The organism is Longispora sp. NPDC051575 (assembly GCF_040681875.1).
GTDB lineage: Bacteria > Actinomycetota > Actinomycetes > Mycobacteriales > Micromonosporaceae > Longispora.
Window position 1 is genome coordinate 1 of sequence record NZ_JBFAZP010000012.1, and the last position, 114,039, is coordinate 114,039.

A 114,039-nucleotide genomic window follows, 5' to 3' on the forward strand; every position below is an offset into this window, starting at 1 on the left:
AACCAAAGTCCCAGTGCCGACGGGGTAAATCATAATTGGCACTAACTTTCCGACACCCTGTTGAGTTCTCAAAGAACAAACACACACCACTCAGCGACCAATTAAGTCACCCTGGGGGTTTTTGTTGCGATTTTCTTACTTCGGTAACTCTATCACGTTCGCTCCCGGCTAGTTCTTTCGAACCCCGCCCGGGGCAACCGCTCAAGCTTACCTGGCTTGGTCTTCCGTGTCAACCGGATGTTTCCGATCTTCACTTCGATCTCACCCGCCCGCCGTCAACCCCCGGCTCTCACCGGCTGATCTTCGTTGGACTTGCTCCAGACCGACCAACCGCTCTCGCGGTCTTGCCCGGCTCCCTGGCGCCTTGGAGAACTCTACCCGGTCGGTTTCAGCGGCTCGCACCGCCCCCACCCGGTTGCCCGGTCCCGTTGCTCCCCGGTGTGTTTCCTACCGGTTTGCCCCGTTCCTCGCTGGCAGAGAGAAATTTACGGCAACGTCCGAGCGAAGGTCAAATCGGGGGTCGGTGTCCCGGCTCACCCGTGCCCTGAGCTGCGAAAAGGGGCCGGCGCGATGCGCCGGCCCCTCCATGCGTACCCCTAAAGGGCTTTTTGGACCCAGCCGTGGGGGTCCTTCGCCCGGCCCTGCTGGATGTCGAGGAGCTGGGCGCGGAGCTTCAGGGTCACCTCGCCCGGGGTCCCGTCACCCACGGAGAACTCGCCCGCGGCCGAGCGCAGGGTGCCGACCGGGGTCACCACCGCCGCCGTCCCGCACGCGAAGACCTCGCGCAACCGGCCGTTGCCGGCGTCCGCCCGCCACTCGTCCACCGAGTAGGGGCGTTCGACCACCTGGTGGCCGGCGTCGCGGGCCAGCTGGATGATCGAGTCCCGGGTGATGCCGGGCAGGATCGTGCCCGTGAGCGGGGGCGTGACGAGGGTGCCGTCGTCGTACACGAAGAAGATGTTCATGCCGCCGAGCTCGTCGACGTACTTGCGTTCCGTGGTGTCGAGGAAGACGACCTGGTCGCAGCCCTCCCGGGTGGCCTCGGCCTGGGCGACCAGCGAGGTGGCGTAGTTGCCGCCGCACTTGGCCGCGCCGGTGCCGCCGGGGGCCGCCCGGGTGTACTCCTCGGAGATCCAGAGTTTGATCGGGGTGGGGCCGCCCTTGAAGTACGCGCCGACGGGGCAGGCGATCACGCCGAACAGGTACTCCGCGGAGGGGCGGACGCCCAGGAAGACCTCGGACGCGATCATGTACGGCCGCAGGTACAGGCTGGACTCGGCCTGGCCCGGGATCCACTTCTCGTCGACCGTGACCAGTTCCCGGACCGCCCCGAGGAACAGCTCCTCCGGGATCTCCGGCATGGCCATCCGGCGGGCCGAGTCCCGGAACCGGCGCGCGTTGGCGTCGGGCCGGAACAGGGTCACCCCCCCGTCGGAGGACCGGTAGGCCTTCATGCCCTCGAAGATCTCCTGCGCGTAGTGCAGGACGGCGGTCGCCGGGGACATCGGGATGGGGCCGAACGGCTCCACCCGGGCGTCGTACCACCCCTTGGAGTCGGCGTAGCGCACCGTGACCATGTGCTCGGTGAATACCTTCCCGAACCCGGGATTGACGAGCAGGGCCTCGCGCTCGGCGTCGGAGACGGGAGTCGGTGCGAGGTTCCGCTGGAAGCCAAGGATGTCACCGCCGGTCATGGCGTGTACCTCCGGTCGTTCGATGGGGGCTTAACGAGGGTTAGGCTACCCGCTCCGCTACCCGGTCCCCCACCGCGGACGTGCTCAGAGTGCCGCCCGGCGTGCGCGCCGCCAGCTCCTCGGCCACCGCGGCGGTCACCCGGGCCGCCTCGTCGGCATGTCCGAGATGCTCCAGGAGGAGCGAGACCGACATGATCGCGGCGATCGGGTCGGCGATGCCCTGACCGGCGATGTCCGGCGCGGAGCCGTGCACGGGCTCGAACATCGACGGGTACGTGCCGTCCGGGTTGACGCAGCCGCTCGCCGCCAGCCCGATGCCCCCGGTGACGGCGGCCGCGATGTCGGTGAGGATGTCGCCGAACAGGTTGTCGGTGACCACCACGTCGTAGTGCTGCGGGCGGGTCACGAGGAACATCGCGGCGGCGTCCACGTGCTGGTACTCCGTCTCGACGCCCGGGAACTCGGCCGCGACCGCGTCGAAGGTCCGGGTCCAGAGGCCGCCCGCGTTGACCAGCACGTTGCTCTTGTGCACGAGGGTCAGCTTCTTGCGGTCGCGCTTCGTGGCCCGGGCGAAGGCGTCGCGGACGACCCGCTCGACCCCGTGCCGGGTGTTGAGGCTCTCCTCGGTGGCGACCTCGGCCGGCGTCCCCTTGTGCAGGGTGCCGCCGGCGCCCGCGTACAGGCCCTCGGTGCCCTCGCGGACCACCACGAAGTCGATCTCGCCGGGCTTGACGCCCGCCAGGGGGCTCGTGGTGCCGGGCCAGAGGCGGGACGGGCGCAGGTTCACGTACTGGTCGAAGTCGAAGCGGAGCTTCAGGAGCAGGCCGCGCTCCAGGATGCCGGGGGGCAGGTTCGGGTCGCCGGGGCGGCCGCCGACCGCGCCGAGCAGGATCGCGTCGTGGGTGGCGAGTTCGGCCTGCACGCTCGGGGGGAGGACCTCGCCGGTGCGCAGGTAGCGTTCGGCGCCCAGGTCGTACTCCGTGGCCTCGGTGCCCGGGAGCACCGCGTCGAGCACCTTGCGGGCCTCGGCGATCACCTCGCCGCCGATACCGTCGCCCGGGATAACCGCGATGCGCGCCACGCCAACCTCCTTGATGGGTACCTTTGCGGCCACGCTACCCGGGTTCCCATTTTCTGGCCGGCTGCTCCCAGCATGTGGACTTGCGCCCTGTCGGGGGCGGCCGGAGGCGCGGACCCACAGGGCGGATGCACCGGGGACGGCGAAAGGCGGGGCACCCGGATGGGTACCCCGCCGATGGTGTTGCTCGTCGTTCTCAGGCCTCCGTGAGGTCCACCGTGCAGGCGCTGCTCGCGCCGACGACCGTCGCCGCCGAGTTGAGCAGGTCGCCGGTCACCGGGGAGTCGACCGCCAGGGCCATCAGCGCGTCGCCGCCGGCGCTCAGGCGGGCCACCTGCATGCCGGCGATGTTCACGCCCGCCTCGCCCAGCAGGCCACCGATCGCGCCGACGATGCCGGGACGATCGGCGTAGCGGAAGAGGATGACGTTGCCCTCGGCCGGCACGTCCAGGTCGAAGCCGTCGACCTCGGTCAGCTTGGCGACCTCGCGCGGGCCGGCCGTCAGGGTGCCCGACACGCTCACGGTGCGGCCGTCCGGCAGGGCGCCGCGCAGGGTGAGCAGGTTCTGGTACTCCGGGCTGTCCTCGAACGTCGCGAGCGTGATCTCCACGCCGCGCTCCTTGGCCAGCAGCGGGGCGTTGACATAGGTGACCTGGTCGGCCACCACGTCGGCGAACAGGCCCTTGCTCGCGGCGAGCTGGAGCACCGACACGTCGTGCGCGGCCACGTCCCCGCGGACCTCGACGACCACGTTGGCCGCGAGGCCGCCGGCCACCGCCGTGTACACCCGGCCGAGCTTCTCGGCGAGCGGCAGCAGCGGACGGATCTCCTCGTGCACCACGCCGCCGACCTGCACGTTCACCGCGTCGGGCACGAACTCGCCCTGCAACGCCAGCTTCACGCTCTTCGCGACGGCCAGGCCCGCCTTGTCCTGGGCCTCCACGGTCGAGGCGCCCAGGTGCGGCACCGCGACGACGTTCTCGAAGGCGAACAGCGGCGAGTCGGTGCACGGCTCCTTGACGAAGACGTCGAGACCGGCGCCGCCGACGTGGCCGCTGGCCAGCGCGTCCGCGAGGGCCTGCTCGTCGATCAGGCCGCCCCGGGCCGCGTTGACGATCCGGACGCCCTTCTTGGTCTTCGCCAGCTCCTTGGCGCCGATCAGGCCCACGGTCTCCGGGGTCTTCGGCAGGTGGATCGAGATGAAGTCCGCCTCGGTCAGCAGCTCGTCGAGGGTGACCAGCTTGACGCCCAGCTGCGCGGCGCGGGCCGGCTGCAGGTACGGGTCGTACGCGATCAGCTTGACGCCGAACGCGGCCATCCGCTGGGCGAACAGCACGCCGATCCGGCCCAGGCCGACCACGCCGACGGTCTTCTCGAAGATCTCGACACCGGTGTACTTCGACCGCTTCCACTGGCCCTGCTTCAGCGCGGACGCCGCCGGGACCGTGTGCCGCGACACCGCGAGCAGCAGCGCGACGGCCTGCTCGGCGGCGGACACGATGTTCGAGGTCGGCGCGTTGACGACCATGACGCCCTTGGCGGTGGCCGCCGGCACGTCGACGTTGTCCAGGCCGACGCCGGCCCGGGCCACGATGGCCAGCTTCGTGCCGGCCGCGATGGCCTCGGCGTCGATCTGGGTGGCGCTGCGGATCAGCACCGCGTCGGCGTCGGCGAGCGCGGCCAGCAGGGCCGGGCGGTCGGTGCCGTCGACGTGGCGGACCTCGAAGTCGTCGGCGAGCACGGCCAGCGCGGCCGGCGCGAGCTCTTCGGCGATGAGAACGACGGGAAGCGTGGTGGGAAGGTTCATGCGATCCTCAAGGAGTCTGTGAAGTGGCGGCGGCGGGAACGCCACGCTGCGCTCCGCGTCCAGGTCCATCGTGTGGCCTGGCCTTCCGCTCCCGATCCTACGGGGTGGGATGGGTCACCCGTCCAGGGGTGCGCTTTGCGACATTCGATACACCTCGGCCGAACGATCATTCAGTACTCATTGACCGTTCACGATCTTTTGGTTAAGAATCCTTACTGTGCTTCCCCCTCTCCCCCAGGAGCCACAGTGAAGAGAATCCTCGCCGGTGCCGTCGTCGTCGCGGCCACGTCCCTGTCCCTGCTCGGCGTCACCGGCGGGCCCGCCTCGGCCGCCGGGACCTGCACGAAGAACATCAACGGCTCCAACGTGGGTACGGCCACCTGCACCGGCCTCGCGCCGGGCACCCGGTGGCGGTACGTCGTGGAGTGCTACCCGAACAGCACGCCCGGCGGGTACGCCGCCTGGGGCACCATCGTCACCGGCGACGGCACCTCGGTCGCCACGTGTCGGACCGACCAGCGGGCCCTCGACGGCGGCATCTTCCTCGCCTAGAACGCCGGAAGGGGCGGAGGCTCGTGGCCCCCGCCCCTTCCGCGCGCTGCTGACTAGGCGGTCTCGGTGATCGGGTTGTCGACCCAGCTCATCATGCCGCGCAGCTTCTTGCCGACCACCTCGATCGGGTGGTTCGCGTTCTCCTCGCGGAGCTTGGCGTAGTTCGCCCGGCCCGCCTCGTCCTCGGCGACCCACTCGGCCGCGAACCGGCCGTCCTGGATCTCGGCGAGGATCTTCTTCATCTCGTCCTTGGACACGGAGCTGATGGCGCGCGGGCCCCGGGTGTAGCCGCCGTACTCGGCCGTGTCGGACACCGAGTAGTTCATCTTCGACAGGCCGCCCTCGTACAGCAGGTCGACGATGAGCTTCAGCTCGTGCAGGCACTCGAAGTACGCGACCTCGGGGGCGTAGCCGGCCTCGGTGAGCACCTCGAAGCCGTTCTTGACCAGGTCCGCGACGCCGCCGCAGAGCACGGCCTGCTCGCCGAACAGGTCGGTCTCGGTCTCCTCCGTGAACGTGGTCTCGATGACGCCCGCGCGGGTGCCGCCGATGCCCTTGGCGTACGCGAGGGCGAGCGCCTTGGCGGTACCCGTCGGGTCCTGCTCGACCGCGATCAGGCACGGCACGCCCTTGCCGTCCACGAACTGGCGGCGGACCAGGTGACCCGGGCCCTTCGGCGCGATCATGATGACGTCGACGTCGGCCGGCGGCTTGATCAGGTCGTACCGGATGTTGAGGCCGTGGCCGAACGCGAGCGCCTTGCCGGCGGTCAGGTTCGGGGCGATGTCGTTCGCGTAGATCGAGCGCTGCGCGGTGTCCGGCGCGAGCACCATGATCACGTCGGCCTCGCGGGCCGCCTCGAACGGGGTGACGACCCGCAGGCCCTGCTCCTCCGCCTTCGGCCGGCTCTTGGAGCCCTCCGGGAGCCCGACCCGGACGTCGACGCCGGAGTCGCGCAGGGAGAGGGCGTGCGCGTGGCCCTGGCTGCCGTAGCCGAGGACGGCCACCTTCTTGCCCTGGATGAGGGAGAGGTCGGCGTCGTTGTCGTAGTACACGTTGACCATGGATCTGTGCCTTTCAGTGGTGGGGCCCGCTGAGGACGACGATGCGTGCGTTGTCGGGAACCTCGCATACAACACCGGTATGCGAGAACCCCTCCTGGTCGGGCCGGAGGCTCGCCAGTCACACAGTGCCTCCCCGCCCTCAGCGGGCCAAGACGCTAGATCAAAACCGAGACGATGATTTAGGCGACCGAACGGAGCGTGGAGCCGCTGGTGATGGATTTCGCGCCGCGGCCGACCGCGACCAGGCCCGACTGGACCATCTCCTTGATGCCGAACGGCTCGAGCATCCGGAGCAGCGCTTCGAGCTTCTCCTTCGTGCCCGTGGCCTCGATGATCACGGCGTCGGGTGAGACGTCGACGACCTTCGCCCGGAACAGGGTCACTGTCTCCAGGACGTGCGAACGGCTGGTCAGGTCGGCCCGGACCTTGACCAGGAGGAGTTCGCGCTGGACGGAGCCGGTGGGCTCCAGTTCCACGATCTTGAGCACGTTGATCAGCTTGTTGAGCTGCTTCGTGACCTGCTCGAGGGGCTGTTCCGCGGCGTCGACGACGAGCGTGATCCGGGAGATGCCCGGCTGCTCGGTCTCGCCCACCGCGAGGGAGTCGATGTTGAAGCCGCGCCGGGAGAACAGGGCCGCGACCCGGGCCAGGACGCCGGGCTTGTTCTCCACCAGGACGGACAGGGTGTGCTTGCTCATCCGGTCACCTCGGTGTGGGTGGGTCGGCGGGTGCTGGCGGGGGACGTGGCCGCCCGGCGGGGATAGGCGATCTCGCCGAAGAACGGCGGGCCGTCCACGGGCGCCGGGGTCAGCTGCGCGGAGCTCTGGGGCGCCGGGCGGGTCGGGGCGGTCACAGGTCGTCCTCGTCGAACGTCGGCCGCACGCCGCGGGCGAACAGGATCTCGTCGTTGCTCGTGCCCGCGGGCACCATCGGCCAGACCATCGCGTCCTTGCCGACCACGAAGTCGATCACGACCGGCCGGTCGTTGATCTCCATCGCCTGCTTGATCACCGCGTCGACGTCGTCGGCCGACTCGCAGCGCAGGCCGACGCAGCCGAGCGCCTCGCCCAGCTTCACGAAGTCGGGGACCCGGGGCTTGTCCTCGGAGTGGTGGGTGCCGAGGCCGGTGTTGGAGTACCGGCCGTCGTAGAACAGGGTCTGCCACTGCCGGACCATGCCCAGGTTGCCGTTGTTGATCACGGCCACCTTGATCGGGATGTTCTCCAGCGAACAGGTGGCCAGCTCCTGGTTGGTCATCTGGAAGCAGCCGTCGCCGTCGATCGCCCACACGGCCTTGTCCGGCGCGCCGACCTTCGCGCCCATCGCGGCCGGCACCGCGTAGCCCATGGTGCCGAGGCCGCCGGAGTTGAGGAAGGTGCCCGGGTTCTCGTACGAGATGAACTGGGACGCCCACATCTGGTGCTGGCCGACGCCCGTCGCGTAGATGGCGTCGGGGCCGACGAGCGCGCCGATCCGGCTGATCACGTACTGCGGGGCCAGGGTGCCGTCCTCGTGCTCGGCGTAGCCCAGCGGGTACCGGTCGCGGATGTCGTCGAGCTGCTCCCACCAGGCCTTCAGGCTCGGGTGGTTCTCGCCGACCGCCTCGATCAGCGCCGCGATGATGATTTTCGCGTCGCCGACGATCGGGACGTCCGCGTGCCGGTTCTTGCCGATCTCCGCCGGGTCGATGTCGGCGTGGATGACCGCAGCGTCGGGGGCGAAGCTGTCCAGCTTGCCGGTGACCCGGTCGTCGAACCGCGCGCCGAGCGTGACCAGCAGGTCGGCCTTCTGGAGCGCGAACACCGCGCCGACCGTGCCGTGCATGCCGGGCATGCCCATGTGCTGCGGGTGGCTGTCGGGGAACGCGCCCCGGGCCATCAGCGTCGTGACGACCGGCGCGCCGGTCAGCTCCGCCAGGGCCCGCAGCTCCTCGGTGGCGTCGGCCTTGAGCACGCCGCCGCCGACGTAGAGCACCGGGCGGCGGGCGGTCGCGATCAGCTTCGCGGCCTCGCGGATCTGCTTGTTGTGCGGCTGGGTCGTCGGGCGGTAGCCGGGCAGGTCCATGACCGGGGGCCACTCGAAGACCGTCTGCGCCTGGAGCACGTCCTTCGGGATGTCCACGAGGACCGGGCCCGGGCGGCCGGTGGCGGCGACGTGGAAGGCCTCCGCCAGTACCCGTGGAATGTCCCTGCCGTCCTGCACGAGGTAGTTGTGCTTCGTGATCGGCATGGTGATGCCGTGGATGTCCGCCTCCTGGAAGGCGTCCGTCCCGATCGCGGCGCGGGAGACCTGGCCGGTGATCGCGACGATCGGCACGGAGTCCATGTACGCGTCGGCGATGGGGGTGACGAGGTTGGTCGCGCCCGGGCCGGAGGTGGCCATGCAGACGCCGACCCGGCCGGTGGCCTGGGCGTATCCGGTCGCGGCGTGGCCGGCACCCTGCTCGTGGCGGACGAGGATGTGGCGGACGCTGGAGTCGTACAACGGGTCGTATGCCGGCAGAATCGCCCCACCCGGAATACCGAACACCACCTCTACGCCGAGCGCCTCAAGCGACGCGACGAGCGACTGGGCGCCGGTCAGGGCGCGGGCGGCCTGGCTTTCTGGTTTGGTCATCGGGAGTCCCATGCTCTGGAATAGATGTGGTGGCTGGGCAACAAAAACCGCCCTCGTGCAGGTGCACGGGGCGGGGCGCGTCATCGGATCACGACGACGCGCTAGCTAAGTACTACGATCCGCTGGGTCTGCAGCATGCGGTAAAGCCTGCCTCATCTCACGCCCTGAGTCAACTTGTCCCACATCATGGGCGAATGTTTCTTCGAGCAGCGCCTCCAGGCGTTCGGCGGGCATCGGGCGGCCCAGCAGGAAGCCCTGGCCCAGCCGGCAACCGGCCGCCGCCATGGTCGCCAGCTGCGCCGGTTCCTCGATGCCCTCGACGATCACCTCCAGGCCCAGGCGCTGACCGAGCTGCACCACGAGGTCCGCGAGCGGTTCGAGATCCTTGTCGATCTTGACGATGTCGACGGGCAGCGTCCGGAGCTGGGCGAGGGAGGAGTAGCCGGCGCCGAAGTCGTCGAGCGCGACCCGGACGCCCATCCCGCGCAGCACCATGATCCGTTCGCTGAGGCCCTTGATGTCGCGGGCCATCCGGTGCTCGGCGATCTCCACCGTCAGCCGGTAACCGGGGAGGCGGTGGATCCGGAGCAGCTCCGCCAGGTGCACGGGGAACTCCGGCAGGTGCAGTTGCCGGGTCGACAGGTTCACCGACGCCCACAGGTCGTGCCCGGCCCGCAGCCACGCCGACAACTGGTGACAGGTGCGGTGCAGGGTCCACGTACCCAGCTCCTCGACCAGGTCGGACTCCTCCGCGACCGGGATGAACTCCGAGGGCTCGACCACCCCCAGCCTCGGGTGCCGCCAGCGCAGCAGCGCCTCCACCCCCACCAGGCGGTTGTCGGGGAGGTGCAGCACCGGCTGGAAGACCAGCGACAGCTCCCCGCGCTCCCCCGCGCCGCGCAGCTCCTGGGCCATGTCGGCGCGGCGGGCCATCGACTCCGCGTACTCCGCGTCGTACTCCTCCACCCTGTTCTTGCCGCCCCGCTTCGCCGAGCGCAGGGCCATGTCGGCGTTGCGGAGGAGCTGCGGCACGTCGGTGGCGGTCCGGCAGCCGGCCAGGCCGATGCTGGCGGAGAGGAAGACGGTCAACTCGTCCAGCCGGTACGGCGCGTTGAGCACCTTCAGCAGCCGGCCCGCCACCACCGCCGCCGCCCGGGGCCCCGACCACATCAGCACCGCGAACTCGTCGCCCCCCAACCGGGTCGGCACGTCCCCCGGGCGCAGGTTCGCCCGGAGCCGGTGGGCCACCTCCACCAGCACCGCGTCGCCCACGTCGTGGCCCCGCACGTCGTTGACGTTCTTGAAACCGTCCAGGTCGAGGGTGAGCAGGGTGCAGGTGCGCCCGCCCGCCTCGTCGTGCAGGGTGCGCAGCAGGGCCCGGCGGTTGCCGAGGCCGGTGAGCGGGTCCGCGTACGCCATCTTGGCCAGCTCGCGCTCCAGGTGCTTGCGGTCCGTCACGTCCCGGCAGTGCATGACCAGACCGGCGACCTGCGGGACGTGCCGCTGGTCACTGATCATCGACTCCAGGTCGCGCCACTCGCCGGCCGCGTCGAGGATCCGCGCGTACATCCGGGTCTGGGAGCCGCCCGGGCCGGCCAGGATCTCGCGGAGCACGTCCTCGACGGCCTCCACGTCCTCCGGGTGCGGCAGCTCCAGGAACGACCGGGCCACGATGTCGCGCTCGATCAGGCCCAGCCGCCACGCCGCCGACGGGGACAGCCAGCCCACGTCGAGCCGGCTGTCCAGGATCATGGTCACGTCCGAGGCGCCGGCGACGATCGAACGGAAGTGCGCCTCGCGGTGGGCGAGCTCCGCCGCGTACCGCCGGGCGTCGCGCATCGTCAGCGCCTGCCGGCCGACCAGCGCGGCGGCGACGGCCGTGGCCGCGTACGCCGCGCGGACCGTCAACGGGCCCACCGTCACCAGGTGGTAGAGCGTCGCGCCCAGGGCGGCGGCCACCGGGAGCATCGACAGCCCCGTGCCCAGCCGGGGCAGCGGCGCGTGCCCGGCGGGGCCCGGACCCGACTCGCCCGTGGCCCGGACCACGGCCAGCACCAGCACGCCGACCCCCGCGAGCCACAGGACCAACCCCGCAGGACGGGTACCCGGCAGCGCCGCCCACCGCCACAGCACGTGCGCGAACGTCCCGGCGGACAACAGCCCCGCCCCGGCGGCGACCGCGAACACCGGACCCTTGGGCTGGCTGGCCCGCAGGCACACCGCCACCCCCGCCCCGCACACCACGGCGACCGTCGCGCCGGCCACGGTCACGATGGCCGGGGGCCGGACGATCCGGGGCCCCAGGATCAGCAGCCACACCACATAGGCCCCGCTGCCGGCGACGAGCAACCCGTCGAGCACCGCGCGGACCCGGGCACCCCAGCCGCACGGGCCGCCCCGCATCGTCAACAGGCCCGTGAGCAACAGGGCCGCGCAGCCGAGGCCGGCGAGGGTGGTCAGCCGGATCCCGATCCGCGCGTCGGCCGACAACGCCAGACCGTGGGCAAGGACAGACACCCCAAGACCGGCGACCAGCCACGGGGCCCTACCAAACGGAACAAGCGTGCGAGGGGGCACGAGATCTACTGTGCCGAACTTTTCTCTGATTCGGGACACACAGCGTGTCCGTTATCTGTCACGGAGTTTTCCCGCCCAGTGGGCGTACGGCGGGCCGATGGCGGGCGCCGGAGGGCGGTGGGAGACTCGTGGTATGCCTGAGCTGCGGTCGAAGACCTCCACCCATGGCCGGAACATGGCCGGCGCGCGTGCCCTGTGGCGTGCCACCGGCATGACGGACGGCGATTTCGGCAAGCCGATCGTCGCCATCGCGAACAGCTTCACGCAGTTCGTACCCGGCCACGTGCACCTCCGCGACGTCGGGAAGATCGTCGCCGGCTCGATCGAGGCGTCCGGCGGGGTGTCCAAGGAGTTCAACACGATCGCCGTGGACGACGGGATCGCGATGGGCCACGGCGGGATGCTGTACTCCCTGCCGTCGCGGGAGCTGATCGCCGACGCGGTGGAGTACATGGTGAACGCGCACTGCGCCGACGCGCTCGTGTGCATCTCCAACTGCGACAAGATCACGCCCGGGATGCTGCTCGCCGCGCTCCGGCTCAACATCCCCACCGTGTTCGTCTCCGGCGGCCCGATGGAGGCCGGCAAGACGGTCGCCATGAACGGGGTCGTCACCCACAAGCTGGACCTGATCGACGCGATGGTGGCCGCCGCCGACCAGGCCGTCTCGGACAGCGACCTGGACAAGATCGAACGCTCGGCGTGCCCGACCTGCGGCTCCTGCTCGGGCATGTTCACCGCCAACTCGATGAACTGCCTCACCGAGGCCATCGGGCTGGCCCTGCCGGGCAACGGTTCCGTGCTGGCCACGCACGCCATGCGCCGGGGGCTGTTCGAGGAGGCCGGGCGCACCGTCGTGCGGATCGCCGACGCGTACTACGCCAACGACGACATGTCCGTGCTGCCCCGGGCCATCGCGTCCCGGGCCGCGTTCGAGAACGCCGTCGCGCTCGACGTGGCCATGGGCGGCTCCACGAACACCGTCCTGCACCTGCTCGCCGCCGCCCGCGAGGCAGAGGTCGACTTCAACGTCGCCGACGTGGACGAGATCTCCCGCCGGGTGCCGTGCCTGGCGAAGGTCGCGCCGAACTCGCCGAAGTACCACATGGAGGACGTGCACCGGGCCGGCGGCATCCCCGCCCTGCTCGGCGAGCTGCACCGGGGCGGCGCCCTGCGCACCGACGTGTGGTCGGTGCACTCCCCGGACCTGGACTCCTGGCTGGCGGAGTGGGACATCCGCAGCGGATCCACGTCGGCCGCCGCGCTGGAGCTGTTCCACGCCGCGCCCGGCGGGGTGCGCACCGTCGAGCCGTTCTCCACCGACAACCGGTGGTCGAGCGTCGACACCGACGCGGCCGAGGGGTGCATCCGGTCCGTCGAGCACGCCTACTCCGCCGACGGCGGGCTCGCCATCCTGTTCGGCAACCTCGCCCCGGACGGCTGCGTGGTCAAGACCGCCGGCGTCCCCGACGACTGTCTCACCTTCACCGGACCCGCCAAGGTGTACGAGTCGCAGGACGACGCCGTCACCGCCATCCTCGGCAACCAGGTGGTGGCCGGCGACGTGGTGGTCATCCGGTACGAGGGGCCCAAGGGCGGGCCGGGCATGCAGGAGATGCTGTACCCGACCTCGTTCCTCAAGGGGCGCGGGCTCGGTCGGGCGTGCGCGCTGATCACGGACGGGCGGTTCTCCGGCGGGACCTCGGGGCTGTCCATCGGGCACGCGTCGCCCGAGGCGGCGGCCGGCGGGCTGATCAGCCTCGTGCGCGAGGGCGACCCGATCGTGATCGACATCCCGAACCGGGCGATCCGGCTGGACGTCGCCGACGACGAGCTGGAGGCGCGGCGGGTGGCCGAGGAGAAGCGGGACCGGCCGTACACGCCGGTGGACCGGGTGCGGCCCGTGTCGGCGGCGCTGCGGGCCTACGCCTCGATGGCGACCAGCGCGTCCGACGGGGCGTACCGGCTGGTGCCGTAGCCGGACCGGGCCGGCACCCGTGCCGGGCGCCCGCCCGTACCCGTCGAAAGATCTAGGCCAGGAGCGCGTAGACCGTCGAGACCTCGGCGGCCACGCCCTTCGACGCCGACAGCGTGATGGTCACGAAGGCGAGGCTCCGGCCGGCCTTCGTGACCGACGCGCGCACCAGGGTGTCCTCGCCCACGACCGGCCGCTGGAACGTCGAGGACAGCTGCACCGTCGTCATCGGGAAGAATCCGCCCCGGGTCGCCGACAGGGCGATCACGGACGCGGTGTCGGCGGCGGCCATCATCGCCTGCCCCGACAGCGCCCCGCCCTCCCGGGCCAGGTCGGCCGACCACGGCAGCCGCAGCGTCGCGGCGCCCTCCCCGACCTCCTCGACGACGAGCCCGAGTGCGAGCACCCAGGGCGCGAAGTTGGCGGCCAGAATCGCGTTGCCCTCCGCGGGCGTGAGTCCCATGGCGGCGAAGCATAACGGCTTGATCTCGTGATGGGAGCCCGCCGCAGGTCGACTAGCATGACAAGTACGCGACTGGCGCGGGTTTGGGTGGGCATAAACCACCGGGAAGCGACACTCGCCGGGCACCGTGCGCCTGGGTGCCGGGATCAGCGAAAACCATGTCTGGAGACGAGCAGTGCACGAGCCATCGATCTCGCACCTGGCCACCGAGGACCCGCAGATCGCGGGTCTGATCGAGGCCGAGGCGAAGCGCCAGTTCGAGAAGATCCGCATGATCGCCTCGGAGAACTACGTGTCGACCGCCGTGCTCGAGGCGACCGGGACCGTCCTGACGAACAAGTACTCCGAGGGCTACGCCGGCAAGCGGTACTACGAGGGCCAGCAGTTCATCGACCAGATCGAGACGATCGCGATCGAGCGGGCCAAGTCCCTGTTCGGCGTCGACCACGCGAACGTCCAGACCTACTCCGGCTCCCCCGCGAACCTGGCCGTCTACCTGGCCTTCCTGAACCCGGGCGACACCGTGCTCGGCATGGGCCTGCCGGCCGGCGGCCACCTGACCCACGGCTGGTCGGTCTCGGCCACCGGCAAGTGGTTCAACGCCGTGCACTACGGCGTCGAGAAGGAGACCGGCCTCGTCGACCTGAACAAGGTCCGCGAGCTGGCCCTGGAGCACCGGCCGAAGCTGATCATCTGCGGCGGCACGGCCATCCCGCGCACCATCGACTTCCCGGCCTACGCGGCCATCGCCAAGGAGGTCGGCGCGGTCCTGCTCGCCGACATCGCGCACATCGCCGGCCTGATCGCCGGTGGCGCGCACCCCTCCCCGGTCGGGTACGCCGACGTGATCTCCACCACCACGCACAAGACCCTCCGGGGCCCGCGCGGCGCGATGCTGATGTGCAACGCCGAGCACGCCAAGGCCATCGACAAGGCCGTGTTCCCCGGCCTGCAGGGCGGCCCGCACAACCACACGACGGCCGGTATCGCGGTGGCCCTCAAGGAGGCCGCGACCCCCGAGTTCGGCGTCTACGCCCACCAGGTCGTCGCCAACGCCAAGGCCCTCGCCGCCGCCCTCGTGGAGCGCGGCTTCGACCTGGTCTCCGGCGGCACCGACAACCACCTGATCCTCGCGGACCTCACGCCGAAGGGCATCGCCGGCAAGCCCGCCGCGCAGGCCCTCGACGCCGCCGGGATCGAGCTGAACTACAACTCGGTGCCGTTCGACCCGCGCAAGCCGTTCGACCCGTCCGGCATCCGGCTCGGCACCGCCGGGCTCACCACCCGGGGCCTCACCCCGGAGCAGATGCCGCAGGTCGCCGCATGGATGGACGAGGCGATCGGTGCGGCCCTCAAGGAGGACACCACCGAGCTCGACCGGATCGCCGGCGAGGTGTCCGACCTGCTCAAGGCCTACCCGATGCCCGGGTACGCGGCGGAGTAGCCACGCACTTCCCGGACCCCGGCGCCCCGCTCTTGTGGGGCGCCGGGGTCTTTTCAAGAGCATTTGATGGTTACGGTGGGGTGTGACCGGTGTCCGGCGGTTCGTCTGGGCTGCCCGGAGCGCCCCCGCCAAGCCGGGCGTTCCCGACCGGGAGTAAGCCCCCGGCTCGGCCCGGGGTCGGCGCTCGGCCCGGGGGTCAGCCCGCGCGTCGGGTCGCCGCCCACTCCAGCAGGGGTTCCACGTGCTCCGCGGGGGCGGCCCGGCCCAGAACGGCCCCCTGCCCGTACCGGCAGCCGGCCGCCTTCGCCGTCGTCAGCGCCTCCGCCGTGCCCAGGTCCTGCGCGACCACCTCGTAGCCAAGGCGGCGGCCCAGGGTCACCACCACGGCCGTCGCCGGGCCCGAACCCTTCACCAGGTCCACCGACAGCCGGCGCAACTGCCGCATGGTGGCCGGCCCCAGGTCCGTACCCCCCAGGCAGACCCGGACGCCGAGTGCGCGCAGACCCGCGAGCTGGCTCGTGACCTGGCGCGAATCGCCCGGCCCGGTCACCTCAACGACCAGGCGGGCCGCCGGCACCCGGTGGGTGGTCAGGGCCGCGGCGACGCCCGCGACGTACGTGACGGACTCCAGTTCGGCGGGCTCGGCACGGACCGTGATCCACAGGTCGCGGCCGTCGGCGAGCCAGCGGGCGAGCTGGCGGCACGAGCGGTCGAGGACCCAGGCACCGAGCAGGGGACCGAGGCCCGCCTCTGCGGCCATCCGGAGCAGCTCGGCCGGACCCAGCCAGCCGAGCTTCGGATGGTGCCAGCGCGGCAACGCCTCCACCCCGGCGGTCCGGCCGTCGGCCAGGTCCACGACCGGCTGGAACCTCAGGTCCAGCGCGTCCTTCTCCAGGGCGGCCCGCAGGTCCGCGCGCCGGGCGGCCGGCAGGCGACGGGGGCGGCGGCGGTACAGCCACGCCCCGCCCGCGACCAGGGCCGCGAGCAGGCGCAGCCAGAACGCGTCGGCGACGACGGCCACGGCGAGCGCGAAAGTGATGAGTATCGTCATCCGCCCACCTCCTCCCGCTTCCTGTCTAACGACCCGGAAGGTTGCCAGTTACCCGCCGCCCGGGGGCCACCGCGGGGCCGGGAACACCGCTCGGCCGCCGGGCTGCCGCACCGCTGACAGCGGGCCGCACGGCCAGTCGCCGGCCGGGGGCTTCGGGACGGGGGCGCGAGGCGCTCGCGGGGTGCCGCCGCGCAGGGAGGGGAAGGGGGCGGGTGGGCGTACCCGTCGCGTGGGTTCGATCTTGGTTTGTGGTGCCTCACGGGGGCCGGAGCGGCTGTGGGACGATCGGGGCGTGGCCCGACGCGAAGACGTAGTGAGATTCCGGTACAGCGGCGCGATCATGGTCGCGGTCGTGTTCGCCGCGTTCGGCGCGCTGCCGTTCGCGCTCAGCTCGTGGTGGCTGGCGCCCGTGCTGCTCGTGCCGGCCGCGATCGGGCTGTGGGCCGGCCGGGCCGGGGTCGACGCGGCGCCCGAGGGGCTGACCGTGCGCGGCGCCGTGGGCAGCCGGCGGCTCGACTGGTCGGAGATCGACGGGTTCGAGGCTGTCGGGAAGAAGGTCGCGGTGCTGCTGCCGTCGGGGGCGACCCTGCCGCTGCCGGCCGTCCGGCCGACCGATGTGCCCCGGCTGGTGGCCGCCGGGGGACGCGTCCTGGGCGGGGAAGCGGATACCCTGGGCTCGTGAAGCCCCCTGTGATCGTCCGCCGGGCCCTGGTCGTGCTCACCACCGCGAGCCTGCTCGCCGGGTGCACCTTCGGCCCGCCCTCGGAGAAGGACACGGGCAGCCCGCCGAGGTTCCCGACCCCTTCGCCGTCGAAGTCGGCCACGGACGACGACGACCAGGCCAGCGCGACCGTGATCGCCCGCAACCTGAGCGTGCCGTGGGGGGTGGCGTTCCTGCCCGACGGCGGGGCGCTGGTCACGGAGCGGGACAGCCGCCGGCTGCTCAAGATCGGCCCGGAGTCGACGTCCAGCGGCCTGAAGGTGCAGCCGTTGGCCACGATCGAGGAGGCCTTCTCCAGCGGCGAGGGCGGGCTGATGGGCGTCGCGGTGTCGCCGACGTACGCGACGGACCAGACCATCTTCCTGTACTACACGACGAAGACCGACAACCGCGTCGCGAAGATGAAGATCGGCGAGCGGCCCGAGGCGATCGTCACGGGCATCCCGGTCTCCGGCATCCACAACGGCGGCCGGCTCGCGTTCGGCCCCGACGGCTTCCTGTACGTGAGCACCGGGGACGCGAGTACGACGGGCAACTCCCAGGACCTGGCCAGCCTCGGCGGCAAGATCCTCCGGGTCACCGCCGAGGGCAAGCCCGCCCCGGGCAACCCGTTCCCCGAGAGCCTGGTCTGGAGCCTCGGACACCGCAACGTGCAGGGCTTCGACTGGGACGCCGACAAGCGGCTGTACGCGGTGGAGTTCGGGCAGAACGAGTTCGACGAGCTCAACCTCATCGAGCCCGGGAAGAACTACGGCTGGCCGGTCGTCGAGGGCGTCGGCACCGACCCGAAGTACGTGAACCCGCTGACCACCTGGAAGCCCGTCGACGCCTCGTGCAGCGGCGCGGCGGTGGCCGGTTCGATGCTGGTCGCGGCGTGCCTGCGCGGGGCCCGGCTGTGGCTCGTCGGGCTCAACGGCAAGGGCAGCCTGCTCGGGGCCCCGGTTTCGGTGCTGCGGGACGAGTACGGGCGGCTGCGGACCGTGGTGCGCGCCCCGGACAACACGCTGTGGGTGACGACGTCCAACAAGGACGGCCGGGGCAAGCCGACCACCGAGGACGACCGGATCCTGCGGATCGTGCTCAGCGGCGCCGGGGGCGTCGGCAAGAGCTAGCCCGCCCGGGGAACGCCTCGGGTCGCGGGCACGTGGGGCGGCACCCGCTCGGGTCACGGGCAGGCGGGGCGACACCCAGCCGGCTCGCGGCTCTCGACAGGGCACCGCCACGGGCCGGGCCGGGTGCCAGTCAGCTCAGGGAACGGGCCGGGTGCCGGTCAGCTCAGGGAACGGACCGGGTGCCGGTCAGCTCGGGGTCGGGGACGGGGTCGGGCTGGGGGTCGGCGTGACCTCCGGCTTCTTCACGATCCGGCGTTGCAGGGTGACCTCGGAGCGCCCGGTACCCCCGACGGAGATGTCGTCGTAGGCCTGGAGCTTGGCGCCCGAGCTGAAGTACAGCACCGACATGGCCAGCGGGGTCGGTTCCTTCAACTGGAGCCCGCGCAGCCCCGCCCCGCCGGTCGAGCCCTGCACCATGAGCAGCGTCTCGGCGTTGTACTCGCTGACCTCCCGGTGGTGCTTGTGCCCGGCCAGGATCAGCGGCACCTCCCCCGCCAGCGGTCCGGCCATCGCCGGGTCGTGGATCAGGGCCAGGTCCGCGCCGCCGGCCCGGTCGATCGTCGTCGCCAGCTGGTTGCCGGTGTCGAACAGCCGGCGCTTCTCCAGCAGGTCGTTGGAGTCGGCCGTCTTGTCGGGCGTGAACCGGGGGTCGCCGATGCCCGCGATCCGCAGGCCGCCGACCGTCGCGATCCGGTTGTCCAGCACGATCGCGTTCTTCTGCTTGGCCACCTCCGCGACGGTCTCGGCGGAGTCGTGGTTGCCCCGGATGAACACGTACGGCACGTTCAGGGTGGCGATCGAGCCCGCGTACGCCGCCGCCTCGCGTTCCGTGCCCCAGTCCGTCAGGTCGCCGGTGTCGACCACCACGTCGATGCTGAACTGCTGCACCACGGTGCGCACCACGTCCCACGCGCCGGGGTTGAGGTGCATGTCGGACACGTGCAGGACGCGGATCGCGCCGTCGCCGGGCTCGTAGACGGGCAGGGTGGAGACGGTGGTGTAGAGCTTGCCGACATTGGTGACGAGGCGTTGCAGCTCGCCGCGGTACTGCTCGTACCTCGACGCGATCTTGCGCGCGTCACCGACGACGGCCGGCGCGTTGACCAGCAGCCCGTCGTAGCGCGGCTCGTCGATCGCGTCGCCCCGGAACGTCGCGAACGCCGTGCCCAGGCTCGCGACCACCAGCCCGAGGGCCAGCCCGCCGACCTGGGCGACCCGGCGGGTCCGCCGGTAGACGAGCGCGGACAGCAGCAGCGCGCCGAGCAGGGCCGCCCCGACCGACTGGACCACGGCCCGGGTGATGCCCTCCTGGGCGTCGGTGAACGCGCTGGCGCTGGCCGCCTCCAGGCCGTTGGGGTCGGAGACCAGCTTCTGGGTACGGGCCTGGTCGAGCGCGTCGAGGCGGATCGTGAGGCGCTCCGGCCCGGCGTGGCTGTCCAGGGTCAGCGAACCGAGCGGGGGGATGACGACCTGGGTGCCGCCGTGCAGCCCCGGGGACAGCGAGAACTCCGCCTGGAACGGGCCGAGCTGGCCGGTGGTGGTGCCGCCGATCAGCAGGCCGAGGACGACGCCGGTGACCGTGACGGCCAGGATCCCCAGCCAGCGGACGGTGCGGCGGGCGAACCGGGAGCGCAGGGCGTCGTCGAGAACGGTGAGCAGGGCGCGCAGGCGGATGGCCATGCCGCCATTGTGCACGGCGGGCGGGCCCGTGGCGCGAGGTGCCGCCGTGACCGGGCACGGCGGCACCTCGTAACCATCAAACGATCTTGATCTTAGGCGAGCCGCTCCAGCACGAGGGCCCGGACCGTCTTCGCGTCGGCCTGGCCGCCCGTCGTCTTCATGACCGCGCCGATCAGGACGCCCGCCGCGCCCTGGTTGCCGGCCCGGATCTTGTCGGCGACGTCCGGGTTGGCGGCGATCGCGGCGTCCACGGCCTCCAGCAACGCGCCGGTGTCGGAGACGACCCCGAGGCCCCGGGCGGTCATGATCTCCGTCGGGGTGCCCTCGCCGGCGACGACGCCCTCCAGGACCTGGCGGGCCAGCTTGTCGTTCAGCTTGCCCGCGTCGGTGAGCTTGACCAGCTCGGCGATGTGCGCCGGGGTGACGCCGAGCGCGTCCAGCTCGACGCCGGACTCGTTGGCGCGCCGGGCCAGCTCGCCCATCCACCACTTGCGCGCGCCGTCCGGGCCCGCGCCGGCCTCGATGGTCGCCGCGATCAGCTCGACCGCGCCCGCGTTGAGGATGGACTGCATGTCGTGCTCGTTGATGCCCCACTCGTCGCGGAGCCGCAGCCGGCGGAGCCGGGGCTGCTCGGGCAGGCCCGCGCGCAGCTCCTCGATCCAGGCGGCGTCGGGGGTGACGGGGACGAGGTCGGGCTCCGGGAAGTACCGGTAGTCCGTCGCCTCCTCCTTGCTCCGCCCCGGCGTGGTGACCCCGGTGTCCTCGTGGAAGTGCCGGGTCTCCTGCTTGATCTTGCCGCCGCTGTCGAGGATCCCGGCCTGGCGGATGATCTCGGACCGCACGGCGCGTTCGACGGACCGCAGCGAGTTGACGTTCTTCGCCTCGGTCCTGGTCCCCCACGGCTCGCCCGGCTTGTTCAGCGAGGTGTTCACGTCGCAGCGCAGCGAACCCTGCTCCATCCGGACGTCGGACACACCCAGGGCGCGCAGCACGTCGCGCAGCTCGGTGACGTAGGCCTTCGCGACCTCCGGGGCCATCGCGCCCGTGCCCGCGACCGGCTTCGTGACGATCTCGATCAGCGGGATGCCGGCCCGGTTGTAGTCGACCAGCGAGGACGTCGCGCCGTGGATGCGGCCGGTGGCCCCGCCCAGGTGCAGCGTCTTGCCGGTGTCCTCCTCCATGTGCACGCGCTCGATCTCGATCCGGACCGTCTCGCCGTTGACCTCCACGTCGAGGTAGCCGTCGAAGCACAGCGGCTCGTCGTACTGCGAGATCTGGAAGTTCTTCGGCATGTCCGGGTAGAAGTAGTTCTTCCGCGCGAACCGGCACCACTCGGCGATCGAGCAGTTCAGGGCGAGGCCGATCTTGATCGTGGACTCGATCGCGACGGCGTTGACCACCGGCAGCGCGCCCGGCAGCGCCAGGCACACCGGGCAGACCTGGGTGTTGGGCTCCGCGCCGAACTCGGTCGGGCAGGAACAGAACATCTTGGTACGGGTACCCAGCTCGACGTGGGTCTCCAGCCCGAAGACCGGCTCGTACGCCTGGGTGACCTCTTCGACAGTCGTCATCTCTACAGCTCCGGCGGGGTCAGGGTGCCGATGGTGGACTCGAGCGCGGCGGCGACCCGGTACATCCGGTCGTCGGCGAGGGTCGGGGCCATCACCTGGAGCCCGACGGGCAGGCCCTCGGACAGGCCGCACGGCACGGAGATGGCCGGGCCGCCGTACAGGTTCGAGGGGATCGTGTACAGGTCCGCCAGGTACATGCTCGACGGGTCGGCCATCCGGGCGCCCAACTGGAACGCCACGAACGGGGTCGTCGGCGAGATGAGCGCGTCGACCTTCCCGAACGCCGCCTGGAAGTCCCGCGTGATCAGCGTGCGGACCTTCTGGGCCTGGCCGTAGTAGGCGTCGTAGTAGCCGCTGGACAGGGCGTACGCGCCGATCATGATCCGGCGCTTCACCTCCGGGCCGAAGCCCGCCTCGCGGGTCAGCGACATGACCTCCTCCAGGCTGCGCACGCCGTCGTCGCCGGTGCGCAGGCCGTAGCGGACGCCGTCGAACCGGGCCAGGTTCGAGGAGCACTCGCTGGGGGCGATCAGGTAGTACGTCGGCAGCGCGTACTCGAAGTGCGGGCAGGACACCTCGACGATCTCGGCACCGAGCTTCGTGAGCGCCTCGACGGCGGAGTTGAACGCCGCGACCACGCCGGGTTCGGCGCCCTCCGCCGACATGAACTCCTTGACCAGGCCGAGCTTGACGCCGGTCAGGTCGCCGGACATGCCCTGCCTGGCGGCCTCGACGACCGGCGGCACGGGCACGGGGATCGAGGTGGAGTCGCGCGGGTCGTGACCGCCGATCACCTCGTGCAGCAGGGCCGCGTCGAGGACCGTGCGGGCACAGGGGCCGGGGGTGTCCAGGGAGCTGGAGAACGCGACCAGGCCGTAGCGGGACGTGCCGCCGTAGGTCGGCTTCGCGCCCACGGTGCCGGTGACCGCGCCGGGCTGGCGGATCGAGCCGCCGGTGTCGGTGCCGATCGCGAGCGGGGCCTCGTAGGCGGCGAGGGCGGCCGAGGAGCCGCCGCCGGAGCCGCCCGGGATCCGGGTCAGGTCCCACGGGTTGAAGGTGGGGCCGTACGCCGAGTACTCCGTGGAGGAGCCCATCGCGAACTCGTCCATGTTCGTCTTGCCCAGGATCACCGTGCCGGCGGCCTTGAGGCGCTCGACGAGCGTCGCGTCGTACGGCGGCTTCCAGCCCTCCAGCATCTTCGAGCCCACGGTGGTGGGGATGCCCTTGGTGGCGACGACGTCCTTCACCGCGATCGGCACGCCCGCCAGCGGGCCGAGCTCCTCGCCGGCCGCGCGCCGGGCGTCGACGGCCTTCGCGGCGGCCAGCGCGCCCTCGATGTCCACGTGCAGGAAGGCGTGCACCCGCTTGTCGACCTTCGAGATCTGGCCCAGGTGCTCCCGGGTCACTTCGAGGGAGGAGGTCTCGCCGGAGGCGATCAGCGCGCCGAGCTCCGCGGCCGTCTTCTTGATCAGGCTCACGTGTCTACTCCTCGTCCAGGATCCGGGGCACCCGGAAGCGGTCCTCGGCCTGGTCCGGGGCGCCCGACAGGGCCTCCTCCCGGGTCAGGCCGGGGCGCGGCTCGTCGGGGCGGAACACGTTGGTCAGCGGCACCGAGTGCGACATGGGCGGGATGTCGTCGGCCGCGACGTCACCGATCCGGGCGACGGACTGCAGGATCACGTCCAGCTGACCGGCGAACATGTCCAACTCTTCATCGGTCACAGCTAGCCGCGTGAGGCGCGCGAGATGCGCGACCTCCTCGCGGGAGATGGCGGTCATCGACTCGCTCCTCACGTAGTCCTGCTCGAACCGAACGATTCTATTCGCCGGTGTGTTACCGGCGGATGTCGGCTACTCCCCGACGGTGGCGGCACCGAGTGCCGCGTCCCGGACGTCCGGTTCCTGCCTGGTCCGCAGCTCGGCGAGCACGCCGCAGGCCTCGGCCGTCCAGGCGTCGCGGGCACCGGCGACCAGCAGGCGGACCGCGAAGAGTCCGCCGGCCAGGTCGCCCCGGGCCGCGAGCCTCCTGGCGACGTCGACCAGGGTGGCCGGCGGGGCCGTGCTCGCCGTGTCGAAGGTCAGCCCGGCCGCGAGCACCGGGCGGCCCCGGACCAGGTCGGCGAGTTCCCCCAGGTCGGCGGCCAGCGTGTCGGGGTCGGCGGCGAACCGGAGCTCGCCGTGCACCAGGTCGACGGCCGTGGGCAGCCAGTCGGGGGCTGCCGCCAGCCTCGCCGCCACGGCGAGGGTCGCGTCCCGGCCGGTGCCGGGGTTCGGGCGGTCGCCGAGCCGAGTCGCGAGGCCGGTCAGGCGGCGCCGGGCGGGAAGATCACGATCCTCGACGGGTACGCGGTGCTCCAGCGCCAGGAGCCGTTCCGTGGCGTCGAGGAGCGCGGGGCCGGCCAGTCCGGACCTGTGCAGGGCGGCGAGGGCGTCGGCGGCCTCCGGCCAGTCGGTGCGGCGGTCGAGGTCGGCGAGGTGCTCGACGAGGACCGTGGCGGCGGCACCGGGGTCGGGGAGGTACCCGGCCCAGGCGGGGAGGACCACCCAGGCGGCCCTGCGGAGTACCGGGTCGGAGGCCCCTGCGGCGCGGAGGACCAGCTGGGCGTAGCGGGGGCGGTGCCGTTCGGCGAGCGTCCACGGGGCCGGGGCGAGGACCGCCGCCGCGACCAGGGGGTCCTCGGCCAGGGCGGCGTCCAGGATCCGCCAGGCGCGCTCGTCGTCCAGGAGCCCCGCCACGGCCCCGACGACCGCGTGCCGGACGTCCCGGTGCCGCTCGGCCTCCCAGGCCGCCAGGAGGGCCGGCAGGCCGGCGGACCGGGCGTCGCGGCCCAGCAGGCGCGCCGCCTCCTTGCGGCTGGTCACCTTCGCGCCGGCCGCGAGGACCGGGCCGAGGGCGGCGGGCAGGGTCGACGGCCGGGCGGACCGGACCGCGCGGGCGGCGGCGTACACGGCCACCCGGGCCTGGTCCGTGTCCGCCCGGGACAGCAGGAGCGGCAGGTGGTCGGCCGGGCGGTCCGTCCAGACCAGCCCGCCGAGCGCGGCCTCCGCGAGCCGGGTGTCCGGGGAGTCGAGGTGGGCGGCGAGCACCGGGAGCCCGTACTCCGGGATCCGGGCCGCCGCCCCCAGCGCCCGCACCCGCTCGTCCCCGGGCCGGCCGGTGTCCGCCGCGACCCGGGCGAGCAGGTCGGCGTACGCGCGCCGCTGCCGGGGCAGCCACCGCTCCACGGCCAGCGGGTACGAGGGCACCCAGCGCGCGCCCGGGGTCAGGTACCGGCCCTCCGGCGCGCGGTCGAGCACGACGTCGAGCAGGTCCTGGCGGCGGTGGCAGAGCGCCCGCCACACGGCGGGGACGGTCACCGAGGAGGTGTCGGCGCGCAGCACCTCCTCGACGCGGGCGGAACGGGCCCGCGGGTCCGCCAGGTACAACGTGACGGCCTGTGTTCTTCCGGGCTGGTCCGGGTGCGCGGCCCGGCGGAGCAGCTCGGCGAGCGCGGGCACCGACCAGCCGCGCCGGCCCAGGGCACCGGCGACCGCGAACAACGGCTCGGGGCGGCCCCGGTCCAGGCCCCGGGCCAGCCACGGCCCGACGGCGGCGAAGAAGGCGTGCTCCTGGCCCCGGCGCAGAGCCTGGTCGAGGGGCGCCAGGTACGGCACGGACCGGGACTCGAAGAGGCGGTCGAATGTCCGCGCGGCCCAGGCGGGCTCGGTGGCCAGCAGGCGCGCGGCGACGGTCCCCAGGGCGCCCCGGGTGCCGTGGCCGGCGTCGCGGGCCGCGAGGGCGTCCGCCACGATCCGGTCGAGCACGGGGAGCGCGGGCGCGAACCGGTCCGTCGGGGCGGTGGCGATCGCGGCGAGCACCCGGGTGCGCACCGGCTCCTGCTCGTTGCGGAGCCGGGTGAGGCCCTCCAGCAGCCCGGCGAAGGCGGCCGGGTCGCGCTCGCGGACCGCGCAGGCGATCAGGGCCTCGTAGGCGGCGGCGCGCCGGTCGGGGTCGGGGTGCCGGGACTCGGGATCGAGGACGGGGCGGGCGTCGGCGAGGGACAGGTGGGCGCTGTAGCGCAGGGTGGCGTCGCGGTCCTCGCGGATCCGGGGCAGCGCGAGGATCCGGCGGGCCTCGGCGATCCGGGTGTCGCGGGGGAGGACGGCGAGGGTGGCCGGGTCGGTGGGTGGTGCGTCGTGGGGCAGCGTCGTCGGGGTGGTCGTGGTCAGGTCGCCGGGCGCGGTCGGGGCCGGGGCGGTCGGGCCGCCGGTCAGGTCGCCGGGCGGGGCTGGCGGGGCGTCTGGCGCCGTCGGAGCTGGCGCTGGCAGGCCGCCGGGCGCCGTCGGGGCGGTCGCGTCCTGGTCGTGGGCGGCCGCGAAGAGCTCGCCCCGGCGGGACGGCGGCAGGCTGGCCAGCACGGCCACCCAGAGCCGCGGGTGGTGCTCCCGGAGCATCGTCGCGAACCCGGCCAGCAGCGCGGGCTCCAGCCGGCCCAGGGCGCGCAGCACCGGACGCGGCAGCGTCAGGTACCGGTAGATCCCCTGCCGCCCGGGGGCCGCCAGCACGGCCAGGGTCCGGACCGGCTCGGCCGTCAGGAGCGCGCCGAACGCCGCGAACCGCCACGGCAGCCACTTCGGCGGCAGGTAGCGTTCCAGCAGGTCCAGGACGCGGGACGGCCGGCTGCGGTTCGCCGCCAGGACCCGGGGGCAGTGCCGCGACCACCACTCGTGCCGGTCCGCGTCGCCCAGTGCGGCCAGCACGCGCTCCGCCTCGTCCAGCATCGCGTCCGGGAACCGGTGGGTGAGCGCGACTCCCGAGCCGATCGCGTGCCCGATCCGGGGCAGCCACGCGCGGACCACCGGCTCCGAGCAGGAGGACAGCAGCTGGGCGGCCTCGCGGTCCCCGTACCGGTCGAAGGTCGGGGTGATCAGGGCTTCGGCGAGGGCGGTGCGGCGGCCGGAGCGGATCACGGCGTAGACGCGGCGGCGCAGCTCGGCCGGCGCGTCGTCGAGCACCCCGGACACCACCTCGTCGGGTACGCCGACCCGCGCGCACGCCCCCAGCGCCGCCGCCCGGACCACCGGATCCGCGTCCCGCAGCACCCCCTCGATCGTGGGCCGGTGCCCGGCGACCATGGCCACGAACACGGCGTTCCGCCGTGCCTCCCGGTCACCGGCCGCCAGTGCCGCGAGGGTGCCGTCCGCCGCGAACTGGTGCGCGCGCTCGGCGAGCAGGCGCATCCGGGCGGGGAAGGGCAGCGGGTCGAGCAGGGCGGCGAGGCGCATCGCGTGATTCTGCCACCGGCCGGTCCCGTGCGGCGCGCCTTTTCCGAGGCCGGGCGCCCTGGGAGGCGCGCCCTCGTCCGTGCCCCGGGGCGACCGGCGCTCCGCACCGCCCGCCCCCACCGTCAGCGCCGCCCAGGACGAAGCCGCCCCCGGTTCAGCCCGAACGCCACCGCGCCACACCCCCGGTACCCATCGAACGGGTTCTTCCTCAGGAAGCGGCCTCGGGCTGGCTCGGCACCGCCCGCAGCAACATCGGCGGCCGGTACTTCGCCAGCCACCTCGGCAGCTCGTCCGCCGGCATCGGCCGCGCGTAGAACCAGCCCTGCGCCACGTGGCAGCCGTGCGCCACCAGCCACCGCCAGGTCCGCTCGTCCTCGACGCCCTCGGCGACCACGCGCAGCCCCAGCGCCCCGGCCAGCTCGATGATGGACCGCACGATGGACGCGTCGTCCTCGTCGGTACTCATCCCGAGCACGAACGACCGGTCGATCTTCACCTCGGACAGCGGGAGCCGCCGCAGGTGCTGCAACGACGAGTAGCCGGTGCCGAAGTCGTCCAGGGACAGCGCGACGCCCAGCCGGTCGAGCCGTTGCAGGGTGGCGAGCACCCGGCGCGGGTCGGCCATCAGCGCGCCCTCGGTGATCTCCAGCTGGATCTGGTCGGCGGCCACGTCGTGCTCCGCCAGCCGCTGCGCCAGGTAGTCGACCAGGTCGGTGGTGTGCAGGTCGCGGACCGACACGTTGATCGCGGCGCGCAGGTGCATGCCGCCCACGGCCCACCGGGCGAGCTGGGCGAGGACCTCGTCGATCACCCGGTACGTCAGCAGGCGCATGACGCCCGAGTGCTCCGCGACCTTGATCAGCTCCTCGGGGCTGACCAGCCCGCGCACCGGGTGCCGCCAGCGCAGCAGGGCCTCGACGCCGACGACCTCGCCGCTGCTCATGTCGACCTGGGGCTGGTAGTACAGCGCGACCTCGCCGAAGCCGGGCGTCTCCAGGGAGCGCCGCAGGTCACCGAGCAGGCCGAGCCGGGCCGGGGAGTTGTGGTCGGACTCCGGCACGTACACCGCGACGGTGTCGCCCCGGGTCTTCGCGTCGTACATCGCCACGTCCGCGTGCCGCAGCAGGGTCGTGAAGTCCTCGCCGTGGTCCGGGGACAGCGCTATCCCGATGGAGCTGGCCACATCGAGCGGCATGCCGTCGAGGCGCACCGGGTCGTTGAGGGCCAGCGAGATCGTGTTCGCGAGGGCCTGGGCCGCCTCGACGTCGGTGATCCGGGGCGCGAGGACCGCGAACTCGTCGCCGCCGAGCCGGGCGACGACCGCGTCGGCGGGTACGCACGTCGCCAGCCGGCGGCCGACCTCGATCAGCAGCCTGTCCCCCACGGCGTGGCCGAGCGCGTCGTTGACCTGCTTGAACCGGTCGAGGTCCAGCACGATCAGCGCGAGCCGGCGGTCCTGCGCGTGGGACGGCACCTCGCGGAGCGCCGCGATCGCCTCCTCCACGCCGGTGAACAGGGCCTTGCGGTTGGCGAGCCCGGTCAGCGGGTCCAGCAGGGACAACCGTTCGTGTTCCTGGGAGAGCCGGGCCGTGCGGTACACCGCGTAGAGCGGGACCACGATCAGCGGGATCAGCCAGCCGCTGGTCTGCGCGGCGGCCACCAGGAACGGGCCGAGGAGCAGCAGCGCGAAAGCGGCCAGCCCCTCGGAGCCGACCGTCGTGGTGAGCGTCTGCCGCCAGGAGCCGCCGAACCGCAGCCACACGGCGGTGGCCACCAGGCCGTGGCTGACGGCGAACCACACCGAACAGGCCAGCAGGAGGAGTACGACGTCGTGCCGGTTGACCGTGCCGTCGCGCAACGGGATCGCGGGGGCGAGGCTGAGCACCCCGTACGCGGCGGCGAGGGCCAGCGTGTACTGGCCGACGTTGAACAGCCCGCGCCAGAACGAGTGGCGCATCCGCCACGCGAAGACGAGGGTGGCCGACGCCTGGATGAGCACGGCGGCCGGCAGGCCCCACATCAGCAGGGCCGCGAAGGCGAAGCACACCGACGGGAACACGGCCACCGACTGGCGCGGTCCCGTGGCGTTGAACGGGCGCGCGTCGGCGGCGCACGCCAGGGCGAACATCAGCCAGTAGGTCCCCGGCAGCGACAGCAGGGGCGTGCCCTGCTCGAGCGCCGCGGGTACGACGACGGCGATCGCGGCGAGAATGACCAGGCCCAGGTAGCCGAAGAATGCAAGACGCCGCCCTGGCGGCGCTGAGTTGCGCAATGACGTCGGCTCCATACACCCCTCCCGACGCCATCAGCCCCGTCGAGGCCACGCTGGCTCGACGATCGCCCCCCAGCGACCCACCGCGCTCGCTTCTGGTTACAGGAACGCAACCAGGACGAGCGCGGTAACGGCGTCTGTGTTGAGTATCACCCTTGGCGGCCGAGCGGGCGTATCGGCGTGCCAGAACGTGCGCGAATCGTTGCTTGAGCAAGCTGTTTCACACAGACATGCACCAATTCGTTACTTGATCACGCAATTGGATCTTCCTCGGGGGGGCTCCGGGGCCGAAAAACGGCCCTGGAACGGGGGTGCCTGTTCTGCGGCTGGCCGCCGTCCGGCAGCCGCGTGGCCGGCCCGGCGGCCGGCCCTGGCTGACATATCGGCACCAGCTCGGACAACCCGTCCCGGCGACCGGCCCGCTCAGTCCCCCGGCTCGATCACCGCGTCGACCTCGGGCTCCGCCTCGCCGCCGGGCTCCCCGATCTGCGCGACCTCCCGCGCGGCGTCCGGCCCGTCGGTGAGCAGCACCCGCAGCCCCTCGGAGTCCAGGATCGGCACCTTGGCGGCGACCGCCTTGTCGTACTTGCTGCCCGGGTTCTCCCCGACCACCACGAACCCGGTCTTCTTCGACACCGACCCGGTGACCTTGCCGCCCTGGGCCTGGATGGCCTCCGTCGCCCCGTCCCGGGAGAAGCCCTCCAGGGTGCCGGTCACGACGACGGTCACGCCCTCCAACGGCCGGGGGCCCTCGTCGCCGCCCTCCTCCGCCAGCCGGACGCCCGCCGCGCGCCACTTCTCCACGATCTCGCGGTGCCAGTCGACGGCGAACCACTCCACGACGCTCTCGGCGATCCGGGGACCGACCCCGTCGACGGCGGCCAGCTCGGCCTGCTCCGCCGTGGCGATCCGGTCGATGTCGCGGAACTCGCGGGCCAGCGCCCTGGCGGCCGTCGGACCGACGTGCCGGATGGAGAGGGCCACCAGGATCCGCCACAGGGGACGCTCCCTGACCTCCTCCAGGTTGACCAGCAGCTTCGTCGCGTTGGTGCCGAGCTGGCCGGCGCGCTTGCCGCTGGAGTTCACGAAGAAGGGGCAGCTGAGGAGCTTGTCCTCGGTGAGGTCGAACAGGTCGCCCTCGTTGGTCAGCACGCCCGAGTCCAGCAGGGCCACCACGGCCTTGAAGCCGAGGACCTCGATGTCCAGGGCGGAGCGGCCCGCCAGGTAGCTCAGGCGCTCGCGGAGCTGGCCGGGGCAGGCCCGGGTGTTCGGGCAGCGGATGTCGACGTCGCCCTCCTTGGTCGGCGCCAGCTCCGTGTGGCATTCGGGGCACTCGGTGGGCATCACGAAGGGACGCTCGGAGCCGTCGCGCAGCTCGACCACCGGCCCGAGGATCTCGGGGATCACGTCGCCGGCCTTGCGCAGCACCACCGTGTCGCCGATCAGCACGCCCTTGCGGGCCACCTCCTGCGCGTTGTGCAGGGTGGCGAACTCCACGGTCGAGCCCGCGACCAGCACCGGGGACACCATGGCCCGCGGCGTGACCCGGCCGGTGCGGCCGACCTGCGGGATGATGTCGAGGAGCTTGGTGTTGACCTCCTCCGGCGGATACTTCCAGGCGATCGCCCACCGGGGTGCCCGGCTGGTCGAGCCGAGCCGGCCCTGCACGTCGACCTCGTCCACCTTGACCACGACGCCGTCGATCTCGTGCTCGACGTCGTGGCGGTGCTCGCCGTAGAACCGGATGAACTCGCGGACCGCGTCGAGGCCCGCGACGACCTTCCACCGCTCGGACGTGGGCATCCCCCACGCCTTCAGCTGCTCGTACGCCTCGGACTGGCGGGTCGGCGTGAAGCCCTCCCGCGCGCCGATGCCGTGCACGATCATCCGGAGCTCGCGGGACGCGGTGATCCGGGGGTCCTTCTGCCGGAGCGAGCCGGCGGCGGTGTTGCGCGGGTTCGCGTACGGCACCTTGCCCTGCTCGACCAGCTGCGCGTTGAGGTCGGCGAACTGCTCGCTCGGGAAATACACCTCGCCGCGGATCTCCACCAGGGCCGGGGCGTCGCCGGTGAGCTGGTCGGGGATGCCGGCGATGGTGCGGACGTTGGGCGTGATGTCCTCGCCGACCCGGCCGTCGCCCCGGGTCGCGGCGCGGGTCAGCCGGCCGTGCTCATAGGTCAGGTTGACGGCGAGGCCGTCGATCTTCAGCTCGCACAGGTAGGTCACCGGGCCGCCGGCGTCGCGCTCGACCCGGGTCGCCCAGGCGGCCAGCTCGTCGTCGTCGAACGCGTTGTCGAGGCTGAGGAGCCGCTCGGCGTGCTCCACCGGGGTGAACTCGGTGACGTAGGACCCCGCGACCTGCTGGGTCGGCGAATCCGGGGTGCGCAGCTCGGGGAACCGCTCCTCGAGCCCCTCCAGCTCGCGGAGGAGGACGTCGAACTCGCCGTCCGTGACCACGGTCGTGTTCAGCACGTAGTAGCGATACCGATGATCATTGATCTCTTCGGCCAGAATCTTGTGCCGCTCCCGCGCCGCCTGCTCAGACGTCAACCCAACCTCCCTGGTTCTTTTCGCCAGGCTAGTCGGCCCATACGACACTTCCGGGCCAGGCCCCGCCGGCATACAGTGGGAAAACCCCAGGAGGTACGCATGTCCAACCTCTATCCCGGCGCGGCTGCGGTCATCTGTCTACTCCTCGTCGGGCTGGCCGCCATCCTGGTCGTCAACATGAACCAGCGACGCCGCCAGCCGTCCGCCCCGCCACATTGGACGGGCGAGGTCCACAACACCCCCGACCTGCACGACCGTCCGCCCGGGCCGGCGTGGCTCGAAGGCCCGCAGCCCGGCGAGATCTGGTGGGCGGACGTGCCCTTCGCCGACGGCGAGGGTTCCGAGCAGCGGCCGTGCCTCGTGCTCCGGACACACAAGGACCGCGCCGACGTCCTGAAGATCACGAGCCAGGACCAGGGCCGCGGCCCGAGGTACGTGGCGCTGCCGCCCGGCGACTGGGACAGCGGCGCCGGCCAGGACAGCTGGCTGGACCTGTCCGGGTTCTTCCGGGTGCACAACACGGCGTTCGCGCACCAGACCGGGGTGTGCGACGAGAAGACCTGGTGGCAGGTCCGCCGCTACCACGAGACCGGCTGGGTGCCCTAGACCCATTTTTCGGTTACGGGGACCGCGCGCCCACGTTGCCGTCGAGCGTGCCTCCGAGGTGACAGGAGGCGGACATCCTGACGGACCCCGGGCCGGTTCGCCCGGCCCGGGTGCCTAGCGTTCCAGGAGCCGCTTGGCGGCCTCGGCGCACGCCCGCAGCGTCGCGTCCGCCACCTCGGGCGAGCTGCCGGCCAGCCCGCACGTCGGCGTGACCACGACCTGGCGCGGCAGGTCCGCCGGCCGCAGTCCGAGCTTGTTCCACAGGTCCTCGACCCGGTCGGCGGCGGCCTTCGACGAGGCCCGGCCCACCGAGGGCGCCACCCCGGCGAGCAGCCCGAAGCCGGCGTCGAGGGCCTCGCCCAGCGGGTCGAGGTTCCCGAGCAGCGACAGGTCCAGCGCGACGCCCACCGCGCCGGTGGCCCGGATCAGCGCGACGGGCACGTCCGGCGCGCAGCAGTGCACGACGACCGGCGCGCCGACCCCGGCGACCAGCCGTGCGAGCGCCTCGGTGGCGTCGGGCGCGGGGACGGCGGGGAAGACCCCCAGGCCCGATTCGGTACCGATGTGTCCCGCCAGGACCGCCGGCAGCGAGGGCTCGTCGAGCTGGACGAGGACGGTCGCACCCGGCACCCGGGCGGACACGGCCACGACGTGCTGGCGCAGGCCCTCGGTGAGCGAGTCGACCAGGTCCCGGACCGCCCCCCGGTCCCGGAGCACCGCGCCGCCCACGGGCAGCTGGAGGCTGGCGGCGAGGGTCCACGGGCCGGCGGCCTGCACCTTGAGCGGCCCGGTGTAGCCCTCGGCCGCCACCGTGAGCGCGTCGAGGTCGCGGGCCCACCAGTCGGCGGTGCGCCGCGCGTCCTTGCCGGGCCGGCCGGTGAGCTGCCAGCGCGCCGCGTACAGCTCGACGGGCATGTCCACGAGCAGGCCCATGGTCCGGCCGAGCATGTCGGCCCCGGGGCCGCGCGCCGGCAACTCCGGCAGGTACGGCAACGGCAGTTCGAACGCGACCCCGAGCGCGTCGCCCATCGCCGACCCGGGGTGCGACCCGATCCCGCTCGCGGACCCCGGCGCCCAGGGCAGCCCCCGGCCGCCCCCGGATCCGGGGCCCCCGGTGTCGGCCCGGTCGGGTGAGCCGTGCTCCCGGTCGATCGATTCGAACGCGGCCCGCTCCGCCGACCCGAGCGGCGAACGGGGCCCGGAGGCCCACCCGCCCGTCGAGCCGGTCACCGGGCACCCACGGTCGTCGTGGCCGGGCTCAGGGCGGCCACCGGAGATCCCGCCACGGCCATCGCCCCCGCGTGCCCGAGGACCGGAGCCAACCCACGTCGGGCGGCCGTCGCGCTGACCCGGAGCATCGCGTCCGTTCGGCGGGTCGCGCCAGCCAGGAGCGTCGCGCCGTTCGCCGGACGGGCCCTCCCGCCGGCCGCCGGACGCAGCCTCCCGCCGGCCACCGGACGGGGCCGGAGTCCCGCGCCGGTCATCGGGCGCCGGTGATGGTCGCCGAGCCGAGGACGATGTCGCCGGCCGGGTCGGGCCGGTACACGACGATGGCCTGGCCGGCGGCGACGCCGGAGGCTGGGCTGGCGAGTACCGCGGTGAGGGTGGTGCCGTCTGTGGTCACGCTCGCAGGGTAGACCTCCCCGTGCGCGCGGAGCTGCACCTCGTACGGCCCCTCGACGGGGGCGTGCCACACCGCCCGGTCGGCGGTCACGGTGCTGACCTCCAGCGCCGAGCGCGGCCCGACGGTGACGGTGTTGGTGACGGGGGTGATGGACAGCACGTAGCGCGGCTTGCCGTCGGGCGCGGGCCGGCCGATGGACAGGCCCTTGCGCTGGCCGACCGTGTACGCGTACGCCCCGTCGTGGGCGCCGACGACGTCGCCGGTCTCCGCGTCGACGATGTCCCCGGGCCGGGAGCCGAGGCGTTCGGCGAGGAAGCCGCGGGTGTCCCCGTCCGCGATGAAGCAGATGTCGTGGCTGTCGGGCTTGTCGGCGACGGCCAGGTCGCGCTGGGCGGCGAGCCCCCGGACGTCGGCCTTGGTGTGCGGCCCGAGCGGGAACACCGACCGGTCGAGCTGGTGCCGGTTGAGCACGGCGAGGACGTAGGACTGGTCCTTGCCGGCGTCCACGGACCGGCGGAGCAGCCCGTCGCCGCCGAGCCGGGCGTGGTGGCCGGTGACGACGGCGTCGAAGCCGAGGGCGAGGGCCCGCTCCAGCACCGCGTGGAACTTGATCTTCTCGTTGCACCGCAGGCACGGGTTGGGCGTGCGCCCCGCCGCGTACTCCGCGACGAAGTCGTCGACGACGTCCTCCTGGAACTCCTCGACCATGTCCCACACGTAGAAGGGGATGCCGATCACGTCGGCGGCCCGGCGGGCGTCGCGGGAGTCCTCCAGGGTGCAGCAGCCGCGCGCCCCGGTCCGGTAGGTCTGCGGGTTCTTCGCGAGCGCCAGGTGCACGCCGGTCACGTCGTGGCCGGCCTCGACCGCCAGGGCGGCGGCGACCGCCGAGTCGACCCCACCGGACATCGCAGCCAGAACACGCATGCCCTTCAGGTTACCCGGCTGTGCCGACCGCCCACCGGGCAGCTCGACGGAGTCCGCCGGACCGGGAACCAGGCTCATCCTGGCAGCTCAGCGGCAGTACCGGGCTTCCGAAACAGAGCCCTGGCCCGCACCGGCCAACGGGAGCACCCGCGCCCGCCGTACCCGTCAGCGCCGGATCTTCCCCGCCCGCCGCGCCCGCTCCACCGCCGTCGGCAGCGCCGCCACCAACGCGTCGATGTCCGTTTTCGCCGATCCGTGGCCGAGCGAGAACCGCAGCGAGGACCGGGCCCGCCCACTGTCGGCCCCCATGGCCAGCAGCACGTGCGAGGGCTGGGCCACCCCGGCCGAGCAGGCCGAGCCAGTGGAGCACTCGATGCCCTGGGCGTCGAGCAGCATGAGCAGCGCGTCGCCCTCGCAGCCGGGGAACGAGAAGTGCACGTTGGCGGGCAGCCGGTCGGCCGGGTCGCCGTTGAGCAGGGCGCAGGGCACGGCGTCGCGGATCCGGTCGATCATCTCGTCGCGGAGCACGGTGAGTTCGGAGGCGAAGATCTCCCGGCGCGCGCCGGCCAGCTCGACGGCCCTGGCGAAGGCGACGATCCCGGCCACGTCGAGGGTGCCGGACCGCACGTCGCGCTCCTGGCCGCCGCCGTGCAGCAGCGGGGTGCACTCGGCGTCGCGTTCGAGGAGCAGCGCGCCGACGCCGGTCGGGCCGCCCAGCTTGTGGCCGGTGAGGGTGAGCGCGGACGCGCCGCTGGCGGCGAAGTCGACGGGGAGCTGCCCGACGGCCTGGACGGCGTCGGTGTGCAGGGGCACGCCGGCCGCGCGGGCGACGGCGGCCAGGGCGGCGACGGGCTGCACGGTGCCGACCTCGTTGTTGGCCCACATCACGGTGGCGACCGTCACGTCCGGGCCGAGGGCGGCGGCGAGCACCTCGGGGTGTACCCGGCCCAACTCGTCCACGTCGAGCCACGTCACCTCGGCGCCCTCGTGCCGCTCCAGCCACTCGACGGCGTCGATGACGGCCTTGTGCTCGACGGAGCTGGCGACGACCCGGTTGCGGCCCTCGCCCCGGCGCGCCCAGTGGATGCCCTTGAGCGCGAGGTTGTCGCTCTCGGTGCCCCCGGCGGTGAACACGACCTCGCCGGGCCGGGCGCCGAGCACGGCGGCGACCCGCTCGCGGGACTCCTCGACCAGCCTGCGGGCCTTGCGACCCGAGCAGTGCAGGGACGAGGCGTTGCCGCCGGCGGTGGCTGCGGAGACGTACGCCTCCAGAACCTCCGGCAGCATCGGAGAGGTCGCGGCGTGATCGAGGTAAACCATCGCCGCCCAGCCTAGCGGGCTGCGGCCCTCCCCCGCGCGAGTCCCATTCGCGCCTCGACCACGGAGCCGCCGTACGCGAACGTCGCGCCGTGCGCCACGAGGAGCCGGCGCATCCGGACGTTGTCGGCGAGCAGGCTCGCGCGGAGCTCGGCGAGGCCCCGGTCGCGGGCGTCGGCGACGAGCATGGCGACGAGGGAACGGCCGAGGCCGCGTTCCTGCCAACCGTCCTCCACCAGCACCGCGAGCTCGGCGACCCCGGGTTCGGGGGTGTAGGCGAGGTGCGCCAACGCCACGGCGCGCTGCCCGGCCTGTACGAGGTAGGTGACGCCCCACCCGGGGTCGCAGAACGCCTTCCACATGTGTCCGGTGAGCTGCCGGCGGGCGACGAAGTACCGGGCCCGCCGGGTCTCGGCGGTGCACCGCCGGTGCAGGGCCTGCACCTCGGTCAGGTCGTCGGGGTGCAGCGGCCGGACGGGCAGCCGGGTGCCGTCGCCGAGCGACACGGTCTCCCGGGACGCGGTGCCGTCGAGCAGCAGCAGCCGGACGAACGCCTCGGCCCGGGCCGCCTCGGTGAGCGTGAACGGCAGCCGGCGGGTGAGGCCGACGTGCCGGGCGGGCCCGATGGGGACGACCAGGTCGGCCTCCTCCCCGTCGGCGAGCCAGCGGGCGGCGTCGGCGCGGAGGAGCTCCATCAGCAGGTCGGGCAGGTTGCGCTGCTCGGCGCCGACCCGGCCGGCGAGCAGCAGGGCCCGGGTCGGCTCGTCGACGAGGTCGCGCCGGGTGGCCGGCACGGTGACGACGCCCCGGCCGCCGGCGATCCGCAGCGCGGTGCCGACGGCCTCCCCGGACACCCCGGGCGGGGTCTCGACGATGAACTCGTCGACGACCCCGGCGGCGTCGACCTGCACGGTCAGGGTGAGGATGTTGCCGCCGACGTCGGCGAGCGCCCTCGACAGGGCCGCGAGCCGTCCGGGCCGGTCGTCGACCTCGGTGCGGATCCGCCAGAGGCTCACGCGGCCACCTCCCGGTGCCGTGCACGCCCGACGGCCCGGCGCTCGTTCATCGCGCCCACCTCGCTTCGGTGGCAACGCCCGTGACTCGCTCGCTCATGTCTTCACAATGCGGGCAAAGTGTTTCCGGCGCGCTACGGACGGGTGAGATCGCCGTTGCGGATCACAACGCGGACAACCAGGCGTGTTCCGGGTGCACCTGCTCCAGCCAGCCCGCGAGCCGGGCGCGCCGGTCGGGGCCGAGCTTCGGCAGTACCCCGTCGAAGTCGTTCTGGTCCTTGGGTCGGACGTTCTTCGCCTTGAACAGGAGCACCAGCTCGGGGATCAGGTAGGGGATCCCGTCGCCGGTCAGGGCGATGATGTCCGGGTACGGGAGGGTGATCGCCGGATCGCGCCGGCACACCCACAGCCCGCCGTCGTGCGGCTCGCGGAACACGTCGAGGTGGAAGAGCCCGGTGGCCGGGTCGCTGAGCCAGGTCTGGTGGAGTTCGGGATGGTCGCCGGCCTCGTCGTACGGCCAGAGCCGCATGTCGCCGGGGACCTCCCAGGCGTGGCCGGGCAGGGCGGCGCGGATCTCGGGGAAGTCGGCGCGCGGGACGGCGATCTCCAGGTCCTCGTGCTCGCGGGTCACCTCGCCCCGGAAGAGGTCCAGCGCCCAGCCGGCGGCCACGTACCAGGGCGCGGTCACCCCGGCGAGGCGGTCGTGGATCTCCCCGGGGGTCCACCCCCGCCAGCGTGCGTCACATTCCTCGTGCGAGATCGGCGTGCCACCCTCGGGAAAGTCCATGGCACATCCCTACCCGACCGGCCCGGGGAACGAAAACCCTTTTGCGGGTACTCGCAGCCGGCCCTCCCTCCGTCACCGGAGGCCCCGGTCCCGGCCGCTACCTGGCCGGGGCGCGACCACCCTGCCCGGCTCGGGCCCCGCGCAGCGCGGTCCCCGCCGCCCCTGCCCGGATGGCGTCCCGGAACGGCAGGTGGCCGGGAAGCGCGTGCTTCCCGGCCACCTGTCACACGTGACTACGAGCGACGCTTGCGGATCTCGTCGCCGGCCTGCGGGACGACCTTGTGCAGGTCCCCCACGATGCCGAAGTCGGCGAGCTCGAAGATCGGCGCCTCGGCGTCCTTGTTCACGGCGACGATGGTCTTCGAGGTCTGCATGCCGGCCCGGTGCTGGATCGCGCCGGAGATGCCCAGCGCGACGTACAGCTGCGGGGAGACCGTCTTGCCGGTCTGGCCCACCTGGAAGGCGTGCGGGTAGAAGCCCGAGTCGGTCGCGGCGCGCGAGGCACCGACGGCGGCACCGAGCAGGTCGGCGAAGTCCTCGACGACCTTGAAGTTCTCCGCCGAGCCCACGCCCCGGCCACCGGAGACGACGATGTTGGCCTCGGTGAGCTCCGGACGGGAGCCCTTGGCCTCGATCTTGCGCTCCAGCACCTTGGCGCCGAGGGCCGCCTCGTCGACCGTCACGTCGACCGGGGTCAGCGTGCCGGCCGCCGGGGCGGCCGAGGGGGTCAGCGAGTTCGGCCGCAGGGTCACCAGGGGCAGGCCCTTGGTGACCTGCGAGTCCACGATGGTCGAGCCGGCGAACACGACCTGCTGGGCGGTGCCGTCGGCCGCGAGGCTGACGACGTCCGTGAGCAGGCCGTTGTCGAGCTTGACCGCGAGGCGGGCGGCGATCTCCTTGCCCTCCTGGGTCGAGCCGATCAGCACGGCGGCCGGGTTGACCTCGCCCACGAGGCGCGCGAGCACCGTGGCCTTCGGGGCGACCAGGTGGCCGTCGATCTCGGCGCTCTCGGCGACGTAGACCTTCTCCGCGCCGTACTCGGCGAGCTTGGCGGCCAGCGCCTCTGCGGTGCCGGGCGCGCCGAGCACGACCGCCGACGGGGTGCCCAGGGTGCGGGCGAGCGTCAGCAGTTCGAGGGTGACCTTCTTGACGCCGGTCGCGGCCGAGCCGTCGACGACGACGAGTACCTCAGTCATCTTTTTCCTTCTCCCCGGCTCAGACGAACTTCTCGGCGGTCAGGTACGTCACCAGGTCGGCGCCACCGTTGCCGGAGTCCTCGACCTTGGTGCCGCCCGTGCGCGCGGGCCGCTTGGTGCTGGACAGCACCTTGCTGGTCGCGCCGGCCAGGCCGACCTCGTCCGCCCCGATGCCCAGGTCCGCCAGGGACAGGGTGCTCACGGGCTTCTTCTTGGCGGCCATGATGCCCTTGAACGACGGGTACCGCGGCTCGTTGATGGTGTCCCAGACGCTGACGATGGCCGGGCCGGTGGCCTGCACGACCTCGTACCCCTCGTCGGTCTGGCGCTCGGCGGTCAGGGTCGCGCCCTCGACGGTGAGCTTGCGGGCCCCGGTCAGCGCCGGGATGCCGAGCCGCTCGGCGAGCATGTGCGGCATGAGCTGGGTCCGACCGTCGGTCGACTCCGCACCGCAGATGACCAGGTCGAACTCCAGGGTCTTCAGGGCGGCGGCGAGCACCTTCGACGTGCCGAGCGCGCACGAGCCGTGCAGCGCGTCGTCCACGACGTGCACCGCGCCGTCGGGACCCATGGACAGGGCCTTGCGGATGGCCTCGGTGGCGCTGTCGGGCCCCATCGTCAGGAGGGTCACCTCCGACCCGCCGTTCGCCTCGGCGATCTTCAGCGCCTCCTCGATGGCGTATTCATCCATCTCGTTGATGACGTTGCTCGCCGACGCGCGGTCGACGGTTGCGTCGTCAGCGCGCAAGTTGCGCTCGGAGCCGGAATCCGGCACCTGCTTCACAAGTACGACAATCTTCATCGCCGGACACGACCTCCTGCTGAACGAGCGTTAAGCTCCGGTATGACGTGAGCCTTTCGCGCACAGCCGCACGGGTCAACCCGCGCCGCTGTGTGCTTGACCACCGCCCATGTTACTAGCCAGTAGCTACCAGTCTAGTAGATGTCTTGTGGATCTCACTCTGCCAGGCGTTCCGGCCAGGCATGATGTGGGTGACGCAAAGTACACGATAGTGGCGTCACATCCCTCCTCCGCGCACGTCTTGAGCCCAGGAGGTGTCCAGCGATGACGAAGAACTCAGAAGTCGCGGCCGAGCCCACCCAGGAGCACCACCCGCAACCACCCCCCGACGAACACCTGTGCACCTGCGGGAAGCTCCGCGAGGAGTGCCTGCGGGACCAGTTGCACGACATGTTCCAGATCCCGCCGACGAAATAGGCCGGGCCCGGGGCCTGACGCGTTTCGGGCGGGGCCGGGGCCGGGTTCAGGCTGGGCGGCGGAGTTCCACCTCGCCGCCCACCACCCGGCCGCCCAAACCCGTGAACAGCGCGTTCGAGCCGGTGTTGGTCACGTCGACCTCGCAGGCCACCTCCGCGACCCCGCGCGCGTGCAGGGCACGGAAGACCGCACCCACCAGAGCCAGGGCCAGACCCCTTCGCCGGTACCCGGGGAGCACGCCGACCATGCCCAGCCGGGGTACCGGGCGCGGCCCGTCCCAGACCCGCACCAGCCCGACGAGGTCCCGACCGGTCGGCGCGCCACCGGCGGCCCCCGCGTCCCGGGCCCCCTCCGGACCACCGGCCCCCTCCGGCTCGCGGTCCGCCACGGCCACCAGGTAGTACTCCGGGCGGAAGAACGGCGAGTCCCAGGTCTCCTCCCGGAACCACACCGGATCGGGCCGCCAGCCGTCCGCGCCGGGCACGTCCTCCCGCAGCGCGCAGTCCAGGTCCATCAGCTCCAGCCCCAGCTCGGCGGCGCTGACCAGCGCGATCCCCGCCGGGACCGGGCCGTCGACCACGGATACCGGCACCAGGTACCGGTGCTCCCGCCGCTCGGCCACGAACCCGAGCCCCTCGAACAGCGGCGCGTCGGCGACCGGCGCGGTCACGTACACCTCGCCGGGGACGGCCCCGGCGAGCGGGGCGTGGGCGTCCGGGCGGGTCGGGCCGAAGTACAGGGTGTGCCGGCCGTCGGGGCGCCGCCACGGGTTCAGCACCCCGACGACGGCGTCGCCCTCCCAGGCGAGCCAGGTGTCGCGGTCCTCGCTGTGGTACTCCTCGATCTGGGCCCGCAGCTCCGCCACCGGGTCCCCGGTCCAGGCCGCGAGCGCTCCGTACTCACCGTCGAACCTCGTCACCCTCAGCGTCATGCGCCGCAGGCTAGCGGCCCGGCCCGGAACCGGACGACGGAATTATCCGGGGCCCGGACCCGCGATCACCCCGATCGTCCGGGCGACGCGGGCGCGGTCAGTACCTCTCCCGCTCCGGGTAGCCGAGTTCGCGGCGCAGGCCGTTCTCCGTGAGCCCGTCGGGGTGCCCCGGGTAGGTCCGCTCGGGGGTCCGGGGGTCGCCGTCGTGGTCGACGGGCAGCCCGACGGCCTCCCGCTCGTGGTCGGGCGCTCCCGGGTTGTCCGCGCCCCCGTACGTCCCCGGCGCGCGGGTGTCGTGCGAGTAGTCGTAGACGTGCGCCAACTCGTGGAACAGGATCGTGAGCGGCCGGCCACCGGCGGCGCTGCCCGTACCCGGATAGGCGGGGTTGTACGTGATCTCGTACTTCTCGCTGAGCTCCCAGACCCTGTCGTACCGCGCGTGCCCGGCCTCGTCCCGGCCTTCCACGATCGTCAGCTGGTCGCCCTGGTAGGCGATGGCGCCGAGGATCGGCCAGTCCGCCGCGACGGCCCTGGTCCGGTCGTGCGCCCGATCGACGGCCGCCAGCATCTCCTGGCCGAGCGGGGAGCCCTCCAGCATGCCCAGGTCGGCCCGCACCCGGGCCACGAACTCCGGTGAACCCCGCACGTCGATCGTGTCGCCCGGATGCCCCTTGATCTCCACGGTCACGGTCCGCTCCGCGTCGACCCGGTCCCCGGACTGGGTGGACGCCCGGTCCGTTCCGGTGCCGCCCGACCCGGTGTCGACCCCGCGCCCGCCGTAGAGCCGGTCGTCGCCCGCGCCGCCGCGCAGGGTGTCGTCGCCCTCGCCACCGGAGAGCACGTCCGGGCCGGCGCCGCCGTCGAGCCGGTCGTCGCCCCGCGCGCCCTCCAGGTAGTCGGCGCCGGACTGGCCGGACACCCGGTCGGCGCCGGACATGCCGTAGAGCACGTCGTCGCCGGTGCCGCCGGTGACCGTGTCGTCGCTGTCGCCCGCGTCCACGTAGTCGTCGCCCGCGCCGCCGGAGATCCGGTCGGCGGCCGCCCCGCCGTACAGGCGGTCATCGCCGGCCCCGCCGAGCAGCCGGGTCGCGCCGTCCCCGCCGTGGATCCGGTCGTCGCCGTCGCCGCCGAGGACGGTCAACCGCAGCCGGGTACCGGGCGGCACGTCGATCTCGTCGTTGCCGCCGCCCGCGCGGATCACCAGGTCCATGCCGTCGAAGATCTGGCGCTCGATCCCGTTGACCACGAGGAACCGCTCGCCCGTCCGCTTGTCCACCCGGACGGACACGTGGTCGTTCCCCGGTCCGGTGTTGACCATCAGCGTGCCGTCCACCACGAGGAACACCGTGCCGTCCGGCTCCGGCGGCAGGGTGAACCAGTCGATCGGGCCCTCCCAGGCGGCCTCGATGGTCCGCAACGGGGTGCGCAGCTTCTCCAGCGCGACGAACTGGCTGGTCAACGTCACGTCCAGGTCGGCCCGGATGTCGCTGGCCGCCTGGATCTCGGCGATCACCACCTGGGTCTGGTCCCGGCCGAGCATCGTCACCGTGACCTGGTCGTCCCGGAACGTCGCCCCGACCTTCGCGGACAGCCGGGCCCGGCTGTCGTCGAGCGCGCCCTGCGCCGTGCTGAGCGCGGCGGCGGCGGTCTCCAGGGCGAGCGCCGCCGCGCCGAAGTGCCCGCCGACCGCCTCGACGTCGGCGGTGACCTTGCGGCGGTGCGCGTCGTAGGTCTCGGCCGTGGTGCCCGTCCACTCGGCGGCGAACACCGTCCCGGTGGCCGTCGTGACCGTCTCGGCGGCCCGGTGCGCCCCGGCCCCGAACAGGCGCAGCGCGGACGCGGCGGCCCGCAGCGCGGCGGGGTCGGCCCCGAGCCGCCACAGGTTGGCGATCGTCTCGACCTCGCTCACCGCAGGGCCTGCCGGGTCGGGGTCCGGGCGGCGGCGTTCTCGTCCGCCCGCTGGTACGCCGCCGCGACCAGCAGCAGCCGGTCGTAGTCGGTCTCCAGCAGCTCGACGAGCCGGTCGACCGGGGCGGCGGCCTCCTCGGCCACGGTGGCCCAGGAACCGGCGAGGTCCCTACCGCCCCGGGTCACCCCGAACGCGGCGGACGGCAGTGCCATCGCGGGCCGGGCGGCGTGCAGGGCGTCGGAGAGGGCGGTGGCCGCCGCGTCGAAGGCGGCGGCCAGTCGGGCCAGCTCCCGGGCGTCGGCTCTCACCTCTTCGGGCATGTCCCGACGGTAGCGGACATGCGCAACCCTCTATGCCTGCCCGGGAGGCCGCCCGCAGGGGCCCCGCGCCCGCCCAGGGCCCGCTACGGCTGCCAGATGTACGGCGTGGTCCGGGTGACCGCCGTCATGCCCAGGCGCTCCAGGATCGGCCGGGAGTCCTCGGAGCAGTCCACCTGGAGGTAGGAGTACCCGCGCGCGTGGGCGAGCCGGGCCCGGTACGCGACGAGTGCCTTGTAGATGCCCTTGCCCCGCCACTCGGCGAGCGTGGCCCCGCCCCACAGCGAGGCGAAGCTGCGCGACCCGAACCGGATCCACGCGGCCGACACGACCAGCCCGTCGGCCTCGGCGACGACGATGGTCAGGCCGTTCGGGTCGGCGGCGAGTTCGCCCAGCAGCCCTTCGACCAGGTCGCTGCGGTCGGAGCCCCAGACCGCCTCCTCCATGCCGACGATCCGGGTCAGGTCCTCCCGGGAGGTCACCTCGCGCAGGGTCACGCCGGGCGGCGGGTCGGCCGCGACGGCCAGGGGCGCGACGGGGCCGACGACGACCGTCTCGGGGTCCTCGGCCTCGAAGCCGGCGGCCAGCAGCCGGTCGGGCAGGTCTGCGGGCAGGTCATGCGAGTAGGTCTTCCACTCGAACCGTTCGCCCCGGGCCGCGTAGAAGTCCCGCTGGCGCGCGATGAACGCGTCGAGTTCCGCGCCGTCGAGGCCGCCCAGATCCCGGTGGTATCCGATGAAGCCGCCCCACGGCAGCCCGGAGACCCGCCAGATGGGTCCGTCCTTCTCGACAATGGCCCCGAGGGGCAGGTCGTCGGGGTCGTGGCCCCGCATCTCGGCGTCGAACGCCGTCAACAAGTCAGTCATCCCCGGCAGCCAAGCACGCGCGGACGCCGGCCGCCAGCGGTTTAGCGGGACCGGTCCGGCCGCCGCCCGGTCCGCCGGGGCGGAGGTGCGACTTCGGGGAAGACGCCGTCGATCCCGTCCGAAGGACGACGCCTTCCCCGAAGAAGACAAGAACATGCCACACGCCGATCCGGGGTACGCCACGCGGGGCGGCCGTGGGGCACCGGTCAGGCCGCCAGTACCGGCACGTCCGCCAGCAGCGCGACCCGCACGCTCACCCCGGGCACCAGGCCACCGGCCAGCGGACTCGGCACGTCGGCCACGATCTCCCGCCCGCCGGGCAGCTCCAGCGCGAGCCGGGTCAGCGCGCCGTGGAAGGTCCGGGCCGCGATCACCACGTCCCCGGCCGGGTCCGCCACCACGGTCAGGGCCTCGGGGCGGACCAGGATCTCGGTGTCGCCGTCGCCCGCGAGTTCCCGGGGGGTGCCGAACACCTCGACGGCCGTGGGCGAGATCCGCCGGGCCGGCAGCCGGTTGGTGGTGCCGACGAACTCGGCCACGAACGCGGTCGACGGCCGGTGGTACAGCTCGTCGGGGCTGGCGAGCTGCTCGACCCGCCCGGCCCGGAGCACGGCGACCCGGTCGGCGATCGACAGCGCCTCGCTCTGGTCGTGCGTGACGAACAGGGTCGTGGTGCCCAGCCGCTGCTGGATCCGGCGGATCTCGTCGCGGAGCTGGGTGCGGACCTGCGCGTCGAGCGCGGACAGCGGCTCGTCGAGGAGCAGGACCCGGGGCTCGATGGCCAGGGCCCGGGCGAGCGCGACCCGCTGCTGCTGGCCGCCGGAGAGCTGGTGCGGGAACGCCTTGGCCTTGTCGCCGAGGCCGACGAGTTCGAGCAGCTCGGTCGCGCGCGCCCGGCGGGCGGCCGATCCGACCCGGCGGACCCGGAGCCCGAAGGCCACGTTCTCCAGCGCGGACAGGTTCGGGAACAGGCTGAACGCCTGGAACACCATGCCCATGTCGCGCTTGGCGGCCGGTACCCGGGTGATGTCCGCGTCGCCGACCAGTACCGAGCCGGAGTCGACGGTCTCGAACCCGGCGAGTACCCGCAGCGCGGTGGTCTTGCCGCAGCCGGACGGGCCGAGCAGGGCGATCAGCTCGCCGGGCTCGATGGCCAGGTCCAGCCCGTCGAGAGCCTTGACGCCCCCGAAGGACCGGTGCAGCCCACTCATCGTGACGGACGTCATGCCTTCTTCTCTTTTCGGTCCAGTGCGGAGACGGACAGCAGCAGCAGCCAGGTGAACACGAGGCTGGCGAGGCTGACCGCGACGGAGAGCTTGCCGTCCGAGCCGCCGACCTTCACCAGCCACACCGGGACGGTCTCGAACAGCAGGATGCTGGCCACGGTGAACTCGCCCAGCACCAGCGCCAGGGTGAGGAACGCCGCGCCGAGCAGCCCGGACCGCAGCTGCGGCAGGACGACCCGGCCGAGCACGGTGCCCCAGGAGGCCCCCAGGCCCCGGGCCGCGTCGACCAGGGTGGCCAGGTCCCCGCCCCGGATGCCCGCGTCGAGGCTGCGGTACGCGAACGGGAGGGCCAGGACGACGTACACGATGACGAGTACCCAGGGAAGTTCCGGGTCCTGGATGGACACCAGGAAGTCCCCGATCGGCGTGCCGGCCAGTTCCTCGGGGCCCATGCCCAGCAGGCTGCGGACGCCCACCACGAGCGCGATCGGCGGCACGGCCAGCGGGAGGAGGGACAGGTTCTCCACCAGCGGGCGCAGCTTCGGCAGCTTGAGGTGCACGACCAGCAGGGCCGGGAGCACGACGACGAGGACGCCGAGCACGGTCAGGACGGCCAGGGTCATGGAGCGGCGGAGCGCGTCGGCGAACCCCGGGGAGCCCACGATGTCGCCGTACACCCCGGTGCCGTCCTCGACCGTGAAGGCGAACGACGCCACCAGGGGGACGACGAAGTACAGGCCGACGAGGAGGAGCGCGAACCGGCGGATCACCGGGACCACCCCGCCGTCAGGTCGGTGTGCGGAGTCGCGGTCACCGCAGCCACCTCGACGTGCGGCGCTGCAGGAGCCAGTACCCGATCATCATGACGCCGACGATGATCAGCATGTCCAGGGCCAGCGCCGCGCCGATCCCCTCGCCGCCGACCAGCACGTTCCCGCTGAGCACGTCGGCGATCTGGAGCGTGATCAGGGGCACGGAACCGCCGACCAGGGCCGCGGCCGTCGCGTAGGCGCTGAACGCCCCGCAGAACAGCAGCAGCGCGCCCGCGCCGACGGGCGGGGCGAGCACGGGGGCGCCGACGTGCCGCCAGTAGTGCCAGCGGGAGCCGCCGAGGCTGGCCGCGGCCTCGCCCCACTGCGGCTTGACGGCGTCCAGGGCGGGAAGAACGACGAGCACCATGAGGGGTACGAGGAAGTAGAGGTACACCACGGACAGCCCGACCATGTTGTACAGCGAGAACCCGGTGTCGGCGAGCCCGAGCACCTTCGTCACGATGCCCGCGTTGCCGATGGTGGCCATGAACGCGAAGGCCAGCGGCACGCCGCCGAAGTTGGCCAGCACCCCGGACGCAGTGGTGACCACCTTGCGGAGCAGCCCGGGCTTGCTCTTCACCACGGCCTGCGCGATGAGGGTGCCGAGAATGGCGCCGAGCACCGCCGTGACCAGGGACAGCTTGAGGCTGCCGGCCAGGGCGATGCCGTAGGCCCCTCCGACGGTGTCGCCGAGGCTGGTCGCCCCGGTCGCCAACACGGCGACAGGAGCGACCAGACCGATCCCGACGATCAGTACGAAGGGGACGAGCGCGAACCACTTGCTCAAGAGGTGATCGCCTTCGCCCAGTTGTCGGCGAGCACCTTCTTCACGGCCGTGATCTGGTCCGGGGTCGGGAACTTGACCTCGCCCTCGACCTTCGGCAGCTTGGCGACCAGGTCGGCCTTCGCGGAGTTGGCGGTGACCATCTTCGGCAGCCGGACCGGGCGGGCGTAGCCCTTCAGCCACAGGTTCTGGCCCTCGTCGGAGTAGAGGAACTCCTGCCACAGGCGCGCGGCGGCCGGGTGCGGGGCGGACTTGTTGATTGCCTGGTTGTAGTAGTTCGCGTACTTGCCGTCGGCCGGCACCGCGACCTTCCAGTCGATGCCCTTGTCCTTGTACTTGTCGGAGTACCCGGCGTTCAGGTAGTCCCAGTCGATCGAGATCGGGGTCTCACCCTTCTCGATCGTCGCCGGGGTCGACTCGACCGGGAGGAAGTTGCCGGCCTGCTTGAGCTTGGCGAACCAGTCGATGCCGGGCTGGATGTTGTCGAAGCTGCCGCCGTTGGCGAGCGAGGCCGCGTACACGCCGGCGAACGCCGAGCCGGACTTGGTCGGGTTGCCGTTGAGGGCGACCTTGCCCTTGTACTCCGGCTTCAGCAGGTCCGCGAACGTCGTCGGGCAGACCGCGATCTTCTTGGCGTCGCAGCCGATGGAGACGTAGCCGCCGTAGTCGTTGAACCAGCGACCGTCGGCGTCCTTCTGGTTGGCCGGGATCTCGTCCCACTTGGCGACCTTGTACGGGGCGAACAGGCCCTCGGCGGCGCCGGAGAGCGCGAAGGCGCTGCCCAGGTCGAGGACGTCCGGGGCGCGGTCCTGGCCCTTGAGGCTCTTCACCGCGTTGATCTCGTCGGCGGAGGACCCGTCCGGGTTCGCCTCCTCCAGCTTGATCCCGTACTTCTCCGAGAAGGTCTTGAGGATCTCGCCGTAGTTCGCCCAGTCGTGGGGCAGCGTGATGACGTTGAGCTGCCCCTCCTTCTTGGCAGCCGCGATCAGCGCGTCCATGCCGCCCAGGTCGGCCGCGCTCTTCGCCTCGGCCGCGCTGGTCGTCGCGGCCGCCTTCTCCTTGGCCTTGGACGACGAACCGCAACCGGCGAGGCCGGCCACGGCGACCATGGCGGCGACGCTCACCACTAGAACACGCTTCACTGCTGCTCCTCCAACGGGAATGTCTGGCCCCGTCAGAGTGGGCAGGGAGCGTGTCGCGGAGGTGAACGCGGCGTGAGTCCCGCTCGAACCCTGCGGGCCCGAGCGGCGACAGTCGGCTGAGCGGTGATCAAAAGCACTGCTCAGAGCCCCGGAGCAGCGGGAAAAGTAGTGGTCTAGACCACTTAGGGGGTGTACGCCTCATCCGTGTGGCTCAGCTCCAGCAGCGTGTTCCCGCCGAACTGGTAGACGGCGGTCCGCCGGAGGTTCAGCCCCGCCGCGGGCACGTCCGGCGTCCGGGTCAGGTAGACCACAGTGGCCTTCTGGCCGCCGATCGCCACCGACTGGACCGGCTCCCGGTCGCCCAGCTGCACGAGCACCGAGCACACCGGGGCGCCGGCCTCCCGCTTGCAGAGCATCAGACCCCAGAACCGGCCGGTGGTACCCGACGTGCTGCTCATGATCGTGCCAAGAGTGGAGAGTCCGCCGTGCGGGTCGAGGTTCCCGGTCGCGCACGGCGCCTGGACCGCGAAGGTCAGGCCGTCCGGCCCCGACCAGTGGCCGTCGACGAGCGGCACCCCGGCCGCGGTGTAGGGCGCCTTCGAGCCCCGGACCTTGGCGCCGCGCACCTCGGCACAGGTCACCGACGCCCCCGCCGGGGCGGGCGCACCGGTCGTGGCGGGGGCGGGCTTCGACGGGGCGGCGGTGGCCACGGGGGCGGTCGCCGGGGCGATGGTCGGCACCGTCGACGCGCCCGGGGCGGGCTTGGCCGGCGCGTCGTCACAGCCGGCGAGCAGGCCCCCGGCCGCCACGGCCGCGACCAGCGCGACGGCACTCCACGAACGATGTCCCCACATGGCGGTTCCTCTCGGCACGAACGTGTGCCGGAACCTAGCAACGCCGCCCGCCGGAAATCCTGCACTGTCCGAACCACGACCGAGCCGCGGGGTACGGTCCGGACATTCATGCCCTGGTCGGACGCCCGGTCGGGCCGTCCCGTCGGACGCCCAGTCGGGCTGTCCCGTCAGATGCCCGGTCGGGCCGTCCCGGGTCAGGCCGCCCGGACCGGTTCCACCGCGCGCAGCGACCCCGGCCGCCCGGTCCGCTCGATCTCCGCCCGGACCTTGACCATCAGCTCCCCGGACGCGCGCCACCCGGTCGGCTCCCCGGCGAACACCTCGTCCCGGGAGCGCGCCGTGACCGTCCAGCCCCCGGGCCGCCAGCGCCGCCGCAGGTGCCAGTACCGCAGGCCGCCGCCCGCCGACGTGAACACCTCCACGTCAGCGCGCCCGGACCGCGCCCCGGATCTGGCGCATCGAACGCGGCCAGCCGGTCGCCTCGATCTCCATCCGGGTCTGCTCGATCAGCTCGCCGGACTCCGACCAGCCGGACACCTCGGCCGCGAACTCGTCCCCGCCCGACTTCGCCGTGACCGTCCACGGCACCCCGAACGCGGTCCGCGCGATGACCAGCACCGGCACGATCAGCAGCAGGAGCAGGAGCTCCGCCAGGAAGATGACCGCGATCAGCAGGAACGGCAGCACGATCAGCAGGAACAGGAACAGCATGATCGGGTGGTCGATGTCGAAGCTGAGCCCGTTGACGATGTCCAGGCCGTCGAGGCGGTTCTTGGGCCGCCAGGGCAGCCACCGCCGCCGGACCCGCCAGCGCCGCCCGTCGCGGCCCGTGACGGTCACGCGAGGTTCGACGAGCGCGGGTACGCGTCCGCCGGGTCGGTCAGCACGTTCACCAGGTACGGCACGCCGGACGCGAACGCCCGGTTCAGCGCGCCGGACAGGTCCCCGGCCTTCGCCACGGTCTCCCCCGCCCCGCCGAGGCCCTTGACCACCTCGTCGTAGCGCAGGCCCGGTTGCAGGTCGGCGGCCACGTCGTAGCCGTACAGCTGGCGCATCGGGTGCTTCTCCAGTCCCCAGATCCCGTTGTTGCCCACCACGATGACCACGGGCAGGTCCTGCCGGACCAGGGACTCGACGTCCATGAGGGAGAACCCGGAGGCGCCGTCGCCCATCAGGACACAGATCTGGCGGTCCGGGTACGTGTACCGCGCGCCCATCGCGTAGCCCATCCCGGTGCCCAGGCAGCCGTACGGCCCCGGGTCGAGCCAGCAGCCGGGGGTCGCCGGTTCGAGGTAGCGGCCCGCGTAGGACACGAAGTCGCCGCCGTCGCCGATGGTCACCGCGTCCCGGTCGAGCACCTTGCGCAGCTCCCCGTACACCCGGCTGGGGCGGATCAGCTCGGTGTCGGCCTCCAGGGCCGCACGGTCGTCCTCGCGGGCGGAGTCCTCGATCTCGCGGAGCTGTTCGAGCCAGTCGTCGTGGTCGGCGCGCGGACCGGCGTAGTCGGCGAGGGCGGACAGGATCGCGCGCAGGTCGCCGGCCGGGGACACCTCGGGCTCGATGTGCGTCGCGCGCTGCGCCGGGTCGTCGACGATGTGCACCAGGGTGGCCGCGCCGAAGTCGCCGAAGCTGAGCCGGAAGTCCAGCGCCGTACCGACGACGGCCACCACGTCGGCGTCGGACAGCGCCGCGCGCCGGCTCTTCGAGAACGCCAGCTCGTGCTCCGGCGGCAGCGAACCCCGGCCCATCCCGTTGGTGTAGACCGGCACCCGCAGGTTCTCCGCCGCCGCGCGCAGGGCGCCGACCGCGTCCCCGGTGTACACGTCGGAGCCCGCGATGATCGCCGGCCGTTCCGCGCCGGCCAGCAGCGCGGCGGCCCTCGACACGTCGTCGGGGTCGGCCTCCACGACCGGGGGCGCGAACACCCTCGGCAGGGTCACCGGGTCCTCGGGGTGGCCGAACAGCACCTCGAGCGGGAAGTCCAGGAACGCCGGTCCCTTGTGGCCGGAGATGGCGGCCATCGCCGCCGCGTACACGTCGGCGACGATGTCCTCGGTGTCGAGCACCGTGCCGGCGTGCTTGGTGACCGGGGCCAGCAGCGGCACGTGGTCGAGCTCCTGGAGGCTGCCGGAGCCCCAGCGCCACGAGGGTGCCCTGCCGCCGAACACCAGCACGGGCGAGCCGTTGAACTGGGCGGTGGTGACCGCCGAGATGCCGTTGGTGACGCCGGGGCCGGCGGTCAGCGCCGCCAGGGCCGGGCGGCGTTGCAGCTTCGCCACGGCCTCGGCGGCGAACACCGCGGACTGTTCGTGCCGGACGTCGAGGATGCGCAGGCCGGCGCGCTGGGCGGCGTCGTACAGCGGGAAGATGTGCCCGCCGGACAACGTGAACAGCTCGTTGACCCCGAAGCCGCGCAGCGCGGCGAGCGCGAGATCACCGCCGTGCCCCGCGATCGTCTCAGTCATCCCAGCACCTTACCCGGGGGTAGATAGGCGGGACAGCCCTCAATTTCGCGGGGCGCGACACCCGGGGCGCGGTGCCGGGCGGCGCGCCCACGTGGCGGCCGGTCACCTTAGGCGCGCCCGTCTCCGGTGCCGGGAACTCGGCGCCGCCGTCCCCGGCTACCGCCCGGTGAACTTCGGCGCGCGCTTCTCGACGAACGCCGCCATGCCCTCGGCCTTGTCCTCCGTGGCGAACAGCCCCGCGAACAGCTGGCTCTCCCAGGCCAGCCCGGTGGCCAGGTCCACGTCCAGGCCGCTGTCGATGGCCTGCTTGGCGGCCTTGAGCGCCTGGGCGGGCCCGTTCGCGTACCGCTCGACCAGTTCCGTGGCGGCCGTGAACACGTCGGCGGCGGGCACGATCTTGTCGACCAGGCCGATCCGGTACGCCTCCTCGGCGTCCACCAGGCGGCCCGAGAAGATCAGGTCCTTGGCGCGCGCCGGGCCGATGAGCCGGGCCAGCCGCTGGGTGCCGCCCGCGCCCGGGATGACGCCGAGGGTGATCTCCGGCTGGCCGAGCTTCGCGTCCTCGGCGGCCACCCGCCAGTCGCAGGCCAGGGCGAGCTCGCAGCCGCCGCCGAGCGCGTACCCGGTGATCGCGGCGACCACGGGCTTCGGGATCCGGGCCACGGCGTCGAACGCGCTGGACAGGTCGCGGGCGCGGGCGCTCATCGCCACGTACCCCATGTCGGCCATTTCCTTGATGTCGGCGCCGGCCGCGAAGACCTTCTCGCCGCCGTAGACGATGACGGCCCTGATCTCCTCGCGGGCCGTGGCCTCCTGGGCGGCCGCGCGCAGCTCCTCCTGGACCTGCGTGTTCAGCGCGTTCATCTTCGGCCGATCCAGACGGATCACCGCGATGCCGTCCTTACCAGTCTCCAGCCGCACGAACTCACCCATGACCGACCTCCACCGCCGACGCCTCTGTCGGGGCCCAGACTAAAGGAGAGGCGCGGCAGGGGGGTGTGGGGCTATCGTGCGCGCGTGACGAACTGGCAGGAAATCCTGGACAACGAGTACGCCATTCCCGCCGACCGGCCGTTCGCCGAGCTGATGGACGAGCTCGTTGAGCTGCTGAGATCCCCCGATCCGCACCTGCGGGACGCCGTGGGCTACAACATCGCCGCCGAATGGGTCGAGCACCTCGAAGAGCCCGACCGGGTCGCGCTCGGCGACACGATGGCGCTGCGGATGACCGACGATCCCGAGATCCAGGCCCGCACGTTCGCACCGCTGATCCTCGACTGCATCGTGTCGGAGGGTACGTTCCGGCCGGAGTGGCTCGACGCCTTCGTCAAGTGGTACCCGACGGAGCCCGACATCCGGGGCTACCACCCCGAACTGGGCTGGCTGCACGCCGTCGCGCACGGGGCCGACCTGCTCGGCGCGTTCGGCCAGTGCGCCGCCGTCGACGTGGACGACCTGCTGACCCTGCTCGACGTGGGCATCGACCGCCTGGTCGCCCCCACCACGCACGTGTTCGACGCGCAGGAGGACGACCGGCTCGCCTACGCGCTCGCCCGGGTCCTCACCCGCCCCGAACTCACCGAGGACGAGGCCGTCGACTGGCTCGACCCGGCCCGGGAGACCTTCGCCGTCCGGCTGCGGACCGGCCCGACCGTCCAGGCGACGAACACGATGCGCACCCTGCGGATGCTGTACATGTTCGCCGACCGGGGCGTGCTCCTCGAAGGCGGCAGCGCCCCGGTGCCGATCCCGCACGCCAGGATCCTGAAGCGGGCCCTGGGCTCCGTACTCCGCCCGACGTTCACCCGAATGGGCTGACCAACCCCGTCCGGCGGCACCCACTACCCGCTCAACCGACCGGGCACACGGTCGGCGACGCGACGCACTGCCGGCCGGCACAGGGTCGGCGTTCACGGACCGGCTGACCCCGGAGGGGCGACAAGTCCCCGGACCGGGGCCCGCGCGGAGGTCGGAGCCCGCGCGGGCCCCGGTCCGGCCCGCCCGCCCCGCACCCCCGGCCTGCCGCACACGGGTCGGTGCCCGAGCGCCCCGCCCCGTCGCCGCTGGCCACAGGCCCGGCGGCCCGCCCTGGTCACGCACGCGAAAGGCCCGCCAGGACCAGATCCGGGCGGGCCTTCCACAGGGGTACTACAGCGTCTCGGTGACCTTCTTCAGGCCGCGCGGCGCGTCCGGATCCTCGCCCCGGGCCAGCGCCAACGACAACGCCAGCTGCTGCAACGGCAGGATGTCGAGCAGCGGCGCGTACCGCTCGTCGACCTCCGGCGTGCCGATCGTCATGCCCGCCCCGATGGTGACCACGTCGGCCCGGCGCTCGCCGAGCTTCGCCAGCACCTCGCGCATGGACTGCCCGCCCGGGCCGGAGCCGGCGACCGCGAGCACCGGCACGTCCGGGTCGGTCATCGCCAGGGGGCCGTGCAGCAGGTCGGCGCCCGAGAACGCCAGGCCCGCGATGTAGGAGGTCTCCATCAGCTTCAGGGCGGTCTCGCGGGCGGTCGGGTACGCGTACCCCCGGCCGGTGGTGACGATCCGGTCGGCGAACCGGTAGCGGGGCGCGAGCTCGGTGGCGGTCGGGTCGGCGAGCAGCTTCTCGGCGAGCCCGGGGATCCGCTCCAGTTCGGCGCGCTCGTCGGCGGGCAGCGCGCCGCCGGCCTTGACGCCCTCGATGAGCATGAGCAGCGCGAACAGCTCCGCCGTGTACGTCTTCGTCGCGGCGACCGCGCGCTCGTGCCCGGCGAGCACGTCCACGTGCAGTTCGGCGGCGGCGGCCAGCGGGGAGGCGGCGTTGTTGGTGACCGCGAGGGTGTGCGCGCCCCCTTCGCGGGCGGCCCGGACGACCTCGACCAGGTCGGGGGACCCGCCGCTCTGGGACACGCCCACGACCAGGGCGTCCTCGAAGCGCGGCCGGGCCCCGAACAGGGTCACGGCGCTCGGGGAGATCAGGCCGACGGGGATGCCGAGCCGGATCTCGGTGAGGTACGCCGCGTACAGCGCCGCGTGGTCGGACGTGCCGCGCGCGGTGAACAGCACGAACTTGGGCTGCCACTCGGCGACCTTGGCGGCGACCTCCGCGATCGCACCGGCGCCCTCCTCCAGCAGCCGGGCGTAGCCCGCGGGCTGCTCGGCGATGTCGGTGGCCATGCCGATCCCGGCCTGTTGTGCGATCACTGCGCCTCCTCGTGCGAAATCTTCTGAGCACAGCATGCTCGATAATGCTCGCGAAGTCCAGTGACCAAGCTCAAACGCGCACCCATCGCGCGTGTACTGCGCACGCGTCCGTCACTAGAATGCTCCTTTATTCCCGCTGTGTCCCCGATTGCGCATGCGCGAATTGCGCGAACTGCGGCACGCGCCGGTGCGCGCCCGTTCCGGCACATGGGAAGGGCGCCCGCCATCCGGAGATGACGAGCGCCCGACAGTACGACGAGGTGGCGGTCCGGAGCCCCAGCCACGGCGACCCGGCCGAGTGGCGGACCAGGGCCCCGGCCACGGCGACCCGACCAGAATGCGGTCCGAGGGCCGACCACGGCGACCCGGCTGAAGGCCCCGCCGCTACGCCTCCACCAGCTCCTTCTCCGCCCCGTCCGACGCCCCCGACGCCCCGCCCCGCAGCGGTACGTGCTGGATGAAGATCGCCAGCAGTACCGACAGCACGGTGAACACGACACCCCAGCCGAACACCGTCGCGGTGGCGTCGGCCACGGCCTGCCCGAACATCGTCTTGGCCTCCGTGGTCAGCTGCGCGAGGTCGGCGGGGTTCATCCGCGCCCCGCTGCTGGCCAGCTTGTCGGCGACGTCCGTCGGCAGCCCGGACAGCCCCGAGCGCAGGGTGTGGGTGAAGATCGCGCCGAAGATGGAGACGCCGAACGCGCCGCCGATGGACCGGAAGAACATCGAGGTGCTGCTGGCGACGCCCATGTCCTTCGGGCCGACGCTGTTCTGGGCGATCATGCCGACGATCTGCATGATCAGGCCCATCCCGACGCCGAGCACGACCATGTACAGCGACGTGGTCAGCTTCGAGGTGTCCACGTCGATCGTGGACAGGGCCAGCATGCCGGCCGTCATGACGATCCCGCCGGCGAACGGGAACCAGCGGTACTTGCCCGTCTTCGTGATCACCTGGCCGGCGACCATGGACGCGCTCATCATGCCGAACATCAGCGGCAGCAGGAGCAGGCCGGAGTTGGTGGCCGAGGAGTGCTGCACGAGCTGCTGGAACAGCGGCAGGAACATGATCGCGCCGAACATCGCGAAGCCCTGGAAGAAGCCGATCGCGGCGGTGAGGGAGAAGTTCCGGTTGGTGAACAGGTTCAGCGGCAGGACCGGCTCGGTGGCCCGGAGCTCGACCCAGAGGAACAGCCCGAGCCCGATGCCGGCGGCCACGGCGAGCCCGATGATCTGCGGCGACCCCCAAGCGTACTCGGTGCCGGCCCAGGTGGTGAGCAGGACGAGGGCGGTGGAGACGCCGGACAGCAGCGCGATACCCAGATAGTCGATCTTGTGTTTGACCGTGTTCTTCGGGGTGTGCAGCTTGGCCATGATCATGAACAGCGCGATCGCGCCGAGCGGCACGTTCACGTAGAAGCACCAGCGCCACGAGATGTGGTCGGTGAAGAAGCCGCCGACCAGCGGGCCGCCGACCATGGCGAGCGCCATCACGGCGGCGAAGTAGCCCTGGTACTTGCCCCGGTCGCGGGGCGGCACCAGGTCGCCGATGATGGCCATCACGCCGACCATCAGGCCGCCGGCGCCGAGGCCCTGCACCGCGCGGAACGCGATCAGCTGGGTCATGTCCTGCGCCAGCCCGGACAGTGCGGAACCGGCGAGGAAGATCAGGATGGCGGTGATGAACAGCTTCTTGCGGCCGTAGAGGTCGCCGAGCTTGCCGTAGAGCGGGGTGGTGATCGTCGAGGCGAGGATGTAGCTGGTGGCCACCCACGCGAAGTGCTGCATGCCGCCGAGGTCGCCGACGATGGTGGGCATCGCGGTGCCGACGATCGTGTTGTCCAGCATGGCCAGGAGCATGACCAGGACAAGTCCCGGCAGCACCGCGAGGATGGCTCTACGCTCCGCCGTCGAGGGCTCCGTCTGTGTCACCATGTTCTCCGTTACCTATGGCCGCTTACTTGCCGGCCGGCTAGTAGACTGTGGCGAAGATACCCCGGTCCCTTGCCGGCCGGCAAGTAGATTCTCTGAGAGGTGTGACGTGGAGACCCGTGAACGGATCATGGTCGAGGCACTCGACCTGTTCGCCGAGCGAGGCTACGGGGAGACGTCACTGCGCGAGATCGCCGAGCGGATCGGGATCACCAAGGCGGCCGTCTACTACCACTTCAAGACGAAGGACGACATCCTCAACGGCCTGCTCGACTCGATGGGCCAGCAGATCGACGCGATCATCGAGTGGGGCAACGATCAGCCGCGCACCCCGGAGACCCGGCTGGAGGTCGTCCGGCGGTACGCCGCCAAGATCCGCGAGGGTGCCAAGGTCATGCGGTTCCTGCACGAGAACCAGACCGCCCTGCGGCACATCGACGCCGGGGCCCGGTTCCGCGAACGCATGGGCCGCCTGCACGTCCTGCTCATCGGCGAGACCCCCGACCTGGCCGAGCGGCTGCGCGCCCTCGCGGCGATCTTGACGATGCACGCGGGCTGGATGCTGCGCGAGGAGCACGCCAGCAGCGACAAGGAGATGTCCGACGCGATCCTGGAGCTCGCCTCGAAACTCGTCACGGACAAGATCTGATCCGACGGGTACGTGCGGGAGACGGCGGCTCCGGGGCCACCCGTGCCATCGCGCCCGGGGCAGACGGCCGTCAGGGCAGTCCCGCAACGGGCGACCGCCCCATGTTCCGGACGGTTCATCCGGGCCGACCCTGCGATGGGCGGCGCCCCGGCCCTCGGGTCAGCGGGTCAGCGGGTCAGCGGGTCAGCGGGTCAGCGGGTCGAGCCGGCCAGTTCCAGGCGCCACGCGTCCAGCGTCACCCCGGCCACCGGCTCCCAGTCCAGATCCGGCGTCCGGACGAACCCGAGCCGGGTGTACAACCGCCGCGCCGGCCCCGCGACCCCTTCGTCGCGCGTGCACAGCACCATGGCCGTGCAGTCGAGCGCGACGGCCCGGTCCAGGCACGCGCGGACCAGCGCCTCACCCACGCCGCGTCCCTGCGCCGCCCGGTCCACGGCGAGCATCCGGAACTCCGCCTCGCCCGGCTTCGTCAGCTCGGCGAGCCGCTGGCCGTGTACACAGAACGTGACCGCGCCGAGCACGGTCCCGTCCCCGTCCACGGCGACCAGCAGGTCGGCGTCCCCGGCCCGACCGGCGGCGTCGGCGAGCACCCGCTCGTAGCGGCCGCTGTCGCCGGAGAGCTGCCCGGAGTGCGCGTACGCCGCGACGGTGATCGCACCGACCGCGGCCAGATCCTCGGGCCCCGCCAACCGGACCAGCATTACTCGATGACCGCCAGCAGGTCGCCTTCCTGCACGACGTCCCCCATCGACTTGGCGTCGTCCGGGTCGCCGCCGTTGACCGCGATCCTGGTGACGGTGCCGTCCTCCTCCGCGATCACCGGGATCTCCATCTTCATGGACTCCAGGATCATCAGGGTGTCGCCGTCCTCGACCGTGTCGCCCTCCTTGACAAGGACCCTCCACACGTTCGCGACCATCTCGGCACGGACCTCGGTCATCGTCGAACCTCCTCATTGAGTGGGGCTACCGCGCGTATCCAATCATGCGGAAGGCCCCAGCCGGGACGCACCCACCCAGTTACCCGCGGGAAACAACGATAAGACCGGCCGCTGGGGGCCGGTCTTATCGGATAACGCTGTAGTCGTGCGGTGCGCCCAGTGACTAGGCGTTGGGACGACGACCGTGGTTGGCCTTGCTGTTCTTGCGACTGCGCTTCTTGCGGGCCTTCTTACCCATGATCATCTCTCCCTGCGTGTACTGCACCGAATCCCTACGAGCTTAGAGGCCCGCCGGATTGATCACCGTCTCGGGTACCTACGCGAGGTCGCGCAGCTCCGCCTCGAACGACGGCTCGGCGGCGATCTCCTCGATCCGCATCCGCAGCCGGTCGCGCAACTCGGTGGGCGCCGACTCGCCGCCGCAGCACCGGGCGACCAGCGCCTTGACCTCCTGCTCGATCCCGAACTCCCGCAGGCACGGCGAGCACTCGTCGAGGTGGGTCTGGATCAGCCCCCGGCGGCCCTCGTCGCACTCCAGGTCGAGATAGAGATAGACCTCCGCCAGTACCTCGCGGCAGTCGGCCGCCTCCTGGGACTCGCCGTTCACGACTGCACCTCCTGCCGGGCCTGCCCCTGACGCTCGGAGCCGCCGAAGCCGCGCTCGGCCGCGTAGTGCTCCAGCAGGCCGCGCAGGTTGCGCCGGCCACGGTGCAGGCGGGACATGACGGTGCCGATCGGGGTACCCATGATGTCGGCGATCTCCTTGTACGAGAAGCCCTCGACATCGGCCAGGTACACCGCGAGGCGGAACTCCTCGGGCAGCCGCTGGAGCGCGTCCTTGACGTCGGAGTCGGGCAGCCGTTCGAGGGCCTCGGTCTCGGCGGACTTCAGCCCGGAGGACGTGTGCGACTCGGCCTCGGCCAGCTGCCAGTCCGTGATCTCCTCGGTGGGCGCCTGGATGGGCTGGCGCTGCCGCTTGCGGTACGAGTTGATGTACGCGTTCGTGAGGATCCGGTACAGCCAGGCCTTGAGGTTCGTGCCCTGCTCGAACTGGTGGAAGGCGGCGAACGCCTTCATGAACGTCTCCTGGACCAGGTCCTCGGCGTCCGCCGGGTTCCGGGTCATCCGCAGGGCGGCCGCGTAGAGCTGGTCGAGGAACGGCATGGCGTCCCGTTCGAACCGGGCCCTCTGCTCCCCCACGCCCTCGGCTACTGGCACTGTGCCGTCCCCCCTGGTCCGCGGAGTGCGGCCCTGGAGTGAGGATACGGCCCTAACCTGGAAGACCTCGCCCGAGGTTGCGGGCCACTCGGGTGCCGTCAGCAGCTGCTGCAAGTGCTCGCTGCCCTGCTCCCGCAGGATGGTCGCCACGTGCCTGCTCCCCTCCAGCCCTGCCGACCAGAGCTTCAAAGGGAGGAACAGCACCGGGCCGGTCGACATTCCCTCGCCCGGGGCCGGTGAGGTGAGTCACCGACCCCGGGGAGAGTTGTGGAGGTTCCCCGCGAGGTGCCGGGTACGTCCTGTCTAACGACCGGCGTCCGCGAAGGTTGCGTCCCCGGCCGTGCGCCAGGCGACGAGCATCGCCCGCCGTTCCCGGGGCAGCGTGCCGCCCCAGACGCCGTTGATGTCCCCGGATTCCAGCGCCCAGGCCAGACATGCGCCGGACACGACGCATGAGCCGCACAGCGCCATGGCCGCGTCAGCTTGATCCCGTTCTGTCGGAGCTGGGAAGAACATCTCTGGATCGACTGATCGACATCTTCCGTCGATGCGCCAGCCGGCGTCCATCTCCCGCTGCTCGTGGGCCTGCAGAAGCCGCGGGTCGCGGCGTGCTGCGGCCACCTCGTGTGGGCGTGGCATACGCGCCCTTGTCATTGACCACCTCCCCCGTGCTGTCCGGCGGGTCAAAACGCCGGCGCTGTGTTTTACCGCACAGAAGTTGACCGAGACAAGGGGTTAGCCGCGCATTGTTCAACATGTGAAATCATAAATTTACGCAATCCATGACAATCCACTGGCAGCCCTGGCGAATGTCGGCGGGCCTTTCCCCGTGGCGCCGCCCGACCCGTCAGACTGGACCGGTGACTGAAACCCCCTGGACAGCACCCACCGCGACCGGACCGATCCACGGCACCGTCAGGCTGCCCGGTTCGAAGTCCATGACCGCCCGGGCCCTCGTCCTCGCGGCAGCGAGCGTCGACGCCTCCACGCTCCGCCAGCCGCTGAGCGCCCGCGACACCGACCTGATGGCCGCCGCCCTCCGGGGGCTCGGCGCGCAGGTCACCGTCGAGGACGAACTCTGGACCATCCGGCCCCGTCCCCCGCGCGGCCCGGCACACATCGACGTGGGCCTCGCCGGCACGATCATGCGCTTCCTCCCCCCGTTCGCGGCGCTGGCCGACGGTGACATCACCTTCGACGGCGATCCGTACGCGCGGCGCAGGCCGCTCAAGCCGCTGCTGGACGCGCTGCGCGCCGTCGGCGTGAACGTCACCGGCGACGGGCTCCCGTTGACCGTGCACGGCACCGGCCGGGTCCGGGGCGGCGAGGTCACGATCGACGCGTCCCTGTCCAGCCAGTTCGTGTCCGGGCTGCTGCTCGCGGCGACCGACTTCGACGAGGGCATCGTGGTCCGGCACGTCGGGCCGCCCGTGCCGTCCGCGCCGCACCTGAAGATGACGATCCAGATGCTGCGCGACGTCGGCGCCGGGGTCGACGACTCCGTGCCGAACGTGTGGCGGGTCGAGCCGGGCAAGCTCGCCGGCCGGGCCTGGAACATCGAGCCCGACCTGTCCAACGCGGCGCCGTTCCTGGCCGCCGCGCTGGTCACCGGCGGCGAGGTCAAGGTGCTGGACTGGCCGCGGTCGACCACCCAGCCCGGCGACCAGCTCCGGATCCTGCTCGGCCAGATGGGCGGCTCCTGGACGCTGGACACCGACGGCCTGACCTTCCGGGGTACGGGGAACCTGCGCGGCATCGACGCGGACCTCTCCCAGGTCGGCGAGCTGACCCCGGTGATCGCGGCGCTGTGCGCGCTCGCGGACTCCCCGTCGCACCTGCGCGGCATCGGGCACATCCGCAACCACGAGACGGACCGCCTCGCCGCGCTGGCCCGCGAGCTGTCCAAGGTCGGCGCGCAGGTCGACGAGACCGACGACGGGCTCATGATCACGCCGGGCAAGCAGAGCGGCGCGGTCTTCGAGACGTACGACGACCACCGGCTCGCGCACGCCGCCGCCGTCATCGGCCTGCGGGTCGAGGGCGTCGAGCTCACCGATGTCAGCTGTACGTCGAAGACGATGCCCGAGTTCCCGCAGCTGTGGGCCGGGCTACTGGAAGGCCAGAACTCCTGAAGCAGTCGAAGGATTTTGACGAGGACGACATCCGGGTCCGGCCGGGGAAGCGCTCCCGACCCCGGACCCGGATCCGGCCCAAGCACTCCGACGCGACCGCCGGGCTCGTGATCGCCGTCGACCGGGGGCGCTACACCTGCGTCACCGACGACGGCGAACTCACGCTCACGGCCATGCGCGCCCGGGAACTGGGCCGCAAGTCCGTCGTCGTCGGGGACCGGGTCGGCCTGGTCGGCGACGTGACCGGTTCCGCCGGTTCGCTGGCCAGGATCGTCCGGATCGACGAGCGGGCGTCCACGCTGATGCGGACGGCCGACGACGACGACCCCACCGAGCGGGTCGTGGTCGCCAACGCCGACCAGCTCGTCATCGTCGCGGCGCTCGCCGACCCGCAGCCCCGGACCGGGTTCATCGACCGGTGCCTGGTCGCGGCGTACCACACGGGCATCACGCCCCTGCTCTGTCTCACGAAGGGCGACCTGGCCGGCCCGGAGGAGCTGCTCGACTACTACTCCGACCTGGACCTGGCCTGGCTCGTCATGCAGCCCGGCTCCTCGATCGACCCGCTGATCGACGCCCTCGACGGCAAGCTGTCCGTGCTCGTCGGGCACTCCGGGGTCGGGAAGTCCACCCTGGTCAACCGCCTCGTGCCGGGCACCGACCGGGCCGTCGGCGTGGTCAGCGCGATCGGCAAGGGCCGGCACACGTCCACGAGCGCGGTGGCCCTGCCCCTGGTCAGCGGGAACGGCTGGATCATCGACACCCCGGGCATCCGGTCGTTCGGCCTGGCGCACGTGTCGGCGCACAGCCTGCTCTACGGGTTCGACGACCTGGTCGACGGCACCCTGGACTGCCCGCCGAACTGCGAGCACGACGAGCACTCGCCCGACTGCGCGCTGACTGGCTGGGTCGCGGCGGGCAACGCGGACCCGCGCCGGCTCGCCTCCTACCGGCGGCTCCTGGCGTCCCGGGCGGGCGAGGAACTCTCCGGCCCGGACAGGACCTAGGACCACCCCCGGACGGGTACCGGATCGCGGGCGACCTCCCGCGAAAGTGCCGCCGTCACCGGGTCGGGCGCCCAGCGTAACCAGATGATGCCGTTGACCTTCGCCTTTGATCTGACGTCTTGGCCCGCTGAGGGCGGCGAGGCGAAGGCGGAGGTGTTCCCGCATACCGGTTGTGTATGCGGGAATGCCGACAACGCGCGCATCGTCGTCCTCAGCGGGCCCCACCCACTAGTTGGTCATGGTGTTCGGTAGGTGGGGGCCCAGGTAGCCGATGTAGATGGTGCCCGTGGTGGCCGTCGCGTCGTGGAAGTGCAGCCGGGGGGAGATCGCGCCCGCCGCGCCGATCCGGATGTGCGCGCCCATGAAGATCCGCCCGGCCGGGTGCACGGACCTCGGCACCGGCAGCATCCGGTGGTTGGCGAACTTCGCGGTGTTCACGACCGTGTCCGACTCCGTCGGCGCCACCTTGCGGGCGGTGATCGCCAGGCCGCCCGGCGGGGGTTCGCGGCACCAGGCGTAGAAGTTGTTGCTGAAGCCGGCCGTGGCCCGGGCCCGGGCGTAGTCGGCGAGCGCGCGCAGGGCGTCCCAGGCGGAGACGGCCCAGGTGGAGTACTCGTGCTGCTCCTCCAGCGCCAGGGTGCGGTGCCGGTCCCCGGTGAACTCGACCCGGGGCAGCTCCCCCGTGTCCAGCCGGTCGAGGAGCTCGTCGAACGACTTGGGCGGCTCGTCGATCGGCGGGCCCGCGTAGACCCGGTCGCCGTGGCCGGACTCGGTGAGCAGGCGTTCCAGGTAGCGGACCCGGTCGACGAGCCGGCTGCGTTCGCGCTGCTCGGTCTCCAGTTCGCTGTTGGCGTCGAAAAGGCGGCTGTCCAGCTCGTCGCGGCGGGCCCGGGCCCGGTCGCGTTCCCACTCGATCTCCTTGAGCAGGTGTTCGAGCTCCTCGTACCGGCCGCGCAGCTCCGTCAGCTCCACCTCCGACTCGCCCCCGGACCGGGCGAAACTCACCTTGGCCAGCGCCTCCGGCAGCGGGCGGGACGCGGCCAGCCGGCGGGGCAGCAGGCCGATCAGCTGCCGGGCCCGGACCGGGTCGACCTCGATCCGCCGGCCGGCCAGCACCGGGTGCCGGGGCGCGTCGCCGGGGACCGCCGGGTCGGTCTCCTCCAGGTAGGTGCGCAGGAAGCCCGGTTCGACCTGGTAGCCGGGGTCGCCCATGCCCCGGTTGAACTCGGCGAGCGCCGGCGGGTCGAGGATGTACACGCTGGCCAGGCCGGCCAGGTCCGCCGTCACCCCCACCACGTCGTGCCGCCACCGGTCGAACGGCCGCTCCGGGTGCGGGGCGGCCACCACCACCGGCAGCCGGCGGTGCGGGGAGCACACCACGTCGAGCAGGTCCTCGACCCGGTCGGGGCGGATCAGTTCGGGCTCGGCGCGCAGCACGGCCTCGTCGTCGTACGCGTCGAACTCGGTCAGCAGCAGCCGGGCCAGCTTCGGCACGTGCGCGGGCTGCGCCTCGGCCCCCGTGACCGGGATGTGCTCGATGTCGAGGGCCACCCAGCTGCGGCCCGCCGACTCCGCCTGCACGGTCAGGGTGCTCAGCCAGGTCCCCTGCGGGTCGCGCTCGCGGAGCTGCCAGCCCCGGGTGCCGGTGGGGCTGACGTAGCGCATGTAGACGCTGGGGGCGAGCTTCTGGTGCTCGTTGTCGTACGCGGCGACGCTGTAGTTCTTGTCGCGGAGCCAGGTGCGCAGTTCCCGCTCGGCCCGCTCGCGCGCCTCCCGGAACGCCAGGTCGATGTGGAACGCGGTGCGGTAGGGCAGTCCGGCGTCCATGCGTACCTCCCATCGACTCTCATCAAACATAGCGGCGCGGCCGTGCTCAGCAGATCCTCTGAAAAGGCATCGGATAGGTTTTCGGTCATGACGAGCTACGCGGACGACCTCGGCCTGGCCCACCTCCTCGCGGACACCGCCGACGCCATCTCGATGTCCCGGTTCCGGGCCCTCGACCTCGTGGTGGACTCCAAGCCGGACCTGACCCCGGTCAGCGACGCGGACACCGCCGTCGAGAAGGCGCTGCGCGCGACGCTGGCCCGCAGCCGGCCCCGCGACGGCGTGCTCGGCGAGGAGTTCGGCACCACCCCGGCGAAGGCCGGTCCGGGCAACCGGCAGTGGGTGCTCGACCCGATCGACGGCACGAAGAACTTCGTCCGGGGGGTACCGATCTGGGGCACCCTGATCGCCCTGCTGGAGGGCGGCGAGCCGGTCCTCGGCCTGGTGTCGGCCCCGGCGCTGGGCCGGCGCTGGTGGGGGGCGCGCGGGCACGGCGCGTTCGCCGGGAAGCACGCCGCCCAGGCGACCCGGATCCGGGTGTCGGCGGTCTCGGAGCTGGCCGACGCCTCGCTGAGCTACTCGTCCCTGCCCTCCTGGGAGGAGGCCGGCCGGCTCGACGGGATGCTGGACCTGATGCGCGGCGCGTGGCGGACCCGGGCGTACGGCGACTTCTACGGCCACATGCTCGTCGCCGAGGGCGCGGTCGAGGCGATGGTGGAGCCGGACCTGGCCCTGTGGGACATGGCGGCCCTGGTGCCGATCGTCACCGAGGCCGGCGGGACGTGCACCAACCGGGCCGGCGAGCCGTTGCGCGGTCCGGGCAGCGTGCTGATCAGCAACGGGCGGATCCACGACGTGTTGTTGGACAAGCTCGGAGAGTGACTTGCGCCCGCCTGCTGAGGAGCCGGCCGGGTACGGGACTAAGCTCGATCGGTGTCCTCCGGTTGGTTCTTCCTCGCAGCGATGGTCTTCGCGTACGGTGTGGCCAACCTCTTGCAGTCAATCGGCGTAAACAAGACCAAAGCCGGCAAGAACATGCACCCGAAGCTGCTGGTCCGGCTATTCGGCCAGCGGATGTACATGCTCGGGCTGCTCTGCCAGATCGGCGGCTTCGTCCTCGCCTTCCTGGCCCGTAAGGACCTGCCGTTGTTCCTGGTCCAGGCGTGCATGACCGCCGGGCTCGGGGTCACCGCCGTCCTCGGCGTCCTGCTGCTCAAGTGGCGGCTGCCCCGGGCCGAGGTGCTGCTGCTGACCCTGCTCGGCGCGGGGCTCGTCGGGCTCGTGTTCGCCGCCCGGCCCGCGCCGTCCCGGCAGATCGGCCTGCTCGGCATCGTGCTGCTGATCGTCGCGCTGATCGGCATCGCCGGGGCCGGGGCGTTCGCGGCCAAGCTGCCCGGGGTGCGCGGCTCGATGACCCTGGGCTCGCTCGCCGGGCTGAACTTCGCCGCCGCCGCGATGGCGTCCCGGCCGCTGGCCAACGTGGGGAACTTCGTCACGTTCGTCACCGATCCCCTGTTGTACCTGCTGATCGTGCACTCGCTGTGCGGCTCGCTGCTCCTCGCGCTCGGCATGCAGCGCGGCTCGACCATGGCCGCGATCGCCGGCATGGACGCGGCGGCGGCCGTCCCGGCGGCGGTGCTCGGCCTGCTGTTCCTCGGCGACCAGATCGTGGGGGGCCGCGAGTGGCTCGCCGGGCTGGGCTTCCTCGTGACGCTGGCCGCCGTGCTGGCCCTCACCCGGTACTCGGCGCCCCAGCAGGCGCCCGCCCGCGAGAAAGTGATTGCGAAAGTGTCCTAGGGGCACGCTACGGTGCGTGCGTGTCCTTGATTCACGCGCGCGACCTCGTCAAACAGTTCGGTGACTTCACCGCCGTCGACGGCATCGACGTCGACGTCGCCCCGGGCGAGGCGTTCGGCTTCCTCGGGCCGAACGGGGCCGGCAAGTCGTCCACCATGAAGATGATCGGGTGCGTCTCGCGGCCCACGTCCGGCGAGCTGCGGATCCTCGGCCTCGACCCGGTGACCGACGGCAGCGCGATCAAGGCCCGGATCGGCGTCGTCCCGCAGACCGACAACCTCGACCAGGAGCTGACCGTCCGGGAGAACCTGACGGTCTACGCCCGGTTCTTCGGCCTGTCGCGGGCCGTGGCCCGCGAGCGCGCCGCCGAACTGCTCGACTTCGTCCAGCTCAGCGAGCGGGCCGACGACCGGGTCGAGCCGCTGTCCGGGGGCATGAAGCGCCGGCTGACCATCGCCCGCGCCCTGATCAACGAGCCCGAGCTGGTCCTGCTCGACGAGCCGACCACCGGGCTGGACCCGCAGGCCCGGCACCTGGTCTGGGAGCGGCTGTTCCGACTCAAGCAGCGCGGGGTCACCCTCGTGCTCACCACGCACTACATGGACGAGGCCGAGCAGCTCTGCGACCGGCTCGTCGTGATGGACGGCGGCCGGATCGTGGCCGAGGGCTCCCCGCGCGAGCTGATCGAGCGGCACTCGACCCGCGAGGTGCTGGAGCTGCGGTTCGCGCTCACCGAGATGGACCAGTTGGGCGCGCTCGCCGAGAAGCTCGACGGCATCGCCCAGCGGATCGAGATCCTGCCCGACCGGCTGCTGCTGTACACGGCCGACGGGGACGCGGCGACGACCGAGGTGCACGCCCGGGGCGTCGTCCCGGCGGCGGTGCTGGCCCGGCGCGCCACCCTGGAGGACGTGTTCCTGCACATCACCGGCCGGACGCTGGTCGACTGATGACGGGCACCCTCGCGGTCTACGAGTACTTCCTGGTGATGTACCGGCGCCTGTGGCGCGCCAGCGTCTTCAGCCAGTTCATCGCGCCCCTGCTGTTCGTCGTGGCGCTGGGCACCGGCGTCGGCTCGTTCGTGAACCGGGGCGGCTCACTGGGCGTCGACTACCTGACGTACCTGGTGCCGGGCCTGATCGCGTCGACGAGCATGAGCCTCGCGGTGTCGGAGTCCACCTTCCCGGTGTACGGCCACTTCGCCTGGAACCGGTACTACTTCGCGATCCAGGCCACCCCGGTGCACGTGGGCGGCATGATCGCCGGCCAGGTGGCGTTCCTGCTGACCCGGACCCTGATCGCGGGGTTCGCGTTCCTGCTGGTGATGGGCGCGCTGGGCGAGGTGCACGGCGTGGGGATGCTCGGCGTGGTGCTGGTGGGCATGCTGCTGGCCCTGGCGGTCGGGCCGGCGACGATGGCGTTCTCGGCGTGGGTCTCCTCCGAGGCGTACTTCGCGCTGCTGTTCCGCTTCGTCGTCGCGCCGCTGACCCTGTTCTCCGGGGTGTTCTTCCCGGTCAGCCAACTGCCGGGCTGGCTGCGCCCGGCGGCGTACGTGTCGCCGTTGTGGCACGGGGTGGAGCTGTGCCGGTCGTTCGCGTACGCGGGGTTCCCGCTGGGCAAGACGCTCCTGCACGTGGGGTACCTGCTCCTGCTGTCCGCCGCCGGGCTGTACGCGGTCCGGGCCGCCTTCCTCCGCCGCCTGGAGCGGTGATGCCCGAACTGCCGCGTCCGCCCGGACCGAAGCCGCCGCCCGCGGTGACGCCGCCCCAGAAACGGATGGATCCCCAGTCATGATCGCCCTGATGGTGTCCGCCCGGCGGGCCGGCGTGATGATCGAGCGCAACGTCGCGGTCTACAAGCGGCTGCCGTGGAACATCGCGTCCGGCGTCCTGGAGCCGATCTTCTACCTGTTCAGCATCGGGATCGGGGTCGGGGCGCTGGTCAACGGCGTGTTCACGGTCGACGGCGAGCCGATGTCCTACGCGCTGTTCGTCGCGCCGGCCATGATGGCCCAGGCGGCGCTGAGCGGTTCGCTGATCGAGTGCGTGTTCAACTTCTTCGGCAAGATGAAGTTCGCCAAGTTGTACGACGCGTTCCTGGCCACCCCGCTCCAGCCGATCGAGATCGCGACCGGCGAGCTGGCGTTCGCGCTGATGCGCGGCGGGGCGTACTCGGCGGTGTTCCTCGCCCTGATGGCCGTGATGGGGATGACCAGTTCGTGGTGGGCGGTGCTCGCCCTGCCGGCGGCGCTGCTGATCGGGGTCGCGGCCGGCGGGCTGGGCCTCGCGGTGGCGACGTTCCTGCGCGGCTGGCAGGACTTCGACTACGTGACCGGGGGCATGACCGCGATGTTCCTGTTCTCGGGCACGTTCGCCCCGATCGGGCTGTACCCGGTGTGGACCCAGTGGGTGATCCAGGCCCTGCCGCTGTACCACGGGGTGGAGCTGCTGCGCGGCCTCACCACCGGGCACGTCGGGCCGGGCCTGCTGGTGCACGTCGGGTACCTGGTCGCGCTGGGCATGGCGGGGCTGTGGCTGGCCAACCGGCGAATGGGCAAACTCCTCCTCAGCTGAGGCGCCGCCCGTATTGTCGGCTTCATGACGCAGCAGAGGCGGAGTGTCGGGGTCATCATCGGCGCGCTCATGCTCGCCATGCTGCTCGCCGCCCTCGACCAGACCATCGTGTCCACCGCGCTGCCCACGATCGTCGGGGAGCTCGGCGGGCTGGAGCACCTGTCGTGGGTGGTCACCGCGTACATGCTCGGGTCGACCGTCGCGACGCCGCTGTGGGGAAAGCTCGGGGACCAGTACGGGCGGAAGAACCTGTTCCTCGGGGCGATCGTCATCTTCCTGGCCGCCTCCGCGCTCTGCGGGCAGGCCGGCACCCTCGGCGAACTGATCGCGTTCCGCGCCCTGCAGGGCATCGGCGGCGGCGGACTCATGGCGCTGGCCGCCGCGATCGTCGGCGACGTCGTCCCGCCCCGGGAACGCGGCCGGTACCAGGGCCTGTTCGGGGCCGTGTTCGGCGTGAGCAGCGTCGCCGGCCCCCTGCTCGGCGGGCTGTTCGTCGACCACCTGAGCTGGCGCTGGGTGTTCTACGTCAACCTGCCGCTCGGCGTCCTCGCCCTGGTCGCGGTCGCCGTAGCGCTGAGACCCACCGAGGTCAAGACCCAGCACAAGGTGGACTTCCTCGGCATCGGCCTGCTCGCCGCCGCCGTGAGCTGCCTCGTGCTGCTGACCAGCTGGGGCGGGACCACGTACGAGTGGGACTCGGTGGAGATCATCGGGCTCGGGGTGGCCGCCGTCGTGCTCGCCGTGGGCTGGTGGTTGTCGGCCCGGCGCGCGGCGGAGCCGGTACTCCCCCTGCATCTGTTCAAGATCCGGGTGTTCGCGCTCGGCTCGGCGATCAGCTTCGTGATCGGTTTCGCGATGTTCGGGGCGCTGACGTTCCTGCCGCTGTTCCTCCAGGTGGTGCACGGGGTCAGCGCGACGATGTCCGGGGTGTACCTGCTCCCGATGGTCGGCGGCATGCTGCTCACCTCGATCACCAGCGGCCAGCTGATCAGCCGGACCGGGCACTACCGGATCTACCCCATCGTGGGCACGATCGTCACCGCGCTCGGCCTGTTCCTGCTGTCCCGGATGGACGAGAACACGTCCGCGCCGGTCTACAGCGTGTACTTCTTCGTCCTCGGCGCCGGCCTGGGCCTCGTGATGCAGGTGCTGGTCATCGCCGTGCAGAACTCCGTCGGGTACCGCGACCTCGGCGTCGCCACCTCGGGTGTGACCTTCTTCCGCTCGATCGGCGGCTCGTTCGGGGTCTCGGTGTTCGGCACGATCTTCTCCAACCGGCTGGAGGCCACCCTGGGCGGGGCCCGGCCGGGCACCCCGGAATACCTGCACGCCTACTCGTCCTCATTGCAGACCGTGTTCGCGCTCGCGACCCCGATCGCGCTGCTGGCCTTCGTGTTCGCGGTCATGCTCCGCGAGGAACCGCTCCGCGACGGCCTGGCGACGAACTCCGACCTGGGCGAGTCCCTCGGCGGCGCGCCCACCCAGCGCACCAGCCTCGCGGAGGTCGAGAAGGCCCTGTCCCAGAGAGCGGACACAGAACTCCGACACGGGTACTACACGTGGCTCGCCGCCGAGTCCGGCCTCGGGATCAGCCCCGCCGGCTGCTGGATCCTCGCCCGGTTGTCCCAGCTCGGTCCGACGCCGGGGGCTGAGCTGGCCGACCTGGCGGGGACGACGGTGGAGAAGGGCCGGCCGTACACGGACGACCTGGTCGAGGCCGGGATGCTGCGGCGGGTGGACGGCACGCTGGAGCTGACCGTGGCCGGGGAGCAGGCGGCGGAGCGGTTGTTCGCGCTGCGCCGGGCCGGGCTGGAGAAGCTGCTCGGGGACTGGTCGCCGGACACCGAGCCGGACCTGGACGCGCTGCTGGACCGGATGTCGCGGGCGCTGCTGGGGGCGGACGCGGACCGGGCGCGGACCGGGTCCTGAGGACCGCACGGGGCCGGGTGGGCGACTCCGGGCGCGCTGGGCTTGGTCGGCGACTCCGGTCGGGCACCGTTCCGGGCCGCGCGACCGGCTACAGCGGTACCAGGGTGAATCTGGTCTTCAGGGTCGGCAGCAGTCGCCGGTACGCCTCGATCGTGTCCGGCTTCCCGTTGTCGTGGGACAGCACGATCGACCCCGGCCGGGTGGACCCGTTCACCGCCGCCACCACGTGGTCGATCATCGGCGCGCCGTGCCCGTACTTCGTGCTCTCCCAGTCCCGGGGGTCCACGTCCCAGTACGCCGAGCGCATGCCCAGCTGGCGGGCCGTCGCGACGAGCCCCGGGGTGAAGTTGCCGCCCGGGGCCCGGAAGTAGGGGATCGGCACGCCGGGTGCCGCGTTGTGGATCGCGTCGTTGGTGCGCTGCAGGTCCGCCCGGATGTATCCGTCGTCGTGCTTGGCCAGGTCGAACAGGTGCTGCCACGAGTGGTTGCACAGGGTGTGCCCCTCGGCGGCGATCCGGCGGACCAGCGCGGGGTGGTCGCGGGCCCGGAAGCCGACCAGGCAGAACGTGGCCTTGACGCCGTTCTGGTGGAGGATGTCGAGGATCTTCGGGGTGTTGACGGGGTCGGGGCCGTCGTCGAAGGTGAGCGCCACGGCCTCCGTGCCGGTGAACCTGATCGCCCCGCCGGGACCGTCCACAGAGGTCGAGGGCGACGCGCTCGGCGTGCCCGGGGCCGACGGGGTCGGGCGGGCGCTCGGCGAGGCGGACGGGGACGGCGGCGGGGTGGGACTCGGCGTGGGCACCGGCGGGGTCATCGGCCCGGCCGGTTGCCAGAGCGCCTCCCTGCGGGTCCGCCCCATGGCCCCGCCGGCCAGGGTCCCGCCGAGGACGACAGCGATGGCGAGGACGGCCAGCAGGGTACGGCGCATCGGGCACTCCGAGGGGTCGAACGGGACGTCCGGCCAGGTTACGCCAGGTGCGCGGCCAATACTGTGCGCTGGGTGGGCAGCGCCTGTGCGTAACGGGTCGTGCCGGCGTCCGTGAGCCGGACGAACACGCCCCGGCGGTCGGTCTCGCAGACCTCGCGGGTGACGAGCGTGTCGCGTTCGAGCCGGGCGACGACCCGGGACAGCGCGCTCTGGCTGAGGTGCACGCTGGTGGCCAGCTCCTGGATGCGCATGCAGTCGCCGTTCTGGGCGAGGCGCTCCAGGACCTCGAACTCGCTGACGCCGAGCTGGTGCTGGTCGTTGAGCGCCCGGTCCAGGGCGCACGAGGTCGCGTGGTATCGCTCCAACAGGCCGCGCCAGGCGCTGACCAGCTCAGTGTCGGTCACGTGCGCATCGTACCAGGACCCGTACATAATTTGTTCATGCATTTTTTGTACTTGCATTAATTGCAACTGCATGTAGATTACTGATCATGACCTCCGTGGCGACCCGTGCCCCTTCTGCCCCAACAGTCACCTGGACCCCGCGCCTCTGGGGCGCGCTCATCGTGCTCTGCGGCGCGCTCTTCCTCGACGGACTCGACATCTCGATGGTGGGTGTCGCGCTCCCGTCGATCGCCGGCGAACTGGGCCTCAACCCGTCGTCCCTGCAGTGGATCGTCAGCGGCTACATCCTCGGCTACGGCGGCCTGCTCCTCCTGGGCGGACGCACCGCCGACCTGCTCGGCCGCCGCCGGGTGTTCCTGATCGCCCTCGCCGTGTTCGCCGCCGCCTCCCTGCTCGGCGGCCTGGTCAGCGACCCGACGCTGCTGATCGCGACCCGGTTCATCAAGGGCGTGGCCGCCGCGTTCACCGCCCCGGCCGGCCTGTCGATCATCACCACCACGTTCCCCGAGGGCCCGGCCCGCAACAAGGCGCTGAGCATCTACGCCGGCTTCGGCGCGACCGGCTTCTCCTCCGGCCTGATCCTCGGCGGCCTGATGACCTCCGTCGGCTGGCGGTGGACGTTCCTGATGCCCGTCCCGATCGCGCTCGCGGTCCTGGCGTTCGGCGCCCGGCTCATCCCCCGCGACCACGCGCCCGAGAACCGGGGCGGCTACGACGTCGCCGGCGCCGTCACCAGCACGGCGGGCCTCCTGATCCTGGTGTACGCGGTCGTGCAGGCCCCCACGGTCGGCTGGCTGTCCCCCGGTACCGTCATCGGGATCCTCGCCGCCGTGGCCCTGCTCGTCGCGTTCGTCGCCATCGAACGCCGGGCCAAGCACCCGCTCGTGCGGTTCGGGATCTTCCGCAACCGGTCCGTGGTGTCGGCGAACCTGGCCGCGCTGGCCATGTTCGGCTCCTACGTGGGCTTCCAGTTCATCGGCACCATGTACATGCAGTCCCTGCTCGGCTGGTCGCCGCTGTCCATGGCGCTCGCGTTCCTGCCCGCCGGCCTGATGGTGGCCGTGGGCGCGCCCCGGGCCGGGTTCCTGGTGGACAGGTTCGGCGCGGGGAAGATCGTGGCCGCCGGCTTCGTGTTCTTCGTCGTCGGCTACGCGTTGTTCCTCCGGATCGGCGAGGAACCCCACTACGTCTCCGAGGTGCTGCCCAGCATCATCTGCCTCGGGTTCGGCTTCGCCCTGGCGTTCCCGACCCTGAACATCCAGGCCACCACCGGGGTCGACGACGCCGAGCAGGGTCTGGCGTCCGGGCTGGTCCAGACGTCGATGCAGGTCGGCGGCGCGATCGTGATCGCCGCCGTCACGGCCGTGATCGCGTCCGCCGGCAAGGTCGAGACGCCCCGGGAGGTGCTGGACAGCTACTACCCGGCGCTGACCGTGGTGACGGCGGTGGCCGTCGCCGGGCTGGCGTTCACCATGCTCGGGATCCGCAAGGCGCGCTAGGCGGGGGGACGAGGGCCCGGGAGGCGACTCCCGGGCCCTCGTGCGTGTCGGGGTGCGGGGCAGAGGGCCCCGCTAGAAACACCTCCGCAGCCGGCGCAGCCCCTCCTCCACATCGGAGATCGCGCCCCACCCGATCACCAGCCCGTGCTGGGGTTCCTCGCCGCAGTACGCGGTCAGGGACTCCACGGCCACGCCGACCCGGGCCGCCCGGGCCACGATGTCGGCCGCCTCCGGTCCCGTCCGCACGCACAGGTGCAGGCCGGCCGCGCTGGGCACCAGGTCGAACCGGTCGGCCACCGCCGCGATGATCCGCTCCCGCCGGGCGGCGTACACCCGGCTCGCGCGGCGGATGTGCCGGGCCAGCAGGCCGTCCTCGATGAACCGGGCCAGCGCGCCCTGCGCGTAGGAGTCCCCGTGCCAGTCCAGCAGCTGTTTGGCGGTGCGCAGGGCGGTGCGCAGCGAGGCCGGGGCGATCAGGAAACCCTGGCGCAGCACCGGGAGCATCGTCTTGGAGAACGAGCCCACGTAGATCACCCGGCCCGCGCCGTCGAGGCTCTGCAACGGTTCCAGCGGCCGGTCGGAGAACCGGAACTCGCTGTCGTAGTCGTCCTCCACGATCACGGTGCGGTGCCGTTCGGCCCAGCCGAGCAGGTCGGCCCGCCGGCCCGGGGACAGCGGCGTGCCGAGCGGGAACTGGTGCGACGGGGTCACGTACACGAGGCGGGCGTCGGGTGGGATCGCCGACACGACCAGCCCCTCCGCGTCCACCGGCACGCCGACCACGCGGGCGCCGTGCGACTGGAACAGCCGGCGCGCGGGCGGGTAGCCGGGTTCCTCGACGGCCACACAGGAGCCGGGCTCGACGAGTACCCGGCCGATCAGGTCCAGGGCCTGCTGCGCGCCGTGCGTGACCAGCACGTCGTCCGCGCCCGCCCGGACCGACCGGGACACCCCGACGTGCCGGGCGATGGCCGCGCGCAGCCCGGGGTGGCCGGCCGGGTCGGCGTACTCGGCGGTGGGGACCGCGCGCATTTCCGCCGCGACGAGCCGCCGCCACGCCCCGGCAGGGAACAGCCCCGCGTCGGGCGCCCCGACCCGGAAGTCGAACTCGGGCGGCGGGCCGGCGGGCACCGGCGCGGGTATCGCGTCCCAGAGCCGGCGGGGTCGCACGGACCGGCCGGCCGGCGCCTGGCGGGACGCGCGGCGGGCCCCGACCCGGGTGACCGACTCGGCGGCGACGAAGGTGCCCGCGCCCACCCGGCCGACGACGAAGCCCTCGGCGGTCAGCCGGTCGTACGCCGCCGCGACCGTGTTGCGCGACACCTCCAGGCTCGCGGCCAGTTCCCGGGTCGGGGGCAGCCGTTCGCCCGGGCGGAGCCGGCCGTCGAGGACCGCGTCGAGGAGCTGGCGGTAGATCCGGGCCGTCAGGTCGCCCCGGCCGGCCAGGGTCACGTGGAAGTCCACCGATTGGCCCATCCGTACTCGTCAAAATTGGATCTTCTAGCTGGCCAATCTACTCCCTAGAGTCATCGGCATGGAGACGATCGACCTGTGGTTGGACCCCCGGTGCCCGTGGGCCTGGATCGCCTCGCGCTGGCTGCTGGAGGCCGAGCGGGTCCGCGACGTGCGGGTCGAGTTCCACGTCATGAGCCTCGTGGTGCTCAACGAGGGCCGCGAGATCGACCCGTGGTACCGGGAGTGGCTCATCCCCGGCATGGGCCCGGCCCGGGTCGCCACGGCCGTGGGGTCGAAGTACGGCCCGTACATCCTGCGCGAGTTCTACACCGCGCTCGGCACCCGGATCCACCTGGACAAGGCCCCGATCGGCGCCCCGCTGTACGTCGCGGCACTCGTCGAGCTGGGTCTCGACCCGGTGCTCGCCGACGCGGCCGACAGCTCCGAACACGACGAGGCGCTGCTGGCCAGCCACCACGCGGGCATGGGGCCGGTCGGCGACGCGGCCGGCACCCCCGTGATCCACGTCGCCGGGAGCGCGTTCTTCGGGCCGGTGGTCAGCCCGGCCCCGCGCGGCGAGCAGGCCGGTCTGCTGTGGGACGCGGTGCGCACCCTCGCGGGCATCGAGGGATTCTCCGAGATCAAGCGGCCCCGCGACGGCCGGCCGCTGGTCGAGCCGTGACGACACCCGCCGGCCCGGTCGGCACCGTCGGCCCCGCCGCGCCGCCCGCCGCCCGGGTCGGTTCGCCCGCCCGCACCCTCGCCCTGGCCCAGCTCACCAACTCCCTCGGCGACGGCGCCTTCTACGTCTGCTCGGCCCTCTACTTCGCCCGGGTCGTCGGCCTGTCCCCCACCCAGATCGGCTTCGGCCTGACCCTCGGCTGGGCCGTCGGCGCCGTCGCCGGGGTCCCCCTCGGACACCTCGCCGACCGGCGCGGCCCGCGCGGCACCGCGATCCTGCTGGCCGTCGCCACCGCCGTGGCCGTCTCCGCGTTCCTGGTCGTCCGGTCGTTCCCGCTGTTCGTGCTGGCCGCCTGCGTGTACGCCTGCTGCCAGTGCGGGCTGACCGCCGCCCGCCAGGCCCTGCTCGCCGGCCTCGTGGACCCCGCCCAGCGCACCCGGGTCCGGGCGGCGCTCCAGTCGACCGTGAACGCCGGGCTGGCCGTGGGCGCGGCCCTGGGCGGCATCGCCCTGTACCTGGACACGCCGCGGGCGTACCTGACCGTGTTCGCCGTCGACGCCGTGAGCTTCCTGCTCGCCGCGCTCGTCCTGCGCCGGCTGCCCGCCGTGGACGCCGTGCCGGCCGGGGCCTCGGGGGAGCCCCGGCTGGCCGTGCTCCGGGACCGGCCGTACGCGCTGATCACGCTGCTCAACACCGTGCTGCTGCTGTACATGCCGCTGTTCAGCCTGGTCATCCCGCTGTGGATCGTGCAGCGGACCGAGGCGCCGCGCTGGCTGGTGTCGGCGCTGCTCGTGGTGAACACGGTGAGCGTGGTGCTGTTCCAGGTCCGGGTCGCGCGCCGGGTCACCGACCTGCGGTCCGCCGCGCGGCTGATCCGGTGGGCCGGGGCCGTCATGCTCGTCTCGTGCGCCGTCTTCGCGCTGTCCGGGGACGGGCGGGGGAAGTGGACGTCCGCCGCGATCCTGCTGGTCGCCGCCGGGTTGCAGGTGGTGGGCGAGATGATGCAGGCCAGCGGGGCGTGGGAGATCAGCTTCGGGCTGGCGCCGGACGGGAAACAGGGCCAGTACCAGGGCTTCTTCGGTACGGGGACGGCCGTCGCCCGGATGCTCGGCCCCCTGCTGCTGACCACGCTGGTGATCGGGTGGGGCGCGCCGGGCTGGCTGGTCCTGGGCGGGCTGTTCCTCGGGGCGGCGTGCGCGGTGGGGCCGGCGGTGCGGTGGGCCGAACGGGACCGCGCGACCCCGGTACCCGCAAATGGAGTTTCTATTCATTGAGGAGGTGAAGAACTTCCTCGCGGGTCATCGCCGCGCCCCGGCCGTGCGCCGCCGCGAAACCCGCCGACCCCAGGGCCGCGCCCGCCCCGGCCGCCACCCGGGCCGCGTCCGGGTCCCCGGCCAGCGAAGCGCCCCGCAACGCCACCACCGAACCGAGCAGCAGCGCCGCCCGTTCCGGGTCCCCGTCGAGCAGCGCCACCTCGGCGAGGGCGTCGGCCACCCCCGCCACCGCCATCATGTTCGGGTGGCTCAGGCTCACCGCCAGGGCCTGGCGCAGGACGCCCCGGGCCTCCCGGACGGCACCCTCCGCCGCGGTGACCCGGCCCAGTCCGGTCAGGATCTCCGCCCGGACCATCTCCCCGCCCCAGGTGACCGTGGCGCACTCCCGCACCGCCGTCTCCAGCAGCCGCCGGGCCCAGGGCAGGTCGCCCCGGAGCCGGGCCAGCTCCCCGAGCCGGCGGTGCGCGCCGGCCAGCTTCTCGGGCGCGCCAGCCCGGCGGAGCAGCCCGGCGGACCGCTCGTAGTCGGCCTCCGCCGCCGCCAGGTCCCCGCTGCGGAGCAGGCTGTCGCCGCGCCGGCCGAACAGGTCCGCCTGGTCCTCCAGCGCGCCGAGCTGTTCGACCAGTTCCAGGGCCTCGCCCATCAGCGCGATGGACCGGTCGTGGTCCCCGCGCGCCTCGGCGAACAGGGCCAGCGGGTCCAGGGCGTTGGCCATCCCCCACCGGTCGCCCAGCGTGCGGAACCCGGCGAGCGCCGCCTCGAACTCCGGCTCCGACGCGGCCAGGTCGCCGTTGAACTGGTGCTGGTAGCCGAGCCCGACCTGGTACAGCGCCAGGGACCAGGGCTCGTGGTCGAGCTGCTTGTCGTACGCGGCGATGTCCGTGCGGTGCGGCCCGGCCGACAGCGCCCAGAGCACCGTCGTGCACGGGTACCGCAGCGTGTGGTCGATCCCCGCCATCAGCTCCTGCGCCCGGTCGAGCAGCGCCACCAGCTCCGGCGTGACCGTACCGCCGGACACGGCGTTGACCACGCACAGCACGTACTCCTCGTGCAGGTCCGCCGGCGGCTCGGTCCCGACGGCGGCGAGGATCTCGGCGGCCAACGGGGCGGCCTCCCCGCGCAGGCCGCGCAGCCACCAGTCCCAGGACAGGATCGCGACCAGCCGCAACGCCAGCGTCGGGTCTGCCCGGACGGCCCAGCGCACGGCCGCCTGGCAGTTGGGGTGCTCGACGGCGAGCCGGGCCAGCCACGCCAGCTGGTCGTGCCCGCGCAGGTGGGGGTCGGCGGTGGTGGCCAGCCCCAGGAAGTACTCCGCGTGCGCCCGGCGCAGCCGCTCCGCCTCCCCGGCCTCGACCAGCCGCTCGGCGCAGAACACCCGGATGGTGTCGAGCATCCGGTACCGCCCGCCCGCGTCCTCGACCAGCGACTTGTCCGCGAGGTCGGCGAGCAGCTCGTCCACCTCGTCGGCGGGCAGCCCGCACACGGCCGCGGCGGCGTCGAGCGTCAGGCCGCCGGTGAACACGGTCAGCCGCCGGGCCAGGGTCCGCTCCGCGTCGCCGAGCAGGTCCCAGCTCCACTCGACCACGGCGCGCAGGGTCTGGTGCCGGGCGGCGGCGGTCCGGCTCCCCCGGGACAGCAGCCGGAACCGGTCGTCCAGCCGCGCGTCGATGTCGGCCACGCCCAGCGACCGCAACCGGGCGGCGGCCAGCTCGATGGCGAGCGGCGAACCGTCCAGCGCCGCGCAGATCCGCAGCACCGCGTCCACTGTGGTCCCGTCGAGCGCGAAGTCGGGACGCACGGCGGCGGCCCGGTCCACGAACAGCCGCACCGCCGGAAATTCCAGAACCCTCTCCAGCGGGGTACCGGCCGGCGGCGCCGCCAACTGCCGCACCGGGCACAACGCCTCCCCGGTGATCCCGAGCGGCTCCCGGCTCGTGGCCAGCACCCGCAGCCCCGGACAGGCGCCCAGCAGCCGGTGGGCCAGCCGGGCCGCGTGCTCGACCACGTGCTCGCAGTTGTCCAGGATCAGCAGCACCGACCGGTCCGCGAGCGCCGCGACCAGCCGCTCGACCGGGTCCGCCGGCCCGCCCGCAGACGGCAGCAGCCCGCCCTCGCGCAGCCCGAGCGCCGCGAGCACCGCCTGCGGCACCTCCCCGCCGTCGCCCAGCGGCGCGAGGTCCACGAAACACACCTCGCCCCGGCCCAGCCCGCCCGCCTCGATCGCCAACCGGGTCTTGCCCGCCCCACCGGGCCCGGTCAAGGTCACCAGACGGGTACTCCCGAGCAGCGCCCCGATCCGCTCCAACTCCTCGGCCCGCCCGACGAAACTGGTCAACTGCGCGGGCAGCCCACGCCGGACCTGCGGAGCGGCCGACACCTCGCCCCGCAACACCGCGACGTGCACGGCCGCGAGCTCCGGCGACGGATCCGCGCCCAGCTCGTCGGCGAGGAGCCGCCGGGCGTCCTCGTACACCGCGAGGGCCTCCGCCTGCCGGCCGCTGCCGGACAGCGCGCGCATCAACTGCCCCCGGGGCCGCTCCCGCAACGGGTACTCCGCCACCAGCGCCCGCAGCGCCGGCACCGCATCCCGGTGCCCGCCGAGCGCCAACCCGGCCTCCGCCCGGTCCTCCACCACCGCTGCCCGCGCCTCCGCCAGCCGCGCCGCCTGCCCCTCCGCGAACGGCGAGTCCCGGACGTCCGCGAGCGCCGGACCCGACCACAGGTCGAGCGCCTCCTGGAACAGGGCGCCCGCCCCGGCGTGGTCCCCGGCCGCGAGGGCGCGCTGACCGTCCCGGGCCAGCCGCTCGAACCGGTGCGCGTCCACGTCCTCCGGGTCCACCGCCAGGCGGTAGCCCGCCGGGTGGAACTCGACCAGGTCCGCACCGCCCAGGCCCCGGCGGAGGCGGGACACCTGGGACTGGAGGGCGTTGGCCGCGCCAGCCGGGGGGTGTTCGCCGTACAGGCCGTCGACCAGGCGTTCCGTGGGGACCAGGCGGCCGGCGTCCAGGAGGAGGAGCGCCAGGAGGGCACGCACCCGGGGGCCGCCGACGGGGACCGGGGTGCCGTCCGCGAGCCGGGCCTCGACGGGCCCCAGGATGCTGAAGATCATGAGGGCGATTCTCCCCCACGTACCCCCGGATGGTCCTGCCCGGAGGTTGCCGGAGGAGTCACGATCCGGCCCGCGTCCCCTCCGTCCGGGGCCGATGTCCGACCCGGTCCGTGTCGACTGGACCACGCGGGCGGCTTCCCTGCCCGCCGCTCATCTGTCGCGCCCGGCGGGCGGCTCAGGCCGCGTCGCGCAGGCTCGTCACGACCCGGGTCCGCAGGTCGTCGAGGGTGACCCCGGCGTCGGTGAGGATCCGCGCCGCCAGCCCCTGTTCCTCGCGCACCAGCCCGAGCAGCAGATGCTCCGACCCGATGGACCTGTGCCCGAGGTGGACGGCCTCCCGCAGCGACAGCTCCAGCACCTTCTTCGCCCGGGGCGTGAACCACCGGTGGCCGGTGTCCTTGCGGCGCAGGAACCCCCGCCGCCGCTCCGGCTCGGGCGCCCGGAGCGCCCCCGCCCCGAAGGTCTCCTCGACCCGGGCCCGGACCGCGTCCAGGTCGATCCCGATCTCGCGCAACGCGGCGGCGTCCTCGTCACCGAGCAGCCGGGGCGCGCCGAGCCGGCGGACCTCCGCCCGGACCCGCTCCCGTTCGACCCCGACCGCGCCGAGCACCGTGTACGCGAGCCCGGCCTCCGGGTGCAGCATCGCCAGCAGCAGGTGCTCCGTGCCGACCCTGGGGGCGCCCAGCTCCTTCGCCTCCTGCTGGGACCGGATGACCGCCGCGCGGGCCTGGACTGTGAACCGTTCGAACATCGTTCCTCCCGTTGGATCGTGAGCGGACATACGTCTCGCCAGCCGCCGATTCGTGAGCGATCGGTTTCGTAGGGGCCGCCCGTGGTTCCGCTTCCCACCCCAGGCACGGTGCCGAGCGGGCGATGCCTGCGGCCTAGCCGGGTGGTCCCGGGGTCACCGGTCGGCCGGAGTGTTTCTTGTGCACCGCCTGCTTGCTCACCTCGAGCGCGTCGGCGATCTCCTGCCAGGACCAGCCCTGCCGCCGGGCGTTGTCCACCTGAAGGTTTTCCAGCGCCTCGGCGAGCCGGCGCAGGGCGAGCACGGCCTTGAGGCCGGCCCGGGCGTCCGCTCCGCTGGCTACCGTGGCGAGTTCCTTCGGCTCCGTCATGCGTCAACTTTAGTTGACAACCAGGTCGCCGTCAACCTTAGTTGACAAGCCCTGCCGCCACGGCCGCGCCATGAGTGGGTCGCGCCGGGCCGTGGCCGTCGACGACTGGCCGCGCCACTGACGCTCGACCGGGATTCAGCACCCACTCCGGGGGCACTCTTGGCACACCGTCCACTGCGGATATGCGCGGTCCGGGTCTGTTGTCGCCCGGTCTATCCGGAGCTGTGGAATCCGCGCTACCGTCGGAGAGCACCGCCCGTGGCGTCGGGAAGGCGGTCCGTGATGAGCGATCGACAGACGTGGCCGGACCGGACAACCGGCGCCAGGCCGCCCGCCCCCGGTCCCGGCGGCGGTCCCGGGCGGCGACCCGGTCCCACCCTCGCCGAAGCCGCCGAGGAGTACGCGGCCGCCGGCTTCCCCGTCCTCCCCCTGCACACCCCGACCGGTCACGGCTGCTCCTGCCGCCGCCCCGACTGCTCCTCCCCGGGCAAACACCCCCGCCTCCCGCGCGGCCTGCACCAGGCGAGCACCGACCCGGCCCAGGTCCGGGCCTGGTGGCGCCGCTGGCCGGACGCGAACATCGGCCTGCGCACCGGTACCCTCGCCGATGTCTGCGACATCGACAGACCAGGACAGTTCACGGTGGTACTGGGCCTCCTCGCCGGCCATCCCCTCGGCCCCGTCGTCCGCACCGGCTCGGGCGGCTGGCACCTGTGGTGGGCGGGCACGGGCCGGGGCAACCGGGTCAGGCTCCTCGACGGGGTGGACTGGCGCGGCGTAGGCGGCTACGTGGTCGCCCCGCCGTCCCGGCACTCGTCCGGCCATCTCTACGAGTGGCTCCGCCCCCTGGAACTCCCCCTGCCGCCCTGCCCGCCGCGCCTGCTCCGCCTGGCCTCGTCCCCCCGCCGCAACCCGGCCCAGTCCAGCCCCACCGGGCCGGACAGTTCCGCCCCAGGCGGCTCAACCCTCGCCCGACCAGCCCCGGGCACCTCAGCCACGGGCACCTCAGAACCGGCCGCCTCAAGGGCAGGCACCTCAGGACCAGCCGCCTCAGGACCGGCCGCCTCAGGACCGGCAGCCTCAGGACAGGGCACCTCAGGACAGGGCACCTCTGGGCCGCCGCCAATGGCCGTGGAAGACCCGAACGGTCCGCCACAGGACCCTCGGGGCGACCCACCCCGCTCCGCCGACACAGCACCCGGAACCTCGCGCACTCCCCAGGCCCCCGGCGTCTGGAGGACCGGAGGCACCCGCCGCGTGCCCCGTCCCCGGGATCCCGAGGCCACGGCCTGGGTCAGGGCCGCCGTCGAGGGCGAGGCCAGCCGGGTCGCCGCCGCCCAGCCCGGCGAACGCAACGACACCCTGAACGTGGCGGCGTTCCGCCTGGGCCAGCTCGTCGGCGCGGACCTGCTCGACGCCCACACGGTCAGGACGGCGCTGACCACCGCCGCCCGGCAGTGCGGCCTGGGCAGCCACGAGACGGCCCGCACCATCCACTCGGGCCTCACCGCCGGCCAACTCCACCCGCGCGGCCCCACAGCGGCCTGACCAGGTCACATCCAGCGCACCCCGGGTGACCGGTACCCGTCGTGGCGTCCTTGTTCTCTCCCGGGACGGGCGCGGGACGCCGACCGCTTGGCCCAGTCGACGTCCCGCCGCCCACTCCCCGGGCTACCCGAACAGCCCGGACCCGCCTACCAGCCCAGCGGGGTGATCTCCGCCGCTGACGTCCACGGCCCGCGTCCGCCGGCCTCCGTGAGCGCCCGCAGCCTGACGTACCGGGCCGTACCGGATGTGAGGGTCACCGTCTTGGCCGTCGCGTTGTCGGCGAACGTGCCCGTGCCCACGACGGTCCACGTGCTGCCGTTCGCACTCGTGGCGACCTCGTACTGCCCGATCCGGCCGTTGGCGCCCCCGTCCTGGCGGGGCACATACGTCAGCCCCGTGACCGTGCGGCTGGACCCTAGGTCGAGCTGCAACTCGTGCGGCAGTGGCGCGTTGCCCGCCGACCACGCCGTGTGCCACATCGTCGCCGGGTTGCCGTCGACCGCGTTGGCCGCCGCCCCGTTCTCGCCGGCCGTCTCCTGGCTGTCGAACGAACGCACGGTTCTGGGCAGGGGCCCGGATCCGGTGCCCGTACCGCCCATCGCGGGATCGCTGGTGCTCTGCGCCCCGTTCTCCATGTGACCGGCGAAGCGGCGGGTGAACCCGTCTGTGGTGTTCGCGGTCGCGGTGAGGTCGTACCAGTGCGCGGCGGCGGCCACGGTCCACGAGTCGGTGACCGTCGCGCCCGGGTTGACGGTGTAGGACCACGGCCCGTCCGTCCGGTACCGGTTCGCGCGCACCGTCACCACGCACGCCTTGGTGCCGCTGTTCCTCATGTCCAGGTACACCCTGCCCTCGGCGGGTACGTGGCGCAGGGTCACCTCCGGGTTGGCGTTCCCGCTGGTGGTGGCCGTGACCCGGTTGCCGGCGAATCGGCGCAGGAACCCGTTCGGCCCGTAGGCGGTCAGGTCGTACGCGCCCGTGGGCGTACCCCCGGAGAAGGTGTCCGTCAGGGCCTTGCCGGCCTCGACGGTGTAGCGCCACGGCCCGTCGGTGCGGAACGCGTTGGCGTAGACGTAGAAGTGCGCTCCGGCGGCGCCGGTGTTCGCGAAGTCCAGGGCCACGCTGCCGCTGGTGACGCTGGCGGACACCCCGAGGACGTAGGGCAGCGGCCGGGCCGGCCGGGTGCCCGATTCCTGCGCGGGCAGGACCTGCGAGGCCGGCGGTGCCGGGTTCGTGTTGAGGGGGCCGGACGTCGGCACCGGGGTCGGCAGGTTCGGATAGCCCACCACGGCCGTCGCCAGGTCCAGGGTCGCGGTCAGGTCCCCGCACACAGCCCGCCGCCACGGGGAGATGTTCGGTTCGGCGATGCCGCTCCACTTCTCCAGGAACTGGAGCACGGAGGTGTGATCGAACACCTGGGAGCACACGTTCCCGCCCCGGCTCCACGGCGACACCACGATCATGGGAACCCGGATGCCGAGTCCGATCGGAGCGTTGTCGTCGTCGGCGATCTCGTCCCCGATCGGCGCCGTGGACTTCCCATCGCTGCCGTCGCCCACCAGCGGGGGGACCGGCGGCGGGATGTGGTCGAAGAACCCGTCGTTCTCGTCGTAGTTGATGAAGACGACGGTCTTGTTCCACACCGTCGGGTTGGAGGCGACGGCGTCGAGCAACGTCTTGGTGAACTCGGCCCCCTGGTTGGGACCCCAGACGGGGTGCTCGGACTTCCTCTCCGGGGCGACGATCCACGAGACCGCGGGCAACCGGTCCGCCGCGACGTCGGCGGCGAACGCGGGCAGGACCTGGTCGGGGCGCTCGCGCCGCAGCGCCCGGTCGTAGAGGACGCGTTCCGTTGCGCTGAGGGTGTTCACGCCGGCTGCCAGGTCGGCCAGCATGGTGGCCTGTTTCGTCGCGGAGGCGGCGCGCAGCGCGTCGTAGAATGCCTCGACCTTGGAGTATCCCGTCCTGGACAGCGCCTTCTTCGCGACGTCCACGAAGGTCTTGAAGTACTCGATCGGGTTGTCCGTGTAGTTGTCCCACTCCTGGTACACCCGCCACGACTTCCCCGCGGCCTGCAACCGCTCCGGGTAGGTGGTCCACGTGTACCCGGTGTGGTTGGCGTTGCCGTAGGGGGCGTTGCCGGTGGCCCGGACGGTCGTGCTGCCGGGCTCGTAGCCGACCTTCCCCGTCCACAGGAACGTGCGGTTCGGATTCGTCGCGCCCATCTCCGAGGAGTGGTAGGCGTCGCAGATGGTGAACGCGTCCGCCAGGGCGTAGTAGAAAGGCAGCGCCGCGCGGCTGTGCGTGGCCATGGTGCGCTTGCCCTTCTGCGCGATCCACGCGTCGTAGCGGCCCTTGTTCCACGCGTCGTGCCCGGTGTACCAGTCGTGCGCGGTGCCCTGCATGAACTGGTCGCTCACCGGGTACGGCAGCACGTAGCCCGAGCCGTCGGGCTGGTGGAACACCGAGCGGCCGGTGGGCAGGGTGATCGCGGTCGGGTCGCCGAAACCGCGTACCCCGCGCAGCGAACCGTAGTAGTGGTCGAAGGACCGGTTCTCCTGGGTCAGGATCACCACGTGCTGAATGACCTCCAGACCCCCGGTGGGGGCGGCCATGGCCATGGCCCGCTGGACGCTCTCGGGCAGCATCGCGAACGCGGCGGCGGCTCCGGCCGTGGCCGCTCCGGCGCGCAGGAAGGTACGCCTCTCCATCGGTACTCCTCAACTCACTCTGTCGGGCTGGTCAGGAATGACGGCGCCGTTGTCGTCCAGTACGGGGCCCGGGACGCCGAGAGTGTCGACGTAGCCGGTGGTGGAGCAGGGATACGCGGTCGGGCGGGCCAGCTTCGGCTCGATGAACATCGGATTGACGATCCAGCGCCCGTCGGCGTCCGCGTACGCCCGGCACATCAGCTCGGCCTTGTTCCGGTTGACCACCAGGCGCAGGGCGGTCGCGTCCCGCACGAAGGTGACGTCGGTGTCGGAGTCGCCGGCCGCGAACACGTGGCTGTTCCGGTACTTCTGGAAGGCGCGCGGCCCGCGCACCCCGTGGATCTCCTGGTTGACGAAGCACCGCTTGCCATCGATGTAAGTGATGACATTCCTGGCGCCGCCACAGCTTCCGAGCTGGTACGTGAGCCTGCCGTGCCGGGTCTCGCCCCGGATCCCGATCACGTTGCCCGGGTTGATTCCGACGCCCCGCGCCCACACCTCGACCACCGGCTGCGGCGACGCGGACACGATCCACACGTCGAACCCGGCGCGCCGCATGACCGTGATCAGGTCCCGCTGCTGGTCGTAGTACCGGACCCACCCGGTGACCTGGTGCGTCCCGACCGTCTGGGTGGCGCCGACGGCCGCGCCCAGGTTCTCGTCCCGGGCGGCGGCGGCGAACCCTCTGACCTCCCTTTCGGTGTACCCGGCGAGCAGCTGCGCCGCCCACGCGTACGACGGCTCCATCCGCCGGTGGTCGTACCCGTCGAAGGCCGTGGTTCCCGTGCTCGTCCTCCCGCTGCCGTAGACCGCGAGAATCTCGTCGGCGCAGGCGGTGTCCGCGCTGGTCCTCAGCGGCGTCCCGACGGCACCCGCACCACATGCCCCTCGGAGTGCCGCGACGGCGCCTACCGTCAGGAATGGACTAGTGCGGCTCCAATCACCCGGCTGGCGAACCTTGTCGTGCCGGAGCATCCAATAGGTCATGGCGTCCCCGACGTCGTTCTTCACGACCGTGTTGTCCCAGTCGAACAGGGCGACGGGACGCCCGCCCCGACCGCACCGGCCGTAGGTGTCGACGAGGTCCTGGAGCCGGGCCCGGTTCGCCCCGTACCAGGCCAGGGTGGGGTCGAGGGTCGGGCAGTTCCGCCGGGGCCCCTCGGTGCCGGAGGGCTCGGCGGACGCCCCGGGGGCGAGCAGGCCCACCCCGGTGACAGCGGCCAACGCCAGGGCGACGAGCCAACGAGAAGCCTTCAATGGGCCACCTCCATACCAATTAGGTGAGCCCTTTCTAGCAGCGCCGAGGCCCCCAGGACAAGACGTATGCCCATCAGTGAATATTCACGTTACTGCTCTGTCGAAGCTTGAAAACGACAGCTTCTTGCAGGATTGCCGAAACGATTCACGGACAGAACCATTCGAACCGGACTCAATTCAACAACCGACCCGACGGGTACTCCGCGAGCCCCGCCAGCCCTTCGCCAGCTCACGGTCGGGGCACCCTCGACGGGGCAGCGGCCACCGCTCCGACGCGATAGATTGATGCGATTGTCAGCCCATTGATGGAGGCCTGTCGCACATGGGTATGTTGCAGCCGTGGCACATCGCAGTCGTCCTGTTCGGCCTCGTGGTGTGCCTCGCGGTCGTCGCCATCGCGTTCGCGGCCGGCCGCCTGTCCGGCAAGAGGAAGTAACCGCACCGTCGTCCCTCTCGGCGGCCACGGTCACGGGACTTCGGCGTGGCTGACCCGGAGCTACCCTCGGCCGATGCCAACAGTCGCCCTCCCCGACGTCACCCTGCACTACACAGAGGTCGGTGACCCGACGGCGCCGCCCGTGGTGCTCCTGCACGGCACGCCCGCCAACTCCACCCGCTGGACCGACATCGCCGCCGCCCTCGCCGACGGCTACCGGGTCATCGCCGTCGACCAGCGGGGCCACGGCCGCAGCGGCCACACCCCGACCTACTCGTTCGAGTCCTACCGCCGGGACGTCCTCGACTTCGCCGACGCCCTCGGCCTCGACCGGTTCGCCCTGGTGGGCCACTCGATGGGTGGCACCGTCGCGTGCCTGTTCGCCGAGCACCACTCCGACCGGCTGACGGCGCTGGTCCTGGTGGACTCGCCGCCGCCCCGGGAACCCGGCGACTGGGACCCGGGGCCACGCCCGACCGGCGACCTGGACTACGACTGGAACGTGCTGCCGGCCATCTTCGCCCAGCTCAACAAGCCCGACCCGGCGTGGTGGGCGGAGCTCCCCCGGATCGCGGTACCGACGCTGCTGGTCAGCGGGGGCTCCACGAGTCCGGTACCCCCGGAATGGAATGTCGATCTGGTCTCGCTGGTGCCCGGGGCGCGGCTGGTGACCATCGAGGGCGCGGGCCACCAGGTCCACACGAACCGCCCCACGGAGTTCCTGGCCGCCGTCCGCCCGTTCCTCGACAGCACCGCGCGCTGACGCCGGGGACTCAGCAGCTCCAGAGAAGTCCGACGGGCTCGACGGGTACGGCGCCGGCGGTCAGCTCGGCCAGCCCGAACGTACTTCCGTGGTCCCGTCGGGCCATCGATCTCCTTGACCGGGCGAAATTGTCAGGACTACCCTGACAACACGTCAGGGTTATCCTGACGCCATGCCATCGAAGAGGAGAAAGCCCATGCTCTCCACCGCGGCCCCCGCCCTCCCGCGCTGCTCGTTCTGCGGCAAACACGAGAACGAGATCGCCACCCTCATCGCCGGCCCCGGCGTCTACATCTGCGACGAATGCGTCCAGCTCTGCGACCTGCTGGTCGCCGGCCAGCCCACCCCCACGTTCCCGAAGCTCGACGACAAGACCGACGAGGAGCTCCTCGCGGACTTGGCCCGACTGGACGCCTCGCGCGACCAGGTCGACGTCGCCGTCCACGACCGGGCGCGCCGGCTGCGGGGCAGGTCGGTGACGTGGACCCGGATCGGGGAGGCGCTCGGGGTGAGCCGGCAGTCGGCGTGGGAGCGGTTCTCGGGCGAGGAGTAAGGCCCGCGTGCGGCCGACGCTCGGATCGCGCCGTGCTGCACCTGACCTCCGGCTCGCTTCCGAGGTGATGCACGGAGGAGCCCTGTGCGGCGGCCCCGACATTGCGGCGCCGCTGTCCACAATGGTCGCCGCTGCGGGCTACTTCCACGGACGGCGGGGCTCGACTGTCGCGGGTAGGATCCCGGGGATCCCCACCGACTCCGCAGAGGTTCACCATGACGTTTCCCGACCCGAACGCCCAGCACGTGTCGATGCAGCCCACGGACACCACCGTGGTCTGGTCCGGCCAGAGCGAGGACCTGACCAACCTGGCCACGGGCGGCCGGCTCTCCACGGCGGCGTACAAGCTCACCCGCGACGGCCTGCACTTCGAGGCGGGCGTGCTGTCCCGGACGGCCGAGGTCATTCCCCTGTGGGCGGTACTCGACGTGGACCTGCGGCAGTCCCTCACCCAGCGGGCGCGGAGCGTCGCCGACCTCGTGGTGCGCCTCGACCCGAAGGGCTACAAGTACGGGCAGACCCTCGTGGTGCTGCGTTCCATCCGGGGCGCCGAGCAGGTCCGCACGACGATCATCCAGCAGGCCAACACGGCGCGGGCGACGGCGCACCAGTTCCACCACCAGCTGGAGATCCAGCGCCGGCAGGCGGGGGCTTCGCAGGTGAACGTGGGGGTCATGCCCCAGGGTGTTCCCCAGGGAACCGCACCGCAGGGGGTCGTGCCGCAGGGGCTGGGCGCGCCCGCACCGGCCGCGTTGGCTGCCGCGCCCGGCGACGATCTGCTGACCAGGCTGGAGCGGCTGGCGGCTCTGCACTCCTCCGGGGCACTCACGGCGGAGGAGTTCACGGCCGCGAAGGCCAAGCTACTGAGCTAGGCGGTCGGGCCTCGCGGCGGTCTGGCTCTGTTGTGGGAAGGCTCCACGGCGGCGGTTCGGCCGCCCACGGCTAGTACCCGTCGAAGGGGTTTGTGTCGGGGGTCGATCCAGTTGGCGAATCCGGGGTCAGCCAGGTCGAGGCTGGACAGCACCACGCCCAGCGACACGATCATCAGCACCACGGCTGGCCGGGTGCGCTGATTGTCCCCCATGGACAGAAACCTTCCGGTCGGGCGGGGCACCCGGTTGGCACCCCACCCCGGTGCAGACCGGCCCGGTACCGGAAAGGAATCGGTGGCTGACTACGCGACGCAGAACTCGTTGCGCTCCGGGTCCGCCATCGTCACCCCGTAGTGGCCGTCGCTGTCGGACCTGCTCAGGACGGTCGCGCCGAGCTGGGACAGGCGCGCCACCTCGGCGTCGACCCTCTGCCGGCGCTCCGCCACCGGGACCGACCGGCCGCCGCTGACCAGCACGTCGAAGTGCAGCCGGTTCTTGAGGGTCTTGAGCTCCGGGACGATTTGGAACCAGATGGCCGGCCCGGCGCCGGTGGGGTCGACGAGCCGGTCGACGCAGTCACTGTCGCCGAGCTCCTCGGCCGGCACGCCCACGCTCAGGTAGAAATCCCGCCAGGTGGCGTGCCCTGCGGGCGGATCCGCCGCCCGGTAGCCCAGCGTGGCCGCCCAGAACGGGACCAGCAGGTCGGGCTCGGCGCAGTCGATGGTGATCTGGAAGGTCATGGCACCGATCCTGCCCGGAGGGTCCGACAGTTTCAGGGTGTGACGGCGGCCTGGGTTCCTGAACTTTACGCGCAAGTAGGTTTATCCCTGACGATCCTGTCGGAGGTCAGCCGGCGAGGGCGTAGCTGAGGCGTTCGAGTTGGCTGGTGCGGGTGTGTTCGGGTGTTCGTCCTGACCAGTGGACGTTGAGGCGGATCAGGTTGAGCGCAGCGGCTTCCAGTCGATCCGGGCCCGCACCGCCTCCGCCGCCTGCCGGTCAGATTCGCCGCGAACTGCAACACCGTCACCAGCGCCAACTGCCCCGGAGATAAGCCCGGCCGGCCCCGGACCGCGAACGCGCCAGCGAACCGCTCGTCGCAGAACAGCTCCCCGAGCTCGTCGCGGACCCGCATCGCGAGGGTCGGCCGGACGAACGCCGCCCGCGCCACCCTCTCCGTCAACTCCGGGACCACGGGCAACCTGCGCGGACTCAACGACACCAGCAACCTCCCGCTCGCCGGACACAACGAGGGCGACCAGCAGAAGCGGTCACCTCCATGCGTCAACGACGATCACCATCCAAGGGTGTCGAATTCGCCAACAGGATCGGGGTCGCGTGCACAATCGGCGCGTACGGCGTGCGGCCCTACCGTTCCCCAACCGCTCCCGTTGAGCCCCCAGGACCGCCGATCCTCCGGCCGAACGTCGGGACCTGTCGCTCGCCGACCAGACCGCCTCCGCAGGCCACCCGTGTCGCTACGGGGACACCCGGCTCCCCGAGAGCTGAATGACCACGTCACCGGTGGCCGGGTCAAGGAGAGTCTCGACGCAGGCCTCCCGCCTGTCGACAAAGGAGTTCGGCCGACAGGCGGCCCCGTTGCCGTCGAGCCGCCACTCGTGCTTCTCCTTGAGATGCTCACGGACCTGGTCGAGAACCTGGACCGGCGACGCCCCGGATGTGCTCCGCACGGTGATCCGCCACGTACAGACCCCCGATCCGCAGTTCCCCGAGCCTGTCTCGCCCTTCTGGCCGCTGAGACCGGCGGGCAGGGGCAGCGCCTCATCCTCGTGCGGGAGGAAGGGTTCGGACCGCTCGGCGTAGAGCATCAGGGAGCAGCAGCCCACGACGACCACGGTGACCGCGGCGATCCATCCGACCCTGATGCGCATGCGGCCACATCCTGCCAGCCGGCACCGGGGAATTCAGCCCCGGAAGTTCCGTACCCGGAGCATCCCGTGCGGCCAGGCTGACCTACACGTCGAATTGGCTGGGCCGGTCACCAGCGCCCGGTAGCGACGGGATGAAGGAGCCGCGCGAATGTGATGGGTGGTGGCTGAGTAGGCCTCGTACCCGATGAATGATTGTTGATCAGAATACGAAAAAGGCCTTCCAGGTTTCCCTGGAAGACCATTTTCCGTTTGGTAGCGGGGACAGGATTTGAACCTGTGACCTCTGGGTTATGAGCCCAGCGAGCTACCGAGCTGCTCCACCCCGCGCCGCTTCAGCGATTCTTTCGCGTTCCGTTCCTCGCTGACTTGAGTAACAGTAGCCCATGGGGTGTGGATCAACAAATCGGCCCCTCCCCGCCCAGGAACAGGCGGGAAGGGGCCACCATCATCGGGCCGCGGGCGTCTTCTTCTGCGCCTCTTCGAACTCCTTGATCGCGGTGTCCAGGTTCTTCAGGGCCTTGCCGTAGGCCTCGAAGTCCCCGGAGGCCTGGGTGCGCCGGACCTCGTCGATGGCGGCCTGCATCTTGGCCACCGCCGCCGCCAGGTCACCCGAGGGGGGCACCGGGGTGGGGGTCGGGGTCGGCGTACCCGTCGTGGGTGGTGTGGTCGTCGGTGGCGTCGTGGGGCGGCCGGCCGCGGCCTGGCGGACGATCTGGTCGAGCGCCGCCTCCAGGGTGTCGCCGTAGCCGACGTAGTCGCCCTGGCCGTAGGTGACCAGGACCTTCTTCGCCTGTGGGTAGTTGGTGCCGCCGGTGCCGCCCTGGATGTAGAGCGGTTCGACGTAGAGCAGGCCGCCGCCGATCGGCAGGGTGAGCAGGTTGCCCTTGATGAGCTTCGACGGGGGCGTGTTGAACAGGGCGATGTCCCGGTTCACCTCGGGGCTGCTCAGGAGCTTCTGCTGGGCCAGGCCGGGGCCGAGGAGGCCCTGGACGCTGCCGAGGTCGAGCAGGTCGATCTTCGGGGTGCCGTCGGCCGTGTAGGAGGCGGACATCATCGACGCCAGGTTGGGCCGGTTGCGCGGCGTCATCGAGGCGGTCAGTTGGAAGGTCTGCTTGTCCTGGCCGGGGAACTGGGTGAGCAGGTAGTACGCCGGCTGGGGGGACTTGGCGTCGTGGGTCGGGTCGTCCGGGACCTGCCAGAAGTCGTCGCCGGAGAAGTACTGCTTCGGGTCGCTGACGTGGAACTTGGTCAGCAGGTCGCGCTGGACCTTGAACAGGTCCTCGGGGTAGCGCAGGTGGTCCATCAGCTCCGGGGAGATGGCGGACTTGGGCTTGACCACGTCGCCGCCGAACGCCTTGTTCCAGGCCTTCAGGATCGGGTCCTTCTCGTCCCACGCGTACAGGCTGACCGTGCCGTCGTACGCGTCGACGGTGGCCTTCACCGAGTTGCGCATGTAGTTGACGTCCTGGCGGGCCTGCGCGACGGTGCCGGCCCCGGTCTGGGCGTCGCGGGCCGCGTCGCGGAGGTTGACCTTCTGCGAGTACGGCACGGTGGAGGAGGTCGTGTAGCCGTCGACGATCCAGACGATCCGGCCGCTGACGACCGCCGGGTACGGGTCGCCGTCGACTGTGAGGAACGGCGCGGCCTTCTCGACCCGGTCGCGCGGGTTGCGCACGTACAGCACCTTGGAGTTGTCGTTCAGGGCGCTGGAGAGCAGGAAGTTCGCCTCGCGGTACTTGAGGGCGAACAGCGTCTTGCGCAGCAGGTTGTCGACCTTCACGCCACCGGCGCCGGCGTAGGTGAAGTTGGTCTGCTGCTCGCCGGCGGTCGGCCGGTCGAACTCGATGTCCTTGCCGCCGGTCTCCTTGCCGACGATCGAGTAGTCGCTCATCAGCTCGCCGTAGTACACCCGGGGCTGCTCGGTCGGGATCTTGTCGCCCCGGTCGGCGCACTCGCTGCTCTGGGAGTTCTTCCCGTCGTCGAGGAAGCCGGAGGAGAAGTACGGCTGGCCGCCGCAGACCACCTTGTTGGCGGGCGCGCCCACGAAGCCGTACCCGTGGGTGAAGACGGTGTGCCGGTTCTGCCAGTTGGTCTGGTTGTCGCGCAGGTTCGCCGGGTTGATCTCGCGCACGCCGACGACGTAGTCCTGGGTCTTGCCGTCGACGGTGTACCGGTCGATGTCGAGCTTCGCCCCGAAGTCGTAGAACCCGCGGACCTGCTGGAGCTGGGTGTACGTCTCGGAGACCACCGCCGGGTCGAGCAGCCGGACGTTGGTGATGCTGGGGTCCTTGGTCAGGTCAGCCGGTGGGGTGATCGAGGTGATCGGATACTGCTTGCGTTCCACCTTGTCGAGCCCGTAGCCGTACCGGGTGGAGTCGATGGCCCGTTTGATGTAGTCGGCCTCCTTCTCCCGGCTGTTCGGCTTGACCTCGATGGCCTGCACGGCCGCCGGGTAGATGCCGCCGACCGCGACGGCCGCGAGCCCGAGCAGCGCGAGCGCGGCGCCCGGCCAGACCAGGTTGCGCATGACGGCGTTGGAGAAGACCAGGATCGCGATGGCCACGACGATGGAGATCCAGGCCAGGATCTCCTTGGCGGGCAACAGCGCGTTGATGTCGGTGTACCCGGCGCCGGCCACGTCGGTGCTCTGGTTCTGTCCGAGCAGCATGCCGCGCCGGTCCAGCCAGTAGGCGACGGCCTTGAGGAGCACGAACACGGCCACCAGGGCGGTGAGGTGCGCGCGGGCGGCGGCGGACATCCGGTCGCCGGCGCCCTCCAGCCGGACCGCGCCGTAGAGGTAGTGCAGGGCGAGCGCGCCGAGGAGGCACAGCACCGTGGTGGTGAAGGCGACACCCAGGAGATAGCGCCAGAAGGGGTACTCGAAGACGTAGAAGCCGAGGTCCACCTTGAACTGGGGGTCCACGACGTCGAACTTGCCGCCGTTGCGGAACAGCAGCCACTGCTGCCAGTGGCCCTGGGCCGACAGGCCGGTGAGCACGCCGAGCAGGACGGCCGTGCCGCCGAGCACCCAGCGGATCCGGGGGGTGATCGCCATCCGGTACCGGTCGAGGGCGCGTTGCGCGGGTGAACCCGACGGCAGCAGCGGCCGGAGCCGGAAGGCGAGGAACAGGTTGCCGGCCACGAGGGCGGCGACCGCGGCCCCGAACGCCACGAACATCAGGATCCGGGTGGTCAGCACCTCGCGGAACACGCCGGTGTACTTGACCTCGGCGAACCACAGCCAGTCCGTGTACGCGTCGACCGCCCAACTCAGGACCGTCATCAGCACCAGCAGCACCGCGAGGGTGCCCATCACGCGTCGGCCACGCCGGCTGACCCTCGGTATCGGAGTACGCATCGCCACAGCTGGTTCTCCCAAGTCTCGTGAGCTTGGGGACCAGACTACGGGCTACTTACGGCCGGTGCCCTCGCACAGGACCGGCTCGCGGTGTTCGCGGATCGCGGTGAGGGCGGCCAGGGCGTCGTCGAGCGTCTTCACCTTGGCCAGGGGCAGGCCCGGAACGGCGTTCTTGACGGCCTCCGCGCAGTTGTCCGCGGGGGTGAGGAAGAACTTCGCGCCGTCCCGCTTCGCGCCGACGAGCTTCTGCGCGATGCCGCCGATCGGGCCGACGTTGCCGTTGTCGTCCATGGTTCCGGTGCCGGCGATGATGATGCCGCCGGTCAGGTCGGTGGCGTCCAGCTTGGCGAGGATGCCGAGGGTGAACATCAGGCCGGCGGACGGGCCGCCGATGTCGCCGAGCTTCACGTCGATCTTGAACGGGTGCGGCTGGATCGGCTCCAGGCTGACGCCGATCGCCGGGTCGCCCTTCTCGTTGGCCGCCGACGCGATCGGCACACTGCCCTTGACCCCGTCGCGGGTGTACTCGAAGACGAAGGTCGTCCCGACCGGCTTGGCCTTGATGAGATTGGCGATATCCGGTACGCCGGAAATGGCCGTTCCGTCGACCGCGGTCACGATGTCGCCCGGCTTGAGTCTGCCGTCGGCGGGCTTGCCGGCCGTGACCTCCTTGATGGAGATCTTCACCTCGTAGCCGAGCTTGCGGAGCGCGGCGGTCTCGGCGCTGGACTGCGAGCGCTGGAACTGCTGGGCGTTCTCGTTGTCGACCTGCTTCTGGCTCTTGTCGGGCGGGTAGACCAGCTCCCGGGGCACGACGGCCGTGTCGGTGTCGAACCAGAAGTAGACGGCCTCCATCAGGCTGATCTCGGGGCTCACCGAGACCGTGACCAGCCGGAGCTGCCCCTTGGGCTGGTAGGAGTCCCGCCCCTCGATCGTGATGATCGTCGCGTCCTTGTACTGGCCGAGGGTGTTCACGGTGGGGCCGGGGCCCAGCGCGACGTACGGCACCTTCACCCAGAGCAGGGCACCGGTGAGGATGCCCACCAGCACGATGCCGATCAGTACGGTCACTCCCCGACGCCTCATGGTACGAGAGCGTATCGCGTACCTTTGAAAGCGTGATCGGGACGGAGAGCAACTATGAGCGATAACCCTCCGTTCGGCTTCGGACTGCCCGGTGGTGGCATGCCCGACCCGAACGATCCTCAGATGCGCCAGATCATGGCCCAGCTGCAGCAGATCCTCAGCGCCCAGCCCGGCGCCGGCCCGGTGAACTGGGACCTGGCCCGCCAGCTGGCCGTGCAGGAACTCGGCGAGGACCCCCAGCCCACCCAGGCCCAGAAGGACGCGGTCGCGGAGTCGCTGCGGCTCGCCGACCACTGGCTGGACCCGGAGTCGGCCATGCCGTCCGGTTCGTCCAGCGCGGTGGCGTGGAGCCGCAACGAGTGGCTGTACAACACGCTCGACGTGTGGAAGCCGCTGTGCGACCCGCTGGCGGCCCGGATGGTGTCCGCGCTCGGGGACCTGATCCCCGAGGAGCTGCGCGGCCAGCTCGGCCCGATGAGCGCGATGATCGGTTCGCTGGGCGGGGCCATGTTCGGCCAGCAGCTCGGCGCCGCGCTGGCCAAGCTCGCCGCCGAGGTGCTCTCCGCCGGGGACATCGGGCTGCCGCTCGGCCCGGCCGGGGTCGCGGCCCTGGTGCCGGCCAACATCGACGCCTACGCGGACGGCATGGACGTCAGCGGCGACGAGATCCGGTTGTACGTGGCGCTCCGCGAGGCCGCCCACCAGCGCCTCTTCGGCCACGTGCCCTGGCTGCGGTCCCACGTGCTGTCCGCCGTCGAGGCGTACGCGCGGGGCATCTCCATCGACCGCGACGCCGTGGAGGACGTCGTCGGCCGGATCGACCCGACGAACCCGGAGTCGATGCAGGAGGTGTCGTTCGAGGGGATGTTCTCCTCCGCCGACGACAACCCCGAGCAGCAGGCAGCCCTGCGCCGCCTGGAGACGATCCTGGCCCTGATCGAGGGCTGGGTGTGCCACGTGGTGGACAGGGCCTGCGCGGGCCGGCTGCCGGACGCCGACCGGCTGGGCGAGGCGTTCCGGCGCCGTCGCGCGGCGGGTGGGCCCGCCGAGCAGACGTTCGCGACCCTGGTCGGGTTGCAGCTGCGGCCCCGGCGGCTGCGGGAGGCCGCCGCGCTGTGGGCGGCCGTGGGCGAGGTGCGCGGGGTCGAGGGCCGCGACAGTGTCTGGGAGCACCCGGACCTGCTGCCCACCGACGAGGACTTCACCGACCCGACGGCCTTCGCGAACCGGACACTCGGCGACTTCACCGACATCAGTGACCTGTTCACGGAGGAACCCCCGAAGAGCGACGACTAGACGGGTACGAGGTTCCGCGCACCGGAGGCCCTCCCGGCCGAGCCCGGCAGCCCGGGCCGCCCGGGTCCGGGTGGCGACCGGGTCGGGCCTCGAAGCCCGGGCCGGTCGGGCGCGGCTGACGGGCCGCTCGGGCCTCGAAGGCCGGGCGACTCGGACCCGGCCGGCGACCCGGCCGGACCTAGGACAGCAGCGCGCGGGTCGCGTCCCAGCCTTCGAGGGCCTCGTCGAGCCGCCCGAACCCGGCGGGCGAGTCCAACCGGTGCCACGGGGTGGTCACAGCCGCCTCGGGGGGCGGCTCCGAGGACCAGTCCAGGTCGGGGACGCCCCCGGCGAGCCGGGCCGCGATGCCGTACAGGCCGCCGCCGACCGCCGGGGCGACCGCCAGGTCCCTGCTGCTCAGCGGCCTCAGCAGCTTGCCGACGAGCATGGCCGGCAGGTCGGGCACGTCGGGGGCGAGGACCGCGGCGAGGTCGTAGCCGTCGCCGGCCGCCGCGGCGAGGGCCTGGAGCGGGCTGGTCGCCGGGTACACCTTCATGGTCGGCCAGCGCACGGCCTCGACCAGGTCGACGGCGTCCGGCGGCGCGGCCACGGCGGCGTCGGTCTCGGCCAGGCCGGCCACCAGGTCGACCATGTCCTCGGCGAGCGCGGCCCGCCACTTGCCGGGGTCGACGCCGGGCGGGGCCCAGGCGGGCGGGGTGAGCAGGACGATCACGCAGCGGGTGGTCACGTCTCATCTTCGGTCAGGTCGAGTCCGGCGGCCGCCGCGACCCCTTCGAGATAGCCCTGGGCGCGCTCGGCCTTCGGATACCGGCCGACGAGCGCCCAGAACGCGGGCCCGTGCCCGGAGACCATCAGGTGGCTGAGTTCGTGCAGCAGGACGTAGTCGATGACCCACTCGGGCATGCCGCGCAGCCGGTCGGACAGTCGGATGCTGCGCTCGGCCGGGGTGCACGAGCCCCAGCGGGTGTTCTGGTTACCGACCCAGCGCACGGTCTCCGGCGGGTTCTTCAGCTCGGGGAGGAACCGCCGGGCGAGGTGCAGGGCCCGCTCGTACAGGTCGGTGTCGCTGCGGCGGCGGCGCTGGCCCCGGGCGGCGATCCGGTCGAGCATCCGGTCGACCCACTCGCGCTCCTCGGCGCGGCTGAACTGGTTGGGGATGAGCACCACAACCCGGTCGCCGTCCTGGTAGGCGGACACCGTACGTCGGCGGCGATCACTGCGCCGTACCTCGACGTCTGGCCTCTGGGGTGCCACTAGGGCACGCTAACCGGTCCCGGGCCGGTCTCCAAGCCCTTCACGGTGAAATTGTCAAGTCGGCCCTCAACAGATGCATTCTGAGCGCCATAAAGTGTCATACTTCAGACATACTCGGCGTGTTGCGGGTCAACCGGGCCGGCAGATGCCCCCCATCAGGGCAGACTCACGGGGTCGACTTCCTCACAGTGTCGACGTGGCGCTGACGCTTCACCCGTTCGGGGTGGGTACTGTCCGCCGAACCGGTGGTCGCGACCCGCGGCCGGGATGAGCATCAAGGAGGGGTCGCCGTGGCTCAGTACAACGGCTACTGCGTGAAGTGCAAGGAGAAGCGGGACTTCGACGGCACCGTCGAGGTTTCGAAGACCGGGATGAACATGGCGAAGGGCACCTGTCCGGTGTGCGGAACCAAGATGAACCGCATCCTGGGCAAGGCCCCCGCGGCCTAAGGCACTGGAGGGGCGGCCTGACCGGCCGCCCCTTGGTCCGCAACCGGACACCCGCACCGAAAAAGCTGTGGATAACCCGGGTTTCCCTGTGGATAACCCGGTGGACAGGCGCGCCCCTGTGGACAACCGGGCGGCCCGCCGCACGACCCCGGTCAGCCTGAAGGGCATGCGACCACTCCTCGCCCTCCGCCGGCTCCGGCGCGACCTGGGCAGCGTCCAACTCGGCGTCGACCCCGCGCACGCGGTGCTCCTCGACCTCGGCGACCCCCGGCTGACCCGGCTCCTCGACCTGCTCGACGGCACCCGGACCCGGACCCAACTGGCGCTCGCGGCGAAACGCCTCGGCCTGCCCGGGGACGCGCTGCCCGCCCTCCTCGACACCCTCACCTCCGCCGGCCTGCTCCGGGACGGCCTGCTGCCCGCCGGGCTCCCCGAACGGGCCCGCGCCGGCCTGCTGACCGAGGCCCGGGCGCTCGCGGTGCGCACGGACCCCGCCGACGTCCTGCGCCGGCGCTGGGCGGCCACGGTGGCGGTGGTGGGCGAGGACCGCCTCGGCGTACCCCTCGCGTCGGCTCTGGCCTGTTCCGGGGTCGGCACGGTCCGCACCGGCCTGACCGGCCTGGCGGAGCGCTCCGACGCCCTGCCCGGCGGCCTGACGCCCGGACACAGCGGCCGGAGCCGCGCCCTGGCCGCCGCCGACGCGATCCGCCGCGCGGCGCCGCACGCCCGGATCGGCCCCGGCGCCCCCAGCCTCGTGATCCACGTCGGCCACCTGGACCGCCCGGCCCGGCTGGTCGCCCTCGGCCACGCCCGGCAGCGCACCCCGCACCTGATCGTCACCGTCCGTGACGGTCACATCGCGGTCGGCCCGCTGATCCGGCCGGGACACACCGCCTGCCTGGGCTGCCTGGACGGCTACCGCACCGCCCGCGACCCGCGCTGGCCGCTCCTCGCCGCCCAGCTCGCCACCGGCCCGGCCCGCGCGGAGCCCTGCGAGGCCGGCCTGGCCCTGCTCGCGGTCGGTCACGCGACCGTCCAGGCCCTCGCCCAGCTCGACGGCGGGGACCCCGAGACCCTCGACACCACGGTCGAATGGGCCCCGGACGGGACCTCCCGACGGCAGCACTGGCGGCGCGATCCGGACTGCGACTGTTCCCGACGGTGGCCCGGGCGGCAGAACGCCTCCCGAGCGGGGACAATGGGCGGGTGACCGACATCCCGCGCCGCGCACTCTCCCGCACCGCGAAACTCGCCTCGCTGCCCCTCGGCTTCGCCGGGCGGGCCGCCCTCGGCTTCGGCAAGCGGGTGACCGGTATTGCCTCCGAGGTCATCAGCGAAGAGATCCAGCAGCGCACCGCCGAGCAGCTGTTCAGTGTGTTGGGGCAGCTCAAGGGCGGGGCGATGAAGCTCGGCCAGGCCCTGAGCGTGTTCGAGGCGGCCCTGCCCGAGGCCCTCGCCGGGCCGTACCGGGAGGCGCTCACCAAGCTCCAGGAGGCCGCCCCACCGCTGCCGGCCGCCACGGTCCACAAGGTGCTGGCCAAGGAGCTCGGCGCGGACTGGCGCACCCGGTTCCAGGAGTTCGACGACACGCCGACCGCCGCCGCGAGCATCGGACAGGTGCACCGCGCCGTGTGGAGCGACGGCCGGGACGTGGCCGTCAAGGTGCAGTACCCCGGCGCGGGCGACGCCCTGGTCGCCGACCTCAACCAGCTCGCCCGGTTCTCCGCCCTGTTCCGCATCCTCCAACCGGGCCTCGACGTGAAGCCCCTGGTCACGGAGTTGCGCGAGCGGGTCGTCGAGGAGCTCGACTATGAGCTGGAGGCGAGCTACCAGAAGACGTTCGCCGACGCGTACCGGGACGACCCGGAGATCTACGTGCCCGAGGTCGTCGCCGCCGGGCCCCGCGTGATCGTCACCGAATGGATGGCGGGCACCCCGCTGTCGAAGATCATTTCGGGGGGTACGCCGGAGCAGCGCGACCTCGCCGGCCTGCGCATGTCCACCCTGCACTTCTCCGGCCCCACCCGCGCCGGCCTCCTGCACGCCGACCCGCACCCGGGCAACTTCCGCCTCCTCGACGACGGCCGGCTCGGCGTCCTGGACTTCGGCGCCTGCGCCCGGCTCCCCGAGGGCCACCCCGAACCGCTCGGCCGGCTCACCCGGCTCGCGCTGGCCGGCGACGCCGACGCGGTGCTGGCCGGGCTGCGCGGCGAGGGGTTCGTCAAGCCCAACGTCGACGTCGACGCGGAGGCCGTCCTGGAGTACGTGCTGCCGATGCTCGCGCCGATCGCCGAGGACGAGTTCCAGTTCTCCCGGGCATGGCTGCGCTCCGAGGCGACCCGGATCGCGAACCCGAAGTCCCCCGCGTACGCGCTGGGCAAGCAGCTCAACCTGCCCCCGTCGTACCTGCTGATCCACCGGGTCACGCTCGGCTCGATCGGGGTGCTGTGTCAGCTGGAGGCGAAGGCCCCCTACCGCTCGGTCCTCACCCGGTGGCTACCCGGTTTCGCCGACGAGTAGTGCCCTCCTCGATCGTGAGGAGGTTCGCCCGGGCGCAGAACCCGCACAGCCACAGCCTGCCCGCCGGGCCGAGCTGCAGTGCCCAGCCGTCCAGCGGCGGTTCCTCGGCCTCCCGGTCGCACAGCGCACAGTAGACGGACTCTTCCATGACCCCTCCCCCGACGACACACGGTAACCACGGCCGACGTTACGCCGCCTGAGTCCCCGTTGACGACCGCCGCACCGTAACAATCCGTGAACGCGAAGCGCCCGCCCCGGCCAGTGGCCGGAGCGGGCGCGTTGTGTACTAGGGGGTCCCCGTTCTTAGTACTGGGTCCTACTTGGCGTCGTTACGACGCGCGACCCACAGAGCGATGCGACGGGCTGCACGGGACGCCCCCTGGCGACCCGGCGCAGCCTTGGGCATTCGCGCCCGGCTCATCGCTTCGTACTGAAGATGGTTCAGCTGGTTGAATTCGAAGTTCATCGGATGTCCTTGATCTCTGAAAAGTATGGGTAGTACTCGGTGGTGCTCAGGCCGCGCGGAGCTGCGCGTCCCGGGCGAGGTCTTCCTTACGCGGACGGCCCCGGGGCCGCTTCCGCGGTACTACGGTGCCGCGCTCGAAGATCTCGCCACCCCACACGCCCCACGGCTCCTGCCGCTCCAGGGCGCCCGCGAGACACTCCACCCGAACCGGGCAGGCACCACACAGGGTCTTGGCGTTCTCCAGCTCAGCCGGCGCTTCCGCGAACCACAGGTCCGGGTTGTTGCGCCGACACGGCAGGTCGTCACGGTCGGTGTCGATGGCCCGTTCCACGGGGACCAACGCCAGGCTCATGCCCGGTTCACCTCTTCCTGTCTCGTTCCACTACGGCGCTGCCCCTGTTTGGAGCAACGAATAAGGCCGCGGATCCCGGTTATCGGGTTCCGCGGCCTCGAGGTGAGCCGTCGCCTGGTGGTTACCAGGTTTCTCTCCCTCGAGGCGGGGTCCCGCCCACGTACGCCCCCGGCCGCTTGACAGCGGACGACGGACCATCGGCCAGCACGCCAGCGATCAGCGCGGTCTGGACCTGAGCAGAGGCCATGATCGGCCCATTGCTCTTGTGCGACTTGCCCTTGCTCGACTCGACGGTCAGGTGCGGCTCGCCAGCCTGCGCCCAGACAGCGGTCTCCCGCGCCATGGCCGCGACAGCGGTCTCCCGCGCCCCAGCCGCGACAGCGGACACAGAGGTCTTGATCAACTCGGCGGTCTCGGTCGTCATGGTCTCGGTGGTCACGATCGACGCACCGGGGTTGACGAACTCGACTTCCTGGACCAGGAGGCTCTGAGCACCGCTCCGGTTGTGGGCTCTGCCGCTCGTCTCGCTGTTGCAACCCAGCGGACGGACGACGCGCACACCGACACCGAAGTCGAATCCAGCACCCTGTCGCGAGGCGAGCAGGGAGCCGCCACGGGTGTGACCGGCCAGCATCGACAGCTCCGCCGTCGTCATCTCGATGATCTCCACTGTCAACACCTCCCGACTTACTCCCGATCCGGACATGGTCACCGCAGCCAGATTCCTCTGGTGTGGTGCCTGAAGGCTATGCCTCGCGTAGCAAACGCCGCAACCTAATTTACGGTGCCGTTATCCAGGAACTTTGTGTCAGCACGCGACTACGGCTGGCTGGCGGAAACGGCACACCTCAGGGTACGCGACCGGGGCCCGGCGCGGGGCCCCGTCGAGGCCGCCGGGCGCACTCAGCCCGCCGCCCCTTCGGGCAGTACGTCGGCAACGGACTTGCCGGCCACCAGGGCCAAAACCGCCTCGCCGTACAGGTTGAGCTTGCGGGGGCCGATCCCCGCGATGGACACCAGCTGCGGCTCCCCGGACGGGAGCTGTTCGGCGATCGCGGTCAGGGTCGCGTCGGTGAACACCACGTACGCGGGGACCTTGGCCGCGCGGGCCACCTGGGCCCGCCAGTCCTGGAGGCGCTCCAGCAGCTCCTCGTCCATCTCCGAGGGGCAGGTGGCGCAGCGGCCCAGCTTGCGTTCCATCGCGTCCATCAGGGTCACGCCGCAGACCCGGCAGGACACGGAACGCACGGCCGCCCGGTCGCGCTTGCGGGGGGCGGCCGGGGCCTGGACGCCGGTCCGGGGGGTACCCGTCGGGAGGAATCTGCTCGGTCGGCGCGACTGCCGGCCACCCGCCGCCCGGGCCGCCGCCCAGGACAGCCACAGCCACTCCCGGGCCCGGGTGATGCCCACGTAGAGCAGCCGGCGCTCCTCCTCCAGGGCCTCGGGTGTCTTCGCGTACACCGTGGGCAGGGTGCCGTCGGCCAGCCCGACCAGGAACACCGCGTCCCATTCCAGGCCCTTGGCCGAGTGCAGGGAGGCCAGGGTGACGCCCTCGACGGTGGGGGCGTGCTGGGCGGCGGCGCGGCGGTCGAGCTCCTCGGTGAAGGCCGCCAGGCTCGTGTCGCCGCCCCGGTCGCCGTCACCGGAGTCGCGCTGCCCGTGGTCGACCGCCCGGTCGGCGCGCGAGGCCTGGCCCCCGCCGCCCCGGGACGCCGCGAACTCCTCCGCGAGGCCGACCAGGGCCGCCAACGCCTCCCACTTCTCCCGGGCCGCGCCGCCCGCCGGCGGGTTCTCCGACCGCCAGCCCACCGCGTCCAGCGCCTCGGCGACCGTCGGCACCAGCGGGGCGGACGGGTCCGCCGTGCGGGTCGCGACGCGCAGGGCCACCATCGCCTGGCGGATCTCGCCCCGTTCGAAGAAGCGCTCGGAGCCCTGGAGGACGTAGGGGACGGCGGCGTCGGCCAGGGCGCCCTCGTACACCTCTGATTGGGCGTTGATCCTGTAGAGCACGGCTATCTCGCTCGGCGGGGTGCCCGCGTCGATCAGGGCCGCGCACCGGGCGGCGACCGCCGCCGCCTCGGCCGGCTCGTCGGGGAAGTCGCGCACCTCGGGCTCGGGGCCGGCGGGGCGCTGGCCGACGAGTTCCAGCCGGAGCCGGGCCTCCGCGCCGCGCGCCTGGCTGATCACCGTGTTGGCCAGGGCCACGACCTGGGGCGTCGACCGGTAGTCCCGGAACAGCCGGACCACGGTCGCGTCCTTGTGCGTGCGGGGAAAGTCGACCAGGTAGCCCGAGGTGGCCCCGGTGAAGGAGTAGATCGTCTGGCTCGCGTCCCCGACCACGGTCAGGTCGTCGCGGCCCGCCAGCCACGTCTCCAGCAGCTTCTGCTGCACCGGGTTCACGTCCTGGTACTCGTCCACCACGAAATGCCGGTACTGCGAGCGGATCTGCTCCGCCACGTCCTGGTGCTCCTCCATGGCCCACACGGCCGACCGGAGCACGTCCTCGAAGTCGATCATGCCGGCGGCCCGCTTCGCCCGCTCGTACTCCGCGAACACGGCCGCGACCTGGTCCGCCGCCAACGGCAGCTCCCGACCGGCCTTCGTCGCCACCTCCGGGTAGTCCCCCGGCTCCACCAGGGAGGACTTGGCCCACTCGATCTCACTGGCGAGGTCCCGGGCCAGGGTGCGCTCGCCCCGGTGGCCGGTCTTCGCCGCCGCGAGGGTGATCAGCCGGGCCTTGGAGTCCACCAGCTCGGGCATCGCCCGGCCGTGGAAGATTCTCGGGGCGAAATACCGCAACTGCCGCAGGGCGGCGGCGTGGAAGGTGCGCGCCGACACACCCCCGGCGCCCAGCAGCCCCAGCCGGGCCCGCAACTCCGCCGCCGCCCGCGCCGTGAACGTGACCGCCAGCACCTGCTGCGGCTGCACCTGGCCCGACCGCACCCGGTGCGCGATCCGGTGGGTGATGGCCCTGGTCTTCCCCGTGCCCGCGCCTGCCAGGATGCACAACGGGCCGGCCGGGGCGGTCACCGCCGCGCGCTGCTCGTCGTCCAGTCCCGCCAGTACGTCGTCCACGGTCACCGATTCTTTCATCTTGCTCTGTCGCGTGTCGGTCGCCACAACGGAGACTGAATCCCACCGTCGGGATGTTGACCCAGATAGCGTGCGCCCTCAGGAGGTTTGAACAGATGCTGACGATGTACTCCACCACATGGTGCGGCTACTGCCGGCGACTCAAGTCGCAGTTCGACCGGGAGGGCATCACCTACCAGGTGATCGACATCGAGGAGTCGCCGAACGACGCCGAGTTCGTGATGAGCGTCAACGGCGGTAACCAGACGGTTCCGACAATTCGCTTCTCGGATGGTACGGCGATGACCAACCCGTCGATCGTCCAGGTCAAGGAGCAGCTCGCGGCCATCGCGGCCCGGTAGCTGTCCTGTCTCGCGTACGGCCCGGGAGGTTCCGACCTCCCGGGCCGGGCCGTGTCCCTTCGTAGCGCGTTGTTGCCGCCTCAGTGGCACGGCCCGGGGACGGCCGGTCGGATCTCCGCGCGTCTCGCCGTGTGGAACAGGCCGGGGAGGGTGCGGCAGGGCACCAGTTTGACCCGGGCCCAGGCCAGCGGGGTGAAGCTCTCGTACTGCTGCTCTGTGATTCGGCAGACCGACGACTCGCCGGTCAGGCAGTGGGAGTCCCTGCAGGGCGGAACGCTCAGCACGGCCCCGCCTTGTTCAGGAACCGTGCGACCTCGATGCGGGCGACGCACGGCACCATGATGGCCAAGCCGTGGTCTCTGAAGCACTGGATGCAGGTTCCCGCGTTGCTCTCGATGTGTTCCTCGATGATCTTCTCGGCTTCCGCCCGGTTCAGCACCTCGGCCACTCTCGCCATTGGTCACCCTCACCTGTCGCGACTGGTGGATGGGCGCTCCCGGCCCACTTACTCGACATCCGCCCGACTGGGGAGTGGGCGGGAATTCAGCGAACCAGAAGCGCCCTGGACACAGACCCTAAAAGCCACGAAGGCGTGGAAGCTACGAACGTGCGCAGGCTTGCACGAACTAGTCCAATGCGTCCATGGCTACTCGTGCCAGCCGGCCAGCACAGCCAGAGCCCGCGCAGTGAGACCCGAATCCTTCCGGATCTCTCGCAGGCGCTGACCGAGGGCGTTCCTCGCCTGTTGCACACTCGACATGGCCACGGCGGCCTTCCGTCAGGGCCTGTAGTCCTGGTGAGGCGTTGCCACATGCCAGACAGCCTCGAATGCCGAATCGCAGAGTTGAACGACTTCGGGGTCGGTGACGACCTCTTCTCCGGTCATGTTTCCGTCGCCGTCGAAGTGATTGAACAAAACAGTCTTCCCGTCAAACAACCAGTAGCCGTTACCCGGCAGAGCCAAGGCAGAGGCTTCGCGGCGAGGGAGCCAGCGAACGTGTTCGCCCGCCTTGATGTTGTGCCCGTTGGTCACGTCGTACTCGAACCGAATGTAGTCGCTGATCGGCTCGGACACGATCCGAGCCCGTCTGATCTCCACACCCCCGCGCGACCGTCGCAGCCAACAGGTCGAACCACGAGCGCCAGCGTTCGGCAGGGTCGAAGTGGTTTCCTGCCCGCCAGTCAGCGAAGTCGGCGTCGCGCATGTACCCGTCACGCATCTCCAGGTGTACCGCAGATCGCTGGGCCTCGCTGAAGAGCCTTTCGAAGGTCAACGCCCCGCCTCCGGCATGAACTGCAGCATGCGCTTACGGGAACTCAATGACGGTCTCATGGTCCGGGACGTTCAACTCAGCCAGCCGCGCCTCGTCCGTGACCTTCCACGACTGGAAAAGGTAGGTGTCCCGGACGTCGTCGTAGTACAGCGTCGGTGAGCCGTTGTTCGGGCTGTCCGGGTCCTTGCCGAGCAGATACAGAGCCATCTTCGCCTCCGTGATGCGGAAGTTCTATCGACGTGAACGAGTCTGCCCCATTTGCCTGCGAGGCCACCAGAACCTTGCACGAACTTGCGAGCTGAGTCCTTAGAGGCCGTTAGGCGTCGGCCGCGTCGTCGTAAACGCCTGAGGCCATGGCTACCGCGAGGGCCTGCTCCTAGTCCACGTTCTCCGTGGTGGCATAGATGACCTGTGGCACCTCACCAGAGATCTCCGGAAGACCCCTGCGTTGGCCGGCAGCCCGGCGGCACCCATCTCCGGGTACTGCCTTTCCAAGGCTGACGTGTGCGTCTACCCCTCCAGCAAGCCCGCCGCATCTGCCAGCGCGATCATCACCAGGACGGCCCCCACAAAGGTGCCTGCCGCCCAGGCGATCGCGACACCTCCAGTCTGGCCGGCCCGGCCGGCCAGCAGTACTGCGATCAGCGACGCGTTCCCTCCGAGCGAGACGATCAGCAGCACCAGCAGGAAACGCATCACGCTAGCTCCATTCCTAAGCTTTCGATACCGAAAGATATCGTACAACACTCTCTAGGTCGACGCCGAAGGGATCGCCACAGACGATGAACCTCGCCCGCCAGCCTGCCAACGAGGTCGTTGACCCGCATCCGATCCGAACAGTGTCGAAGCTTGGTCGCGTCGCACCAGCTCTCGGCCGTATGCTCGGATTCGCAACCGAACAACATCGAATCCGGGGGGAACAGTGCCCGATCCGCAGGCAGTGAGCTCAGCCGCAGACCTCAAGCGAGAACTCGCCGCGTTGCGCGAGCGAGCAGGGGCGCCAAGCTTCAACAAGCTCGCCGGGAAGATGGGCACGTCACCCTCGACGATCCATGACCTAATCACGAAGGTCGACAGCTTCCCCCGATGGGAGACTGTCGCGCTATACCTCGAAGCAGTCAACGAAGATCCGAAAATCTGGCGGCAGGCATGGATGCGCGCCAATCGCTCCCGTCCGCCACAGACTTCCACCCGGCGGCGACCCCAACGCGCAACTGAAGATGGACCAATCACCCAGCACGACGGTAGTTTTGTCAATAAAGACGCAGTTAAGGGAGGACATTTCTCCTATGTCGGCACGGCGGCGAACCCTGAAGAGCAACGTCTCCGCAATGCAGCGCAGTTCCTTCACGACCAAGCCATAAGATTCCAACAATCTGGAAACTCCGCCCTAGCCGAAAGCTTCTTCCTAGAATCAGCTAAAGCCGGACATCCGTGCGCTCCGCACCACCTCGCGCGCATCTATCTCGCCTCTAACCAGATCACCAGGGCGATTCAGTGGTACCGCTATAGCGCAGATGCGGGCGACTATCACGCAATGCACAATCTTGGGGTTCTGCTGGCACAAATAGGCCAACGTGAGGAAGCTGCCGAGTGGATCAGCCGAGCCAAGGAAGCCGGCCACACTTGTCGCGACGATCACTTGAGCGCTCATCGAGTCACAAGCCAGATTCTGGACGGCTCACTCAAAGAAGACCACTAGTCCGACGATTCGCCTCGCGGATGGTTCGACAATCACCATCGAGGTCAATTGACGGCTGCTTACATTCGAGGCTCGGATCACCGTCGGGCGTCAACTGCCAGAAAGTCGTCACTGCCCAACGAGCCAGAGCGCGTGGACCGCCAGATTCGCTGCCCGCGGCAGCACCCCTGCGTTGCGCCCAGATCGTCGCCTACGAGTCAGGGGAGTTTGCCGGCCAGCCAGTTGTCGATCAGCAGGCGGGAGATCGAGATCCGGGACGGCAGGACCAGGTCCGTGGCCCGCAGGTCGGCCCGGGAGTGCCACTCGGCCTCCGCGATCTCCGTCGGGTCCAGGACCAGCGGCTGCGCCGGATCCGCCAGCGCCGTGAAGCCCACCATCAGCTCGTCGGCGAAGGGCCAGCACTCGCTCGCCACGTACCGGATGTCGGAGACCGTGACGCCCAGCTCCTCGGCGGACTCGCGGGCGACCGTGCCCTCCAGGCTCTCGCCCGGGGAGACGAAGCCGGCCGTGACCGAGCGCCAGCCCTCCGGGCGGGCCGTGTTCCGGGAGAGCAGGCAGCGGCCCTCGTCGCCGGGGACCCCGTCGTGGATGAGGACGAGGACGGCCGGGTTGGTGCGGGGCCAGGTCAGGTCGCCGGCCTCGGCCCGCTGGACCCAGCCGGCGTGCACCGGGCGGGTCGGGGCGCCGGTGCGCGGGTGGAAGCGGTGGCTCTCGTGCCAGTTGGCCAGGGCGACGGCCGCCAGGGCCAGGTCCGCGAAGAGCGGGGAGGGCGGGTCGAGGAGGACGTCGCGCAGGCCCGTCATGTCGGGGACCTCGGCCATGACCGCGAAGTAGGGCGTGCCGTCGGCGTCGACGCCGAGGAAGAGCCGCTCTCCGACCGACCAGTCGTCGACCGACCGCTCGCCGACCGAACCGCCGCTGGCCACGTCCTCGCCGGCCGTCCGCTCCCCGGCCGACAGGTTGCCGGCCGACAGGTCGTCGCCCCGGGCATCGGGCGCGGCCCCGCTGCCGGGAGCCAGGGCCGTCCGGGTGTCGACCAGTGCCGACACCCGGCCGCCGTGTACGGCGAAGATCCGGGCCCGACCCCACGCCTCGTCCAGCCAGTCGGGGTCGGTGCGCCGGAACTCCGCACGGTCGATCATGCCCGGACGACTCCGGCGAGCGCCTTCAGCGAGGGCTCGATGACGTCCGCCTCGCCGAGGATGACGATCGCCGCGTTGGCCGGGGAGAAGTAGCGGGCGCCGGCGGCGGCGACCTCCTCCAGGCTCACGGCGGCGAGCCGGTCGCAGTGCCCGGCCAGCCAGTCCAGGTCCAGGCCGAAGCCCTCCAGCATCGAGGTGAGGCTCGCGATGCCGGCCTGGGTGGCCATGCCGAGGCGGAGGCTGCCCAGCGCGTACTCCCGGGCCTGCTCCAGCTCCTCGGTGTCGGGGGGCAGGACGGCCAGGCGACCGAGCTCGTACAGCGTCTCCAGCAGGGCCGGGGCCGTGACCTCGGTGGCCACGTCCGCCGAGATCATGATGGTGGAGCCGGCCAGGGAGTGCTCGACGCCGGAGTGCGGGGAGTAGGTGTAGCCCTTGTCCTCGCGGATGTTGCCGACCAGCCGGGACGAGAAGTACCCCCCGAAGACCAGGTTGGCGAGGGTGAGCGCCGGGTGGTCGGGGTGGTTGCGCGACACGCCGGGCAGGGCGATCCGCACGCAGGACTGCACCGAGCCGGGCCGGTCGACCAGGGTGATCGGGCCGCCGCCGAGCGCCGGGAGGTCCGGGAAGCTGACGTCGGGCGCGCCCGGGGTCCAGCCGGACAGGGCCTGGGCGACGGAGTCGAGAGCCTTTTCGGGTACGACGTCGCCGACCAGCACCAGCGAAGCCCCGTCCGGGCGGACCCGGGCGGCGTGCAGCGCGACGAGGTCCTCGCGGGTGACGGCGCGGACCTGCTCCGGGTCCGGGGTCTGCACCTCGTACGGGTGGCCCGGGTAGATGCGCTTGAGCAGGGCGACCCGGGCCAGGTGGCCGGGCTGGGTGCGGGCCAGGCTGATCCGGTCGGCGATCCGCTCGGCCTCGGTCTCGACCTCGCCGGCCGGGTACGCCGCGCCGTTGAGGGTGAGCGCGAGGAGTTCGAGCAGCCGGTCGAGGCCGTCGACCAGGCAGTTGCCGGAGACGGTGAGCCGGTCCAGGTCCGTACCGGCGGCGAGCCCGCCCCCGACGGCCTGCAGCTCGGTGGTGATGGCGTAGATGTCCATCTCGTCGGTGCCGGCGAACAGGGTGCCGGCCAGCAGGCCGCCCTGGGCCAGGTCCGCCCGGGCGAACGGCACCCGCAGGCGCAGCTCGACCAGCGGGATGGACGACCGGCGGATCGCGATGACGTGCAGCCCGTTGGGCAGGGTCCGCTCGGCCCGTTCGGGGACGACCAGCGGACCGGCGGGGGTCAGATCGGGGACAACGCTACTCATGCCGACACTCCCGGAATGACCTCGATGCTCGCGCGGCGCTGCGGACGCAGGGTGGCCGCTGCGGCGATGATCTGCGCCTCGGTGACCTCGCCGAGCAGTCTCGGCAGGTCGTTGATCAGGGCGGGGTTGCCGTGCTGGAGTTCCAGCACCGCGAGCCGGACCGCCCGGTTGGTGACCGCGTCGGTCTCCCGGAGGAAGTGCGTGACGAACCGGGCCTGGATCCGGGCCAGCTCGCCCTCGGCGAGGCCGTCGGTGGCCAGGCGTTCGAGCTCCTCGTCGACCGTGCGGAGCACCTTGTCGGTGTCGCCGCCGGGCGGCATGAACACCTGGAGCAGCAGCACCGTGGGGTCGCGGACCTCGAACGGCTCGCCCATGAACCCGATGTAGCCGCCGACGCTGGTCGCGGTGCGGTCGCGGAGCACCATGCGCTCCTGGAGCCGGGCCGCCTCGCCGTCGGTGAGGACCTCGGCGAGCAGCACGTACGGCAGGTAGGCGTCGAACTCGGCGATCGGGTCCGGCACGCGCCAGGCCAGCGCGATCGCGGGCAGCGGGGCCATCGCGTCGGTGTAGGAGTCGCGGCGCTCGGCGGTCAGGTCGGGCTCCGCGAACGAGGGCCGGACGGGGGCCGGGCGGCCGGGGATGTCGCCGAAGTGCTTCTCGACCATGGCGCGGGCCGCGGCCACCTCGAAGTCGCCGGAGACGGCGAGGACGGCGTTGCCGGTGGCGTAGTACTCCGCGAAGAAGCCGGCCGCGGCGTCGACCGTGGCGGACTCGAGGTCGACGAAGGAGCCGTACCCGTCGTGGGCGTTGGCGAACGTGTCGAACATGACCGGTGGCAGCTTCAGCCACGGGAAGCCGCCGTACGGCCTGTTCAGCACGTTGACCCGGATCTCCTCCTTCACCACGTCGATCTGGTTGCGGACGTTCTCCTCGTTCAGCCGGGGACCGCGCATCCGGTCGGCCTCGAGGAACAGCGCCCGCTCGAGCGCGCCCGCGGGCAGCGACTCGTAGTAGTCGGTGTAGTCGAAGTGGGTGGAACCGTTGAAGGTGCCGCCGGCGCCCTGCACGTATTTGAAGTGCGCCAGCTTCTCCAGGTTCTCGGAACCCTGGAACATCAGGTGCTCGAAGAGGTGGGCGAAGCCCGTGCGCCCCTCCGGCTCCGATCTGATGCCGACGTCGTAGACGACGGTGACGCCGACGACGGGCGCCGAACTGTCAGGCTGGAGCACCACACGCAGGCCGTTGGCCAGGGTGAACCGCTCGATCGTGTAACTCGTGGCTGGAATCCGCACCCCCCGACCCTAGCGCGTGCCGGGCACCCTGGATACGCGCCACCTCCGGTCCTGCCAGGGGCTTCAGCGGCCGGCGAACCTGACCGAGTCGAGCACCTCGTCCACGACGGAGTCGAACTGCCGGTGGGTGCCCGGGATCGACACGTACAGCACGGCGGCCTCGGGGCGGCCCACATCGATCATGGCGATCGCGACCAGCTCGTCCTTGGCCGTCAGGCCCCGGCGGGAGTTGTCGAACCGCAACCGGAACTTGCTCACCCACGCGGGCCGGCCACCCAGGACGGCGGCCTCGTCGCGGATCATCTCCATCGTGTTGGGCTGCGGGTAGTACGACACGCGGGCGTCGGCGGCCACCTGGCGGCCCGTGCACTTCAGGTCGAGCTGGGTACCGTCGTTGGCGGTCGCCGGGACCGAGCCGGACAGGATCGAGGCGTGGTAGGTGCCCTCCGAGTACCGCTCGGTGACGATGTCCTGGCCGATCCGGTACTGCACCTTCAGGGTGCCCGCCGACCAGCTGTCCGACCAGGGCTGCCACGGCTCGCCGAACTTCTTGTACGAGATCCCGGCCTTCTCGTCCACGGTGCGCGGGCCCGCCGGCACCGGGGGCGCCTCGTAGCTGGGCTCCGGATACGACGTCGGGGGCGGGCACAGCTTCGCCAGGGGCGGGCGCCGGTCGGGGCCGTTGGCCGCCGTCGGCCGCAGCGGGTCCACGTTGCCGGTGAGCACCATCGCCAGCACCACCACGATGCCCAGCACCAGCACGAGGGCCGCGCCGCCGCCGAACCACAGCAGCAGGCGCTTGTTCGGATCCGGGGGCGGGGGGCCCGCCGGGGCCGGGCCCGAGCGGCGGGCCGCGGCGGCCTCCAGCCGGGTCGCGGAGGTGACCAGGCCACCGAGGTGCGGGTGAGCCGGCTGCGGCTTGGCTGCGGTGGGCGAGGGCGGGAGGACGATGTCCCCTTCCCCGTCGGCCCACGGCGATTCACTGGTCGTCATGACTCCCCCAGTGTGCCACCGGAACGCAAGGGGACGCCCGCCACGAGCGCCGCCAGACCGTCGGCGTCGAGGAGGTCGACGGGGCGGACCGTGCGGTCGTCGCGGACGTAGTGGAACGCCGCGCGGACCCGTTCGAGGGGTACGCCGGCCAACTGTGCCCAGGCCAGCCGGTACGCGGCCAGCTGGACCGCCGCCGCCCGGGCCGCCTCCCCCGCCGGTGGCCGGCCGGTCTTCCAGTCCACGACGTCGTAGCTGTCCCCGTCCCGGAAGACCGCGTCCATCCGGCCCCGGAGCAGCACGCCCCCGACGAGCGTGGAGAAGGGCACCTCTATCCGGTACGGGACCCGGTCGGCCCACGAACCGGCCTCGAACGCCGCGCGCAGGTCGGCGAAGTCGGCGTCCGGTGCCGCGTCCGCGTCGGCCGCGCCGGGCAGTTCGTGCAGGTCGAGCAGTGTCTCCGCCCCGTTGCGCCGTTCGAGCCAGGTGTGGAACGCCGTGCCCCGGCGCGCGTGGGTCGCCGGCCGCTCCGGCAGCGGGCGCCGCAACCGGCGGGCCAGCTCCGCCGGATCCTTGGCCAGGGTCACCAGCTGGGAGACCGTGAGCCGGTCGGGCAGGGTCACCGCGCCGCTGTCGTGGGCGGTGCGGTCGCGTTCGGCGAGCAGGAGGGTGACCTCGGGGGAGAGCTCGCCCGGCGTACCCAGGAAGGAGGTCACCAGGTCGGCGCCCGCCGTCAGCGCCCGGCGGCGCTCGGCCGACAACGGGTCGTGCGGCCAGGGCTTGTGGGCCCGCTCGGCGCGCAGCGGGTTGTCGGGGCCGGGGTCGTCGACCCAGACGTCGGTGTGCGCGTGCCCCCGGACCTCGGTCAGGAACGGACTCGGCTGGCTGGGCCGCTTGTTGTCCGACCAGCGGTACCCGGAGCACAGCAGCAGGTCCCGGGCCCGG

General features: G+C 71.9%; 102 protein-coding genes, 1 tRNA gene, 3 pseudogenes and 1 riboswitch (1 of these 107 only partly in view). Of the genes and pseudogenes, 30 read left to right on the forward strand and 76 right to left on the reverse strand.

The features are described 5' to 3' along the window. Positions 1-596 precede the first annotated feature (596 nt). The 3 genes from AB0M43_RS32575 to serA form a co-directional block, all read right to left on the reverse strand. Positions 597-1,694 carry a branched-chain amino acid aminotransferase gene (locus tag AB0M43_RS32575; RefSeq protein ID WP_363729943.1) on the reverse strand — a complete coding sequence of 366 codons (1,098 nt, stop codon included), beginning with the start codon at positions 1,692-1,694 and terminating at the stop codon, positions 597-599. A gap of 40 nt (positions 1,695-1,734) precedes the next feature. Then, positions 1,735-2,775 (reverse strand): 3-isopropylmalate dehydrogenase, encoded by a 1,041-nt coding sequence (locus AB0M43_RS32580; protein WP_363729946.1) that lies wholly within the window; start codon positions 2,773-2,775, stop codon positions 1,735-1,737. Positions 2,776-2,968: 193 nt separating this feature from the next. Beyond that, positions 2,969-4,579 carry a phosphoglycerate dehydrogenase gene (serA, locus tag AB0M43_RS32585; RefSeq protein ID WP_363729949.1) on the reverse strand — a complete coding sequence of 537 codons (1,611 nt, stop codon included), beginning with the start codon at positions 4,577-4,579 and terminating at the stop codon, positions 2,969-2,971. A gap of 246 nt (positions 4,580-4,825) precedes the next feature. On the opposite strand from serA, the gene AB0M43_RS32590 reads away from it, so the two are divergent. Further along, entirely contained in the window at positions 4,826-5,131 is a 306-nt protein-coding gene (locus AB0M43_RS32590; protein WP_363729952.1) for a hypothetical protein, read from the forward strand. A 53-nt stretch (positions 5,132-5,184) separates the two neighbouring features. Here AB0M43_RS32590 and ilvC read toward each other — a convergent pair whose 3' ends face one another. The 5 genes from ilvC to AB0M43_RS32615 all read right to left on the reverse strand — a co-directional run bounded on the left by ilvC (position 5,185) and on the right by AB0M43_RS32615 (position 11,328). Next, a complete protein-coding gene (gene ilvC / locus AB0M43_RS32595) occupies positions 5,185-6,195 on the reverse strand; it encodes a ketol-acid reductoisomerase (protein WP_363729954.1) in 1,011 nt (336 codons plus the stop codon). 179 nt (positions 6,196-6,374) lie between these two features. After that, a complete protein-coding gene (gene ilvN, locus AB0M43_RS32600) occupies positions 6,375-6,893 on the reverse strand; it encodes an acetolactate synthase small subunit (RefSeq protein WP_363729956.1) in 519 nt (172 codons plus the stop codon). After that, a complete protein-coding gene (locus AB0M43_RS32605; RefSeq protein WP_363729958.1) occupies positions 6,890-7,048 on the reverse strand; it encodes a hypothetical protein in 159 nt (52 codons plus the stop codon). The genes ilvN and AB0M43_RS32605 overlap by 4 nt, the downstream gene beginning before the upstream one ends. Next, positions 7,045-8,823 carry an acetolactate synthase large subunit gene (locus tag AB0M43_RS32610; protein ID WP_363729960.1) on the reverse strand — a complete coding sequence of 593 codons (1,779 nt, stop codon included), beginning with the start codon at positions 8,821-8,823 and terminating at the stop codon, positions 7,045-7,047. The genes AB0M43_RS32605 and AB0M43_RS32610 overlap by 4 nt, the downstream gene beginning before the upstream one ends. 93 nt (positions 8,824-8,916) lie before the next feature. After that, positions 8,917-11,328, reverse strand: coding sequence for a bifunctional diguanylate cyclase/phosphodiesterase (locus tag AB0M43_RS32615; RefSeq protein WP_363729961.1), 2,412 nt, complete (start codon positions 11,326-11,328; stop codon positions 8,917-8,919). A gap of 193 nt (positions 11,329-11,521) precedes the next feature. On the opposite strand from AB0M43_RS32615, the gene ilvD reads away from it, so the two are divergent. Then, positions 11,522-13,366, forward strand: coding sequence for a dihydroxy-acid dehydratase (gene ilvD, locus AB0M43_RS32620; protein ID WP_363729964.1), 1,845 nt, complete (start codon positions 11,522-11,524; stop codon positions 13,364-13,366). A gap of 52 nt (positions 13,367-13,418) precedes the next feature. Here the strand turns inward: ilvD and AB0M43_RS32625 are convergent, their stop codons facing one another. Beyond that, positions 13,419-13,826, reverse strand: coding sequence for a PaaI family thioesterase (locus tag AB0M43_RS32625; RefSeq protein WP_363729966.1), 408 nt, complete (start codon positions 13,824-13,826; stop codon positions 13,419-13,421). Positions 13,827-13,884: 58 nt separating this feature from the next. Then, positions 13,885-13,972, forward strand: a riboswitch (ZMP/ZTP riboswitch). A gap of 29 nt (positions 13,973-14,001) precedes the next feature. Here AB0M43_RS32625 and glyA point away from each other — a divergent pair. Next, positions 14,002-15,270 carry a serine hydroxymethyltransferase gene (gene glyA, locus AB0M43_RS32630; RefSeq protein ID WP_363729968.1) on the forward strand — a complete coding sequence of 423 codons (1,269 nt, stop codon included), beginning with the start codon at positions 14,002-14,004 and terminating at the stop codon, positions 15,268-15,270. Positions 15,271-15,466: 196 nt separating this feature from the next. Here glyA and AB0M43_RS32635 read toward each other — a convergent pair whose 3' ends face one another. Beyond that, entirely contained in the window at positions 15,467-16,321 is an 855-nt protein-coding gene (locus tag AB0M43_RS32635; protein WP_363729970.1) for an EAL domain-containing protein, read from the reverse strand. A gap of 313 nt (positions 16,322-16,634) precedes the next feature. On the opposite strand from AB0M43_RS32635, the gene AB0M43_RS32640 reads away from it, so the two are divergent. Next, a complete protein-coding gene (locus AB0M43_RS32640; RefSeq protein ID WP_363729973.1) occupies positions 16,635-17,003 on the forward strand; it encodes a PH domain-containing protein in 369 nt (122 codons plus the stop codon). Continuing rightward, positions 17,000-18,154: a PQQ-dependent sugar dehydrogenase gene (locus tag AB0M43_RS32645; protein ID WP_363729975.1), complete on the forward strand. Its 1,155-nt coding sequence runs from the start codon at positions 17,000-17,002 to the stop codon at positions 18,152-18,154. Before AB0M43_RS32640 ends, AB0M43_RS32645 begins: the two co-directional genes overlap by 4 nt. Positions 18,155-18,340: 186 nt before the next feature. Here the strand turns inward: AB0M43_RS32645 and AB0M43_RS32650 are convergent, their stop codons facing one another. From AB0M43_RS32650 to ligA, 7 genes are all read right to left on the reverse strand, one after another. Beyond that, positions 18,341-19,834, reverse strand: a complete 1,494-nt coding sequence (locus tag AB0M43_RS32650) for a metallophosphoesterase (RefSeq protein ID WP_363729977.1) — start codon at positions 19,832-19,834, stop codon at positions 18,341-18,343. Positions 19,835-19,926: 92 nt separating this feature from the next. Beyond that, complete coding sequence (gene gatB / locus AB0M43_RS32655) at positions 19,927-21,405, reverse strand: Asp-tRNA(Asn)/Glu-tRNA(Gln) amidotransferase subunit GatB (RefSeq protein WP_363729978.1); 1,479 nt, start codon at positions 21,403-21,405, stop codon at positions 19,927-19,929. 2 nt (positions 21,406-21,407) lie between these two features. Continuing rightward, the gene (gene gatA, locus AB0M43_RS32660; protein ID WP_363729980.1) at positions 21,408-22,883 is read right to left on the reverse strand and encodes an Asp-tRNA(Asn)/Glu-tRNA(Gln) amidotransferase subunit GatA; all 1,476 of its coding nucleotides are present in this window, start codon (positions 22,881-22,883) and stop codon (positions 21,408-21,410) included. A 4-nt stretch (positions 22,884-22,887) separates the two neighbouring features. Beyond that, on the reverse strand, positions 22,888-23,184 hold the full coding sequence (gene gatC / locus AB0M43_RS32665) for an Asp-tRNA(Asn)/Glu-tRNA(Gln) amidotransferase subunit GatC (protein ID WP_363729983.1): 297 nt from the start codon (positions 23,182-23,184) through the stop codon (positions 22,888-22,890). A gap of 72 nt (positions 23,185-23,256) precedes the next feature. Next, a complete protein-coding gene (locus AB0M43_RS32670) occupies positions 23,257-26,670 on the reverse strand; it encodes a hypothetical protein (RefSeq protein ID WP_363729985.1) in 3,414 nt (1,137 codons plus the stop codon). A gap of 208 nt (positions 26,671-26,878) precedes the next feature. Beyond that, a complete protein-coding gene (locus tag AB0M43_RS32675) occupies positions 26,879-28,957 on the reverse strand; it encodes an EAL domain-containing protein (protein WP_363729988.1) in 2,079 nt (692 codons plus the stop codon). A gap of 408 nt (positions 28,958-29,365) precedes the next feature. Then, the gene (ligA, locus tag AB0M43_RS32680) at positions 29,366-31,492 is read right to left on the reverse strand and encodes an NAD-dependent DNA ligase LigA (protein WP_363729991.1); all 2,127 of its coding nucleotides are present in this window, start codon (positions 31,490-31,492) and stop codon (positions 29,366-29,368) included. A gap of 99 nt (positions 31,493-31,591) precedes the next feature. Between ligA and AB0M43_RS32685 the strand changes: the two genes are divergently transcribed. Further along, positions 31,592-32,098 carry a type II toxin-antitoxin system PemK/MazF family toxin gene (locus AB0M43_RS32685; RefSeq protein WP_363729994.1) on the forward strand — a complete coding sequence of 169 codons (507 nt, stop codon included), beginning with the start codon at positions 31,592-31,594 and terminating at the stop codon, positions 32,096-32,098. A 114-nt stretch (positions 32,099-32,212) separates the two neighbouring features. On the opposite strand, the gene AB0M43_RS32690 is transcribed toward AB0M43_RS32685, so the two are convergent. The 7 genes from AB0M43_RS32690 to AB0M43_RS32720 all read right to left on the reverse strand — a co-directional run bounded on the left by AB0M43_RS32690 (position 32,213) and on the right by AB0M43_RS32720 (position 39,761). Beyond that, positions 32,213-33,127, reverse strand: coding sequence for a methionine synthase (locus tag AB0M43_RS32690; RefSeq protein ID WP_363730576.1), 915 nt, complete (start codon positions 33,125-33,127; stop codon positions 32,213-32,215). A 451-nt stretch (positions 33,128-33,578) separates the two neighbouring features. Next, a complete protein-coding gene (mnmA, locus tag AB0M43_RS32695; protein WP_363729997.1) occupies positions 33,579-34,646 on the reverse strand; it encodes a tRNA 2-thiouridine(34) synthase MnmA in 1,068 nt (355 codons plus the stop codon). A gap of 165 nt (positions 34,647-34,811) precedes the next feature. Then, positions 34,812-35,966 (reverse strand): cysteine desulfurase family protein, encoded by a 1,155-nt coding sequence (locus tag AB0M43_RS32700; RefSeq protein WP_363729998.1) that lies wholly within the window; start codon positions 35,964-35,966, stop codon positions 34,812-34,814. Between the two features lie 11 nt (positions 35,967-35,977). Then, complete coding sequence (locus AB0M43_RS32705; RefSeq protein ID WP_363729999.1) at positions 35,978-36,979, reverse strand: GNAT family N-acetyltransferase; 1,002 nt, start codon at positions 36,977-36,979, stop codon at positions 35,978-35,980. Between the two features lie 160 nt (positions 36,980-37,139). After that, positions 37,140-37,763 carry a hypothetical protein gene (locus tag AB0M43_RS32710; protein ID WP_363730000.1) on the reverse strand — a complete coding sequence of 208 codons (624 nt, stop codon included), beginning with the start codon at positions 37,761-37,763 and terminating at the stop codon, positions 37,140-37,142. A 233-nt stretch (positions 37,764-37,996) separates the two neighbouring features. Then, the gene (locus AB0M43_RS32715) at positions 37,997-38,959 is read right to left on the reverse strand and encodes an electron transfer flavoprotein subunit alpha/FixB family protein (RefSeq protein WP_363730002.1); all 963 of its coding nucleotides are present in this window, start codon (positions 38,957-38,959) and stop codon (positions 37,997-37,999) included. Positions 38,960-38,978: 19 nt separating this feature from the next. Beyond that, complete coding sequence (locus AB0M43_RS32720; protein ID WP_363730004.1) at positions 38,979-39,761, reverse strand: electron transfer flavoprotein subunit beta/FixA family protein; 783 nt, start codon at positions 39,759-39,761, stop codon at positions 38,979-38,981. 264 nt (positions 39,762-40,025) lie between these two features. Between AB0M43_RS32720 and AB0M43_RS32725 the strand changes: the two genes are divergently transcribed. Next, positions 40,026-40,178 (forward strand): hypothetical protein, encoded by a 153-nt coding sequence (locus tag AB0M43_RS32725; protein ID WP_363730006.1) that lies wholly within the window; start codon positions 40,026-40,028, stop codon positions 40,176-40,178. A gap of 46 nt (positions 40,179-40,224) precedes the next feature. Here the strand turns inward: AB0M43_RS32725 and AB0M43_RS32730 are convergent, their stop codons facing one another. The 13 genes from AB0M43_RS32730 to AB0M43_RS32790 form a co-directional block, all read right to left on the reverse strand. Continuing rightward, entirely contained in the window at positions 40,225-41,109 is an 885-nt protein-coding gene (locus tag AB0M43_RS32730) for a GNAT family N-acetyltransferase (RefSeq protein WP_363730008.1), read from the reverse strand. Between the two features lie 97 nt (positions 41,110-41,206). Continuing rightward, the gene (locus tag AB0M43_RS32735; RefSeq protein WP_363730011.1) at positions 41,207-43,018 is read right to left on the reverse strand and encodes a M91 family zinc metallopeptidase; all 1,812 of its coding nucleotides are present in this window, start codon (positions 43,016-43,018) and stop codon (positions 41,207-41,209) included. Further along, positions 43,015-43,338, reverse strand: a complete 324-nt coding sequence (locus AB0M43_RS32740) for a hypothetical protein (RefSeq protein ID WP_363730012.1) — start codon at positions 43,336-43,338, stop codon at positions 43,015-43,017. Before AB0M43_RS32740 ends, AB0M43_RS32735 begins: the two co-directional genes overlap by 4 nt. A gap of 83 nt (positions 43,339-43,421) precedes the next feature. Next, a complete protein-coding gene (locus AB0M43_RS32745) occupies positions 43,422-44,201 on the reverse strand; it encodes a GNAT family N-acetyltransferase (protein ID WP_363730014.1) in 780 nt (259 codons plus the stop codon). A gap of 206 nt (positions 44,202-44,407) precedes the next feature. Then, entirely contained in the window at positions 44,408-45,427 is a 1,020-nt protein-coding gene (locus tag AB0M43_RS32750; protein WP_363730016.1) for an ABC transporter ATP-binding protein, read from the reverse strand. Continuing rightward, a complete protein-coding gene (locus tag AB0M43_RS32755; RefSeq protein ID WP_363730018.1) occupies positions 45,424-46,197 on the reverse strand; it encodes an ABC transporter permease subunit in 774 nt (257 codons plus the stop codon). Before AB0M43_RS32755 ends, AB0M43_RS32750 begins: the two co-directional genes overlap by 4 nt. 40 nt (positions 46,198-46,237) lie before the next feature. Beyond that, a complete protein-coding gene (locus tag AB0M43_RS32760) occupies positions 46,238-47,026 on the reverse strand; it encodes an ABC transporter permease subunit (protein WP_363730019.1) in 789 nt (262 codons plus the stop codon). Then, positions 47,023-48,165 (reverse strand): extracellular solute-binding protein, encoded by a 1,143-nt coding sequence (locus tag AB0M43_RS32765; RefSeq protein ID WP_363730021.1) that lies wholly within the window; start codon positions 48,163-48,165, stop codon positions 47,023-47,025. The genes AB0M43_RS32760 and AB0M43_RS32765 overlap by 4 nt, the downstream gene beginning before the upstream one ends. A 182-nt stretch (positions 48,166-48,347) precedes the next feature. Continuing rightward, positions 48,348-49,019, reverse strand: a complete 672-nt coding sequence (locus AB0M43_RS32770; protein WP_363730023.1) for a hypothetical protein — start codon at positions 49,017-49,019, stop codon at positions 48,348-48,350. A gap of 194 nt (positions 49,020-49,213) precedes the next feature. Beyond that, on the reverse strand, positions 49,214-49,441 hold the full coding sequence (locus AB0M43_RS32775; RefSeq protein WP_363730025.1) for a hypothetical protein: 228 nt from the start codon (positions 49,439-49,441) through the stop codon (positions 49,214-49,216). Position 49,442: 1 nt separating this feature from the next. Beyond that, the gene (locus AB0M43_RS32780) at positions 49,443-49,859 is read right to left on the reverse strand and encodes a hypothetical protein (RefSeq protein WP_363730027.1); all 417 of its coding nucleotides are present in this window, start codon (positions 49,857-49,859) and stop codon (positions 49,443-49,445) included. Beyond that, a complete protein-coding gene (locus AB0M43_RS32785) occupies positions 49,856-51,484 on the reverse strand; it encodes an acetolactate synthase (RefSeq protein WP_363730029.1) in 1,629 nt (542 codons plus the stop codon). Before AB0M43_RS32785 ends, AB0M43_RS32780 begins: the two co-directional genes overlap by 4 nt. Positions 51,485-51,640: 156 nt before the next feature. Continuing rightward, positions 51,641-52,417: an enoyl-CoA hydratase-related protein gene (locus AB0M43_RS32790; RefSeq protein ID WP_363730031.1), complete on the reverse strand. Its 777-nt coding sequence runs from the start codon at positions 52,415-52,417 to the stop codon at positions 51,641-51,643. An 84-nt stretch (positions 52,418-52,501) separates the two neighbouring features. Here AB0M43_RS32790 and AB0M43_RS32795 point away from each other — a divergent pair, with 84 nt between their 5' ends. Beyond that, positions 52,502-53,302 carry a DUF2785 domain-containing protein gene (locus tag AB0M43_RS32795; RefSeq protein ID WP_363730034.1) on the forward strand — a complete coding sequence of 267 codons (801 nt, stop codon included), beginning with the start codon at positions 52,502-52,504 and terminating at the stop codon, positions 53,300-53,302. Between the two features lie 330 nt (positions 53,303-53,632). Here AB0M43_RS32795 and AB0M43_RS32800 read toward each other — a convergent pair whose 3' ends face one another. Next, positions 53,633-54,643: an SIS domain-containing protein gene (locus tag AB0M43_RS32800; RefSeq protein WP_363730578.1), complete on the reverse strand. Its 1,011-nt coding sequence runs from the start codon at positions 54,641-54,643 to the stop codon at positions 53,633-53,635. Positions 54,644-55,054: 411 nt separating this feature from the next. After that, positions 55,055-56,605 (reverse strand): MDR family MFS transporter, encoded by a 1,551-nt coding sequence (locus AB0M43_RS32805; protein ID WP_363730036.1) that lies wholly within the window; start codon positions 56,603-56,605, stop codon positions 55,055-55,057. A 106-nt stretch (positions 56,606-56,711) separates the two neighbouring features. Between AB0M43_RS32805 and AB0M43_RS32810 the strand changes: the two genes are divergently transcribed. Continuing rightward, positions 56,712-57,251, forward strand: coding sequence for a helix-turn-helix domain-containing protein (locus AB0M43_RS32810; protein ID WP_363730037.1), 540 nt, complete (start codon positions 56,712-56,714; stop codon positions 57,249-57,251). A gap of 191 nt (positions 57,252-57,442) precedes the next feature. Here the strand turns inward: AB0M43_RS32810 and AB0M43_RS32815 are convergent, their stop codons facing one another. From AB0M43_RS32815 to AB0M43_RS32835, 5 genes and pseudogenes are all read right to left on the reverse strand, one after another. Then, entirely contained in the window at positions 57,443-57,952 is a 510-nt protein-coding gene (locus AB0M43_RS32815; RefSeq protein ID WP_363730038.1) for a GNAT family N-acetyltransferase, read from the reverse strand. Beyond that, a complete protein-coding gene (locus AB0M43_RS32820) occupies positions 57,952-58,191 on the reverse strand; it encodes a biotin/lipoyl-binding carrier protein (RefSeq protein ID WP_363730039.1) in 240 nt (79 codons plus the stop codon). Before AB0M43_RS32820 ends, AB0M43_RS32815 begins: the two co-directional genes overlap by 1 nt. 316 nt (positions 58,192-58,507) lie before the next feature. Then, positions 58,508-58,798: a mycothiol system anti-sigma-R factor gene (rsrA, locus tag AB0M43_RS32825; protein WP_363730042.1), complete on the reverse strand. Its 291-nt coding sequence runs from the start codon at positions 58,796-58,798 to the stop codon at positions 58,508-58,510. After that, entirely contained in the window at positions 58,795-59,559 is a 765-nt protein-coding gene (locus AB0M43_RS32830) for a sigma-70 family RNA polymerase sigma factor (protein WP_363730045.1), read from the reverse strand. Before AB0M43_RS32830 ends, rsrA begins: the two co-directional genes overlap by 4 nt. A 186-nt stretch (positions 59,560-59,745) precedes the next feature. Then, positions 59,746-60,063 (reverse strand): annotated as a pseudogene (locus AB0M43_RS32835) (WhiB family transcriptional regulator); the annotation flags it as partial. Positions 60,064-60,269: 206 nt separating this feature from the next. On the opposite strand from AB0M43_RS32835, the gene aroA reads away from it, so the two are divergent. Both aroA and rsgA read left to right on the forward strand, forming a co-directional pair. After that, positions 60,270-61,541 carry a 3-phosphoshikimate 1-carboxyvinyltransferase gene (aroA, locus tag AB0M43_RS32840; protein WP_363730047.1) on the forward strand — a complete coding sequence of 424 codons (1,272 nt, stop codon included), beginning with the start codon at positions 60,270-60,272 and terminating at the stop codon, positions 61,539-61,541. Between the two features lie 71 nt (positions 61,542-61,612). Next, a complete protein-coding gene (rsgA, locus tag AB0M43_RS32845; protein ID WP_363730581.1) occupies positions 61,613-62,548 on the forward strand; it encodes a ribosome small subunit-dependent GTPase A in 936 nt (311 codons plus the stop codon). A gap of 228 nt (positions 62,549-62,776) precedes the next feature. Here the strand turns inward: rsgA and AB0M43_RS32850 are convergent, their stop codons facing one another. Next, positions 62,777-64,375 (reverse strand): hypothetical protein, encoded by a 1,599-nt coding sequence (locus AB0M43_RS32850; protein ID WP_363730049.1) that lies wholly within the window; start codon positions 64,373-64,375, stop codon positions 62,777-62,779. An 87-nt stretch (positions 64,376-64,462) separates the two neighbouring features. Between AB0M43_RS32850 and hisN the strand changes: the two genes are divergently transcribed. The 6 genes from hisN (at position 64,463) to AB0M43_RS32880 (ending at position 70,674) form a co-directional block, all read left to right on the forward strand. Further along, positions 64,463-65,257, forward strand: a complete 795-nt coding sequence (hisN, locus tag AB0M43_RS32855) for a histidinol-phosphatase (protein WP_363730051.1) — start codon at positions 64,463-64,465, stop codon at positions 65,255-65,257. 81 nt (positions 65,258-65,338) lie between these two features. Next, complete coding sequence (locus tag AB0M43_RS32860) at positions 65,339-66,172, forward strand: hypothetical protein (protein WP_363730584.1); 834 nt, start codon at positions 65,339-65,341, stop codon at positions 66,170-66,172. Positions 66,173-66,192: 20 nt separating this feature from the next. Continuing rightward, positions 66,193-67,122, forward strand: coding sequence for an ABC transporter ATP-binding protein (locus AB0M43_RS32865; protein WP_363730054.1), 930 nt, complete (start codon positions 66,193-66,195; stop codon positions 67,120-67,122). Then, a complete protein-coding gene (locus AB0M43_RS32870) occupies positions 67,122-67,883 on the forward strand; it encodes an ABC transporter permease (protein WP_363730056.1) in 762 nt (253 codons plus the stop codon). The genes AB0M43_RS32865 and AB0M43_RS32870 overlap by 1 nt, the downstream gene beginning before the upstream one ends. A gap of 79 nt (positions 67,884-67,962) precedes the next feature. Further along, positions 67,963-68,745 (forward strand): ABC transporter permease, encoded by a 783-nt coding sequence (locus AB0M43_RS32875; RefSeq protein ID WP_363730057.1) that lies wholly within the window; start codon positions 67,963-67,965, stop codon positions 68,743-68,745. A gap of 24 nt (positions 68,746-68,769) precedes the next feature. Then, a complete protein-coding gene (locus AB0M43_RS32880) occupies positions 68,770-70,674 on the forward strand; it encodes an MFS transporter (RefSeq protein WP_363730059.1) in 1,905 nt (634 codons plus the stop codon). Positions 70,675-70,762: 88 nt separating this feature from the next. On the opposite strand, the gene AB0M43_RS32885 is transcribed toward AB0M43_RS32880, so the two are convergent. Continuing rightward, the gene (locus AB0M43_RS32885) at positions 70,763-71,602 is read right to left on the reverse strand and encodes a polysaccharide deacetylase family protein (RefSeq protein ID WP_363730060.1); all 840 of its coding nucleotides are present in this window, start codon (positions 71,600-71,602) and stop codon (positions 70,763-70,765) included. Between the two features lie 38 nt (positions 71,603-71,640). Beyond that, the gene (locus AB0M43_RS32890) at positions 71,641-72,006 is read right to left on the reverse strand and encodes a MarR family transcriptional regulator (protein WP_363730063.1); all 366 of its coding nucleotides are present in this window, start codon (positions 72,004-72,006) and stop codon (positions 71,641-71,643) included. Between the two features lie 86 nt (positions 72,007-72,092). Between AB0M43_RS32890 and AB0M43_RS32895 the strand changes: the two genes are divergently transcribed. Next, positions 72,093-73,505, forward strand: coding sequence for an MFS transporter (locus AB0M43_RS32895; RefSeq protein WP_363730065.1), 1,413 nt, complete (start codon positions 72,093-72,095; stop codon positions 73,503-73,505). Between the two features lie 72 nt (positions 73,506-73,577). On the opposite strand, the gene AB0M43_RS32900 is transcribed toward AB0M43_RS32895, so the two are convergent. Then, complete coding sequence (locus AB0M43_RS32900) at positions 73,578-74,981, reverse strand: PLP-dependent aminotransferase family protein (protein WP_363730067.1); 1,404 nt, start codon at positions 74,979-74,981, stop codon at positions 73,578-73,580. A 58-nt stretch (positions 74,982-75,039) separates the two neighbouring features. On the opposite strand from AB0M43_RS32900, the gene AB0M43_RS32905 reads away from it, so the two are divergent. Both AB0M43_RS32905 and AB0M43_RS32910 read left to right on the forward strand, forming a co-directional pair. Further along, positions 75,040-75,642: a disulfide bond formation protein DsbA gene (locus tag AB0M43_RS32905; RefSeq protein WP_363730070.1), complete on the forward strand. Its 603-nt coding sequence runs from the start codon at positions 75,040-75,042 to the stop codon at positions 75,640-75,642. Further along, positions 75,639-76,916 carry an MFS transporter gene (locus AB0M43_RS32910; protein WP_363730073.1) on the forward strand — a complete coding sequence of 426 codons (1,278 nt, stop codon included), beginning with the start codon at positions 75,639-75,641 and terminating at the stop codon, positions 76,914-76,916. Before AB0M43_RS32905 ends, AB0M43_RS32910 begins: the two co-directional genes overlap by 4 nt. Here AB0M43_RS32910 and AB0M43_RS32915 read toward each other — a convergent pair. The 3 genes from AB0M43_RS32915 to AB0M43_RS32925 form a co-directional block, all read right to left on the reverse strand. Then, positions 76,906-80,025, reverse strand: a complete 3,120-nt coding sequence (locus tag AB0M43_RS32915) for a BTAD domain-containing putative transcriptional regulator (protein ID WP_363730076.1) — start codon at positions 80,023-80,025, stop codon at positions 76,906-76,908. The genes AB0M43_RS32910 and AB0M43_RS32915 overlap by 11 nt on opposite strands. A 175-nt stretch (positions 80,026-80,200) precedes the next feature. Then, the gene (locus tag AB0M43_RS32920) at positions 80,201-80,776 is read right to left on the reverse strand and encodes a Clp protease N-terminal domain-containing protein (RefSeq protein ID WP_363730078.1); all 576 of its coding nucleotides are present in this window, start codon (positions 80,774-80,776) and stop codon (positions 80,201-80,203) included. A gap of 133 nt (positions 80,777-80,909) precedes the next feature. Continuing rightward, positions 80,910-81,143, reverse strand: coding sequence for a helix-turn-helix domain-containing protein (locus AB0M43_RS32925; RefSeq protein ID WP_363730081.1), 234 nt, complete (start codon positions 81,141-81,143; stop codon positions 80,910-80,912). A 282-nt stretch (positions 81,144-81,425) separates the two neighbouring features. Between AB0M43_RS32925 and AB0M43_RS32930 the strand changes: the two genes are divergently transcribed. Beyond that, positions 81,426-82,691, forward strand: a complete 1,266-nt coding sequence (locus AB0M43_RS32930; RefSeq protein WP_363730084.1) for a bifunctional DNA primase/polymerase — start codon at positions 81,426-81,428, stop codon at positions 82,689-82,691. Between the two features lie 146 nt (positions 82,692-82,837). Here AB0M43_RS32930 and AB0M43_RS32935 read toward each other — a convergent pair whose 3' ends face one another. Next, a complete protein-coding gene (locus AB0M43_RS32935) occupies positions 82,838-85,402 on the reverse strand; it encodes a phosphocholine-specific phospholipase C (RefSeq protein ID WP_363730085.1) in 2,565 nt (854 codons plus the stop codon). 9 nt (positions 85,403-85,411) lie between these two features. Beyond that, positions 85,412-86,659, reverse strand: coding sequence for a haloacid dehalogenase-like hydrolase (locus tag AB0M43_RS32940; RefSeq protein ID WP_363730087.1), 1,248 nt, complete (start codon positions 86,657-86,659; stop codon positions 85,412-85,414). A 509-nt stretch (positions 86,660-87,168) separates the two neighbouring features. On the opposite strand from AB0M43_RS32940, the gene AB0M43_RS32945 reads away from it, so the two are divergent. The 3 genes from AB0M43_RS32945 (at position 87,169) to AB0M43_RS32955 (ending at position 89,283) form a co-directional block, all read left to right on the forward strand. Beyond that, positions 87,169-87,858, forward strand: a complete 690-nt coding sequence (locus AB0M43_RS32945; RefSeq protein ID WP_363730088.1) for an alpha/beta hydrolase — start codon at positions 87,169-87,171, stop codon at positions 87,856-87,858. A 196-nt stretch (positions 87,859-88,054) separates the two neighbouring features. Next, complete coding sequence (locus tag AB0M43_RS32950; RefSeq protein ID WP_363730090.1) at positions 88,055-88,411, forward strand: ClpX C4-type zinc finger protein; 357 nt, start codon at positions 88,055-88,057, stop codon at positions 88,409-88,411. 215 nt (positions 88,412-88,626) lie between these two features. Beyond that, positions 88,627-89,283, forward strand: a complete 657-nt coding sequence (locus AB0M43_RS32955) for an SHOCT domain-containing protein (RefSeq protein ID WP_363730091.1) — start codon at positions 88,627-88,629, stop codon at positions 89,281-89,283. Between the two features lie 302 nt (positions 89,284-89,585). Here AB0M43_RS32955 and AB0M43_RS32960 read toward each other — a convergent pair whose 3' ends face one another. The 6 genes and pseudogenes from AB0M43_RS32960 to AB0M43_RS32985 form a co-directional block, all read right to left on the reverse strand. Then, positions 89,586-90,023 carry a VOC family protein gene (locus tag AB0M43_RS32960; RefSeq protein WP_363730093.1) on the reverse strand — a complete coding sequence of 146 codons (438 nt, stop codon included), beginning with the start codon at positions 90,021-90,023 and terminating at the stop codon, positions 89,586-89,588. A 213-nt stretch (positions 90,024-90,236) separates the two neighbouring features. Next, positions 90,237-90,502, reverse strand: a pseudogene (locus tag AB0M43_RS32965) (transposase); the annotation flags it as partial. 256 nt (positions 90,503-90,758) lie between these two features. Continuing rightward, positions 90,759-91,172, reverse strand: coding sequence for a hypothetical protein (locus AB0M43_RS32970; protein WP_363730096.1), 414 nt, complete (start codon positions 91,170-91,172; stop codon positions 90,759-90,761). A 250-nt stretch (positions 91,173-91,422) separates the two neighbouring features. Further along, positions 91,423-91,499 (reverse strand) — tRNA-Met (locus AB0M43_RS32975). 118 nt (positions 91,500-91,617) lie between these two features. Continuing rightward, positions 91,618-94,530 (reverse strand): UPF0182 family protein, encoded by a 2,913-nt coding sequence (locus tag AB0M43_RS32980; RefSeq protein ID WP_363730098.1) that lies wholly within the window; start codon positions 94,528-94,530, stop codon positions 91,618-91,620. A gap of 51 nt (positions 94,531-94,581) precedes the next feature. Beyond that, positions 94,582-95,616, reverse strand: a complete 1,035-nt coding sequence (locus tag AB0M43_RS32985; RefSeq protein ID WP_363730101.1) for a PDZ domain-containing protein — start codon at positions 95,614-95,616, stop codon at positions 94,582-94,584. A gap of 54 nt (positions 95,617-95,670) precedes the next feature. Between AB0M43_RS32985 and AB0M43_RS32990 the strand changes: the two genes are divergently transcribed. Further along, positions 95,671-96,912 (forward strand): zinc-dependent metalloprotease, encoded by a 1,242-nt coding sequence (locus AB0M43_RS32990; protein WP_363730104.1) that lies wholly within the window; start codon positions 95,671-95,673, stop codon positions 96,910-96,912. Between the two features lie 178 nt (positions 96,913-97,090). Here the strand turns inward: AB0M43_RS32990 and AB0M43_RS32995 are convergent, their stop codons facing one another. Both AB0M43_RS32995 and AB0M43_RS33000 read right to left on the reverse strand, forming a co-directional pair. Then, positions 97,091-97,639: a hypothetical protein gene (locus tag AB0M43_RS32995; RefSeq protein ID WP_363730107.1), complete on the reverse strand. Its 549-nt coding sequence runs from the start codon at positions 97,637-97,639 to the stop codon at positions 97,091-97,093. Then, a complete protein-coding gene (locus AB0M43_RS33000) occupies positions 97,636-98,109 on the reverse strand; it encodes a M48 family metallopeptidase (RefSeq protein ID WP_363730109.1) in 474 nt (157 codons plus the stop codon). The genes AB0M43_RS32995 and AB0M43_RS33000 overlap by 4 nt, the downstream gene beginning before the upstream one ends. A gap of 347 nt (positions 98,110-98,456) precedes the next feature. Between AB0M43_RS33000 and AB0M43_RS33005 the strand changes: the two genes are divergently transcribed. The 3 genes from AB0M43_RS33005 (at position 98,457) to AB0M43_RS33015 (ending at position 101,135) form a co-directional block, all read left to right on the forward strand. Beyond that, entirely contained in the window at positions 98,457-98,615 is a 159-nt protein-coding gene (locus AB0M43_RS33005; protein ID WP_363730111.1) for a DUF5679 domain-containing protein, read from the forward strand. A gap of 100 nt (positions 98,616-98,715) precedes the next feature. Then, the gene (locus AB0M43_RS33010; protein ID WP_363730113.1) at positions 98,716-99,825 is read left to right on the forward strand and encodes a hypothetical protein; all 1,110 of its coding nucleotides are present in this window, start codon (positions 98,716-98,718) and stop codon (positions 99,823-99,825) included. Beyond that, on the forward strand, positions 99,822-101,135 hold the full coding sequence (locus AB0M43_RS33015; protein WP_363730117.1) for an AarF/ABC1/UbiB kinase family protein: 1,314 nt from the start codon (positions 99,822-99,824) through the stop codon (positions 101,133-101,135). Before AB0M43_RS33010 ends, AB0M43_RS33015 begins: the two co-directional genes overlap by 4 nt. Here AB0M43_RS33015 and AB0M43_RS33020 read toward each other — a convergent pair. The 5 genes from AB0M43_RS33020 to AB0M43_RS33040 all read right to left on the reverse strand — a co-directional run bounded on the left by AB0M43_RS33020 (position 101,101) and on the right by AB0M43_RS33040 (position 105,046). Beyond that, the gene (locus tag AB0M43_RS33020) at positions 101,101-101,283 is read right to left on the reverse strand and encodes a hypothetical protein (protein ID WP_363730120.1); all 183 of its coding nucleotides are present in this window, start codon (positions 101,281-101,283) and stop codon (positions 101,101-101,103) included. The genes AB0M43_RS33015 and AB0M43_RS33020 overlap by 35 nt on opposite strands. 168 nt (positions 101,284-101,451) lie before the next feature. Next, positions 101,452-101,601 (reverse strand): hypothetical protein, encoded by a 150-nt coding sequence (locus AB0M43_RS33025; RefSeq protein WP_363730121.1) that lies wholly within the window; start codon positions 101,599-101,601, stop codon positions 101,452-101,454. A gap of 46 nt (positions 101,602-101,647) precedes the next feature. Then, positions 101,648-101,953, reverse strand: a complete 306-nt coding sequence (locus AB0M43_RS33030; RefSeq protein WP_197005485.1) for a WhiB family transcriptional regulator — start codon at positions 101,951-101,953, stop codon at positions 101,648-101,650. 121 nt (positions 101,954-102,074) lie between these two features. Further along, complete coding sequence (locus tag AB0M43_RS33035; protein WP_363730123.1) at positions 102,075-102,623, reverse strand: hypothetical protein; 549 nt, start codon at positions 102,621-102,623, stop codon at positions 102,075-102,077. Positions 102,624-102,856: 233 nt separating this feature from the next. After that, entirely contained in the window at positions 102,857-105,046 is a 2,190-nt protein-coding gene (locus AB0M43_RS33040) for an ATP-dependent DNA helicase UvrD2 (RefSeq protein ID WP_363730587.1), read from the reverse strand. Positions 105,047-105,141: 95 nt separating this feature from the next. On the opposite strand from AB0M43_RS33040, the gene AB0M43_RS33045 reads away from it, so the two are divergent. After that, complete coding sequence (locus tag AB0M43_RS33045) at positions 105,142-105,387, forward strand: mycoredoxin (protein WP_363730126.1); 246 nt, start codon at positions 105,142-105,144, stop codon at positions 105,385-105,387. 277 nt (positions 105,388-105,664) lie between these two features. Here AB0M43_RS33045 and AB0M43_RS33050 read toward each other — a convergent pair whose 3' ends face one another. From AB0M43_RS33050 to AB0M43_RS33070, 5 genes and pseudogenes are all read right to left on the reverse strand, one after another. After that, the gene (locus tag AB0M43_RS33050; protein WP_363730128.1) at positions 105,665-105,835 is read right to left on the reverse strand and encodes a hypothetical protein; all 171 of its coding nucleotides are present in this window, start codon (positions 105,833-105,835) and stop codon (positions 105,665-105,667) included. 330 nt (positions 105,836-106,165) lie between these two features. Then, positions 106,166-106,486: a DUF6879 family protein gene (locus AB0M43_RS33055; protein ID WP_363730131.1), complete on the reverse strand. Its 321-nt coding sequence runs from the start codon at positions 106,484-106,486 to the stop codon at positions 106,166-106,168. A gap of 10 nt (positions 106,487-106,496) precedes the next feature. Next, positions 106,497-106,661 (reverse strand): annotated as a pseudogene (locus AB0M43_RS33060) (DUF6879 family protein); the annotation flags it as partial. Positions 106,662-106,694: 33 nt separating this feature from the next. Continuing rightward, on the reverse strand, positions 106,695-106,868 hold the full coding sequence (locus AB0M43_RS33065; protein ID WP_363730133.1) for a hypothetical protein: 174 nt from the start codon (positions 106,866-106,868) through the stop codon (positions 106,695-106,697). Between the two features lie 303 nt (positions 106,869-107,171). Further along, entirely contained in the window at positions 107,172-107,360 is a 189-nt protein-coding gene (locus tag AB0M43_RS33070; protein WP_363730134.1) for a hypothetical protein, read from the reverse strand. A gap of 223 nt (positions 107,361-107,583) precedes the next feature. Here AB0M43_RS33070 and AB0M43_RS33075 point away from each other — a divergent pair, with 223 nt between their 5' ends. Next, positions 107,584-108,363 carry a hypothetical protein gene (locus tag AB0M43_RS33075; protein WP_363730137.1) on the forward strand — a complete coding sequence of 260 codons (780 nt, stop codon included), beginning with the start codon at positions 107,584-107,586 and terminating at the stop codon, positions 108,361-108,363. Positions 108,364-108,560: 197 nt separating this feature from the next. Here the strand turns inward: AB0M43_RS33075 and nudC are convergent, their stop codons facing one another. The 5 genes from nudC to AB0M43_RS33100 all read right to left on the reverse strand — a co-directional run. After that, positions 108,561-109,505: an NAD(+) diphosphatase gene (nudC, locus tag AB0M43_RS33080; protein WP_363730138.1), complete on the reverse strand. Its 945-nt coding sequence runs from the start codon at positions 109,503-109,505 to the stop codon at positions 108,561-108,563. After that, complete coding sequence (locus AB0M43_RS33085; protein WP_363730141.1) at positions 109,502-110,812, reverse strand: pitrilysin family protein; 1,311 nt, start codon at positions 110,810-110,812, stop codon at positions 109,502-109,504. The genes nudC and AB0M43_RS33085 overlap by 4 nt, the downstream gene beginning before the upstream one ends. Beyond that, positions 110,809-112,104 (reverse strand): pitrilysin family protein, encoded by a 1,296-nt coding sequence (locus AB0M43_RS33090; RefSeq protein ID WP_363730143.1) that lies wholly within the window; start codon positions 112,102-112,104, stop codon positions 110,809-110,811. The genes AB0M43_RS33085 and AB0M43_RS33090 overlap by 4 nt, the downstream gene beginning before the upstream one ends. Before the next feature lie 63 nt (positions 112,105-112,167). Further along, a complete protein-coding gene (locus tag AB0M43_RS33095) occupies positions 112,168-113,097 on the reverse strand; it encodes a hypothetical protein (RefSeq protein ID WP_363730144.1) in 930 nt (309 codons plus the stop codon). Beyond that, positions 113,094-114,039 carry the 3' end of a UvrD-helicase domain-containing protein gene (locus AB0M43_RS33100; RefSeq protein ID WP_363730146.1) on the reverse strand. The gene runs 2,177 nt beyond the window's last position, so only the last 946 of its 3,123 coding nucleotides appear in the window; its start codon lies off the right edge, out of view — the gene reads right to left on this strand; it ends in the stop codon at positions 113,094-113,096. The genes AB0M43_RS33095 and AB0M43_RS33100 overlap by 4 nt, the downstream gene beginning before the upstream one ends.

Bases quoted from the DNA above. Each gene is read 5' to 3' on its own strand.
- AB0M43_RS32575 (WP_363729943.1), bottom strand. From the start codon at position 1,694: ATGACCGGCGGTGACATCCTTGGCTTCCAGCGGAACCTCGCACCGACT.
- serA (WP_363729949.1), bottom strand. From the start codon at position 4,579: ATGAACCTTCCCACCACGCTTCCCGTCGTTCTCATCGCCGAAGAGCTC.
- ilvC (WP_363729954.1), bottom strand. From the start codon at position 6,195: ATGGTCAACGTGTACTACGACAACGACGCCGACCTCTCCCTCATCCAG.
- ilvN (WP_363729956.1), bottom strand. From the start codon at position 6,893: ATGAGCAAGCACACCCTGTCCGTCCTGGTGGAGAACAAGCCCGGCGTC.
- AB0M43_RS32610 (WP_363729960.1), bottom strand. From the start codon at position 8,823: ATGGGACTCCCGATGACCAAACCAGAAAGCCAGGCCGCCCGCGCCCTG.
- ilvD (WP_363729964.1), top strand. From the start codon at position 11,522: ATGCCTGAGCTGCGGTCGAAGACCTCCACCCATGGCCGGAACATGGCC.
- AB0M43_RS32625 (WP_363729966.1), bottom strand. From the start codon at position 13,826: ATGGGACTCACGCCCGCGGAGGGCAACGCGATTCTGGCCGCCAACTTC.
- AB0M43_RS32635 (WP_363729970.1), bottom strand. From the start codon at position 16,321: ATGACGATACTCATCACTTTCGCGCTCGCCGTGGCCGTCGTCGCCGAC.
- AB0M43_RS32650 (WP_363729977.1), bottom strand. From the start codon at position 19,834: ATGGCCATCCGCCTGCGCGCCCTGCTCACCGTTCTCGACGACGCCCTG.
- gatB (WP_363729978.1), bottom strand. From the start codon at position 21,405: ATGACGACTGTCGAAGAGGTCACCCAGGCGTACGAGCCGGTCTTCGGG.
- gatC (WP_363729983.1), bottom strand. From the start codon at position 23,184: ATGACCGCCATCTCCCGCGAGGAGGTCGCGCATCTCGCGCGCCTCACG.
- AB0M43_RS32670 (WP_363729985.1), bottom strand. From the start codon at position 26,670: ATGCGCCTCGCCGCCCTGCTCGACCCGCTGCCCTTCCCCGCCCGGATG.
- AB0M43_RS32675 (WP_363729988.1), bottom strand. From the start codon at position 28,957: ATGGAGCCGACGTCATTGCGCAACTCAGCGCCGCCAGGGCGGCGTCTT.
- AB0M43_RS32685 (WP_363729994.1), top strand. From the start codon at position 31,592: ATGTCCAACCTCTATCCCGGCGCGGCTGCGGTCATCTGTCTACTCCTC.
- AB0M43_RS32690 (WP_363730576.1), bottom strand. From the start codon at position 33,127: ATGGGCGACGCGCTCGGGGTCGCGTTCGAACTGCCGTTGCCGTACCTG.
- mnmA (WP_363729997.1), bottom strand. From the start codon at position 34,646: ATGCGTGTTCTGGCTGCGATGTCCGGTGGGGTCGACTCGGCGGTCGCC.
- AB0M43_RS32700 (WP_363729998.1), bottom strand. From the start codon at position 35,966: ATGGTTTACCTCGATCACGCCGCGACCTCTCCGATGCTGCCGGAGGTT.
- AB0M43_RS32710 (WP_363730000.1), bottom strand. From the start codon at position 37,763: ATGGACTTTCCCGAGGGTGGCACGCCGATCTCGCACGAGGAATGTGAC.
- AB0M43_RS32715 (WP_363730002.1), bottom strand. From the start codon at position 38,959: ATGACTGAGGTACTCGTCGTCGTCGACGGCTCGGCCGCGACCGGCGTC.
- AB0M43_RS32720 (WP_363730004.1), bottom strand. From the start codon at position 39,761: ATGAAGATTGTCGTACTTGTGAAGCAGGTGCCGGATTCCGGCTCCGAG.
- AB0M43_RS32725 (WP_363730006.1), top strand. From the start codon at position 40,026: ATGACGAAGAACTCAGAAGTCGCGGCCGAGCCCACCCAGGAGCACCAC.
- AB0M43_RS32730 (WP_363730008.1), bottom strand. From the start codon at position 41,109: ATGACGCTGAGGGTGACGAGGTTCGACGGTGAGTACGGAGCGCTCGCG.
- AB0M43_RS32740 (WP_363730012.1), bottom strand. From the start codon at position 43,338: ATGCCCGAAGAGGTGAGAGCCGACGCCCGGGAGCTGGCCCGACTGGCC.
- AB0M43_RS32745 (WP_363730014.1), bottom strand. From the start codon at position 44,201: ATGACTGACTTGTTGACGGCGTTCGACGCCGAGATGCGGGGCCACGAC.
- AB0M43_RS32750 (WP_363730016.1), bottom strand. From the start codon at position 45,427: ATGACGTCCGTCACGATGAGTGGGCTGCACCGGTCCTTCGGGGGCGTC.
- AB0M43_RS32770 (WP_363730023.1), bottom strand. From the start codon at position 49,019: ATGTGGGGACATCGTTCGTGGAGTGCCGTCGCGCTGGTCGCGGCCGTG.
- AB0M43_RS32785 (WP_363730029.1), bottom strand. From the start codon at position 51,484: ATGACTGAGACGATCGCGGGGCACGGCGGTGATCTCGCGCTCGCCGCG.
- AB0M43_RS32790 (WP_363730031.1), bottom strand. From the start codon at position 52,417: ATGGGTGAGTTCGTGCGGCTGGAGACTGGTAAGGACGGCATCGCGGTG.
- AB0M43_RS32800 (WP_363730578.1), bottom strand. From the start codon at position 54,643: ATGGCCACCGACATCGCCGAGCAGCCCGCGGGCTACGCCCGGCTGCTG.
- AB0M43_RS32805 (WP_363730036.1), bottom strand. From the start codon at position 56,605: ATGGTGACACAGACGGAGCCCTCGACGGCGGAGCGTAGAGCCATCCTC.
- AB0M43_RS32815 (WP_363730038.1), bottom strand. From the start codon at position 57,952: ATGCTGGTCCGGTTGGCGGGGCCCGAGGATCTGGCCGCGGTCGGTGCG.
- AB0M43_RS32820 (WP_363730039.1), bottom strand. From the start codon at position 58,191: ATGACCGAGGTCCGTGCCGAGATGGTCGCGAACGTGTGGAGGGTCCTT.
- AB0M43_RS32850 (WP_363730049.1), bottom strand. From the start codon at position 64,375: ATGGACGCCGGACTGCCCTACCGCACCGCGTTCCACATCGACCTGGCG.
- hisN (WP_363730051.1), top strand. From the start codon at position 64,463: ATGACGAGCTACGCGGACGACCTCGGCCTGGCCCACCTCCTCGCGGAC.
- AB0M43_RS32860 (WP_363730584.1), top strand. From the start codon at position 65,339: ATGGTCTTCGCGTACGGTGTGGCCAACCTCTTGCAGTCAATCGGCGTA.
- AB0M43_RS32870 (WP_363730056.1), top strand. From the start codon at position 67,122: ATGACGGGCACCCTCGCGGTCTACGAGTACTTCCTGGTGATGTACCGG.
- AB0M43_RS32875 (WP_363730057.1), top strand. From the start codon at position 67,963: ATGATCGCCCTGATGGTGTCCGCCCGGCGGGCCGGCGTGATGATCGAG.
- AB0M43_RS32880 (WP_363730059.1), top strand. From the start codon at position 68,770: ATGACGCAGCAGAGGCGGAGTGTCGGGGTCATCATCGGCGCGCTCATG.
- AB0M43_RS32885 (WP_363730060.1), bottom strand. From the start codon at position 71,602: ATGCGCCGTACCCTGCTGGCCGTCCTCGCCATCGCTGTCGTCCTCGGC.
- AB0M43_RS32895 (WP_363730065.1), top strand. From the start codon at position 72,093: ATGACCTCCGTGGCGACCCGTGCCCCTTCTGCCCCAACAGTCACCTGG.
- AB0M43_RS32900 (WP_363730067.1), bottom strand. From the start codon at position 74,981: ATGGGCCAATCGGTGGACTTCCACGTGACCCTGGCCGGCCGGGGCGAC.
- AB0M43_RS32905 (WP_363730070.1), top strand. From the start codon at position 75,040: ATGGAGACGATCGACCTGTGGTTGGACCCCCGGTGCCCGTGGGCCTGG.
- AB0M43_RS32915 (WP_363730076.1), bottom strand. From the start codon at position 80,025: ATGATCTTCAGCATCCTGGGGCCCGTCGAGGCCCGGCTCGCGGACGGC.
- AB0M43_RS32920 (WP_363730078.1), bottom strand. From the start codon at position 80,776: ATGTTCGAACGGTTCACAGTCCAGGCCCGCGCGGCGGTCATCCGGTCC.
- AB0M43_RS32925 (WP_363730081.1), bottom strand. From the start codon at position 81,143: ATGACGGAGCCGAAGGAACTCGCCACGGTAGCCAGCGGAGCGGACGCC.
- AB0M43_RS32930 (WP_363730084.1), top strand. From the start codon at position 81,426: ATGAGCGATCGACAGACGTGGCCGGACCGGACAACCGGCGCCAGGCCG.
- AB0M43_RS32935 (WP_363730085.1), bottom strand. From the start codon at position 85,402: ATGGAGAGGCGTACCTTCCTGCGCGCCGGAGCGGCCACGGCCGGAGCC.
- AB0M43_RS32945 (WP_363730088.1), top strand. From the start codon at position 87,169: ATGCCAACAGTCGCCCTCCCCGACGTCACCCTGCACTACACAGAGGTC.
- AB0M43_RS32950 (WP_363730090.1), top strand. From the start codon at position 88,055: ATGCTCTCCACCGCGGCCCCCGCCCTCCCGCGCTGCTCGTTCTGCGGC.
- AB0M43_RS32955 (WP_363730091.1), top strand. From the start codon at position 88,627: ATGACGTTTCCCGACCCGAACGCCCAGCACGTGTCGATGCAGCCCACG.
- AB0M43_RS32960 (WP_363730093.1), bottom strand. From the start codon at position 90,023: ATGACCTTCCAGATCACCATCGACTGCGCCGAGCCCGACCTGCTGGTC.
- AB0M43_RS32970 (WP_363730096.1), bottom strand. From the start codon at position 91,172: ATGCGCATCAGGGTCGGATGGATCGCCGCGGTCACCGTGGTCGTCGTG.
- AB0M43_RS32980 (WP_363730098.1), bottom strand. From the start codon at position 94,530: ATGCGTACTCCGATACCGAGGGTCAGCCGGCGTGGCCGACGCGTGATG.
- AB0M43_RS32985 (WP_363730101.1), bottom strand. From the start codon at position 95,616: ATGAGGCGTCGGGGAGTGACCGTACTGATCGGCATCGTGCTGGTGGGC.
- AB0M43_RS32990 (WP_363730104.1), top strand. From the start codon at position 95,671: ATGAGCGATAACCCTCCGTTCGGCTTCGGACTGCCCGGTGGTGGCATG.
- AB0M43_RS33020 (WP_363730120.1), bottom strand. From the start codon at position 101,283: ATGGAAGAGTCCGTCTACTGTGCGCTGTGCGACCGGGAGGCCGAGGAA.
- AB0M43_RS33025 (WP_363730121.1), bottom strand. From the start codon at position 101,601: ATGAACTTCGAATTCAACCAGCTGAACCATCTTCAGTACGAAGCGATG.
- AB0M43_RS33030 (WP_197005485.1), bottom strand. From the start codon at position 101,953: ATGAGCCTGGCGTTGGTCCCCGTGGAACGGGCCATCGACACCGACCGT.
- AB0M43_RS33040 (WP_363730587.1), bottom strand. From the start codon at position 105,046: ATGAAAGAATCGGTGACCGTGGACGACGTACTGGCGGGACTGGACGAC.
- AB0M43_RS33045 (WP_363730126.1), top strand. From the start codon at position 105,142: ATGCTGACGATGTACTCCACCACATGGTGCGGCTACTGCCGGCGACTC.
- AB0M43_RS33065 (WP_363730133.1), bottom strand. From the start codon at position 106,868: ATGGCTCTGTATCTGCTCGGCAAGGACCCGGACAGCCCGAACAACGGC.
- nudC (WP_363730138.1), bottom strand. From the start codon at position 109,505: ATGATCGACCGTGCGGAGTTCCGGCGCACCGACCCCGACTGGCTGGAC.
- AB0M43_RS33085 (WP_363730141.1), bottom strand. From the start codon at position 110,812: ATGAGTAGCGTTGTCCCCGATCTGACCCCCGCCGGTCCGCTGGTCGTC.
- AB0M43_RS33095 (WP_363730144.1), bottom strand. From the start codon at position 113,097: ATGACGACCAGTGAATCGCCGTGGGCCGACGGGGAAGGGGACATCGTC.